At 49.2% G+C, this 115,343-nt stretch carries 94 protein-coding genes, 1 pseudogene and 2 riboswitches (2 of these 97 cut by a window edge); of the genes and pseudogenes, 51 read left to right on the top strand and 44 right to left on the bottom strand.

Features of this window, described 5'->3' with window-relative positions:
• From speA to HRM2_RS00650, 5 genes are all read left to right on the top strand, one after another.
• Positions 1 to 531, top strand: the 3' end of a protein-coding gene (gene speA, locus HRM2_RS00670) for a biosynthetic arginine decarboxylase (protein ID WP_012662513.1). 1,389 nt of this gene lie to the left of the window's left edge; 531 of the gene's 1,920 nt are visible here — the last part of the coding sequence; its start codon lies off the left edge, out of view; its stop codon occupies positions 529 to 531.
• A gap of 59 nt (positions 532 to 590) precedes the next feature.
• A complete protein-coding gene (locus tag HRM2_RS00665) occupies positions 591 to 1,769 on the top strand; it encodes a saccharopine dehydrogenase family protein (protein ID WP_012662512.1) in 1,179 nt (392 codons plus the stop codon).
• Entirely contained in the window at positions 1,748 to 2,905 is a 1,158-nt protein-coding gene (nspC, locus tag HRM2_RS00660; RefSeq protein WP_012662511.1) for a carboxynorspermidine decarboxylase, read from the top strand. The genes HRM2_RS00665 and nspC overlap by 22 nt, the downstream gene beginning before the upstream one ends.
• Before the next feature lie 70 nt (positions 2,906 to 2,975).
• Positions 2,976 to 3,845 carry an agmatinase gene (speB, locus tag HRM2_RS00655; protein ID WP_012662510.1) on the top strand — a complete coding sequence of 290 codons (870 nt, stop codon included), beginning with the start codon at positions 2,976 to 2,978 and terminating at the stop codon, positions 3,843 to 3,845.
• Positions 3,846 to 3,875: 30 nt separating this feature from the next.
• Positions 3,876 to 4,517, top strand: a complete 642-nt coding sequence (locus tag HRM2_RS00650; RefSeq protein ID WP_012662509.1) for a class I SAM-dependent methyltransferase — start codon at positions 3,876 to 3,878, stop codon at positions 4,515 to 4,517.
• Positions 4,518 to 4,756: 239 nt separating this feature from the next.
• Here HRM2_RS00650 and katG read toward each other — a convergent pair whose 3' ends face one another.
• Entirely contained in the window at positions 4,757 to 6,919 is a 2,163-nt protein-coding gene (gene katG / locus HRM2_RS00645; RefSeq protein ID WP_012662508.1) for a catalase/peroxidase HPI, read from the bottom strand.
• 77 nt (positions 6,920 to 6,996) lie between these two features.
• Entirely contained in the window at positions 6,997 to 7,440 is a 444-nt protein-coding gene (locus HRM2_RS00640) for a Fur family transcriptional regulator (RefSeq protein WP_012662507.1), read from the bottom strand.
• A 336-nt stretch (positions 7,441 to 7,776) separates the two neighbouring features.
• On the opposite strand from HRM2_RS00640, the gene HRM2_RS26440 reads away from it, so the two are divergent.
• A complete protein-coding gene (locus HRM2_RS26440) occupies positions 7,777 to 8,010 on the top strand; it encodes a hypothetical protein (RefSeq protein ID WP_148214530.1) in 234 nt (77 codons plus the stop codon).
• A gap of 273 nt (positions 8,011 to 8,283) precedes the next feature.
• A complete protein-coding gene (locus tag HRM2_RS00635) occupies positions 8,284 to 9,867 on the top strand; it encodes an SDR family oxidoreductase (RefSeq protein ID WP_012662506.1) in 1,584 nt (527 codons plus the stop codon).
• A gap of 221 nt (positions 9,868 to 10,088) precedes the next feature.
• On the opposite strand, the pseudogene HRM2_RS28230 reads toward HRM2_RS00635, so the two are convergent.
• The 5 genes and pseudogenes from HRM2_RS28230 to rhuM all read right to left on the bottom strand — a co-directional run.
• Positions 10,089 to 10,385: pseudogene (locus HRM2_RS28230) on the bottom strand (M48 metallopeptidase family protein); the annotation flags it as partial.
• Between the two features lie 106 nt (positions 10,386 to 10,491).
• Complete coding sequence (locus HRM2_RS26860; RefSeq protein ID WP_012662504.1) at positions 10,492 to 10,761, bottom strand: hypothetical protein; 270 nt, start codon at positions 10,759 to 10,761, stop codon at positions 10,492 to 10,494.
• A 103-nt stretch (positions 10,762 to 10,864) separates the two neighbouring features.
• Positions 10,865 to 11,284, bottom strand: coding sequence for a hypothetical protein (locus tag HRM2_RS26855; protein ID WP_012662503.1), 420 nt, complete (start codon positions 11,282 to 11,284; stop codon positions 10,865 to 10,867).
• Complete coding sequence (locus HRM2_RS26850) at positions 11,262 to 11,897, bottom strand: type I restriction endonuclease (RefSeq protein WP_083776483.1); 636 nt, start codon at positions 11,895 to 11,897, stop codon at positions 11,262 to 11,264. Before HRM2_RS26850 ends, HRM2_RS26855 begins: the two co-directional genes overlap by 23 nt.
• 100 nt (positions 11,898 to 11,997) lie before the next feature.
• The gene (gene rhuM / locus HRM2_RS00625; protein ID WP_202944701.1) at positions 11,998 to 12,333 is read right to left on the bottom strand and encodes a RhuM family protein; all 336 of its coding nucleotides are present in this window, start codon (positions 12,331 to 12,333) and stop codon (positions 11,998 to 12,000) included.
• Here rhuM and HRM2_RS27445 point away from each other — a divergent pair.
• From HRM2_RS27445 to HRM2_RS00590, 8 genes are all read left to right on the top strand, one after another.
• Positions 12,289 to 12,453, top strand: coding sequence for a hypothetical protein (locus tag HRM2_RS27445; protein ID WP_232364311.1), 165 nt, complete (start codon positions 12,289 to 12,291; stop codon positions 12,451 to 12,453). The two genes, rhuM and HRM2_RS27445, sit on opposite strands and share 45 nt — an antisense overlap.
• Before the next feature lie 183 nt (positions 12,454 to 12,636).
• Positions 12,637 to 12,873 carry a winged helix-turn-helix domain-containing protein gene (locus tag HRM2_RS00620; RefSeq protein ID WP_012662501.1) on the top strand — a complete coding sequence of 79 codons (237 nt, stop codon included), beginning with the start codon at positions 12,637 to 12,639 and terminating at the stop codon, positions 12,871 to 12,873.
• 697 nt (positions 12,874 to 13,570) lie between these two features.
• Positions 13,571 to 16,045: a GAF domain-containing protein gene (locus tag HRM2_RS00615; protein WP_232364262.1), complete on the top strand. Its 2,475-nt coding sequence runs from the start codon at positions 13,571 to 13,573 to the stop codon at positions 16,043 to 16,045.
• Positions 16,042 to 17,421: a sigma-54-dependent transcriptional regulator gene (locus HRM2_RS00610; RefSeq protein WP_012662498.1), complete on the top strand. Its 1,380-nt coding sequence runs from the start codon at positions 16,042 to 16,044 to the stop codon at positions 17,419 to 17,421. Before HRM2_RS00615 ends, HRM2_RS00610 begins: the two co-directional genes overlap by 4 nt.
• A 348-nt stretch (positions 17,422 to 17,769) precedes the next feature.
• Positions 17,770 to 19,197 (top strand): trimethylamine methyltransferase family protein, encoded by a 1,428-nt coding sequence (locus HRM2_RS00605; protein WP_012662423.1) that lies wholly within the window; start codon positions 17,770 to 17,772, stop codon positions 19,195 to 19,197.
• Between the two features lie 50 nt (positions 19,198 to 19,247).
• A complete protein-coding gene (locus HRM2_RS00600) occupies positions 19,248 to 20,810 on the top strand; it encodes a BCCT family transporter (protein WP_012662424.1) in 1,563 nt (520 codons plus the stop codon).
• Positions 20,811 to 21,087: 277 nt separating this feature from the next.
• On the top strand, positions 21,088 to 21,387 hold the full coding sequence (locus HRM2_RS00595; protein WP_012662497.1) for a dihydropteroate synthase: 300 nt from the start codon (positions 21,088 to 21,090) through the stop codon (positions 21,385 to 21,387).
• 71 nt (positions 21,388 to 21,458) lie between these two features.
• A complete protein-coding gene (locus HRM2_RS00590; protein WP_012662496.1) occupies positions 21,459 to 23,042 on the top strand; it encodes a BCCT family transporter in 1,584 nt (527 codons plus the stop codon).
• Positions 23,043 to 23,153: 111 nt separating this feature from the next.
• Here the strand turns inward: HRM2_RS00590 and HRM2_RS00585 are convergent, their stop codons facing one another.
• From HRM2_RS00585 to HRM2_RS28005, 10 genes are all read right to left on the bottom strand, one after another.
• A complete protein-coding gene (locus HRM2_RS00585) occupies positions 23,154 to 23,780 on the bottom strand; it encodes a LysE family translocator (RefSeq protein ID WP_012662495.1) in 627 nt (208 codons plus the stop codon).
• Between the two features lie 216 nt (positions 23,781 to 23,996).
• Positions 23,997 to 26,837: an FAD-binding and (Fe-S)-binding domain-containing protein gene (locus tag HRM2_RS00580; RefSeq protein WP_012662494.1), complete on the bottom strand. Its 2,841-nt coding sequence runs from the start codon at positions 26,835 to 26,837 to the stop codon at positions 23,997 to 23,999.
• A 485-nt stretch (positions 26,838 to 27,322) separates the two neighbouring features.
• Positions 27,323 to 29,002, bottom strand: coding sequence for a dihydroxy-acid dehydratase (gene ilvD / locus HRM2_RS00575; RefSeq protein ID WP_012662493.1), 1,680 nt, complete (start codon positions 29,000 to 29,002; stop codon positions 27,323 to 27,325).
• Between the two features lie 932 nt (positions 29,003 to 29,934).
• Entirely contained in the window at positions 29,935 to 31,674 is a 1,740-nt protein-coding gene (locus HRM2_RS00560; RefSeq protein WP_232364155.1) for an FAD-dependent oxidoreductase, read from the bottom strand.
• 45 nt (positions 31,675 to 31,719) lie between these two features.
• The gene (locus tag HRM2_RS00555) at positions 31,720 to 32,361 is read right to left on the bottom strand and encodes a ferric reductase-like transmembrane domain-containing protein (RefSeq protein WP_012662490.1); all 642 of its coding nucleotides are present in this window, start codon (positions 32,359 to 32,361) and stop codon (positions 31,720 to 31,722) included.
• Between the two features lie 2 nt (positions 32,362 to 32,363).
• The gene (locus HRM2_RS00550; protein ID WP_012662489.1) at positions 32,364 to 32,579 is read right to left on the bottom strand and encodes a 4Fe-4S dicluster domain-containing protein; all 216 of its coding nucleotides are present in this window, start codon (positions 32,577 to 32,579) and stop codon (positions 32,364 to 32,366) included.
• Positions 32,580 to 32,758: 179 nt separating this feature from the next.
• Positions 32,759 to 33,079 carry an EF-hand domain-containing protein gene (locus HRM2_RS00545; RefSeq protein ID WP_012662488.1) on the bottom strand — a complete coding sequence of 107 codons (321 nt, stop codon included), beginning with the start codon at positions 33,077 to 33,079 and terminating at the stop codon, positions 32,759 to 32,761.
• Positions 33,080 to 33,250: 171 nt separating this feature from the next.
• The gene (locus tag HRM2_RS00540; RefSeq protein WP_012662487.1) at positions 33,251 to 33,862 is read right to left on the bottom strand and encodes a DUF6515 family protein; all 612 of its coding nucleotides are present in this window, start codon (positions 33,860 to 33,862) and stop codon (positions 33,251 to 33,253) included.
• 1,221 nt (positions 33,863 to 35,083) lie between these two features.
• Positions 35,084 to 35,248 carry a hypothetical protein gene (locus HRM2_RS28010; protein ID WP_012662484.1) on the bottom strand — a complete coding sequence of 55 codons (165 nt, stop codon included), beginning with the start codon at positions 35,246 to 35,248 and terminating at the stop codon, positions 35,084 to 35,086.
• Between the two features lie 167 nt (positions 35,249 to 35,415).
• A complete protein-coding gene (locus HRM2_RS28005) occupies positions 35,416 to 35,670 on the bottom strand; it encodes a hypothetical protein (RefSeq protein ID WP_148214529.1) in 255 nt (84 codons plus the stop codon).
• A gap of 251 nt (positions 35,671 to 35,921) precedes the next feature.
• On the opposite strand from HRM2_RS28005, the gene HRM2_RS00525 reads away from it, so the two are divergent.
• Positions 35,922 to 36,290, top strand: a complete 369-nt coding sequence (locus HRM2_RS00525) for a DUF423 domain-containing protein (protein WP_012662482.1) — start codon at positions 35,922 to 35,924, stop codon at positions 36,288 to 36,290.
• Positions 36,291 to 36,371: 81 nt separating this feature from the next.
• On the opposite strand, the gene HRM2_RS27290 is transcribed toward HRM2_RS00525, so the two are convergent.
• From HRM2_RS27290 to HRM2_RS00480, 8 genes are all read right to left on the bottom strand, one after another.
• Positions 36,372 to 36,599, bottom strand: a complete 228-nt coding sequence (locus tag HRM2_RS27290; protein ID WP_012662481.1) for a hypothetical protein — start codon at positions 36,597 to 36,599, stop codon at positions 36,372 to 36,374.
• A 132-nt stretch (positions 36,600 to 36,731) separates the two neighbouring features.
• Positions 36,732 to 37,979, bottom strand: a complete 1,248-nt coding sequence (locus HRM2_RS00515) for an OprD family outer membrane porin (RefSeq protein WP_012662480.1) — start codon at positions 37,977 to 37,979, stop codon at positions 36,732 to 36,734.
• A gap of 98 nt (positions 37,980 to 38,077) precedes the next feature.
• A complete protein-coding gene (locus HRM2_RS00510) occupies positions 38,078 to 38,863 on the bottom strand; it encodes an ABC transporter ATP-binding protein (protein WP_012662479.1) in 786 nt (261 codons plus the stop codon).
• The gene (locus HRM2_RS00505; RefSeq protein ID WP_012662478.1) at positions 38,863 to 39,939 is read right to left on the bottom strand and encodes a FecCD family ABC transporter permease; all 1,077 of its coding nucleotides are present in this window, start codon (positions 39,937 to 39,939) and stop codon (positions 38,863 to 38,865) included. The genes HRM2_RS00510 and HRM2_RS00505 overlap by 1 nt, the downstream gene beginning before the upstream one ends.
• On the bottom strand, positions 39,917 to 41,431 hold the full coding sequence (locus HRM2_RS00500; RefSeq protein ID WP_012662477.1) for an ABC transporter substrate-binding protein: 1,515 nt from the start codon (positions 41,429 to 41,431) through the stop codon (positions 39,917 to 39,919). Before HRM2_RS00500 ends, HRM2_RS00505 begins: the two co-directional genes overlap by 23 nt.
• 139 nt (positions 41,432 to 41,570) lie before the next feature.
• Positions 41,571 to 41,753, bottom strand: a riboswitch (cobalamin riboswitch).
• A 182-nt stretch (positions 41,754 to 41,935) separates the two neighbouring features.
• Positions 41,936 to 42,118, bottom strand: a riboswitch (cobalamin riboswitch).
• A gap of 432 nt (positions 42,119 to 42,550) precedes the next feature.
• Positions 42,551 to 43,297: an ABC transporter permease gene (locus HRM2_RS00490; RefSeq protein ID WP_012662476.1), complete on the bottom strand. Its 747-nt coding sequence runs from the start codon at positions 43,295 to 43,297 to the stop codon at positions 42,551 to 42,553.
• Positions 43,294 to 44,028, bottom strand: a complete 735-nt coding sequence (locus tag HRM2_RS00485) for an ABC transporter ATP-binding protein (protein WP_012662475.1) — start codon at positions 44,026 to 44,028, stop codon at positions 43,294 to 43,296. Before HRM2_RS00485 ends, HRM2_RS00490 begins: the two co-directional genes overlap by 4 nt.
• 14 nt (positions 44,029 to 44,042) lie before the next feature.
• Positions 44,043 to 45,005 carry an ABC transporter substrate-binding protein gene (locus tag HRM2_RS00480; protein WP_012662474.1) on the bottom strand — a complete coding sequence of 321 codons (963 nt, stop codon included), beginning with the start codon at positions 45,003 to 45,005 and terminating at the stop codon, positions 44,043 to 44,045.
• Between the two features lie 298 nt (positions 45,006 to 45,303).
• Here HRM2_RS00480 and HRM2_RS00475 point away from each other — a divergent pair, with 298 nt between their 5' ends.
• The 3 genes from HRM2_RS00475 (at position 45,304) to HRM2_RS00465 (ending at position 47,976) form a co-directional block, all read left to right on the top strand.
• Entirely contained in the window at positions 45,304 to 46,656 is a 1,353-nt protein-coding gene (locus HRM2_RS00475; protein WP_012662473.1) for a tetratricopeptide repeat protein, read from the top strand.
• Positions 46,657 to 46,747: 91 nt separating this feature from the next.
• Complete coding sequence (locus HRM2_RS00470) at positions 46,748 to 46,981, top strand: KH domain-containing protein (RefSeq protein WP_012662472.1); 234 nt, start codon at positions 46,748 to 46,750, stop codon at positions 46,979 to 46,981.
• Positions 46,982 to 47,034: 53 nt separating this feature from the next.
• Entirely contained in the window at positions 47,035 to 47,976 is a 942-nt protein-coding gene (locus HRM2_RS00465) for a ribose-phosphate diphosphokinase (RefSeq protein WP_012662471.1), read from the top strand.
• Between the two features lie 172 nt (positions 47,977 to 48,148).
• Here the strand turns inward: HRM2_RS00465 and HRM2_RS00460 are convergent, their stop codons facing one another.
• On the bottom strand, positions 48,149 to 48,733 hold the full coding sequence (locus tag HRM2_RS00460; protein ID WP_012662470.1) for a class I SAM-dependent methyltransferase: 585 nt from the start codon (positions 48,731 to 48,733) through the stop codon (positions 48,149 to 48,151).
• A 348-nt stretch (positions 48,734 to 49,081) separates the two neighbouring features.
• Between HRM2_RS00460 and HRM2_RS00455 the strand changes: the two genes are divergently transcribed.
• Genes HRM2_RS00455 through HRM2_RS00430 form a run of 6 tightly spaced genes read left to right on the top strand, consistent with a single transcriptional unit; the run spans position 49,082 to position 57,676 of the window.
• Complete coding sequence (locus HRM2_RS00455) at positions 49,082 to 49,297, top strand: 4Fe-4S dicluster domain-containing protein (protein WP_012662469.1); 216 nt, start codon at positions 49,082 to 49,084, stop codon at positions 49,295 to 49,297.
• A gap of 3 nt (positions 49,298 to 49,300) precedes the next feature.
• Positions 49,301 to 49,942, top strand: a complete 642-nt coding sequence (locus tag HRM2_RS00450) for a ferric reductase-like transmembrane domain-containing protein (protein ID WP_012662468.1) — start codon at positions 49,301 to 49,303, stop codon at positions 49,940 to 49,942.
• Entirely contained in the window at positions 49,943 to 51,703 is a 1,761-nt protein-coding gene (locus tag HRM2_RS00445; protein WP_012662467.1) for an FAD-dependent oxidoreductase, read from the top strand.
• A gap of 22 nt (positions 51,704 to 51,725) precedes the next feature.
• Positions 51,726 to 53,177 (top strand): efflux transporter outer membrane subunit, encoded by a 1,452-nt coding sequence (locus tag HRM2_RS00440; protein WP_012662466.1) that lies wholly within the window; start codon positions 51,726 to 51,728, stop codon positions 53,175 to 53,177.
• 45 nt (positions 53,178 to 53,222) lie between these two features.
• Complete coding sequence (locus HRM2_RS00435; RefSeq protein ID WP_012662465.1) at positions 53,223 to 54,521, top strand: efflux RND transporter periplasmic adaptor subunit; 1,299 nt, start codon at positions 53,223 to 53,225, stop codon at positions 54,519 to 54,521.
• A complete protein-coding gene (locus HRM2_RS00430) occupies positions 54,518 to 57,676 on the top strand; it encodes an efflux RND transporter permease subunit (protein WP_012662464.1) in 3,159 nt (1,052 codons plus the stop codon). The genes HRM2_RS00435 and HRM2_RS00430 overlap by 4 nt, the downstream gene beginning before the upstream one ends.
• A gap of 7 nt (positions 57,677 to 57,683) precedes the next feature.
• Here HRM2_RS00430 and HRM2_RS00425 read toward each other — a convergent pair whose 3' ends face one another.
• Positions 57,684 to 58,562 (bottom strand): TIGR03084 family metal-binding protein, encoded by an 879-nt coding sequence (locus HRM2_RS00425; protein ID WP_049770373.1) that lies wholly within the window; start codon positions 58,560 to 58,562, stop codon positions 57,684 to 57,686.
• Between the two features lie 585 nt (positions 58,563 to 59,147).
• Here HRM2_RS00425 and HRM2_RS00420 point away from each other — a divergent pair.
• From HRM2_RS00420 to hcp, 6 genes are all read left to right on the top strand, one after another.
• On the top strand, positions 59,148 to 59,672 hold the full coding sequence (locus HRM2_RS00420) for a cytochrome c3 family protein (protein ID WP_012662462.1): 525 nt from the start codon (positions 59,148 to 59,150) through the stop codon (positions 59,670 to 59,672).
• A 41-nt stretch (positions 59,673 to 59,713) separates the two neighbouring features.
• A complete protein-coding gene (locus HRM2_RS00415) occupies positions 59,714 to 61,111 on the top strand; it encodes a multiheme c-type cytochrome (protein WP_012662461.1) in 1,398 nt (465 codons plus the stop codon).
• 254 nt (positions 61,112 to 61,365) lie between these two features.
• Positions 61,366 to 62,064 (top strand): Crp/Fnr family transcriptional regulator, encoded by a 699-nt coding sequence (locus tag HRM2_RS00410; RefSeq protein WP_012662460.1) that lies wholly within the window; start codon positions 61,366 to 61,368, stop codon positions 62,062 to 62,064.
• A 373-nt stretch (positions 62,065 to 62,437) separates the two neighbouring features.
• Positions 62,438 to 62,659 (top strand): DUF1858 domain-containing protein, encoded by a 222-nt coding sequence (locus HRM2_RS00400; RefSeq protein ID WP_049770372.1) that lies wholly within the window; start codon positions 62,438 to 62,440, stop codon positions 62,657 to 62,659.
• Between the two features lie 36 nt (positions 62,660 to 62,695).
• Positions 62,696 to 63,874, top strand: coding sequence for an FprA family A-type flavoprotein (locus HRM2_RS00395; protein WP_012662457.1), 1,179 nt, complete (start codon positions 62,696 to 62,698; stop codon positions 63,872 to 63,874).
• Positions 63,875 to 63,913: 39 nt separating this feature from the next.
• The gene (hcp, locus tag HRM2_RS00390) at positions 63,914 to 65,575 is read left to right on the top strand and encodes a hydroxylamine reductase (RefSeq protein WP_012662456.1); all 1,662 of its coding nucleotides are present in this window, start codon (positions 63,914 to 63,916) and stop codon (positions 65,573 to 65,575) included.
• 336 nt (positions 65,576 to 65,911) lie between these two features.
• Here hcp and HRM2_RS00385 read toward each other — a convergent pair whose 3' ends face one another.
• Both HRM2_RS00385 and HRM2_RS00380 read right to left on the bottom strand, forming a co-directional pair.
• Positions 65,912 to 67,231 carry a (Fe-S)-binding protein gene (locus HRM2_RS00385; RefSeq protein WP_012662455.1) on the bottom strand — a complete coding sequence of 440 codons (1,320 nt, stop codon included), beginning with the start codon at positions 67,229 to 67,231 and terminating at the stop codon, positions 65,912 to 65,914.
• A 605-nt stretch (positions 67,232 to 67,836) separates the two neighbouring features.
• Positions 67,837 to 68,484 (bottom strand): peroxiredoxin, encoded by a 648-nt coding sequence (locus HRM2_RS00380; protein ID WP_012662454.1) that lies wholly within the window; start codon positions 68,482 to 68,484, stop codon positions 67,837 to 67,839.
• Between the two features lie 243 nt (positions 68,485 to 68,727).
• Here HRM2_RS00380 and HRM2_RS00375 point away from each other — a divergent pair, with 243 nt between their 5' ends.
• The gene (locus tag HRM2_RS00375) at positions 68,728 to 70,206 is read left to right on the top strand and encodes a sigma-54-dependent Fis family transcriptional regulator (RefSeq protein WP_012662453.1); all 1,479 of its coding nucleotides are present in this window, start codon (positions 68,728 to 68,730) and stop codon (positions 70,204 to 70,206) included.
• Between the two features lie 128 nt (positions 70,207 to 70,334).
• On the opposite strand, the gene HRM2_RS00370 is transcribed toward HRM2_RS00375, so the two are convergent.
• From HRM2_RS00370 to HRM2_RS00360, 3 genes are all read right to left on the bottom strand, one after another.
• The gene (locus HRM2_RS00370) at positions 70,335 to 72,494 is read right to left on the bottom strand and encodes an EAL domain-containing protein (RefSeq protein ID WP_012662452.1); all 2,160 of its coding nucleotides are present in this window, start codon (positions 72,492 to 72,494) and stop codon (positions 70,335 to 70,337) included.
• A 285-nt stretch (positions 72,495 to 72,779) separates the two neighbouring features.
• Entirely contained in the window at positions 72,780 to 74,921 is a 2,142-nt protein-coding gene (gene ovoA / locus HRM2_RS00365; protein ID WP_012662451.1) for a 5-histidylcysteine sulfoxide synthase, read from the bottom strand.
• A 192-nt stretch (positions 74,922 to 75,113) separates the two neighbouring features.
• Entirely contained in the window at positions 75,114 to 76,202 is a 1,089-nt protein-coding gene (locus tag HRM2_RS00360) for an endonuclease/exonuclease/phosphatase family protein (protein ID WP_012662450.1), read from the bottom strand.
• Positions 76,203 to 76,620: 418 nt separating this feature from the next.
• Here HRM2_RS00360 and HRM2_RS27435 point away from each other — a divergent pair, with 418 nt between their 5' ends.
• From HRM2_RS27435 to HRM2_RS00345, 4 genes are all read left to right on the top strand, one after another.
• Positions 76,621 to 76,845 carry a hypothetical protein gene (locus HRM2_RS27435; protein ID WP_232364154.1) on the top strand — a complete coding sequence of 75 codons (225 nt, stop codon included), beginning with the start codon at positions 76,621 to 76,623 and terminating at the stop codon, positions 76,843 to 76,845.
• A gap of 266 nt (positions 76,846 to 77,111) precedes the next feature.
• On the top strand, positions 77,112 to 78,629 hold the full coding sequence (locus tag HRM2_RS00355) for a methylenetetrahydrofolate reductase C-terminal domain-containing protein (RefSeq protein WP_012662448.1): 1,518 nt from the start codon (positions 77,112 to 77,114) through the stop codon (positions 78,627 to 78,629).
• A gap of 472 nt (positions 78,630 to 79,101) precedes the next feature.
• Entirely contained in the window at positions 79,102 to 79,668 is a 567-nt protein-coding gene (locus HRM2_RS00350) for a hemerythrin domain-containing protein (protein ID WP_012662447.1), read from the top strand.
• Positions 79,665 to 81,119, top strand: coding sequence for a protein kinase domain-containing protein (locus tag HRM2_RS00345; RefSeq protein WP_148214526.1), 1,455 nt, complete (start codon positions 79,665 to 79,667; stop codon positions 81,117 to 81,119). Before HRM2_RS00350 ends, HRM2_RS00345 begins: the two co-directional genes overlap by 4 nt.
• 130 nt (positions 81,120 to 81,249) lie before the next feature.
• Here the strand turns inward: HRM2_RS00345 and HRM2_RS00340 are convergent, their stop codons facing one another.
• Genes HRM2_RS00340 through HRM2_RS00320 form a run of 5 tightly spaced genes read right to left on the bottom strand, consistent with a single transcriptional unit; the run spans position 81,250 to position 86,411 of the window.
• Positions 81,250 to 82,710 (bottom strand): efflux transporter outer membrane subunit, encoded by a 1,461-nt coding sequence (locus tag HRM2_RS00340; RefSeq protein WP_012662445.1) that lies wholly within the window; start codon positions 82,708 to 82,710, stop codon positions 81,250 to 81,252.
• 45 nt (positions 82,711 to 82,755) lie between these two features.
• The gene (locus HRM2_RS00335; RefSeq protein WP_012662444.1) at positions 82,756 to 83,466 is read right to left on the bottom strand and encodes an ABC transporter ATP-binding protein; all 711 of its coding nucleotides are present in this window, start codon (positions 83,464 to 83,466) and stop codon (positions 82,756 to 82,758) included.
• A gap of 1 nt (position 83,467) precedes the next feature.
• Positions 83,468 to 84,658: an ABC transporter permease gene (locus HRM2_RS00330; RefSeq protein ID WP_012662443.1), complete on the bottom strand. Its 1,191-nt coding sequence runs from the start codon at positions 84,656 to 84,658 to the stop codon at positions 83,468 to 83,470.
• Positions 84,655 to 85,806: an efflux RND transporter periplasmic adaptor subunit gene (locus tag HRM2_RS00325; RefSeq protein ID WP_012662442.1), complete on the bottom strand. Its 1,152-nt coding sequence runs from the start codon at positions 85,804 to 85,806 to the stop codon at positions 84,655 to 84,657. The genes HRM2_RS00330 and HRM2_RS00325 overlap by 4 nt, the downstream gene beginning before the upstream one ends.
• Positions 85,803 to 86,411 carry a TetR/AcrR family transcriptional regulator gene (locus tag HRM2_RS00320; RefSeq protein ID WP_012662441.1) on the bottom strand — a complete coding sequence of 203 codons (609 nt, stop codon included), beginning with the start codon at positions 86,409 to 86,411 and terminating at the stop codon, positions 85,803 to 85,805. Before HRM2_RS00320 ends, HRM2_RS00325 begins: the two co-directional genes overlap by 4 nt.
• Positions 86,412 to 86,888: 477 nt before the next feature.
• On the opposite strand from HRM2_RS00320, the gene HRM2_RS00315 reads away from it, so the two are divergent.
• Genes HRM2_RS00315 through ric form a run of 6 tightly spaced genes read left to right on the top strand, consistent with a single transcriptional unit; the run spans position 86,889 to position 95,170 of the window.
• Complete coding sequence (locus HRM2_RS00315; RefSeq protein ID WP_012662440.1) at positions 86,889 to 90,587, top strand: nitrate reductase subunit alpha; 3,699 nt, start codon at positions 86,889 to 86,891, stop codon at positions 90,585 to 90,587.
• Positions 90,577 to 91,998, top strand: a complete 1,422-nt coding sequence (gene narH, locus HRM2_RS00310; RefSeq protein WP_012662439.1) for a nitrate reductase subunit beta — start codon at positions 90,577 to 90,579, stop codon at positions 91,996 to 91,998. Before HRM2_RS00315 ends, narH begins: the two co-directional genes overlap by 11 nt.
• 22 nt (positions 91,999 to 92,020) lie before the next feature.
• On the top strand, positions 92,021 to 92,587 hold the full coding sequence (narJ, locus tag HRM2_RS00305; protein WP_012662438.1) for a nitrate reductase molybdenum cofactor assembly chaperone: 567 nt from the start codon (positions 92,021 to 92,023) through the stop codon (positions 92,585 to 92,587).
• A 29-nt stretch (positions 92,588 to 92,616) separates the two neighbouring features.
• Positions 92,617 to 93,303 carry a respiratory nitrate reductase subunit gamma gene (narI, locus tag HRM2_RS00300; RefSeq protein WP_012662437.1) on the top strand — a complete coding sequence of 229 codons (687 nt, stop codon included), beginning with the start codon at positions 92,617 to 92,619 and terminating at the stop codon, positions 93,301 to 93,303.
• Entirely contained in the window at positions 93,293 to 94,381 is a 1,089-nt protein-coding gene (locus HRM2_RS00295; protein ID WP_049770370.1) for a tellurite resistance/C4-dicarboxylate transporter family protein, read from the top strand. The genes narI and HRM2_RS00295 overlap by 11 nt, the downstream gene beginning before the upstream one ends.
• A 51-nt stretch (positions 94,382 to 94,432) precedes the next feature.
• Entirely contained in the window at positions 94,433 to 95,170 is a 738-nt protein-coding gene (gene ric / locus HRM2_RS00290; protein ID WP_012662435.1) for an iron-sulfur cluster repair di-iron protein, read from the top strand.
• Between the two features lie 80 nt (positions 95,171 to 95,250).
• On the opposite strand, the gene HRM2_RS00285 is transcribed toward ric, so the two are convergent.
• Positions 95,251 to 96,561: a uracil-xanthine permease family protein gene (locus tag HRM2_RS00285; RefSeq protein ID WP_012662434.1), complete on the bottom strand. Its 1,311-nt coding sequence runs from the start codon at positions 96,559 to 96,561 to the stop codon at positions 95,251 to 95,253.
• A 462-nt stretch (positions 96,562 to 97,023) separates the two neighbouring features.
• On the opposite strand from HRM2_RS00285, the gene HRM2_RS00275 reads away from it, so the two are divergent.
• The 3 genes from HRM2_RS00275 (at position 97,024) to tsaA (ending at position 99,173) form a co-directional block, all read left to right on the top strand.
• On the top strand, positions 97,024 to 97,788 hold the full coding sequence (locus tag HRM2_RS00275; protein WP_012662433.1) for an ABC transporter ATP-binding protein: 765 nt from the start codon (positions 97,024 to 97,026) through the stop codon (positions 97,786 to 97,788).
• The gene (locus HRM2_RS00270; protein ID WP_012662432.1) at positions 97,769 to 98,689 is read left to right on the top strand and encodes a SufB/SufD family protein; all 921 of its coding nucleotides are present in this window, start codon (positions 97,769 to 97,771) and stop codon (positions 98,687 to 98,689) included. Before HRM2_RS00275 ends, HRM2_RS00270 begins: the two co-directional genes overlap by 20 nt.
• 67 nt (positions 98,690 to 98,756) lie before the next feature.
• On the top strand, positions 98,757 to 99,173 hold the full coding sequence (gene tsaA / locus HRM2_RS00265) for a tRNA (N6-threonylcarbamoyladenosine(37)-N6)-methyltransferase TrmO (protein WP_012662431.1): 417 nt from the start codon (positions 98,757 to 98,759) through the stop codon (positions 99,171 to 99,173).
• A 256-nt stretch (positions 99,174 to 99,429) separates the two neighbouring features.
• Here tsaA and HRM2_RS00260 read toward each other — a convergent pair whose 3' ends face one another.
• Positions 99,430 to 100,392, bottom strand: coding sequence for a hypothetical protein (locus tag HRM2_RS00260; protein WP_232364153.1), 963 nt, complete (start codon positions 100,390 to 100,392; stop codon positions 99,430 to 99,432).
• Positions 100,376 to 101,107, bottom strand: a complete 732-nt coding sequence (locus HRM2_RS00255; protein ID WP_012662429.1) for a sulfite exporter TauE/SafE family protein — start codon at positions 101,105 to 101,107, stop codon at positions 100,376 to 100,378. The genes HRM2_RS00260 and HRM2_RS00255 overlap by 17 nt, the downstream gene beginning before the upstream one ends.
• A 1,051-nt stretch (positions 101,108 to 102,158) precedes the next feature.
• Here HRM2_RS00255 and HRM2_RS00250 point away from each other — a divergent pair.
• Both HRM2_RS00250 and HRM2_RS00245 read left to right on the top strand, forming a co-directional pair.
• Positions 102,159 to 103,064 (top strand): tyrosine-type recombinase/integrase, encoded by a 906-nt coding sequence (locus HRM2_RS00250; RefSeq protein WP_012662428.1) that lies wholly within the window; start codon positions 102,159 to 102,161, stop codon positions 103,062 to 103,064.
• A 37-nt stretch (positions 103,065 to 103,101) separates the two neighbouring features.
• The gene (locus tag HRM2_RS00245; protein ID WP_148214525.1) at positions 103,102 to 103,434 is read left to right on the top strand and encodes a hypothetical protein; all 333 of its coding nucleotides are present in this window, start codon (positions 103,102 to 103,104) and stop codon (positions 103,432 to 103,434) included.
• A gap of 241 nt (positions 103,435 to 103,675) precedes the next feature.
• On the opposite strand, the gene HRM2_RS00240 is transcribed toward HRM2_RS00245, so the two are convergent.
• The 4 genes from HRM2_RS00240 to HRM2_RS00225 all read right to left on the bottom strand — a co-directional run bounded on the left by HRM2_RS00240 (position 103,676) and on the right by HRM2_RS00225 (position 108,566).
• Entirely contained in the window at positions 103,676 to 104,476 is an 801-nt protein-coding gene (locus tag HRM2_RS00240) for a methyltetrahydrofolate--corrinoid methyltransferase (protein ID WP_012662426.1), read from the bottom strand.
• An 18-nt stretch (positions 104,477 to 104,494) separates the two neighbouring features.
• On the bottom strand, positions 104,495 to 105,127 hold the full coding sequence (locus HRM2_RS00235; protein WP_012662425.1) for a corrinoid protein: 633 nt from the start codon (positions 105,125 to 105,127) through the stop codon (positions 104,495 to 104,497).
• 398 nt (positions 105,128 to 105,525) lie between these two features.
• Positions 105,526 to 107,088, bottom strand: a complete 1,563-nt coding sequence (locus HRM2_RS00230; protein WP_012662424.1) for a BCCT family transporter — start codon at positions 107,086 to 107,088, stop codon at positions 105,526 to 105,528.
• Between the two features lie 50 nt (positions 107,089 to 107,138).
• A complete protein-coding gene (locus HRM2_RS00225; RefSeq protein ID WP_012662423.1) occupies positions 107,139 to 108,566 on the bottom strand; it encodes a trimethylamine methyltransferase family protein in 1,428 nt (475 codons plus the stop codon).
• 966 nt (positions 108,567 to 109,532) lie between these two features.
• Here HRM2_RS00225 and HRM2_RS00220 point away from each other — a divergent pair.
• The 4 genes in view from HRM2_RS00220 to HRM2_RS00205 are tightly spaced (at most 25 nt apart) and all read left to right on the top strand, a layout consistent with a single transcriptional unit that may run on beyond the window.
• Positions 109,533 to 110,876 carry a TolC family protein gene (locus HRM2_RS00220; RefSeq protein ID WP_012662422.1) on the top strand — a complete coding sequence of 448 codons (1,344 nt, stop codon included), beginning with the start codon at positions 109,533 to 109,535 and terminating at the stop codon, positions 110,874 to 110,876.
• A complete protein-coding gene (locus HRM2_RS00215) occupies positions 110,873 to 112,429 on the top strand; it encodes a TolC family protein (RefSeq protein ID WP_012662421.1) in 1,557 nt (518 codons plus the stop codon). Before HRM2_RS00220 ends, HRM2_RS00215 begins: the two co-directional genes overlap by 4 nt.
• Before the next feature lie 25 nt (positions 112,430 to 112,454).
• Complete coding sequence (locus HRM2_RS00210) at positions 112,455 to 113,975, top strand: efflux RND transporter periplasmic adaptor subunit (RefSeq protein ID WP_012662420.1); 1,521 nt, start codon at positions 112,455 to 112,457, stop codon at positions 113,973 to 113,975.
• Between the two features lie 12 nt (positions 113,976 to 113,987).
• Positions 113,988 to 115,343: the 5' portion of an efflux RND transporter permease subunit gene (locus tag HRM2_RS00205; RefSeq protein ID WP_012662419.1), read on the top strand. It continues 2,136 nt past the right edge of the window; only the first 1,356 of its 3,492 coding nucleotides appear in the window; it begins with the start codon at positions 113,988 to 113,990; its stop codon lies beyond the right edge, outside the window.

Below are 115,343 nucleotides of genomic sequence, written 5' to 3'. Positions count from 1 at the left end.
TACGCCAATTTCAGCGTATTCCAGTCCCTGCCGGACTCCTGGGCCATCGGGCACATCTTTCCCGTGATGCCCATCCACAGACTTGACGAAATGCCCACCCGGAACGCGATTCTGGCGGATATCACCTGTGACTGCGACGGAAAGATCGACCGGTTCATCGACCGCCAGGGAATTCGCCGGGCCCTGCGTCTCCACAAACCCAGGAAAGATGAAGATTACATCCTGGGCGTCTTTCTCGTGGGTGCCTACCAGGAAACCCTGGGGGATCTGCACAACCTCCTGGGAGACACCAACGTGGTGAGCATCCGGGTCAACCCGGACGGCAGTTACACCTTTGTCCGGGAAATCGAAGGCGATTCCGTGGCAGATGTCCTGTCCTACGTGGAGTACAGCCCCAAACGGATGACCCGCAGATTCAGGGCCACGGCCGAAGAGGCGGTCCGGGAGGATCTCATCTCTCCCCAGGAACGGCGGATGATCATGACCATGTACGAAGAGGGTCTCAGGGGCTACCCCTACTTTGAGAAATAAGGAAGACCTCTGTTTTCAAGAGATGAATACCAACCCATTAATTTTTACAGGAGGAAGCCATGGCCAGGGTAATGATAATCGGCGCCGGCGGCGTCGGTCAGGTGGTCGCCCATAAATGCGCCCAGGTTCCGGAGGTGTTTACCGACATTATGTTGGCCAGCCGGACCCGTTCAAAATGTGACAAGATTGCCGCCGGGATTGACCGGCATATCGAGACGGCCCAGGTGGATGCGGACAATGTGCCCGAGCTTGTGGCCCTGATCAACACCTTTAAGCCGGACCTGATCATCAACGTGGCCCTGCCCTACCAGGATCTCCATATCATGGACGCCTGCCTGGAAACCGGGGTGCACTACCTTGATACGGCCAACTATGAGCCCCTGGATGAAGCCAGGTTCTGCTACAAGTGGCAGTGGGACTACCATGAAAGATTCAAGGCAAAGGGACTCATGGCACTGCTGGGCAGCGGGTTTGACCCCGGGGTGACCAATGTGTTCACAGCCTGGGCAAAAAAGCACCACTTTGACCGCATCGACACCCTTGATATCATCGACTGCAACGCCGGGGACCATGGCCAGCCCTTTGCCACCAACTTCAACCCGGAGATCAACATCCGGGAGATCACCCAGAAGGGCCGGTATTACGAAGCAGGCAAATGGGTTGAAACCGAGCCCATGGCCCTCTCAAAGGATTTTGACTTCCCCGAGGGGATCGGACCCAAAAAGATATTTCTCCTCTACCACGAGGAGCTGGAATCCCTGACCCATCATTTTCCCGAAATCAAGCAGGCCCGGTTCTGGATGACCTTTTCAGAGGCATACCTGACCCACCTGAAGGTCCTGGAGAACGTGGGCATGACCCGGATCGATCCTGTGCTCTACGAGGGAAAAGAGATCGTGCCCCTGCAGTTCCTCAAGGCCCTCCTGCCCGACCCTGCCTCCCTGGGACCCCTCACCAAAGGCCGCACCTGCATCGGATGCCTGGTCAAGGGGGAAAAGGACGGGGCAGAAAAAACCTACTACATCTACAACATCTGCGACCATGAGGAGGTGTACAAGGAGGTTGGCTCCCAGGGCGTATCCTACACCACCGGGGTGCCGGCCATGATCGGTGCCCTGCTTATGCTCACAAAAAAATGGACGGGCAAAGGGGTTTTCAATATGGAAGAGTTTGATCCAGACCCCTTTATGGAACGACTCAACATTCACGGACTCCCATGGAAAGAAACGATCCTTTAAAATTTGACCCCTCCAGGGTGTCGACCCCGGGCTTTGTTGTGGACGCAGACTGCCTGCGCCACAACCTTTCGATCCTGGCCCGGGTCAAACAGGCGACCGGCTGCAGGATCCTCTTGGCACTCAAGGGGTTTGCCATGTTCCGGGTCTTTCCCCTTTTGAGAGAGACCCTGGACGGCGTCTGCGCAAGCTCCCCGGACGAGGCCCGCCTGGGCCGGGAAGAATTCTGCCGGGAGGTGCACACCTTTGCCGCGGCCTTCAGTGACGAACATATGGATGAGCTCCTCACCCTTTCCGACCATATTGTCTTTAACTCCTTTGGCCAGTGGAAACGGTTCAAAGCCAGGGTCCAGGCGGCCGGTCGCGCCATCTCCTGCGGCATCCGGGTCAACCCCGAGCACTCGGAAGGAACGATTCCCCTGTACGATCCCTGCGCCCCGGGTTCACGACTCGGGGTAAGGCGTGCCAATTTCGAGGCGGCGGAACTTGCCGGGATCTCGGGGCTGCATTTCCACACCCTTTGTGAGCAGGATGCCGATGCCCTTGAACGGACCGTAACGGCCTTTGAACACGGCTTTGGCCCATTCCTCAAGGGTCTTGCCTGGGTGAACTTCGGCGGGGGCCACCACATCACCCGGCCGGGCTATGACCTGGAACGGCTCTGCCGTGTAATCCGCCGCATACAAACCGATTACAACGTCACCGTCTACCTTGAACCCGGGGAGGCCGTGGCCCTCAATGCCGGGGTTCTGGTGGCATCGGTGCTGGATATCATCAACAGCGACATGCCCATCGCCATCCTGGACACCTCGGCCGCCGCCCATATGCCCGACGTCCTGGAGATGCCCTACCGGCCCCATGTGACGGGCAGCGGAGAACCCGGAGAGAAACAGCACACCTATCGACTGGCCGGGCTTTCCTGCCTTGCCGGGGATGTGATCGGTGAGTACAGCTTTGACCATCCCCTGAAAATCGGGTCCCGCCTGGTGTTCACGGACATGGCCATCTACTCCATGGTCAAGACCAACACCTTCAACGGGATAAGGCTTCCCTCCATATCCCTTTACGAGCCGGACACAGACTGTCTGGAACGGGTCCGGACATTCGGGTACCAGGATTTCAAGATGCGGCTGTCATGACAACAAACAGGGCAGGGGGGCATCCCGCGAGAGAAGCCCATACCCTTCAACCAGACAGGATAGAAACAGAATGAGCCCTACTAAACCGCCAGGTTTCCTGGCATCGGAACTGGGAGAAACACGCCCGGAATCGTGCCTGTTCCACGTGATTCCCGCCTGCTACGAAAAAAGCGTCTCCTACGGTAAAGGCGCAGGCCAGGGTCCCCTGGCGATCCTTGACGCCTCCCAGCAACTGGAACTCTATGACGGCAGCGGCATCCCGGCCCAACGGGGCATCTTTACCCATCCCGTGATCGACTGCGGCGGGCCCCCGGAAAAAGAGCTGGAGAAAATTTCAGGCAGGGTCAAAGATGCCATGGCCGCCGGCAAGGTCCCGGTTCTCCTGGGCGGAGAGCACACCGTGACCGTGGGCGCCCTCAAGGCGCTCGAGGCATCAGAAAAATCCGTGGGCATTGTCCAGTTCGACGCCCATGCAGACTTACGAGACACCTATGAAGGCACGGGTCTGAGCCATGCCTGCGTGATGCACCGGGCCCTGGACATGGGATTTTACATATACCAGATCGGCGTTAGAAGCCTCTCTCCCGGAGAGGTGGTCCTTCGCAGGGAACGGGAAATTTGTCACCTGGATGCGGCCGAAATCGCAGACAAAGGCATTCCAGACACCATCCTGCCCGATGATTTCCCGGAACAGGTTTACATCACCTTTGATGTGGACGGTCTTGACCCCTCTGTGATCCAGGCCACGGGCACCCCTGAACCCGGTGGGCTCTTCTGGTACGATGCCATGGAGATCCTTGAAAAAATTGCAGCCGAACGAAAGATCATCGGCTTTGATGTGGTGGAACTTGCACCCATACCCGGTTTCCACACCTCTGATTTTGCATCGGCCCGGCTGGTCTACAATATCATGGGGATGATCGACCGGAATACCCCTTAATGTGATCCGTAACAACATGGACAAAAAATCATGGCAAAATTAAGAACAGGCCGACAAAAATATTATAATATCTTCGCCCATTTTTATGATCTGTTCATAAAAATGCATTCCCATAATTACGGAGAAGAGACGCGTAAATTCCTGGTGGATTCAGCGCAATTGGAAAAAAAGAGACACCCCAGAGTCCTGGACATCTGCTCCGGTACAGGATCGGTTGTACTGGCGTTTTCCAGAAGTTTGCCAGACAGCACAGCCGTTGGCTATGATTTTGCCCTGGGCATGCTGTACAAGGCAAAGGAAAAGGATCTGGCAGGAAAAACACAATTTATCAACGGGGACGCCGCAAGGCTGCCCTTTGCGGATGATTGTTTTGATGTTGTGTGCTGCTCCCATGCTTTATATGAATTGAAAAACCAGGTGAGAACTGAGGCGCTTCTGGAAATGAGGCGGGTGGTCAAGCCGGACGGACGGGTATTAATCATGGAGCATGAAGTCCCGAAAAAACGATTGATAAAAATGCTGTTCTACGTTCGCATGCTGTCAATGGGACCCGCGGATTCCCGGGAGTTTGTAAAACAGGGCACCGCGCCATTTGAAAAGATTTTTACCCATGTCTCCCTGTCACACACCCCGTCGGGGAAAAGCAAATTGATCTCCTGCCGCAAACAATAGACTTGGTTTTCATTCACCTGGGCGGCCCCGTTTCTCTGTTTGCAATGTCTCTGCGCATAAGGTAAAAACAACTCTAAATTTTAAGGGGCAAACTTACTGAAAAATCAGTTGTAGAATGCCCCCCAAAACGAGGTACTTAACGGTTTAATAATCTTGACCAAATACCATTTTAGTTTGCCGATAAATCTTTTAAAAGTTCAGTGAATTCTTAAAATTCATCGGCTCCCTTTGTACTATAATCATGCAAGGTCAAAACGATCAGCGTTCATAACCTTTGCCCAGGATGCTACAAAGTCTTTAACAAACTTTTCCTTGTTGTCATCCTGCGCATAAACCTCGGCGTATGCGCGAAGGATTGAGTTGGATCCGAAGACCAGATCAACTCGTGTCGCCGTCCACTTGAGTTGGTCGGTTTTCCGGTCGCGAATTTCATATAAATTATTGCCGGCCGGATTCCATGTATAATTCATGTCCGTTAAATTGACGAAAAAGTCGTTGGTCAGCGCGCCTTCATTCTCGGTGAATACACCGTGCTTGGTGCCGCCGTGGTTGGTGCCGATAACGCGCATGCCGCCCACCAGCGCCGTCATCTCATGGGCGGTCAACCGCATAAGTTGTGTGCGGTCTAACATCATCTCTTCCGCACTAACGACATAGTCCCTCTTGAGCCAGTTGCGGTAACCGTCATGGAGGGGTTCCAGCACTTCAAAGGATTCGACATCGGTCATTTCTTCTGTTGCATCACCCCGGCCAGGTGAAAAGGGGACTGTAATATCGAACCCGGCAGCCTTTGCGGCCTGCTCGACACCCACATTACCGGCCAGGACAATGACATCAGCCACGCTTGCACCGCCATCGGCTGCGATTTTTTCAAGCACGGACAATACCTTGTTCAGACGCTTCGGTTCATTTCCTTCCCAATCTTTTAGCGGAGCAAGGCGGATGCGCGCTCCGTTGGCGCCGCCCCGTTTATCTGAACCCCGGAAGGTTCGGGCGCTATCCCATGCGGTGCAGACCATTTCACTGATACTTAGACCACTGGCGGCTATTTTGCCTTTCAGAACCTTGATATCGTAATCCGTGGGTCCGGCAGGAACCGGGTCTTGCCAGATCAGATCTTCCTGGGGTGCATCAGGACCAAAATAACGCGCCTTCGGTCCCATGTCACGATGCGTCAATTTGAACCATGCCCGTGCAAACACTTTGGAGAAATAGTCAGCGTCTTTGTGAAAGCGTTCAGATATCTTTCGATACTCAGGGTCCATTTTCATGGCCATGTCCGCATCGGTCATGATCGGATTGTGCCGGATCGAAGAATCTTCGACATCGGCGGGCTTGTCTTCTTCCTTGATGTTGACTGGCTCCCACTGCCAAGCACCGGCCGGACTTTTTTTCAATTCCCACTCATAGTTGAGCAGCAGGTGGAAATAGCCATTGTCCCATTGGGTTGGATTTGTCGTCCATGCGCCTTCAATGCCGCTGCTTACCGTGTCGCGGCCAATACCACGCTTGGTTTTGTTTATCCAGCCCATTCCCTGGTCTTCAAGATCCGCAGCTTCGGGCTCAGGCCCAAGAAGCGCTGCATCTCCGTTGCCGTGGCATTTGCCCACCGTGTGACCACCGGCGGCGAGGGCGACGGTTTCCTCGTCATTCATGGCCATACGGGCAAAGGTTATGCGCACGTCGCGGGCGGTCTTGAGCGGGTCCGGGTTACCGTCCACGCCTTCAGGGTTGACGTAGATCAGCCCCATCATCACTGCGGCCAGCGGATTTTCAAGGTCACGTTCGCCGGAATAGCGGCTATTGGGGGCGCCACTTGGGGCCAGCCATTCCTTTTCCGATCCCCAGTAGGTGTCCTTTTCCGGATGCCAGATATCTTCCCGCCCAAAGGCAAACCCAAAGGTCTTTAATCCCATGGATTCGTAGGCGATGGTGCCGGCGTAGGCAATTAAATCGGCCCAACTCAGTTTGTTGCCGTATTTTTTCTTTATGGGCCAAAGCAGACGACGCGCCTTGTCAAGGTTCACGTTGTCCGGCCAGGAGTTGAGCGGTGCAAAGCGTTGATTGCCGGTGCCTGCGCCACCTCGTCCGTCAGCGATGCGATAGGTGCCGGCGGCATGCCAGGACATTCGGATCATGAGACCACCGTAGTGTCCCCAATCCGCAGGCCACCAGTCTTGGCTGTCAGTCATCAGGGCATGCAGGTCTTTCTTGAGTGCGGCCACGTCGAGTTTCTTGAGCTCCTCCCGATAGTTGAAGTCCGCTCCCATGGGATCAGTCTTGCAATCGTGCTGATGGAGAATGTCAAGATTAAGCGACTTGGGCCACCATTCCATGTTTGAGATGCTGCTCGATGTAGCACCGCCGTGCATCACTGGGCACTTGCTTCCTTCATTGGACATGTTATCCTCCTAATTTTTATGTTATAGAGATGAAATATTAGCTGATAACTGTTATCAACCAATGATAAAAAAATATATTAAACCTTTTTAGCCAAGCAATTACTGCAGATACCAAAAAAGTCTAGCCGGTGATTTAGAATTTTAAAATTCGTTTCTTCCTCTACTTCTTTTGTCATATTATCCAGACTGTCCAGGTCAGGATCAACAATTTTTTTACATTTGATACAAATGACATGGGGATGAGGGTAAGGCTTATTCCCATCGTATCGGTTACTCCCATCCGGAAAACCAAGTTCAAGAACTTCACCAAGAGACTTAATCAATACAATATTTCTGTATACTGTTGCAAGGCTCATAGTGGGGAAATCAATTTTGATTTGATGATAGATATCTTCAACACTTGGATGGCCTATACTTTTAGCAATAATTTTTACAATAGCAATCCTCTGGGGTGTTATCTTATGACCATTATCCCTTAATTTCTGGATGATAGTTTCAAATCTTGTTTTTTGGGATTTCACGCTAGGCCTCATCATTTTATAATAATAATGGTTATTGTTTAACTTTTATTATCACAAATGTCAAGTATTTTATTCCATATAACCGGCACGGCCGGAGCGAAGTATCGGCTCTGGCCACAACGAATATAGAAACTCGACAGCAGAGGTGGGCGGGAACGGGTATTGCCCGCAGCGGATTAAACGGCAGCGGTCAGCATGGACGCTGAAGGAGCTGCCGTTTCCCTCGGAGCAGCCCAGGACGGGCTGCGAGAATGAGCGGAGGGTTATACCCGTTCCCGTCTACCGGTCCGACGAGAGTTTCATATAACCCACATGTCCTAGCGGACACAACGAAGCATGAAACTCGACAGTAGTAGGCCGGTGGGAACGGGTGTTGCCCTGAACGGGTTAAATGGCAACGGTGGACACGAGGTCCAAGGAGTTGCCATTTCCCTCGGAGCAGGCCATGGACGGCCTGCGAGAATGAGTGAAGGGCAACACCCGTTTCCGCCGGCCGGTCGAAGCGAGTTTCATATAAAACCGGCACGGCCGGAGCGGGGGATCTGCCCTCCTGGCCACAACGAAGTTTGAAAAGCCTTCACTGATGATGTTTCGGTGGGTGTTTCTTATAAAATGTGATTTCTCCAATGTCAAAAGGAATCAATTACAATGCGGTTTATTAAAACGGGTCTGTATGTGATTTGCGAGCTTAAGATCGGATAAAAAGAGTTGACAGAATTTACATCCCCCCATAATCTTTTACAGATAAAACGATGGTGTCCTTTTCTCGTCAGACTGTGAGCCAGAAATAACAAGAAGTTTTCTAAATTTATTATCGTTGTAAACACTGATAAAGGTGGATCGTTGAAAAAAGAATTTGACGAAAATAAAGGTGGAATTACCAAACGAATTCTTGTGACTGGTGCCACAGGTTACATTGCGGCCCGTCTTATCCCAATACTTCTTCGTTCTGGCTACAGGGTCAGGGCCATGGGCAGATCAATCAAAAAAATGGCTGAACGTTCCTGGGGAACCCATTCAGATATTGAATTGGTAAAAGGTGACATCCTTGATAGAGATTCCCTGGAAAAAGCTGTCCATGGATGCGGTACTGTTTACTACCTTGTTCACTCAATGATTTCAAAACAGGGTGAATACAAAACTGCGGACAGGATCGGCGCTGAAAATATGGCGGCGGCTGCTGAAGCTGAAAATGCCGAACACATCATTTATCTTGGCGGTTTAGGTGACATTACAGACAAAAATGCCAGCAGGCATTTAATATCAAGAAATGAAGTCGGGGAAATACTGAAAAAAGGCAGTGTGCCGGTTACGATTCTCAGGGCTGCGATGATCCTGGGCTCCGGAAGCGCAAGTTTTGAAATATTAAGATACCTTGCTGAAAGATTGCCGGTGATGATAACCCCCAAATGGGTCAGCATGCCGACCCAGCCTATTGCTGTAAGCAACGTTTTGGGATACCTTACAGGATGTATTGATCATCCTCAAATCCGAGGGATGACCTTTGATATCGGAGGCCCGGATGTGTATTCCTACAGGGAACTCTTCAAAATTTTCGCAGAAGAGGCGGGTCTAACAAAACCTGTTATGATACCTGTTCCAGTGTTAACCCCAAGGTTGTCATCGCTATGGATCCACCTTGTGACACCGGTACCCGCATCTATTGCACAACCCCTTGCAGAAGGCCTCAGTATACCGACCATTTGCACTGAAAACAGAATCACAAAGATGATTCCACAAAAATTGGTCAATTGCCGAGAAGCTATCCGGCGGACTCTTCAAAGAACCCTGGTGGAACAGATTGATGATTGCCGGGAGAGCAGTCGGTTAAACGTCTATCCTGAATGGAGTGTAAATGGTGATGCCGGCTACTCAGGAGGCACATTATTCAAAATGGGATACCGGACCCGGGTAAAAGGCTCCCGTGATAATCTCTGGGAAATCGTTGAAAAAATAGGCGGGGAACAGGGCTATTATGGTGGAAACACACTCTGGAAAATTCGTGGTGCAATTGACAGGCTTTCAGGTGGTGTTGGTTTGCTTCCCGGCAGGGGTTCAAACAACCAACTTAAAGCCGGAGACATCGTTGATTTCTGGCAGGTTTTTGAGGTTGTACCTTCAAACAGCCTCATACTTGTAGCCAAGATGAAATCCCCGGGTGAGGCTTTTTTTCAAATACGGTTAAAGCCCTGTTCAAACCAGGAGATAGAGTTGATGATTCTATCATTTTTTAAGCCAAAAGGTATCGCTGGTATCCTTTACTGGTATCTGCTTTATCCGTTTCATCAATGGGTTTTCAACCAGATGTCAAAAGGCATGACAGAAAAATCCGGCCTGAAGCAAATCACCTGGCCACAACAGTTTGAGCCCGTATTGGCAACATCCTGCATACTGGACCATGACAAGCCTGCGGCAGAGCCGTCATGAAAGAACTAAACTATCAGCAGGTTTTTTTTGACACTGTCTGATAATTCCGGGAGGTAACCCTTCCATGTTTCAAACCCAGAAGGCTACTTTCGATTTTTATGCCCGATCTGTTCCGAGTTCAAGACGGCAATCAGAGACTTAGCACCTATAAAGAACTAACCCGAATATTTACCACAGTAATGTTTGACGCATTTAAAACTTTAAATTCATGACATGCCTAGCTAAAGTTTGTGTTTTATTCTCTCCCAGCCCGGGATGACAGAGTCGAGGTACTTATAAAAGTCCGGGCTATGATCATTATATTTCAGGTGACACAGCTCATGCATAATAACATATTCAATGCATTCTTTTGGTGCCCCTATCAGGTCAGTATTGAGGGTTACTGTGCCTTTATCTGAAAGGCTGCCCCATCTTTTTTGCATTCGTTTAATGGATAGTTTAGGCTGGCTTATGCCAAGACCTTTGAATTTCTGCCAGCAGCGATCCAGACTCTTTGCAAATTGAAATTGTGCCTTTTCCGCATACCATTTTCCATCGTTTTTCTCTCACACCACAACAGACGGAAATAAATGGTCTTCCGCCTGTAAACGACCGAGTGTTTGTCGTTATGGATTAATGCCTTCATTATTTATAGCCCCTGTGTTTTGCCACCTGCATCACCCGCTCGATGATGTCATCCATCGGATCAAGCGACAATTCAATGCCTCTTTCCGTCTTGAGTTCATCATAGAAATAATCATCGATTTCGTTAACGGTCTGTTTCTGAGCATCTTCATCATCCCAGAAATGAACTTTCTTGTGCTTTTCAAAAATACCATGAATAGCAATTGCCGTATCAGCCGCAGCGATTTCAAGGTTTTCTTCATCTATTTCGTGTTTTCCGAGGAAAGGCATAAGCCTCCGAAATAGGCAATGGCATTTCCCCGACCGGCAAGCTTATCGGGTATATCATCATGCACCTTACCGACAACCTTGTTACGGATATCCACGACTTTGTTCAGATAATCCAGATCAGATAATCCAGATCAGATATTCTCTTAGCCCGAAAATCTTCAATCGCCTGCTGGATCAGCTTTGAGAACTTCTCGTAAAACGCTGGGTCTTCATCCATCCTTTCGGTAAGCACTTTCTTTGTGGCATGTGCAATCGTATCAGCCTTTGAAGCTGTGGTTTTTGGCGTTGTACCATAGATTGCCTGTTCCTCTTTCACAACCATGAATGCTTCATCGTCGAAGATATTAACCGGCTTATTCAGTTGAATAACTTCATTGGCTTGAATATGGGTATCCAAAAGTTTTTTGATTTTTGGCTCGTAATCCCGATAATCAATGGCCTCTGCATATTTGAGCTTGACAGACACCTTGAGTGACTGAAACCTCCGCAGATCGGCCTTGTTATCTGGACAAGATTTTCCCATCGACTTCGGTCAGAAATTTTTCACAAGAAAGTGCAATGCCAAGCGTTTTTCCAAAGTCCGAAAGGCGGTCGTAAAACTCTTCACGTAAGCTCTCATCGGCAAGCAGCAATTCATAGGCTTCCTCGTCGTAGAAATGCTTAACCGTTTTAAATAGATCCCAGAGATCGGAATATCGGCCCGGCAGCTTTTCGATTTCACTGTTAATGGCTGTCAGGGTGCCGACAAGGTCAGATTCATCAAACCCTTCAAATGCGCTGTACATTGTGAGCGCTTTGTCCAGTTCACCAAGGACGTTTGCATAGTCGACAATAAAGCCGAACTCCACCTCAACCTGCGGCGCTTTACATTCAATCACGCAAAATGGAATACCATTGACGAAAAGAACAATGTCCGGCCGGGCAGTTTCCGTTGATCTTGAGCGTTCAACACTGTATTCGGCCGTGACGTGAAACCTGTTGCGGCTGGGATTGCGCCAATCGATATAGTTCATGTTGAAGCTTTTCGAATCACCCTCAATCGCCTGCTCCAAGGCCGTTCCGAGAGTGATCAGATCATAAATTGCCTCATTTGTTTTCAGCAGCCCGTCGTATTTGACATTTTTCAGCTTCTGGATAGCCGACTGAACATTTTCCTCGCTGAAGAGATACTCACTTCCTTTTCTGTTTTAGTATATCAAGCGTATTGAAATTTATCATTTTTAGAATCTCCTGTTTTTAACCACGAGTGCAAACCAATGGACACGAATAAGCTAGCCATCTCTTTTCCCTTTCTTTTTGGTGGTTTCGATCTGCTTGACCACCTTGTCGAAGTCGCTGAGTGATTTTGATGAAGCGGAATCGGGTCGCCACATGGCTTTTTACCCGATAGCCGACAGAGATAATCATGTCCAGATTGTAATAATCGAGTATGCGTTTGACTTCCCGCTTTCCCTCTAATCGAACTGACAAGAATTTCTTGTGAGTTGCCTCCGGGGCCAGTTCTTCTTCCTCGTAAATGTTTAACACATGCTGGCTTATGTTCTGCTGTGTCGTCTGGAAAAGCTCTGCCATCAGCGGTTGAGTCAACCAGACCGACTCATCCTCAAACCGAACATCCAGCCTCAATTTGCCATCTTCAGCCTGATAAACCAGAAATTGACCCTTGGCGGCTTCACCACTGGCGAGTCCTGAATTATGAGTACCCTGTGCTGATTTTTTTTAATTCATCCTTCATATTTTATACCTCATCATTCTAATTTACTTCCCAATAGCCTTCTTTCCAGAGTCGGAGGCGAAGCGCTCAATCAGATAGATGTAGGTATTGCCGATCACATCCTCGGAAACGAGGCTGGGCTTCATGTTGAGCTGTAGCTTGTGGAAATCCTCCAGCAGTTGTTTCAGACGGCGGTTCCTATCCTTGGTTTTGCCAAGGATGACACCCCTGTTTTAATGCTGACGGCCAGAGAATTTGTAATTCTTCAATATTTGATGCGCAACCCGAATGCTGTTGTTACACGAAGCATGATAGAAGCCCATGCATGGGACTATGATTTTGACAGTATCTCCAATCTTGTTGATGTTTACATTCGCCAGATCAGGCAAAAAAATTGATCCTGAAGCGGGCAAGAAAATTATCACCACTGTCAGGGGGGCGGGCTATCGGATGCAAAAGGGATGAATGGGTTAAGTATTAAAATTAAATTTACACTCTGGTATCTCACGGTTCTTTCACTCATCCTGATCGTCCTTGGGACGGGTATTTATTTTGCAGAATAAATAACGAACCTTTTCAAGTTTATGCGGTCCCATATTCGCCTGGATAGAGAGAATCAGACTCGATAAATTCAGAATTGGAGAAAAAGATAATCCCGGCCGGGAAGACGTCCGGTTTAAAAGTACCGGATTACCCAATCAGATCCAAATAAAAAATGCGGCTCTCATGGTTCTTAAAGATTCTTGAGGTATGCAGGAACAATGTTCTCCAGGTGTCGTGTCCGGTACCGGCGACAATTTTCAAGGCCCTTTAAGTTAGTGCGGGCCTTGTCCTGGCCAAGGATCCTAGAGTTACATTCAAAAGCTGAAACTAAAAGGCTTGACTATATCTTTCCACTTTATCATGTTAGGGAAACCTATGGCCTGGCAAACCGGTTGTGCTCCACCCTGTCCTGTGGTAGCCTGCAATCGGTGTGGGCAGGGGTCAGGATTGAAAAGGGCCTCGTTAATTCTGATGTTTTAAACGTGTTGTTTTCTGATGGTTAAATTATCAAAGTCCTTTTTTTTTCTTGCTGGTCTCTGGTGTGCTCTTTTGGTGACCAGTCCGGCGTTTTCATCGAACAATATCCTCACCTCCGACGAACAGAAATGGCTGAACGACCACAATCGGACATTCCGCCTTTCCCCTGCACCAGACTGGGAGCCCCTGGAATTTTTCAATGCAAACGGAAAATATTCCGGGCTTGTTGCTGAATACATCTATCTTCTCGAGAAAAAGCTGGACATCAAATTTAAGATTATCCAGACCGACACTTGGGGCCAGGTGCTTAAGATGGCCAAGGACAGGGAGGTGGATGTCATATCCGCCGCCTATGCCAACAAAGAACGGCAACGGTTCATGAACTGGACAGATCCTTACATTAACCTTAATACCACCATCATTGTCAAAAAATCCTTTAAGAAAAAACTCTCCCTTGGGACCATGACTGGGATGCGGGTGGGGGCGCCCAGGGACTACATCGTTTTTGACTACCTGAAAAACAATTACCCAGAGCTTGACGTGGTGGCGGTTGAAACCGGTGCCCTGGGTCTTAAAATGGTCTCGTTCGGTGAGATCGACGCCATGATCATGGAGATGCCCAACGCCCTCTATGCCATTGAAAAGAGCCAGCTCACCAACCTTCGCCTGGCCGGAACCACGGATTATATCGCCACCTACAGCCTTGGCACCCGAAAGGACTGGCCAAAGCTCCACTCCATCCTCACCAAGGGGTTGAACCGGATCACGCCAGGGGAACGGGAGACCATCTATAACCGCTGGATAAGCCTTACCCAGGATCCCTGGTACAAAAACCGTACTTTCTGGTACATCACCGCAAGCCTTGGCATTGCCTTTTTTCTGATCGTGGGCACCGTCCTCTTTATTAACCGCACCCTCAAGTTTATTAACCGCACCCTCAAGGTCCAGGTGGCCCAGCGCACTGGGGAACTCCGGTTCAACGAGATGCGCCTGGAAGCCCTGCTTAAGCTTGCCCAAATGAACGATGCATCCATCGACGCCATCATTGACTTTGCCTTTAGGGAGGCCATTCGCCTCACAAAAAGTCAGTTCGGCTACCTTGCCTTTGCCGGCAAGGACAGTCTTTTCTACACCGTGGACAGTTTGGGGCGCTCCTACCAGAAGACCGTCTTCAAAAACGATAAATCCGATTTCTCATCTAAGACCATGGGACTGTGGCGGGACGCCATCATCAAAAAAAAGCCTGTCATCTCCAATGACTACATGGAGTCCAACCCGTTCAGGCGAGGCGTACCAGAGCAGCACGCAACCATATACCGGTACATGAACATTCCGGTTGTGAATGAAAACCAGGTGGTTGTAATCGCCGGTGTGGGAAATAAAGCCGACCGGTACGACGAGAGCGACCAGCGGCAGCTCTCCCTGCTCCTTGACGGAATGTGGCGAATGATTCGGCGAAGGGAGGCTGAAATGGCCCTGAAAAGCAGCGAAAAAAGATTCAGGGACCTGGTGGAAAACTCCCCCTTTGGCATCTCCATCATCAGGAAGGGAAGGTTGGTTTTCAGCAATCCAGAGCAGGAACGGCTGAAAGGCCTCATGCCCCTGTTCCACCACGGCAGTTTCTCCACCATTCACCCGGACGATATAGACAAGGTTGAGGATTTTTACCGCACCTTCACCTCAAGTTCAAATTCCGCCGAGCTTGAATTCAGGTTTTACCCCCATGAGCCCCCTTCCCAGGGGCAGCTCAAATGGGTTAACTGCCGGGCCACCCCCCTTAACGTCCAGGAAGGTATGGCAACCCTTATTACCACCATGGATGTCACAAAGGCCAAGAACCTGGAACGGCTGCTCATCATCCAGGACAAGATGGCCTCCCTGGGCCATGTGTCAGCCGGCATCGCCCATGAGATCAGAAATCCCCTGTCTGGCATCAATATTTACCTCAATGCCCTGGAACAGCATCTCCTGGGCTGGGAGGAGATGGCAGAGACCTCTCCCCTGATCCAGCAGATCAAGTCCGCATCCGGGAAAATCGAATCCGTAATACGCAGGGTGATGAACTTTTCCAAACCCCATGAGCCCAAGTTTGTTCCAGCCAACCTCCACAAGCCCATTGATGAGGCCATCGCCCTTTCTGCCGCCACCCTCAGGAAGAGCAAAATCACGCTGGTCCGCAAATTTGATCCAGATCTCCCCCTCTGCCATGCCGAGCCCCTTCTCATTGAGGAGGTGGTACTGAACCTGATTAATAATGCCTCCCATGCCCTGGAAAAAATAGAAACAAAGACCCTCCTCATAACAACCGACCACGACGAACATTTCATCTCCATAAGGGTGGAGGATTCAGGCCATGGCGTTCCGTTTCACATCCGCCAGCGGATCCTGGAGCCCTTTTTTACCACAAAGAAAAACAGCACCGGCATTGGCTTGAGTATCTGCCACAGGATCATCTCCGATCACAAGGGAGAATTTACTGTCTCCACAAGTGACCTTGGCGGCGCGTTGATGCAGGTAAACATTCCAATAATAAAGAGAAGCAGACCATGACCCTTGATTTTAAGATCTACATCGTGGATGACGAAGAGACCATCCGGGAGGGTATCCGACTCACCCTTGGAAAGCGCTACACCCTCCTGGGATTTGAAGATGCAGAGAGCGCAATCGAAGCGATGGAGACCGACCCGCCCGACCTGGTCCTCCTGGACATCGGGCTTCCCGGCCTCAGCGGCATTGAGGCCCTTGAAGCGATCAAGGATCAGAACCGGGAGATCATCGTCATCATGATCACCGCCTACGAGGATATCACCTCGGTGATCTCCTGCATGAAACTCGGGGCCTATGACTATGTGGTCAAGCCCATCTACATGGAGGAACTCGAGGTGACCATTTCAAACGGCCTTGAAACCATCCGCCTTCGAAAGGAGATCCGGGCGATCCAGGAGAGTCAACTCAAGGAGAACCTGCCCTGTTTCATCAGCGAGAGCCATGCCATCCAGGAGATCATGACTTTTATTGAACGGGTGGCTAAGAGCCCTGACACCCCTGTGCTTATTCTTGGTGAGACCGGCACGGGAAAGGAGCTCATCGCAAGCACCATCCATTATCGAAGCCCCCATCATAAAGGCCCTTTTATCACGGTCAACTGCGCGGCCATCCCCGGAGAACTGATCGAAAGCGAACTTTTTGGTTATGAAAAGGGTGCCTTCAGTGGGGCCAGCGCCACCGGGAAAAAGGGATTGATCGAAGCGGCTGCCGGTGGAACCCTGTTTCTGGACGAAGTGGGGGACATGAGCCTGGAGGTCCAGGCAAAGTTGTTGAGATTCCTCGAGTACGGCGAGTTCTATCGGGTGGGCAGCACCCGGGTCAACCGGGTGAATACACGAATCGTATCGGCCACCAACAAGGACCTTGAAACCATGATCAGCAAAGAAACCTTTAGAAAGGACCTCTTCTTCCGGCTGGGGGTGATCAGAATCAATCTTCCCTCCTTGAACGATCGGCCTGAAGACATTGAGCTGCTGGCCAACTACTTTATCGGGAACTTTTCTGAAAAATTCAACATCCCTGGAGTCACCCTGTCCAGGGCGGCCCTGGAACTGTTGATGCAATACTCCTGGAGCGGCAATGTCCGGGAACTCAAAAACATGATGGAGCGGGGGGTGCTGACGGCCCAGGGTAAGCAGATAACGGCGCAGGATCTCGGCCTGGACCAGGTGCGAAGGGGGGAGATGATGACCGGTCCCTATGACAACTTTGCCCCGATCCCGGCCGCAGGCATTGACATCAACGAGATCCGGGCCGCGGTGGATCGATTCTACTTTAACCAGGCCCTTAAGATGGCAAAGGGAAACGAGACCAAGGCCGCAAAGCTTCTCAACCTCAACCACCACACCTTCCGGTACCAGTGCAAGAAGGTTTTATAGGAGACACTTCTCCGGCCTGCCACCAGGCAGGCTTCCAGCCATAAAATTTCGATCAGAAGCCAGGGCTCAACTTTCCCGTAGAAGATCTTCTGCTTTTTAGAAGATCTTCTACGGGGCTGAATTTCCTCCCTTTGATTCCTGGGCGATCACATTTTGGCCCAGCCCGGGCCTATGTAAAAACTTTGTTTGTGAAAAATCTTAGATTTCAGATGGTTATTTTGAATCATCGCAAAACTGTCTGCAGAAAAAAAACCCCTGGTATGCTTCATGCTCTTTACTCCCTTCAAGTAATGGAAACAGTCTATTAATCAGGGTCTTTCAAAGATCTGACAATGAAAGGAGTCCAGAATGGGATTAGCAAGCAAAATAAGAGTCGTTGAAACAGAGGTCCTCAAACAGGTTCATGAAGCAACCGTTGAAATTTTTGAAACCGTGGGCATTGAATTTCAGCTGCAGGATGCCGTGGATATCCTGGAACAGGGCGGCGCCCGGGCAGAGGGACATCGGGTTTTCATACCAAGGAAGATGCTCGAGGCAGCCATAGAGACGGCCCCTGCTTCGTTTAAACTATGGGGAAGGGATGACAAAAAATCCATCATCATGGGGGAGGGCCAGACCCGTGTCCATGTTGAACCGAGTAACGGCCCCGTGTTTGCCCAGGATATCAAGGGGGGCAAACGAAAGGGCACCATGGAGGACCTGATTAACTTCTATAAGCTTGCCCATACAAGCGATGTGTGCGATGTCAGCGGTGCCATTCCGGTGGAGCCTTCAGATATTGATTCAAAAGGGCGTCACCTCAGGATCTTCTATGAGATGATCAAACACACAGACAAGCCCATCCGCAACAATGTGGGCACCTACAAAGAGGTCAAACAGATGTTCGACATGTTTGAGATCGCCGTGGGAGAACAAGGTTACCTCAAGACCCATCCCTCCATCTATGTGAGCATCAACCCCTTGAGCCCCCTGGCCTACGACAGCACGCCCCTCCAGACCATCATTACCTTTGCCAAATACGGTCAGCCCGTGACCATTCTTTCCTGCGCCCTGGCCGGCATATCCGCCCCTGTCAGCCCCCTTGGTGCGGCAGCCCTGCAGAATGCCGAGATGCTAGCAGGTCTTGTACTCATGCAGCAGATCAATCCGGGTACACCCTATATCTATTCTCCCTCATCGGCCATGCCCAACTTGCAGAACGGCCAGTACGTCACAGGATCTCCCGAGTCAAACCTGATCAACATCATCAATCTTCAGCTGGCCCTGGAACTGTACAATCTACCCACCCGGTCCATGGCAGGACTTACCGACGCAAAGACCATCGATGCCCAGGCCGGCTATGAGACCATGCAGAACCTGTTCATGTGCATTGCCGGGGGCTCCCATGTGATCAACGAGTGCCTCGGAGTAATGGATTCCATCATGACCAACTCGTTTGAAAAATTCATCCTGGACGAAGAGATGATCTCAAGGATGATACGGATCATGGACGGTGTGGGCACTTCTGAAAAAGACCTTGCCCTTGATGTGATCAAGAGTGTCGGTCCCCAGGGCTCATTTCTCATGCATCCGTCTACCTTGGCAGCCTGCAGGGGCGCATGGCGGCCCACTGTCTCTTCCTGGGCCAGCTATGACAAGTGGGAAAAAGCCGGGGCCCCGGATGTGGTCGAAACGGCCAACAAAGTGTATCTCAAACGAATCGCGGCAGCCCCTGATACTCTTTTAAGCGACCAGGCCGAGGAGAAACTCCAGGCATTCATGGCTGCGGCCGTCTAAACAGTTATTTTTTTCTGCACCTTCATTTTTAAAACAAGGAGTAATGAAAATTGAATAAACCCAAGATAGACCCCTATATCTTCTGGCCTTCGGTGTCTCTGATCCTGGCAGTACTGATACTGCTCATGGTCAACCCGGAAGCCGGCAGGACCACGATCTCCTCGGTGCTCGACTCCATCACCCATAACTTTGATTCCCTGATCGAATGGTTCACCCTGGGCGGTTTCCTCTGGCTGATCTGGCTTGCCTTCAGTAAATACGGGTCCATCAAGCTCGGGGGGCCGGACGACAAGCCCGAGTTTTCAACCTTCAGCTGGATCAGCGTCATGCTCACGGCAGGATCCGGCTTTGCCCTCATGTACTGGGCAGCGGTGGAGCCCATCTACTACCTGTCGAGTCCCCCCTTTGGCATCGCACCGGACTCACCTGAGGCCGCCAAATGGGCCATCAGTTACGGTATTTTTCACTGGGGATTTTCTGCCTGGGGACTCTTTGCCATGGCTGCCGTGGGCATCGGCTACACCTACCACGTACGTAAAATTCCTTTTCTCAAGGCCAGCGTCGCCTGTGAAGGGGTCCTGGGCAAGTATGCCTCCGGCAAGGTGGGCAAGGTTATCGACTGCATCATCCTGCTGGGAACTGTTGGTGGTATGGGCACCTCCCTGGGGGTTTGCGTGCCCCTGATGTCGGCATGCTTCACCAAGGAGTTCGGCATTGCCCAGTCCACGGGCCTGGACGCGTCTGTGATTATTATCTGGGTCGCGATCTTCGGCACCACGGCTTACCTCGGTCTCCACAAAGGAATCAAGATCCTGTCCGACTGGAATGTCTACGGCATCATCGTCCTGCTGCTCTTCATGTTCCTTGTGGGAAATACCTCTTTTCTCATGTCCTACTACTCCCAGAGCATCGGGGTGATGATCCAGAATTTTCTTGAGATGAGCACCTATACAGAGCCCATCCTCAAGACCGGGTGGCCCCAGGACTGGACCGTGTTCTACTGGGCATGGTGGGTGGTATGGGCCGTCTACATGGGGTTGTTCATCGCAAGGGTTTCCAAGGGCCGCACTATCAGGGAAATGATCATCGGATCCATGGTCTGCCCCACCATTGGAACGTCCATGTTCTACCTGGTTTTCGGCGGAACCATCGTGGATCTTCACCTGAGCGGCGGTAACCTCATCACCACGTTGCAGAGCCAGGGAGCCCCTTTTGTGATTATCAGCATGCTGGAATCCCTGCCCCTGTTTTCCATCGTCCTGCCCCTGTTCATGATCATCGGGTTTGTCTACCAGGCCACAAGCTTTCAAGGTGCGGCTTATACCCTGGCATCCATGGCCAGCGATCGACTGCTGCCAGACGAGGAACCAGCTCCCTGGCACAGGCTGTTCTGGGCCATCATGCTCGGCGTGCTCGGTTTTGTCATGATCATCATCGGAGGACTCAAGATCGTCCAGATCGCCTCGGTCATCCTGGCCGTGCCGGTATACATCATCATTGCCATGATGGTCTTCTCCGTAATGAAGTGGATGCGTGAAGATTTCGGCAGCAAATGCCGGAGCAGGAAAATGGTCTATGATGCCACAACCAAACAGGTTTCTGAAGAACAATAAACATACAATAGAAAAATATTATAATGTCAGATTTTGCAGCCATTACAGAAACATTGATCTCAGGGAACGCAGATGTCCTCATAAACCAGGTTAATCAGGCTATTTCGGGGGGATAAGATCCGTGCGGACGGGTAAGCCCCTGATGCCGGCTCTGCCAGTAAGCTTGCCAAGTCTTACCTGAATTAAACGGAACATCACCTTGATCCGGGATAGGGCGGATGCCATGATGGATCCGCCTGCCCCGAATTGATTTTAAGCAAGCAAAAAAGGAGATATTATGTTTGAAGTGATCGGAGAAAGGATCAACACCACCCTTAAAAAAGTAAAGGCAGCGGTCATTGACCGGGATGCTGAGTATATCAAAGCCGATATAAAAAAACTGGAGGCCTGCGGGGCTAGCTACATTGACATCAATGCCGGGGCCAGAATTGGCCACGAAAAAGAAGACATGGCGTGGCTTTTGGAGATTATCCAGGAGGTGACTGAACTTCCCCTTTGCCTGGACAGCCCGTATCCCGAAGTGCTGGAAATGGCCTATGCCATGGTCAACACAAGGGCTGCGACAACTACGGCATGAACTATCTTAAAGCAGTCAGGGCCGGTAACATCAAGGCTTGATCCACCTTAACCCCATGGAGGGCTCCCCGGGTGCCCCTTCCAACCCAGAGAAAAGAATCCGCCATGATACCCCACGATGAAACGGCAATACTGACCATGAAAAAGACTTCCTCTGCCCCGGCCCTGGGAGAATTTGACCGAATTCTTTTCTTTGTGACCCTTGCCATCACCCTTGCTGCCGTGACCTTTGGGGCTTTGGCTCCCAAGAGGTTTGACGTCCTCCTCACCGGCATCCAGACTTTTATCACCACCCGCTTCTCCTGGTTTTTCGTCCTCTCCATCACCCTGATCCTTATCACTACCCTGGTGATCGCCTTTGGCCGATACGGACAGCTGAAACTGGGCAGGGAGGAGGATACCCCGGAATTTTCCAGGTTTGCCTGGATCTCCATGCTTTTCAGTTGCGGCGTTGGTGCGGGATATGCCTTCTGGGCCGTGGGTGAGCCGATTCTCCACTACCTCAACACCCCCTACCTTGCCGAGTCAGGTACTCCCCAGGCCAGGGTTGTTGCCATCCAGATTGTAATCATGCACTGGGGCATCCATGCCTGGGCCATCTTTGCCCTGGTGGGGCTGGCCATTGCATTTCCCGCCTATCGCCTGGGCAAACCCATGAACGTCTCCATCTCCCTTTACGGCATTTTTGGCGATAGGATCATCAACAGTGCCCTGGGGCGGTTTGTGGAGGCCCTGGCTGCCTTTGCCACAATTGCGGGGGTGTCAACGGGCCTAGGTCTCGGCATCATCAGTATTAATGCCGGAATCAGGCATATCTTCGGTGCAGGCCTTGGGCTCAACGGACAGCTTGTCTTCATGGTGTTTCTAATGGTCTGCTATGTTCTTTCGGCCGTTTCGGGCATTGACAAAGGGGTCAAGCACCTCTCCACCGTTAATGTGATCATCGCCTTTTGTTGGGGCGGGTTTATCCTCTTTTCCGGCCCGACCACCGATCTTTTGAATCTCATGGTCCAGAGTGCAGGCAGTTACATCAGCAATTTTGTCAGCACAAGTCTGTGGACCGATGTCAATAAGACAAAAGGGGAGTGGCTCCATTGGTGGACGGTCTTCTACTGGATCTGGTGGATTTCCTGGGGGCCCTTTTGTGGCGGTTTCCTGGCCCGGATCTCCAGGGGCAGAACCATCAGGGAGTTTGTCCTGGGTGTGGTCCTGGTACCAACCCTGGTGGGGATTGTCTGGTTCAGCATCGTGGGTGGCGCGGCCCAACACGCTCAGATAACAGGGACCGCAAACCTTGCCATGGCCCTTGACCAGGACATGGGGTCGGGCATCTATGTGCTGCTGTCAACCTATCCCTGGGGCAGCGGTGTCTGCTTCATCGTATTGGTCAATCTCATCATCTTCCTGATCACCTCTGCAGATTCGGCCTCGTTTTTCGTGGCCATGCAGATGTCCAACGGAGAAACCGAACCTACAAACGCCATGAAGTTTATCTGGGGAACAGTTATCGGTTCCCTAGCCCTGGTGCTCCTGGTCAGCGGCGGCCTGAAAGCCCTTCAAAAGGCCTCGATCATCGCAGGTGCGCCCTTTGGTATTGTCATTCTTTTCATGGCAGTGTCACTGTTTAGGATGCTTAAAAAGGAAGCTGATAAATAACGGAATCACCAGGATCTTTATCAGGACAGTGAAATTCCACCCACAAAATTTCCAAAACCCACGTTAACGCATTGCCTGTTTAGAATAATCACCCCCCAGAAATAACCTTAGCTATTGTTTTGTTGTTGCCAGTTTAAGAGCCAATCCTAGGAAAACAGTACCTGCAATCTTGTTGAGAGTTGTCTGTATGCGATCCGACTTGTTTAGCCATTGACCAAGACTCCCAGCCAAAAAAGCGATGCTACTGAAAACGAATAATGTCGCGATGATAAACAGCCCACCCAGAAACAATATTTGCATTGATACCGGACCCCTTAGTGGATCAGCAAATTGAGGTAAAAATGCTAAGAAAAAAATGGAGACTTTAGGATTTGTGATATTCATTATAACTCCACGTCGATAAAGTTTCCATGGAATAAGATCCTTTTCTGATTCATTTGGAATCTGATCAGCGGAAGCACGAAAGGCTTGCCAAGCCAAATACGCAAGATAACCAGCACCAATCATTTTGAGGATAAAAAATGCAGTTGCAGATCTTTGAAAAATAACGGCAACTCCCAATGCGACAGCACTGCTATGCACAATTAGACCCGTACACAAACCTAGGATGACAAATATGCCAGCGGATCTCCCATTAATTGCAGACTGTGTCAGTACAAATATATTATCAGGCCCTGGTGCAAGAGCTAACAGAATAGACGCCGTTAAAAATGCAGCTAAAGTGTCAATGGGTATCATTAATTACCTCTTTATTTAAATCATGTCAAACTGCCTGTATAACATCTACTATTACTAAATCCAATTAAATAATCCGTGCGCGTTTTTGTTGGCGGTTCCTTATGGTCTTTAAGCCCAGCATTTCAACTCATTTAAGGGTGTTGCTTTAATTCGCCGCGCAGACCAGTCAATGGTTCAACCATCAATCGCAACGGATCCCAGCCAGGGGCGGACGGTCTATAGTTCCCGGGTCTGGACAATGGGTTCTGTGCATCGATCCACCAGGTAGAGAATGGATTTGTAGGAAATCCCCCCATGGAGTGAGAGACCAATTTCGCAGGTCTGGCTGGTGGAGAATCCCTCACTGCACCCTGCCACTTTGCCCCTGAGGGTCTTGAGGGCGGACGCATTCAGCTCTGGAACCGTGAATCCCCGATCCCCGGCAAACCCGCAACATTTAATATTTTCCGGCACCACCACGTTGTTACTGCAGAGGGAAGCAAGTTCCAGCATCTTTTCTTCCAGATTCATCTTGATGGTGGTGCAGGTGGAGTGGATGGCGATCTGTTCCTCCTTGCCCATGAACCGGAGCCGGTTTTTCAAAAATTTCAGGGTGAACGCTATGGGTTCATAGAGATCAAGTCCCTGGGAAAACGTTTCCTTCATATGGTGGAGGCAGGGGCTGGTGTCCACCAGTACAGGGTATTTGCCGTTCTGGCTGGCCTTGATCAAGGCCGCTTCGAGTTCCCTGGATTTTTTTTCGGCCGGGTCCACATATCCTTTACTGGCAAAGGGCATGCCGCAGCAGAGCCCTTCCATTCCATCGGGGTAAATGACATCGTACCCCCCTTTTTCAAGCAGATTCAATGTCACATCGGGAAGGGATTGTCTGTCCCCGTCATCCCTGGGTGAGCCAAAAGTTCTGCTGATGCACGAAGGGAAGTAAACCACTTTGAGGGGGTTTCTCGGGTTGCTGCCGGGTCTTCTGACTTTTCCGGCCGGTCCGGGGATTGAAGGGTTCCAGAGGGGAAGCAGGTCACCTGTGAGGGTTCTCAAGCCCGAGGTGGCCTGGGTCAGGAGGGACTCTCCCACAAGCCTGTGGGTGAGATCCGCTGTGGTCAGCCCCAGACGGATGGCGGTGGTGGTATTTTTGAACTGATCTGCAACGATTTGTGCACTCTTTTTCTGCCAGGTCTTTGCCTCCCTGGCCCGGAGTTTTTTGATAAAGGTGCCGGTGTTGATGTCCACCGGGCATCGAGTTTTACACAGGCCGTCAGTGGCACAGGTGGCCATGGCGTCATAGGCATAGCCCTTCAGGTGTCTGTTCAGTTCGCTGCTGCCGGGTTTTTCTTTTTCCAGGCGCTTTGTCTCCCGCCAGCCCACAATCCTGTGTCTGGGCGAAAAGGTGATGTGCCGGGATGGGCAGACGGGTTCACAGAACCCGCATTCAATACAGGTGTCGATGATTTCGTCGGCTTCGGGCATGGGTTTCAGGTTTTTGATATGGGCCTGGGCATCGTCGTTGAGGATCACCCCCGGGTTGAGAATCCCGTGGGGGTCAAAGATGTTTTTGATCTGTTTCATGAGCAGATAGGCGTCCCGGCCCCACTCCATCTCCACAAAGGGGGCCATGTTTCTGCCGGTACCGTGTTCGGCCTTCAGGGAACCGTCATACTTGTTGACCACAAGATCCGCCACCTCGTCCATGAAGCCTCGGTAGCGGTCCACCTCTTCGTGTTCATCAAAGGCCTGGGTAAATACGAAGTGCAGGTTACCCTCCAGGGCATGGCCGAAGATGATTGCTTCGGTGTATTTGTATTTTTTAAACAGATCCTGCAGGTCCAGTGTCGCCCTGGCAAGGTCTTCCATGGGAAAGGCCACATCCTCAATGATCACAGTGGTACCTGGATCACGCACCGCGCCCACCGCAGGAAACAGTCCTTTTCTGATCTTCCACAGCTTTGTGAATGCTTCGGGGACAGGGGTGAAGGTGTGGGGGGTGGTCTGATCAATGGTGCTGACCGCTTCGTTGATCCGGCGGATCTTGCCGTCCAGTTCCGCCATGCTTTCCGCCCGGGTTTCCACGAGCAGGGCAGTGACCCCCTCTCCGAGTCCCTTGATCTCCCCGGGCATACCCGGCTTGTTTTCCACCGATCTCAGGGAGGCCCTGTCCATGAGTTCCACGGCTGCCACAGGCTGGTTTTTCAGGAGGATGGTGGCCTGGCAGGCTTTTTCAATATCGGGAAACAGCATCAGGGCAGAGGCCTTGTGGGGATGCTCCACCACGGTGTTGTAGACCACCTCGGAGATAAAGCCCAGGGTGCCTTCGGAGCCCACCATGAGGTGCTTGATGATTTCAAACGGATCTTCAAAGTCCACAAGGGCGTTGAGGCTGTAACCCGTGGTGTTTTTTATCTTGAACTTGTGCCGGATGCGGTCTGCCAGGGCCTGGTTTCCGGCCACCTGATTCTTCAGGGCATTTATTCCCTGGATAATCTGGGGGTGTTGACGCTTAAAGTCGGACCTGCTCTTGTCATCAGCGGTATCCAGCACTGTGCCGTCGTAAAAAACGATTCGGATGTCTGCGATGGTTTTGTAGCTGTTCTCAGAAACACCGCAACACATGCCGCTGGCGTTGTTTGCCACAATTCCGCCCACCATGGCCGAGTCAATGGAGGCCGGATCCGGGCCGATTTTCTTGCCGAACTCGGAAAGATAGATGTTTGCCCAGCTGCCGATCACCCCGGGTTCAAGGCTGATTTTAGACGCCTTGTCAAAGATACGATACCTTTTCCAGCCTTCACCGAGGCGAACCAAGATCGAATCAGTCACCGCCTGGCCGGACAGACTGGTTCCGGCAGCCCGGAAGGTTACGGGCAGACGGTCCTTGGCCGCTGCCTTCAGGATCCACACCACTTCCTTCTCGTGTTCAACATTGATTACAACTTTGGGTATTAACCGGTAAAAACTTGCGTCGGTTCCATAGGCCAGGGTCCTCAGCGGATCTGAAAATATTCTATTTTCTGGAATGGTTTTAATTATTTTTTCGTAAAAATTACGGTATGTTTTTGAAAGCATTGAGTCCCCCTGATAGTTAGTGTTTGAAAGAAAACTCACCCACCTGCTGCGTTGCTGCACAAAGCTGCCAAATTATAAATCGGGCCTCACGTACTACAGTACGCTCCGGTTTCAGCTTTGCTTGCGCCTTGCATCTGGGCAAATTTTCATCCAAACACGGGTTTTCGGTCAGGCACTATTTATGGTTACGGACCCTGGGGGTTCTGGTATCGGGTTTGAAATCAAGCATGGTCAAATACAAAGTTAGAGGGGCGATCAGGAGTCCGCTTGTCTTTTGAGTATGTGCATGATTCGTCCGGGTGTCAACCAGTCGCCTTCCATGGCGGCAGCGTTCGGTTGCCGTTCAGGGGGAACAAAGGTATAGAATCCTGTTTATATCCATTTGAAATGAAAGACAGCACCAAAGAACAGCTGATCAGTTGAATGGTACATATTATTGTTTCCATGGCCCTTAACTTTAAAAATAATGGCAATCGGATGTCATACTACTCATCCGTTACACACCCCTTTGATGCTGAGGATACATTCTTAATGTACTTAAATAAGGTTCCCCGGACAGCCTTAAGGGGCGGAGCCTGCCAGGACCTTTGACGCCGCTTCAATTCAGATTCCAAGATATCGACGTCGATTATATTGGTGTCAGCATCAATGGTAATTGGGTCACCATTTTGAACCAGTGCGATGGGGCCGCCCTCCTGGGCTTCAGGGGTGATATGTCCCACAATAAAACCGTGGGATCCCCCTGAAAACCTGCCGTCAGTTAACAGGGCCACATCTTTACCAAGACCTGCCCCCATAATGGCTGAGGTGGGTGTCAGCATTTCAGGCATGCCGGGTCCGCCTTTGGGGCCTTCAAAGCGGATGATGATGACATCACCTTTATGGATTTTTCCGTTTTCCAGAGCTAAGAGCATATCCTCTTCAGAATCAAAAACATTTGCCGGCCCGGTGAAACGCAGCCCTTCCTTGCCTGTGAGTTTGGCCACAGCGCCTTCAGGGGCCAGGCTTCCTTTCAGGATCTGAATATGGCCCCTGGGGTGAACCGGATGGGTAAGCGGACGGATGACCTGCTGCCCGCTTTGAAGTGGCGGCAGATCTTTCAAATTTTCAGCCAAAGTCTTTCCGGTTACGGTCAGGCAGTCGCCATGCAGTAAACCCGCATGGAGTAATCGTTTCATTACCCCTGGTATCCCGCCCACATTATTCAGATCTTCCTGAAGGTACTGACCGCTGGGTTTCATATCTGCCAGCAAAGGAACACGGTCACTGATTCTTTGAAAATCATCAATGGTCAGGGGGACATTGATGGAACGGGCAATGGCAATCATATGCAGCACTGCATTGGTGGAGCCGCCCAGGGCCGTAATAACCACCATGGCATTTTCAAATGCCTTTGGTGTCATAATATGGCTGGGTTTTATATTTTTTTCCAAAAGGGTTCTAATGGCCGCCCCCGCCTGAAGGCATTCCTTCTGTTTGGCCTGGGAATTTGCCGGGCTGCTGGCACTGTAAGGCAGGGACATCCCCATGGCTTCTATGGCCGAGGCCATGGTATTGGCAGTGTACATACCGCCGCATGCGCCTGCTCCCGGGCAACTGTTCTTAACAATGGCCCGACGCTGGTCATCATTGATTTTTCCGGCCAGGTATTCACCATAACTCTGGAAAGCAGAGACGACATCCAGCTTATTTCCGTCCAGACATCCGGCTCGTATGGTGCCGCCGTATATCATCAGGGCCGGGCGGTCAACCCTTGCCATAGCGATCAGGCAGCCGGGCATGTTTTTGTCGCATCCGGGTAAAGAAATGTTGGCATCATACCATTGTGCCTGCATGACGGTTTCAATGGAATCGGCAATTAAATCCCTGGACTGGAGCGAATAGCTCATACCGGAAGTCCCCATGGAGATCCCGTCACTCACCCCGATGGTATTAAATCTGAGCCCCACAAGGCCTGAATTTACCACGCCTTCTTTCACAAGGGCAGCCAGATCGTTGAGATGCATATTGCAGGGGTTGCCCTCGTACCAGACACTGCTGATCCCCACCTGAGCCTTCTCCATATCCGCATCGGTCAGTCCGGCACCGTACAACATGGCCTGGGATGCTCCCTGGGACTTGGGACCTGTGATGCGGGAGCTGTATAAATTTAGTTTTTCTGCCATAATGGACTCCTTAAATTTATTAGGGATAGTCGGAGGTCAGCCGTAATTTTTCATGTCATGTACATCATTATTTTTCACGCGCAGTGAATCCTGATCGGGCAACCTCAATAATTTCTGATTATAACGGATTTCGGGGAGGGCTCCTGTACCCTTTTAAAGAGCTTGAGATCATAAGATTTTGTAACCAATTCTCATGATACCGAAATCCGTTTAGCCTTTCGGCCGGGCTTTGCAGACCCTGATACTTTTGGACTGTCATAGGGTTCGAAGGGGCAAAATTGTTAATAAGAGCCCATGCGCGAATTCCAAGTTCAGCCGACTCAATATTGCCGTGAAAATATTGGGTATTGAATAAATATCGATCCATCCTTTGCATGAGTCGATCAATCATGTTGCTGGTTCTGTGAGAACCAGCTAAATCATATGGCTTTGTAAATTTTTTTAGATTATTGCGTATCTTTTTGATCTTATCCATCATAAACCTAGGAATATCCGATTTTGATCCCCATTCGTATAGACGCCTTATCCTCTGTGAAAATGTTGCTTTAGTCTTGGCTTTGTAGTAGACCTCCTTTTTGAAAAATACATATCTTTCATCTGATAATTTTGTTCAACCCCAAAGGGAAAAAGTTCTGGATATTGAATTCTAAACTTATCAAAAACAGATCGAAAATAAGCCGGATCTTGAATTTTAAGCTGATATTCAACTTGATTAAATCGACTACAATTGTACGTTCACCACGGGGAGTTGGTTTTGATTCTGACTGTGGCATCTGACCTTCCTTTGGTAGGTTGTATTGTCCAAGTCAACCATACCTGGAAGAGATCCTACGGTCCAGTATTTTAGCCGCTCCCCTAAATTAGTTATAATCAGAATATATTTTACCAGCCCGAATATTGATACCACGTAATTCGGTGGAATCTGCAAATTCTCAAGACGGCCAAGTGCCAAAGGGCTTTTTTTCCAATTTCATTGTACCGTCACTGCCCTTGTAGATATTGATCCAGGCATTCCAGTTTGTGGTGTCAATTTCAGGGTAATCCAGCCGAAAATGGCTGCAGCGACTCTCTTTTCGCATGAGGGATGCCTTGAGTTTCATCTCTGCATTTATTATCATGTTAGCTGTTTCGTGAGCCAATCTCAATTCATGTAGATCAGCGGCCCTGAGCATGGGCATATGATGGTCCCTCAACTCTTCTATATAAGCCAATGCCGCCTTCAGCAGCGACTCTTTTTTAATATAAAGCACAAAGTTGGGAATCATGATGCCCTGCAGGGTCTGGGTCACCCAGGCCGGACCATAGCCTGCCTTTCTCTTTAAAGGGGCCAGTATCTCCTCTTCTATGGTTTTGATTGTGGCCCTGGAAATTTTAGGAAGTGCAATCCCTTTGGCATACTCGGCGGCAGCCTCGGAGACGATGGCTCCCTGGACTGCCGATCCTGCCAGGGAAGAGCCTATCTGGGTGTAGATGGCGCCGGCCATATGGGAGCCCAGGGCATCTCCTGCAGCGTAAAGCCCTGGAATATTAGATGCACCCTTATCGTTCATTGGGACCAATCCTTCGGACTTATGGATAGACATACCGGCGGAAGACCCGCCAACGGAAGCACCCCCCATCCTGGCAGGACCACCCCCCTTTGGGGGACCACCTCCACCGGGAGGAGGTCCTCCGTGTCTGGGGCCATGGCCGCCGGGAGGCGGTCCACCCTTGGGCCCGTGATCCTGGAACCCTGCAGGTCGGTGGGGGCCACCGCTGATTTGTTCTCCTGTGATTCTTCCAGGGGGGGCTCCGGGGCCTCCGGAAACCGGGTTACCTCCCATATAGGCCTGATAGTTTGAATCAACACCCAGGTCATGGTGGACCTCCACACCGGTTACACCAGGGTTTCTATCAAACATGCCATGCCATCCGTCATAACAGGCTGCCGGGTTTGTCGTCTGGCCCGAATGGCCGTCGTTCCACTCCTTACCGGTAACCTTGGCACCGATATTATAGGCCATGACCGTTCCGTCATGGGTGAGGTCACAAATGGGAAATCCATTGGGTTTGAATCCACCAGCACCTGAACACAGAACCACAGTTTTGGCTTTAAAGATATAAACCTTGGCTTCATCAAAGCTGAAACCGGCGGCTCCGGCTATCTTTCCATTCTCTTTAATCAGATGGGTGATCATGACTCTTTCCACCACCGGGATCTTTCGTTCTTCCATGGGTTTACTAAAGGAGTTGAAATAAAGGGGCGAATCAAAGAAACCCCAGGCCTTTAAGTCCTTAACCCGATCAAGGGAATGCTCAGCCATCTGCCTGGTAAATACGGGATTGTTCGTGCCAATGGCAGAGCGGGAGACCTTTTCCACAAACTCATCAAGGCTTATCTTTTCCTTGGCGGCATCATAGGCAAATATCCCTTTGGCAAAAGGCGTCTGCCCGGATGAACCGAGCCGCCCCTTGGACACCATCATGACCCTAACACCGGCATCATGGGCTTTTACGGCAGCAAAGAGGCCTGCGATACCGCTTCCCACAACCAGCACATCGGTTTCGTTCTCTGCATATTTTATCTTGTCCAGATCTATTTTGGGAATATTAACACGGCACTCTCCGCGCTCTGCAGATATTCCCATGGCGGCCATTGCCGCAATCCCTGCGGCTCCGCCTGCTATTGTCATAAATTTGCGGCGGGAGAGGTTTGTTGAATTCTGAGATGTTCCCATTTATACCTCTTCAGTTTTCTTGATTGATTTAAAGGTGTAAGCTTTCATAAGGAGCAAAATTCCGCAGACCCCAGTAGAAATGATGAGGAGTGACATGGGAAAACTTGAATGACGGCCCAGATCAATGGCGTGCCATGCGGCAACAGAGACAAACAAAATGGCCAGAATACCGTGAAAAACCCGCCAGGTCTTATATTCCATGGGCAGTTTTTTGCGGACAAAAGATGTTATACCGAGTATTATCAGAAGAGACCATGCAATGATGCCAAGCACTACTCCCTGACTGGTAAAGGTGGTAATGGTGGTGATGAAGGCATCCGCTGGGTCAATCCCGGCCTCAAGAAACCTTGGAACAAACAAGAAAACAGGGTGAAAAAGCAATATAATGACAAATGTATATCCCATGATTTTATGATATTTTATGACCTTACTCATCTTAAGGTCTGCAACAGCGGATTTATTCGTCCGTGCCCAGAAAAACTGCCCGATCATCTGGAAGAATGACAGAATCGTTATAAGGGATAATGCTTCCTTTAACAAAGTCCGTTCCGGGGCATTGCCCATGGCCCAGATCAGCAGCGGTAAACCAGCAAAAGTCAGTATTGTCTGTTTAAAAAAATTATTTGTGATATACGCACCCATTATTACCCCCATGAAACCACAACCGGAATAGATTTTTCCGGTGAAATACGAATTGCATCCACAGGACAATACATCCTGCACAAATGACATATCTGGCAATCTGCCGGATATTTGATAACGGCTTTTTCAGTTTCTGGGTCCAGGCGAATCACGTCAGTGGGACAGGTTTTGACGCATGTTCCGCAACCAATACAGCCTTTAATGGATTTGATGGTCATGTGGTTTCCCATATATCGCTTGTCTGTTCATATCAACGCTCCTTTTTGTAAAGGTGGCACCAAAAATCACCAACAAAAAAGGCCTCCCATCACAGTAAAAAATCATAAGGATGGCTCCTCGCTGTATGGTAGGCTATCCACTTTATTCAGCGAGGATCTTCTTGTCTATAATGGTGGGATTATCCCTTTTTCGGTCCAGATGGTGGGCTGTCGGGAACTTCATCTTTATCAAGGAACCCATCTTGGTTCACGTCAAACTGAGTAAAATCTTTATCCGGTCCAGGAAACTCTTCTTTGGAGAGCTTGCCGTCGTGATCCTTGTCATATTGGCTGAAAAGTTGTGCCTTTGACGGCGGCGGCCCCTGCTGGGAACCTCCCTGCCGGGAACTATTTCGATCAGAGCCCCCCTGATATCCAGTGCATCCGGTAATACCCGCAGTCAGCATGAGAATACCAGAAAAAACAACCAGCGTCTTCTTACTCAACTCCATGATTTTCATGATTACTCCTTTTGTGCATTAATTTTTTATGGCTTGACAACAAAATCTGCCATTCCGGGCAAGGGGGTCCACGGGTGGCCAATCTTGTTATCAAGCCAATTCTATAAAATTTTAACAATTAAAAATGGGAAGCATGGGGAAAAACTGTCAGGAAAGACAGTGGATCTCATCTTAACCTGCCGGCACCCGGTTCAAATCTTGTGTAAAGCGTTTGTCAACCCATCCCAGTTTGCCGGAAGGGAGCTCCACATAAAGCCACCCCTTTGACTCCTGGTATATGTTGAGGGTTTCTCCCTTGTATGCCAGGAACGCCGCCTCGTATTTCATACCTGGCCCGGATCTTACGTTGAGCATATCCACCGTAACGGAAACCTGACCTTTGCATTTTACGATCTGGGAATCTTCCTTTTCCCCGGCAGCTGTTAAAACATGCGGTGCCACGACCATATAACCGCCAGCCACCCGAACATAACAGACACCATTGAAATAGTAGTATTTTGCATCATCAACAATCCGGATGCCGTATCCAGGGGGAAGCATCGGGATGACTGCCCCTTCAGGGGGGGGGACAGGCACATACCCGGCCGGTGCTCTATGATAAAATGCGCCGTCTCTGAAAAACAGATGATGGCCTCCAACAATAATGAGCTCAAATAACGGGCCAGGCCAAAATCCGGGGAAATGCCCCCCGGGGTGACCGGCAAAAACAGGCGTTCCCGAACAGATGATCCCCGAAACGATCAAAATCCCAATAGTTTTTTTATACTTTTTCATTGCCGTCATGATTACTCCTTCAAGTTCGCCATGTTTAAATGAGTTGCTCCTGCACCTCACCAAATCTCCGGATCACTTATCTTGACTGATTTGCCGAGATCAGGGGGATTTTCCGGGAAAAAACCGGACGATCACGGCTCTTGGCCTGAGCACAGTGCCGGTAATATTTTAAATATTAAAACCGGTGATCCTGTTCCAGACAACGATTTTATCATGACAAAACAATGAGGGAAAATTTTGAGAAAATTATGTGGACAAATAAAGGGGGTTGAAACGATTTAAAATTTTCTGATTATAACGGATTTCGGGGAGGGCTCCTGTACCCTTTTAAAGAGCTTGAGATCATAAGATTTTGTAACCAATTCTCATGATACCGAAATCCGTTTAGCCTTTCGGCCGGGCTTTGCAGACCCTGATACTTTTGGACTGTCATAGGGTTCGAAGGGGCAAAATTGTTAATAATAAGAGCCCATGCGCGAATTCCAAGTTCAGCCGACTCAATATTGCCGTGAAAATATTGGGTATTGAATAAATATCGATCCATCCTTTGCATGAGTCGATCAATCATGTTGCTGGTTCTGTGAGAACCAGCTAAATCATATGGCTTTGTAAATTTTTTTAGATTATTGCGTATCTTTTTTTGATCTTATCCATCATAAACCTAGGAATATCCGATTTTGATCCCCATTCGTATAGACGCCTTATCCTCTGTGAAAATGTTGCTTTAGTCTTGGCTTTGTAGTAGACCTCCTTTTTGAAAAATACATATCTTTCATCTGATAATTTTGTTCAACCCCAAAGGGAAAAAGTTCTGGATATTGAATTCTAAACTTATCAAAAACAGATCGAAAACAAGCCGGATCTTGAATTTTAAGCTGATATTCAACTTGATTAAATCGACTACAATTGTACGTTCACTACGGGGAGTTGGTTTTGATTCTGACTGTGGCATCTGACCTTCCTTTGGTAGGTTGTATTGTCCAAGTCAACCATACCTGGAAGAGATCCTACTGTCCAGTATTTTAGCCGCTCCCCTAAATTAGTTATAATCAGAATAATTTTTTCATCACCAATGTCGTGTGTAAAATCATTAATCAATTGTGATGTTTCGGTAGCCTGAACAATATAGACATCATGGCTTTGATGATCAAGAATCTCATCGTTGAATTTATTTTTCAGCTGTTCAAGGCTCTCCTTATCGTTTTCCTGAAAGGCATCTTCGGATCCTGTTTAATCTGTCAGGTGCGGATGATCATCGTTGATTCCCATGGAACCTGCCTGAAAAATTCTTGAGTCCATCAAGCGAGGAGCCGTCGTTATGATCGGCTTGAAATCCATGTGGGCGGGGATATCGGTTTTAATATCTATTCCGGGTGCGATTTCAATAAGTTCCATTCCCTGGGGGGTTAGTTCGAAAACGCATCGTTCGGTTACCTATAGTACTTTCTGGCCGTTTTTTATGGCATATTTTCCACTAAAGGTGACATGTCCTACATGGTCCAGAAACTTGATGGACTTTCCTTCCTTGTCAATGGAAAGTCGCCCATCCTTGACAGATATCTTTACCCCTTTAGGGTAAAGGTACCCATGAAAAGAACCCGTTGTGTGTTCTGTGTAATATCTATGAAGCCTCCAGCACCGGCAAGCCGTGGGCCGAATTTGCTTACATTAAGATTGCCCCGGCTGTCTGCCTGAGCAAGGCCCACAAAGCCTATGTCCAGGCCTCCTCCATGGTAAAAATCGAATTGGGCTGGCTGGCCGATAATTCCCTGGGGAATATTATAGCCGATCACCTTGTTCTCAACGTCTCTGCGCATAACCCTTTAGATAACGACGTGTTTGATGAACCGCAGTCTGGACATTTTAATCAGCCTTGTTTTTTCATGATGGTCATGAAAAGGGGAGGTTGAATTATATGAGCCCAGTCCCCCTGGTTCGGAATCGAGAATAAAATGTTTGTTGAAAACAATACAACTGTATGGTTAAAATCATAAGCACCAAATGGGTGGTCACTCCAGATTCAACCTCATTTGCGATTATAACTTTACATTAAAAGGACAAAGAAAGAATGGAACGAGTCTTTTTTATCATAGGAGCGCTTTCCGCCTTCATCGGAGTTGCAGCTGGCGCGTTCGGCGCCCACGGTTTAAAGAGTCGAATGAACACCGAGATGCTTTCAGTTTTCGAGGTGGGGGTACGCTACCAGATGTATCATGCCTTCGCACTGATCATAGCCGCTGGGGTGCAGTCAAAGTGGCCCTCCACGCTCATAACCACCGGCGGGTGGTTGTTTGTCATAGGTACGATTTTATTTTCCGGGAGCCTGTATCTGATGAGTGTGACCGAGGTTAGATGGTTGGGTGCAATCACGCCGCTGGGCGGATTAGCATTTCTGGCAGGATGGGTCTGCATGGCGTGGGGTGCCTGGAGGGCTTAGACAAATTCACCTGGGGGTTTCGTCCCCCTTTGATCGCCTCAATATCCTTACGCACGGAGAATTTCACAGTTTGTTCAATAATCAAGTAAAATATGCGTTCACGCTTTTCGTGCCGTTTGAACAGGCGCGATTCAACCCCTCGGTTGTGGCAAAGGACTCCACAAAAAACAAGACGGCTACACTGACCCCTGGGTTCAGGCAAAGGGCTGTAAAGCCGTGGGGCAGGGCGGCTGGCAGATATCCCTCCCAGGATGCCGGGAAGCCGGAAAGAATCAGGATGCGTTTGCCCAGAAAAACAGCCCCTTCCACACTGTGGGTGACCAGAAGATAGGAAACAGAGGTCGCAAGGCAGGTGATCAGCAGCGTGTCCTGGAGATTTTCCCGGGAAAGTTTTTGTTTCCCAGGGAGCAGTGCCCCAGAGCATGGCGAAGGGTCATCACATTAGAAACGATAGGTAAGATAAGTCCTGGAATCGGTCCAGTCTTTACCGCCCGCCACGTCTTCGTCCCCATTGATGATGGCGTAGCGTAAGCGAAGACTCAGGTTTTTAAATATCCCACCGAATTTATACTGGACATCGAAATCAATCTCATCAATATCCGGTGAGGCATTATCACCACTATCCGGTGTATCGAAACTGCCGTAAAAGACATAAGCGCTTAAACCTTTTACACCGATGTGACCGAAATCATATTTGAGCCTTAGCGCCCAAGCGTCTTCTTCCCCTCTATCTAACTTTTTATATTGCATACATATAACGTGATGATTGCCAAACGGGGCACGTATTGCATCGGAACCATTAACCCCGTAATAGGCAGACAGAGTCGTCCCATAGCATGACAAGGACCCAATAGCACCCGTAGTATAGGTGTCTATAGATCCATCCAGGGCATCCCCGACATCCCGCTGATTCAGATAGCGTGCATCTATGGTTATGTTAAATTTGTCATTGTACTTTTTACGATAGCGTCCCCGCAAATAGATATCATTCATTACCTCCGTATAATAATAATCCCAAAGTTCAAACTGCAGATCCCCAGGAGCACGCCATAAAATTCCGCCGATAATGGAATCGCCATCATCACCTTCATTATTGGTAATGCCCTGGGCCATAGATTCCCATTCCTCACTGGCCCAGTCCATCCATTTCCAAAGGTAATATCCATGGAATTCGAGTTTTTCAATACTTTTATTTATGATGCTCACACCCTGATAAGTTTTAGGTGTTAGCCGGACATCATGGCCCTTCAGCCACGGAGTGGTCAAATACTGAGCGCCCACAACAGCGACAGTATCCCATCCCTCAAATTTTAAAAAATATTCGTTGAGAGCCGTATAACTTTCATGATCGGTTTTCGTATCACCCATAGCCAACACGCCACGGTAGACTTCATTGCTGCTGCTGTTGAGTTCCGAGCCTCCCTGGCCAGTTTTAAATCCAACCCCCATACTGAACCCTTTAAGCGGTGAGGTCTCATAGCTGAGCACACCGCCGACTGCAGCGGATTGCCAATCATTCGCTCCATCATCATAATCTCTTTGGAACCATATCGTTTTAAAAAAACCACTCACATCTCCCTCGGCAAAAGCCTCCTTCACGTTTTGTGCTTCTCCTGCAAAAGATATCGTGACCATTGAGAGTAGTAGAATGACCGGCAGGGTTATTTTTTTAATAAATCTGCATTTCATGTTTTTTATCCTTTCCTGGTAGATGTGTAATGGGGTTCCTCGCTATTTCGTGGGGACATCCGGGATGATTTCATGGCGGCATAGGCGTTTGCGCAAACCTAAGCATTGCGGATCGACCTGATGGGTGAGATGGCAGGGACCCCATTTTTATCATGCGTCACATTCGCTATGACCCCGTATACTTCACGCAGCATATCTGCACTGATCACTTCGCGTGGCGTTCCCGCACAGTTCAATGAGCCATTACCGTTGAAAATAACCAGATACTGAGCATACCTTACCGCAAGGTTGATATCGTGCATTACCACAACAATGTCGACATTTTGTTTCTGCACGATCTTTTGCAGCAACTGACACACCTCAAGCTGCTTTTGCAGATCAAGGGAATTAGCCGGTTCATCCAAGAGCATCAGCTTTGGTTCTCGAACCAGTGTCTGGGCAATAAACACCAGTTTCTTCTGCCCGCCACTTAATTCACCGAAATTGCGGTTGGCCAATGATTCGATATTCAAGGCATTCAAGGTCGAAATCACTATGTCAAAATCTTCGTCGGATACTTTGTACCCCAATTCCGGCAATCGGCCCAACAACACCATTTCAAGTACCGTGAGCATTGAATTGTCGATATCCATTTGAGGCAGATAAGACATTAATTTTGTCTTCTCGTCGGTCTTCATTCTGGTGAGGTTATCCTGACCATAGTAAATGGTGCCATCGTATTTCAACAAACCGTAAATTGATTTTAACAAGGTGGATTTTCCCGCGCCGTTGGGACCGAGGATTATCGACAACCCCCGTTCAAACTCGATATTCAGACCTTGGAAAACGGTATGCCGCTTCCCTGCGGAGCGATAGCCAAAGGAAAGATTCTGTATCCTGAGCATCACATGACCCTCATTCTGCTGAAGATGATGGCCAGAAACACCGGGATGCCTATAATCGCGGTGATCAGCCCGATAGGCATTATCACGCCAGGTATGGCCACCTTGCTGATTACAAAGGCAAAAGAGACCACTACTGCGCCGACAAGCGCTGAGAGCGGCAAAAAAAAGCGCTGATCCTCACCCACAAACCGGCGGGCGATGTGGGGAGCGATGATGCCAACAAAACCGATAGCCCCCACAAAACAGACTGCAAACGCTGTGAGCAGAGAGGCCAATAGAATTACCATGCGGCGGATTTTGTGGGTATCCACCCCCAGGCTGCGCGCCTTGGTATCTTCCAAGGTCATGGCGGTGAGCTTCCAAGCGTTTTTATAAAAAACGGCAAAACAGAAAAGCAGTACTGCAAAAACCAGCAGGAACTTCATCCAGTTGGTTTTTAACAGGCTTCCCATGTTCCAGAAAACCAGACTCTGCAGGTCTTCATCGTCCGCGATGTACTGCAATATCATAGTCAAGGCGGTGAAAAAAAAGTTCAGGGCAATGCCGAAAAGAATAATGGTATGCTTTCCCGCCCCCTGCCTTAGTGAGAAGGCATAGACCAGAACCGAAGCAAGTAGTGCAAAGGCAAAGGCATTGGTGGTCACCATGAGCGGCGCGGACACGTTAAGCACATTGGTATCCAGGATAAGTCCCAGCGCCGCCCCAAAAGAAGCTGCGTTCGTGATGCCCAGTGTGAAGGGACTGGCAATGGGGTTACGCAGAATGGTCTGTATTTCGCAGCCGCCAATCCCCAGGCAGGCACCTACAGCAGCCGCCATCAAGGCCATGGGCATACGGATACGATTGACGATCATCGGGTTATGTCCCTCACCTTCGCCGGTGAAGATGATGGTGATGATCTCTTCCAGAGATATGGCTGAAGAACCCAGTGAAATATTGAGCAGCAACAGCATGATGACGATCACCAGGAGGGCCGTCACCAGTATGGCCCTCTTTCTGATCATGCTGTTGTAAATTTGACGGTTTGCACTCATGCTTTGATGGCTCATACGATTAATTACCTTCAGGGCCTTCATACCTGTATACCCAGTGGGTAATGCTGCTGTTCACCATCATAAAGCGGTCAAAGAATTCCGCCAGAACGGCTTCGGGGTCCACCTCCTTAAATTCATCGGGGTGGAAGATTGTCGCCATTTTCAGGCAGGCGTAGAAGCCGTAAATGGACCGGTTCATGGCATGGGCCAGTTCATAGACATTTTGGTTCCTGACCGCTTTGAAATCCCGCCAGCCTGTTCTGTTGACGATATCAAAAGACGGCGCTTTGGCAGGATCATGGGGAAAATTGTCCATCCACCCGGCCCCGCAGGCACTTAGTATTATAAAGTCAGGGTCCACCTGGAGGATAATCTCGGGATCCAGGGTGCCTCTTCCGCCCTTACCTTTGGACGTGCTTACCAGCAAGGTATCAGCAATGTTGTCACCACCGGCCACAGCGATCAGATCGCCCCAGCCTTTTCTCTTACTGGTCTGGGTTAATCCAAATACTTCGGAATACCCTCTGAATTCATAATAAACTTCAGGTTTCTCAGTGATCTTTGAGATTTTAGACGCGATCAGGTCATACTGGTTGTCCAAAAAGGCGACCACTTCGGCAGCCCGCCCTTCCTGCTGGAATATTTTGCCCAATATTTCCAGGGTCTTTTGGGCAGAGGTACGAACACTTTTGCCGGGCACATCGATCATCACAATGGGGATACCCACCTCTTCAAGCTGGGCCATGATGGCTCCAACGTGGTGGTGGGCGCCCATGGCGGAGTTGACGATGAACACATCGGGGTCCCTGGCCAGGATCATCTCAAGGTCAAAAGGCGCGTTATGTTCAGAAATCTGGCCGAAGTGCTCCAGGTACTTACCCACGACGGGGGTGTAAACCCTGTCATATTTCCCAATGCTGCGGCTTCCGCTTTCACCGGAGGCTACCAGCTTGTTAAAGGCGTCCTTGCCCAAAAGCGGTATTATATAATCGATGACATCCATGGTGCTTATGGCATAGGAGGAGACCGGAAGATCGATGGTTACCTTGCGTCCCTTGGCGTCGGTGATGGTCACAGAATCGGTTTTAGGGGCCTTTTCAGGCATGGCGGCCGGGTTGAACCGAACCCGATCCACCGGCTTTTTCACCACTGGCACATAGCCCAGGGCCTTGGGATCTATACCGGCCTTTTTCAAGGCATCGGCCACGGCTGCGCGGACCGCATCTGCGGTTATGGTGGCACCGGAAACCCCATCCACATCCAAGGCCTGCTGTTCCACAATGGCTTTGCTCAGTTTTTCAATGGGGACGGTCCCCACCCCCTTGGTCTCGTGGTGTTTGTCATCTATCGCCACTGAAAGGATTTTGCCTTTATTGTTGAGCTCAACCTCGATATTGACCTCGCCGTGGTAACCCACGGCCGTACCTTTGTAAGAGCCGGCAAGCGATTTTGCCTCTATTGCAGATGGGCTGAATGCAGCCCATGATGCAAAGAGAAAAACAGCGGTAAAAAAAAGGGATAAACACTTATTCATGACAATCTCCTTATGCGAAATAATTGCTGATATGTGAACGATCTTAACCGGCCCCAGTATGTATTCTGAAAACAAAAAAACCTTGCTGCCCCAAATGGCCGCAAGGTTTTAAAAAGGCATTCCCCCACTCCACGAAGGCATCTATCCTGACTGCTTGGCCGGTCTCCTGACTTAGGTTCTTCCTACTGACCGCGCCTTCCAGAATCAGTTGATCCCGTGGCATTGGCGGCGTTCGTCCCCATTCACAGTGGCGGGTCCGCTGCGGAATTTCACCGCATTCCCGATTATCCCTATAGAGGGCACCCAGCAATCTATCTATCTATCTATCTATCTATCTATCTATTTATCTACTCTGATTTCTCGATATACTCTCCCTACTCTAAGCAATCGCCGACATGGGAACAGGCTTTATCGGCCCCAGTATGTATTCTAAAAACAAAAAAACCTTGCTGCCCCAAATGGCTGCAAGGTTTTAAAAAGGCATTCCCCCACTCCACGAAGGCAATCTTTCCTGACTGCTTGGCCGGTCTCCTGACTTAGGTTCTTCCTACTGACCGCGCCTTCCAGAATCAGTTGATCCCGTGGCGTTGGCGGCGTTCGTCCCCATTCACAGTGGCGGGTCCGCTGCGGAATTTCACCGCATTCCCGATTATCCCTATAGAGGGCACCCAGCAATCTATCCAATTTTTCATATACTCTCCTTAACTGGTTGTCAATACATTACGCCACAAATCAGCAATTCTAATTTTGGATATCAGTCCGTGTGACGGCGGTCGGTATTCCTTTTCTGAACATTGAGAAACAAAGGGGATCAGATTTTCGGGCAGGACAAACCCAACAAAACCGCAAATTGTCTGAGGGAGGTACGACCGAGTTTTTGCGGTTTGGGTTTGCCCTGTTCGAAAATCCCCCGACTTTTTCGGTTCAGAAAGGGAATACCGACTGCCGCATATACATTAAAACCAAAATTAGAATTGCTGGCCACAAATATCTCCAGACTTCCATATCCATACCATTGGGCTTTAATGCCGATGCCCTGAAAAGAATTGAAAACTTATTTGCCAACAACATTGACAGATCCCGCAGGCCAGCAACGGGAATGCAAATTTGTTCCAACCCTCAATGCCAGGGGCAACTGATTTTTTCCAGAAAATTGCTGCCCTCATTCAATATCACCCCCAGAAGGCTCATGCCGAATATTCCCACAAACATGGCGTTGAAATCCATTTGCCCCCAGGCGTCCATGATCAAATATCCCAACCCCTCGGTTGTGGCAAAGGACTCCACAAAAAACAAGACAGCTACACTTACCCCTGAGTTCAGGCGAAGGGCTGTAAAGCCGTGGGGCAGGGCGGCTGGCAGATATCCTTCCCAGAACAGCTGCCACTTGCTGGCCCCGAGGGATCGAATTGAATCCAGGTGCTTGGGGTGAATTCCCCGGACCCCGTCCCGGGTGGCCACCAATACCTGGTACCCGAGAATCAGGCTGATGATGATGATCTTGGAAAAATCCCCCAGCCCGAACAGCAAAAGCACTACGGGCAACAATACCACCTTGGGGATGGGATAGGTCATGGTTACAAAGGGGGACAGAAATTTGTCAAACTGACGGGAGCTGCCCATGAGGATTCCCAGGGGAAAGGCAACTGCCCAGCCAATGACCATTGCCGTCACAGCCCTGAAGGTACTGGCTGCGAAATGGTGCCAGAATTCAGACGTCATAAGCGCCCTGAAGAATGCAAGGACAGCATCTTCCGGACAGGGCAGGACATTTCGGGACAGCAGAATGGCCATGACTTTCCATATCAGATAAACCACCAGAATCGTTATGGCATATGGAACAGCGATGCGTCGGAGAAAGCTCACCAGTACTCCCCTATTCGATGCCGGATGGACCGGATCAGTTCGTAATATTCATTGGACCGTCGGTAGGCAATATCCCCAAACCCGGGGTTGTCGAATATTTCATGTATGGATGCCGGAGACCCGGAAAGAATCAGGATGCGTTTGCCCAGAAAAACAGCCTCTTCCACACTGTGGGTGACCAGAAGATAGGGAACAGAGGTCGCAAGCCAGGTGGTCAGCAGCGTGTCCTGGAGATTTTCCCGGGTGATTGCATCCAAAGAGGAGAAGGGTTCATCCATGAGCAGCAGCCGGGGTTTGGATACATAGGCCCTGGCAATGGCCACCCGTTGCTGTTCACCGCCGCTCATCACCAGGGGAAAATCGTTTTCACGGCCCGCCAATCCAAGTTCTGCCAAAATTTTCCGGGCCCTTGCATTTCGCTTTGTTCTGGAAACACCCTGTATTTTTAATCCCAGGGCCACATTCTGCAGATTGGTTTTCCAGGGCAGCAGGCCATAATTCTGGAGGATCAGGGCGACATCCGGTACGGGTTTGGATATGGTCCGGCCATCCATGAGAATCTGCCCGGCTTCAATTTTTTCAAGCCCGCTGATGAGATGGAGCAGGGTTGTCTTACCACAGCCGGAAGGCCCCAGAATAACCAGTGTTTCCCGGGCATCCAGAACAAAGGAAATATCCTTTAAAACCGCCTTTGAATTAAACCCCTTACATATATGGCTGACTTTAAGCATAGGACTCTTTCTGGTTATGGAATCAAGCGATCATATGGAATTGACTCGTTCAACAGCCCCTTTTTTATCATCCAGTCCTGGACCTGCTGTACTTCCGTCTGGGTAGGTATCCGGGGGTCTGGATATTGGTACATGGGAAAATTATCCACCAGGTCCTTGGGAATTCTGCAGGTTTTGATCATGAGGGCACGATATTTTTCCGGCGCCCGGTTAATGGCGTCGACCGATCGGGTATAGGCACGAACAAACGGTTCTGACAGATGGCCTTTGGCCCCATGTAAATTCAGGACGGTCAGGGGGATATCCAGTGCCTGGTCAGTCACAACAGGTCTGGCGCCCCTGCTCTGGGCAAGGGATGCCATGGGTTCGGGTAACAGGGCCGCATCTATCTTGCCCGTCAGAAGCATCTGCACGCGAAGGGGCATTCTCTTGATTTCAACGGGTTCCAATTGCATCATATCCGTTTCCGGGGCCTGTTTTAAAATATCCAGCAGATATTCAATAATAGATGCCTTGGAAATGGCCACCGTGATTTTTCCTTTTTCCCGGACCATCGGCAGTTCAGGAGATAACATCAACCCGAACATCCGCTGTTTTCGGTCCGTTGCGTAGGAAATAGTCAAAAACCGAACCGGGATATTATTGCGGATCATGAGCAGGGTTGCGGGGATATCACCGAAAAAGCCGTCCAGTTGACCGCTCTGCATGGCAGTGTTCCTTTCCATGGCACTGGAAAAAGAGACCAGTTTAACATTGAGATTCTCAGCTTTGAAATAGCCTTCCGCCACACCCACCTGCAGGGGCAGTGTATCAATTACCGGCAGAATACCCATGCGAAGGGTTTCCGCACAAAGGAGCCCGGCTGACAGTGAAAAAAGAACCACAAGTACACAGACAAGGCAGATTCTCTTTTTTTCACCATGGTTCGCTTCGGGTATTGTTTCCGTGCGGGCCGATTCCCTATTAATTTCTCCCATTAATATTTCCCCTTCATAATTGTCGTCAAACGCAACATCATAGGCCTATCCATGGATGAATTCAAGCAGGAATCTCCAAATGGACAGGGTCAGCCTTTAAGTTGCTCCGGGAATAATATTCAACGGTTCCCACCCCGTTGGGAACCGGGTCAGCAGAAATACTGCTTGAATAAACTTGCCCGGTATGCAAAGATTTTTCTAAATTAAAAGGTATTATGGTTCATTTTTAAAGATTTTCTGATCTCTCAGCATGACATCTGATTCAGGTAAAATGATAAATGACCTGTGTGGAGCAAAAATGATAAATGAACAGGTGACCCCCCAGAACTCAGCAAAACAGTCAATTCTGAAAAAACGTACAGCAGACGATTTTGAAAATATTCTCAAAAATGCGGCTTCAGCCCACAGACAGGGCAGGCTTGCCGAAGCGCAAAAAGGCTATGAAAAAGTATTGGAACAAAGGCCTGACTGGGGACAGTTGTTGAATGCCCTTGGAGCCGTATACCTGGACCAGTCCCGACCGGACAGGGCCAAAGCAATGTTTGAACGGGCAGCCAGGCTCAACCCTCCCCATTTATCAGCATGCTACAACTTGGGCAGGATGAAACAGCTGGAGAACGATCACAGTGGGGCCATAACGATCTACAGGGCCATGCTGGATGCCCAGCCGGACATGGGCGAAGTATGGAATAATATCGGTGTTGCATACAGGGAAATCGGGAAACCCGATGAGGCCATATCCAGTTTTCGCAAGGCCGTGGGGTTTGCACCTGAAATGGCAGAGGCATGGAACAACCTTGGCGTGGCCCAGGACGAACTCCATCTGACTGAAAAGGCTTCAGATTCATATGGAAAGGCCATTGAAATTCAGCCCGATTATGCCTCCGCCCACTTAAATCTCGGAATCTCCCTGCAAAATTCAGGACAACTCAAGGAAGCTGGAAAACACTACAGCAAAGTGCTTGAAATCCAGCCGGAAAATAAGGTGGCAAAATTCATGCTCCAGAGCATCGGGGCTTCAGAAACACCCGAAGCCGCACCAATGGAGCATGTGCGCGGTATCTTTGACCGGTGTGCCCAAAATTTTGAAAATATCCTGGTAAAAGAACTGGAATACAAAACCCCTGAACTCCTGTTTGATCTTGTGCGCCCTTATTTGACTGAACAGCTTAACATTCTGGACATCGGCTGCGGTACGGGTCTGGGCGCAAAGCTATACCAGCCGTTTGCGAAAAGCCTGACCGGCGTTGATGTCTCGTCTAAGATGCTCGAAAAGGCCGCTGAAAAAAAACTCTACAACCGGCTTGAGGTTTTTGACATCCTTCAGGACTGGACGTTTCCCAAGAAATTTGACCTGATATACAGCTCCGACGTCTTTGTATATTTCGGAAATCTGGATACCATCATCGGGTCCGCATCATCATATCTTGTTAACGGAGGGATAATTGCATTTTCAGTGGAAGAACTGGCAGACACCAGCCTGGACTACCAGCTCTTTCCCAGTGGTCGCTATGCACACTCACAAACATATATTCAGGATTGCCTGAATTGCCATGGATTGCAGTTAATAGAGAAAACCCAGGCCGATATCAGGAAGCAGTCTGGAAATCCAGTCAAAGGCCTGTTAATTGCGGCAATAAAACGAACATGAAACGATTCAAAAAAATTAAAATTTACAGGTCAAGCGTCTCTCCAAATTGAATTTTCATCTACCATCCTAGAGAAGAAAAGGAGAACCGGTTATGAAAGAGTTGATTCTGCTCATTGCGAAAGCGCTGGTTGATAATCCGGATCAGGTTGTTGTTCAAGAATTCGCGGCCCAGCAGACCCTTGTGTTGGAATTAAGTGTCGCAAAAGAAGATCTTGGCAAGATCATTGGCAAAAAAGGCAGGACGGTAACGGCCATGCGAACTATTTTATCATGTGCATCTGCAAAAAGAAAAAAAAGGGCCATCCTGGAAATAGTTGAAGAATAACCGTTGAACCGTTGTTTTGAAAAAACAACACCAGCAAAGAGGTCATTTTTTGCATGAATGAGAACTTAAAAGTGTTTTCAAGCGGCGCCAACACGCCCCTTGCCAGGGAAATCTGTAACCACATCGGCATCCCCCTGAGCCCGATAAAGATATCCCGGTTTTCAAACGACAACCTTTTTGTTCAGGTTCAGGAAAGCGTCAGGGAAAAAGACGTGTTCGTGGTTCAGTCCCTTACCCATCCTGCCAGCGACCATATCATGGCGCTCCTGCTGACCCTGGACGCCCTTCGCAGCGCATCTGCCAGACGGATCACTGCAGTAATTCCCTATTATTCCTATGCCCGGTCAGACAAAAAAGATTCCCCCAGGATATCCATTGCCGGACGACTGATTGCCGATCTGTTGAAAACGGCTGGCGCTGACCGGGTTCTGACCATGGACCTGCACGCAGATTCGGTTCATGGTTTCTTCAGTATGCCCGTGGACCATCTGACGGCAGTTCCAACCATCTGTGATTACTTTGCCCGCAGCCTGGACCTGTCCCGGGTGGTGGTTGTGGCCACCGATGCAGGAGGGGCCAAAAGGGCCGGCCGGTTTGCCGAACGCCTGAAAACATCCATGGCCATTATCGACAAGCGGCGAATCAGTGATTCAGATGTTAAACAGGGACTTGTGGTGGGCAATGTACAAGGCAGGGACGCCATTATCTTTGATGATGAAATCTCCACGGGCAGCACCCTTGTCGCCACGATTCAAACCCTTGAAAAGGCAGGTGTGGAAAAAATTTATGTGGGCGCCACCCACCCGGTCCTGTGCGGCAATGCCGTGGAAAACCTGAAAAATTCACCGGTTACAGAAATCGTTGTTTCAAATACCGTGGACATTCCCAACAACAAACTATTTCCGAAATTAAGAATTCTTTCCATGGGGGCTTTGTTCGCCCAGGCAATTTTGAGAATCCACACCGGAGAAAGCGTGAGTGCCCTGTTCCAATAGCGTCGTTCACCTGGAATTAAAATCGATTTATGGGGAAACGGTAAGGGGCTCAGATGTAAATAATTCCACAAATATGGTGCAGGATTTCAGCTCGTCTTCTGTGTTGTATCAAAGGGCACATATTTAAATATGCTTCCTTTGATGCGCCTTGAATACAAACTGAAATTCAGGCTTAATTTTTCCTTGACCGAAACGTGACCAGATAGTTGTATTGACCCATATCGGCCGTGTTTTCTCGTTTAAATCCATATCTGGCAACCATTTTTTCAACCTCTCCTTCAGACAGCCGGATCTCCATGGGCGGTCCAGGAGGTCCTTCAATTTTCTTGAACTCAACAACGGCAAGACATCCACCGGGTTTTAATATGCGATGAATTTTTTTTAAAACCACACCTGCCTTGTTGATTTCTTCAAAATCATGGAGGACAGTGGCCACAAGGCAGACATCAACACTGTCATCATCAATGTCTATTTCCTGTGTCACATCCAGAATAAGGGTTTTGATATTTGTGATGTCCCTGGCTTCAATCTCCTGGTCTAAAAGGCCAATTCCCTCCTGCCAGAAGTCCACGGCATAAACCAGCCCCTGATCACCAATAATCCCGGACAGGAACATGGAATAAAGCCCCCTGCCGCAGGCCAGATCAAGGACAACGGATCCAGGTTCCACCGGCAGAATGTCTGCCAGGATCTTTGTGTTTATTAATTCAAAACTACTCTTGCCTGCGCCCTTGGGATGTTTATGTTTATCATTCATGGGATTGCTCCTGTCACGGCTGGTCAGGACCGTTTCCTGTTTGGTTTACGCCTGGGGTTGTCGCACATACAAGCCCCAGGATTTTTTTTTATATGAAACACTCGCCAAAGCATTGTCAATGAAGGCGTTTCAAAGTTCGTTGAGGCCGGCAGGCCATATGGGTTATATAGCGGATTAAGGAAGGGTTGTACATTACCATGGCAATTAAAAATGGCAGACGGGGATAAAATTTATAAATTTCACGACTTTTTCACATTCTTTTCACGGCCCATTCACACCCCTGACGCTATAGTTCCCACAGGAAGAACAAACAGGGCGACTCCGTGTCCACTAACAGAGGAAAAGCAAATGACTATTAAATCAATTAAGGGGTGTATCGGTTGCGGGACCTGCGTCAAAACCTGCCCCACAGATGTGATCCGTCAGGATCCGAAAACAAAAAAGGCTTTCATCAAGTATCCGGCCGATTGCCAGATATGCCACCTTTGCCGGATGTATTGTCCAGTGGATGCCATTACTATTTCACCGGAAAAATCCATTCCGGTCGTGGTTTCATGGGGGTAAACAATGAATGATGTGATTAAGAGCCCTTTTTTCAGGCAGACCATGCTGGCTTTTGCAGGCATGCCACTGCTGATCTGGGCCATGGGTAATTTTCCAGAGCAGACGCTTTTGAAGCAAGCCCTCTCCCTTATAACCATCCTGGCGGTTTTTCAGATGGTCGGGCAGTTTTTCTGGTCACGGACGAACCGGTACGCTGTCAAAGATCTCACCATGGGTAAATTGATGAAATATCATAAAATCATCGGGTATACCTTTGCCATTGCACTTCTCGTTCATCCTGTTTTCCTGGTTGTACCAAAATTTTTTGAAGCCGGGGTTGGCCCTGGTGAGGCATTCATCACAATTATTACCACCTTTACCAGTCTGGGAGTGGTGCTTGGCATCATTGCCTGGTCTCTTTTGGTGATACTTACCATCACCTCTTTTATACGCAATAAACTGCCAATGGGATATAAGACTTGGCGGGTTTTCCATGGGGTTCTGGCCATTTTGTTTACGGTTGCGGGCCTTGGGCACGCCATGGATCTTGGCCGCCATTCAAATCCTGCCATGTCAATCCTCATCATCGTTCTTTTCGTTGTCGGCGTTCTACCCGTTGTAAAGACGTACACATTGGAAATGATTAAGAAAACTGGAGAAATATAAATGTCTTCATCTCAAAATCCAAAGGAAATCTCCCGCCGCAATTTCATGACCCTTGCCGGCGGTGCCGCAGGGCTTGCGGCAATGGCTGCCATGGGGTTATCCCCATCCCGGGGAGAGTGCAGCGTCAATATCCCTGAAATTGATATGGATAAAATAGCGGTTACCGAAAACGAAACCGATGTGCTGGTGGTGGGCAGCGGAATCGCAGGACTTTTTGCCGCGGTCAAAGGCCATGATGCCGGTGCCAGGGTCTTGATGGTATCCAAGGGACGTCTCGGCTCATCCGGGATGACACCCTTTGCCAAGGGCATCTTTGCCTATGATGCTGCTAAAGAGAAATTGAGCATTGATGCCTTTGTGGAGAAGGTTTCCCGCTCTGCCCTGGGCACAAACAACCCTGTCTTCACCCGGCAGATGGCCGAGCACTCCCTGGCCCGGGTCAAGGATCTTAAACAATGGGGTTTTTTTGATTCCCCCCTCTATAACAACTCCTTCAGCAAACCCATACTGGAACGAAATATCCCGGTAATCGAAAGGGTCATGATCACCCATCTGATCAAGGAAAACGGCCGCATCGCCGGAGCTGCCGGCTTCAGCATTGATGAACCCACGGTGCACATTTTCAAGGCCAAAAGTGTGATCCTGTGTTCCGGTGCCGGCGGGTTTAAGCCCAATGGCTTTCCCATCTGCGACCTCACCCACGACGGAACGGTCATGGCCTATAATATCGGTGCCAGGGTAACCGGCAAGGAATGGAACGACGGGCATCCGGGTCAGGCGAAAAATGCTGCGGCCTGTTATGACGGGTGGCATGGCATGTTTGACAGAAAACCCGGGCTCACCGGTGTTGAAGTCCACCATGATCTGGGCGTTGACCTCAATTACCAGGCATACATGACTGGAAATCCAACAAAAATGGGACCTCCTGGGATGGACAAAGACAACACCGTAAAAGGCGGACCCTATGTTCCCGATGAATTTAAACGAAGCGGTCCCCCCCAGGGCGCAGGCCCGAAGGACGGTGGCCCCCCCAAGGGCGGTGGACCCCAAAAAGAGGGGGGAGCACCTCCGGGAATGATGGGAACACTCGTGGGCGGCTCTTCTGCAGGAATGTCTATTCATAAGTCCGAGGGGCTGGTCCCGATCAACGACAAAGGCGCATCAAACATTCCCGGGCTCTACGCCGCAGGAGATGCACTCGGGTCCTATATGGCAGGCGCCATCTATACCCAGGTGGGATCTTCACTGGCAGGTTCAGCCGTTCAGGGTGCCATTGCCTCCGAGGCTGCTGCTGCCTATAGTCAAGGGGTTGAGGGTCCCAAAATCTCCCAGGCCAGAATCAAGGCCATACAGGGAGAAATACTCGCACCCCTGAAAAGAAAGCAGGGGTACAGCCCGGCATGGGTGACCCAGACCCTCCAGGGAATCATGATTCCAAATTTCGTTCTCTACATAAAAAAAGAAAACCTGCTAAAGGCGGCACTGGCCTATGTCGAAGAATTGCGGGATCATCATATGCCCATGCTCCGGGCAGCGGATCTCCATGAATTGCGGCTGGCCCACGAAACCGCCAACATGATTGTCAGCGCTGAAATGAAGCTCAAGGCATCACTCATGCGCAAAGAGAGCCGCTGCAGCCATTTTCGACTGGATTATCCTGAAATGGACACTAAAAACTGGAATGCCTGGATCAATATTTACAAGGGCAGCAACGGAGAAATGAAGTTCGAGAAACAGCCCTTTAACAGCTGGCCGTCCTGATAAAAAGGCCAGGGGAGAAAAAATGACCATCCTGTGCAATCTTTCATGCAACGCCGCGCCACAGCCGTCAGCACGGCCGTGGATTAGGGCCCTGGTGCTTGTGGCTCTGGCTGCCCTGATCTCAAGCTGCAGTATCAAAAGCCAGGCGCCCAGAACGCCGGTGGAAATTCCGGCTCGGTTCTCCCAGTCCGGGCAGTCGACTTTGCCCGACCAGTGGTGGCTGTCCTTTGGGGATTCGGTGCTGAACAGCCTCATGGATCAAGCCCTGGCAAACAACTTCGACCTCAAGACCGCCTGGGATCGGCTCCGCCAGGCCGAAGCCCTGGCCCGCAGTGCCGGAGCAGATCTTGTTCCGACCCTTGATGTCGAGGCTGAAAACTCACGCAACCGTTATTACGAAGACGGCCAGACAACCGAAGGCCACAGCTATACCCTGGACCTTGCCGCCAGTTACGAAGTGGACCTGTGGGGCCGGATCCGGTCCAGCCGGGATGCTGCTGCATTTGAAGCCCAGGCCAGTGCCCAGGATCTCCAGGCCGCAGCCCTGACCCTTTCCGCACAGGTGGCCGGCACCTGGTACCAGCTGATCGAGCAGTACGGGCAACTGGAGATACTCAACGCCCAGATCACGAACAACGAAAAGGTGCTGGAACTGGTGACACTCCAGGTCCGAACAGGCCAGGTCGGCATTGCCGATATGTTGCAACAGCGTCAACTGGTGGAGTCCAACCAGGGCGAAAAAGCCCAGGTTCTGGCCGAGACCGGAGTTTTAGAGCACCAACTGGCAATCCTTCTCGGACAGCCTCCCCAGCAGAATGTGGCACCACGGGTGACGGCACTGATCGACCTGCCACCCATGCCGCAATCGGGCCTGCCGGCCCAGTTGATCGAGCGCCGACCGGATATCCGCAGCGCTTACTATAGTGTTCAGGCGGCCGACAGCGATCTGGGTGCGGCCATTGCCAACCGCTTTCCCCAGTTGACCCTTTCAGCTGACCTCAATACCACGGGTGTACATACCCGTGACCTGTTCAACAACTGGCTGGCAACCCTGGCCGCCAATCTGGTGACTCCCATTGTTGATGGGGGCCTGCGAAAGGCCGAGGTCGACCGAACCCGTGCCGCTGCCAGCCAGGCCCTGCATACTTACGGCCAGACCATTCTTGATGCCCTGAAAGAGGTGGAGGACGCCCTGGTACAGGAACAGCGCCGACGCGAATTCATCACCAGCATAGACAAGCAACTCACCCTGGCCGGGCAGGTCATCCAACGGGTACGGGACAGGTACCTCCAGGGAACCATGGATTACCAGCGGGTACTGGATGCACAGCTCTCCCAGCAGACGCTCCAGCGCAGCCTTTTGACAGCCAAACAGGCTCTGGTGCAGGATCGGATTGATCTTTGCCTGGCCCTGGGTTCAGGATGGGTGCTGGAACAGCCGGAACAAAATTTGTCCCATGCTTCAAAACAATAGACATTAACAACCTTGCACGTGACGAGAAAATAAAAGGTGAACCCCATGCTGTCGAAACAAAAAATTTCAACCCCCACTGACCAAGACATATCTGAATCTGTGAATGAAAACCGCCATCCGCGGCCCTGGAGTACCATAGTTCTTCGTGGCCTGCTGCCCCTGGCAGTCATCGCGGCAGGTGCAGGCGCTGCCCTCTGGCTGATGGAAACCGGCCCCCAGGCAAAACCGAGGCCCCAGACGCGGAACACAACGCTGGTGGAATACACAACCGTGAATTACGGCCCACAGCAGACAATAATCACCGGCATGGGCACGGTTACGGCAGCACGCACTGTGGAATTAAAACCACAGGTCACCGGTAACATCACCGAATTAAGCGGAAACCTGGTACCTGGTGGCCATTTTCGTCAGGGTGAGACCCTGCTGAAAATTGATCCCACAGACTACCGTTTAACCGTAAAACAATTAACCACGGATGTGTCCAGAGCCAAGTCTGACTTGCAGCTTGAGCAGGGCAACCAGCTGGTCTCCCAAAAAGAGTACAAACTGTTGAACGAGACGGTGAGCGATGTGGAAAAAGCGCTGATGCTGCGCCGTCCCCAGCTGGATAATCTGCGCGCCACCCTTGAAGCGGCCCAGACCCGCCTCGAACAAGCCCGGGTTGACCTTACACGTACCCAGATCAAAGCCCCGTTCAATTCGGTGGTATTGTCACGGGCCGTGGACATTGGTACCCGTGCCAGCGATTCCACGGTGCTTGCCACCCTGGTAGGTACCGATGACTGCTGGGTGGTGGTGTCCATACCTGTGAGCCATCTGCGCTGGATCAAAATACCCCATACCCATGGGGACCAGGGATCCCTGGTCCGGGTTTACGACTCGGCCGCCTGGGGCGACGGTGTTTTTCGCCAGGGCCGGGTGATTCGCCTGGAAGCCGGCCTGGAAGAGCAGGGGCGCATGGCACGGCTGCTGGTCCGGGTGGAAGATCCCCTGGGCTTGAAACCGGACAATACGGGCCAGCCCCGAATGCTCATGGGTCAATATGTTCGTGTGGAGATCCAAGGGCAGGGGATAGCATCGGCCGCGGCCATTGATCGCGAATTCATCCGCAACGGCAACAGCGTATGGATCATGGACAACGACGGGAATCTTTCAATCCGTCCTGTTGAAATTGCATTCCGGGGAGCCGATCAGCTGCTGATCACGGAGGGAATAACACCAGGGGAACAACTGATCATCTCAGACATTGCCGCCCCCGTTCCAGGGATGCCCTTGAAAACGGTGGACAACACCACCGGCCAGACGGCAACAAGGGAACCGGCCGGCCAGGGAGGCCAATCATGAGCGGCAATCCTGTATCAGAGGCACGCGGCCCCATCTCCTGGATGGTGCATAACCGGGTAACCCCCAACCTGCTCATGATTTTTTTTGTGCTGGGCGGACTGTTCATGACCACCCGTATCAAGCAGGAGGTCTTTCCCGAATTCGACCTGGACATGGTGACGGTCAGTGTCAGCTATTCCGGGGCAAGCCCCGAAGAGGTGGAGCAGGGGATCATCCTGGTGGTGGAAGAGGCCATCCGTTCCATCGACGGGGTTAAAGAGTTGACCGCAACCGCAACCGAGGGAAAAGGGACGGTGTCTGCCGAACTGGAAGAAGACGCCGACCAGCAGAAAATTTACCAGGAGATCAAACAGGAAATAGATCGGATCACTACCTTTCCCGAAGATGCCGATGAACCCGAAGTTTCACTTGTCACCCACCTTCGGGAGGTTCTTGACATCAACCTTTACGGAAATGTGACGGAAATGGCCCTGCGCGAGACCGCCGACCAGGTCCGGGACCGGTTACTGCAAAACGCCCAGATCACCCAGGTCGACCTGGCCGGAATCCGGGACTATGAAATCCTGGTGGAAGTTTCCCAGGAACGGTTGCGGGCCTACGGACTTACCCTGGCCGGAATCGCAACGACCATTAACAGCGCTTCCACCGAAATTCCCGGCGGCTCGGTGGATACGGCCGGCGGGGATATCCTGCTGCGGATAAAAGACCGCCGGGACTGGGCCCATGAGTTCGCCCGGATCCCCATTGTAACAACGGCCGAAGGCAGCGTGGTGTACCTCGAAGATATTGCCACCGTGCGCGAAGGTTTCGAAGAAACGGACCAGTTCGCCACCTACAACGGGCAGCGGGCCATCGGAGTTGACGTTTACAGGGTCGGGGATCAGACCCCCATTGGGGTGGCCGAAGCCGTACGCACGGCCATGGAAGAGATCGAACAGGACCTGCCCGCCGGCATCCACTGGCATATCAGCCGTGACCAATCCGAAGTATACCAGCAGCGCCTGGAACTGCTGATGAAAAATGCCTTCATGGGGTTGGCCCTGGTACTGGTCGTACTCGGGTTGTTCCTGGAGTTCAAGCTGGCCTTCTGGGTCACCATGGGGATTCCCACCGCCTTTCTCGGCAGCCTGCTTTTTCTGCCGGTTGTGGGGGTGTCCATCAACATGATCTCCATGTTTGCCTTTATCATTGCCCTGGGGATCGTGGTGGACGACGCCATTGTTGCCGGTGAAAATATCTACGAATACCAGCAGCAGGGCATGGGATTTTCCCAGGCTGCCGTTCTGGGCGCCCGGGATGTGGCTGTCCCCATCACCTTTTCCATTCTTACCAATGTCGTGGCTTTTTTGCCCCTTTCCTTTATTCCCGGGACCATGGGCAAGATCTGGAAGGTCGTCCCCCTGGTGGTGATCACGGTCTTTCTCATCTCCTGGGTGGAATCATTGCTGATCCTGCCGGGCCACCTTGCCCATATCAAGCGCCGGCCGGCCGGTCGTTTCACTTCCCGCCTGCACCGCTGGCAACAGGGATTTACGAATCAGGTGGCCCGGTTTATCAACCGGGTCTACGACCCTTTTCTATACCTGTGCATCCGTTGGCGGACCCTGACCGTGGCCCTCTGCCTGACGGTGCTGATCGTCCTGGTCAGCTATGCCCTCAGCGGCCGCATCGGCATCATTTTGATGCCCCGGGTCGAGTCGGACCACGCCGATGTAACCGCTGTCCTTCCCGTGGGCAGTCCCATGGAAAAGGTGGCAGCCGTTCAGGAAAAACTGTCCACGGCCATGAATACTGTGGCGAGTGAAAACGGCGGAGACCAGCTGCTCAAGGGGATTTTTTCCAAGATCGAAGAAAACCAGGTGGAGGTACGGGCCTACCTGACCGATGTCGGGGTGCGACCGTTGAACACCGGTGAAGTGACCCGGCTGTGGCGGGAAAAGCTGGGACCGGTGGTCGGCCTGGAATCGCTGCGCTTTGAATCTGATGGGGGCGGGCCCGGCTCCGGGGCGGCGTTGACCATTGAACTCTCCCATTCGGATATCCAGGTGCTTGACCAGGCCAGCGCTGCCCTGGCCGAAGGGCTGGGCGAATTTTCCAACGTCAAGGATATTGACGACGGCTACACACCGGGCAAACAGCAACTGGACTTTTCCATCAGGCCCGAAGGGCAGAGCCTGGGCCTGACATCCGCCGAGGTGGCCCGCCAGGTACGCAACGCCTTCTCCGGGGCTGAAGCCCTCAGCCAGCAGCGGGGCCGTAATGAGGTGACCGTCCGCGTTCGATTGCCAGAAAACGAGCGCACCAGCGAATACAATGTGGAACATCTGATGATCCAGACCCCGGCGGGAATCTTTGTACCGCTGGCTGAAATCGCCACGGTTGAAAGGGGGCGGGCCTACACCAGCATCAGCCGCCGGGACGCCCGGCGCACGGTGACGGTCAGCGCCGACGTGGAACCCATGGGAGAAACCGGCCAGGTTCAGGCCGCCCTGAACAGCACCCTCCTGCCTGAACTGGCCCGTGAGTATCCCGGTCTCTCCTATGGCTACCAGGGGCGGCAGGCCGACATGAAAGAGAGCATGCAGAGCCTGATCGGCGGCTTTGTCCTGTCCATGATGGCCATTTACTTTCTGCTGGCGATTCCCTTTCGCAGTTACACTCAGCCCCTGATTGTCATGGTCGCTATTCCCTTCGGCATTGTCGGGGCAATACTCGGCCATCTGCTGATGGGGTATAACTTAAGCCTGATGAGCATGATGGGAATCGTGGCCCTGGCCGGGGTGGTGGTCAATGATTCGCTGGTACTCATTGATTACGCCAACCGGCAACGGCATGAAGGTCTGGGGGCTATGGACGCAATCCACATCGCCGGACTGCGCCGTTTCCGGCCCATTATCCTGACCACCCTGACCACATTCGGAGGTCTGGCACCCATGATCTTTGAAACCTCACGCCAGGCCCGGTTCATGATTCCCATGGCCCTGTCACTGGGTTTCGGTATTCTTTTCTCCACGGTGATTACCCTGGTTCTGGTGCCCTGTCTGTATCTGCTCATCGAAGACGTTCACCAATTGCTGGGGCAAGGAGACAAACATTTATCTGCCCATGGCACAGACATGGCGGATAAACAGGATGCCCTGACACCTGCTGAATGAGCGCTTGTTATTCAGGCGACTGGTTATAATCAATGGTCCGGATACCCGGCCCGGGCGGTTCCTGGGAAATACCGGCAAAGGCCTGGGCAATGGAAAGCCATTGCCCGGCATGCTCCCCCTGGAAGTTCAGTCGGGTGTCGGCCACATTGCGCCTCTGGGTAACCACCAGGCAGAATTCCGCTGCATCTCCCCAGACCCGGTTTTCCCCATGGGGTTCTCCCCATTCCCAGCGTTCGCCCAATGGCCCGGACAGCTCAACCCGCGGCCTCACCTCCGGGGCGATCAGCCCCCGTATCCTGAAGCTCCATGCAAACGTGGTCACCCCCAGGTGGGCCACATGCTTGAGGCTGGCACCATTGATCCGTCTGATCCGAAAGGTGTCAAAAATATCCTGCCCATGGGCCCAGGTTTCCATCAGCCGGGCCGTGGCAAAGGAGCGCGCCGTCATATCCGGACCATACCAGGACAGGCGGTCCCCAGGGGTCATCACCTGCAGTCGGCCCAGCAGTCGGGTACGGGTATCACGCCAGCGGGCCAATAGCCGGTCTGGATCGTCCAGGCCCAGGAAAAGGTTCAACTGCTCCGGCCAATGAACTTCTGAACGGATGATGTCCATGATCCTTTGTGCACGCTCCCGGAAACGAATCGGTTCCTCAATGGCCATAAGGGCCTCATGGTCAAACAGGGCAATATGGGCCACCTGGTCCATGACGGTCCAGTGATCAAACGGCGTTTCCAGGCGCCACCGGTCCGGATCCAGTAAGGAGACCAGGTCATCCATCTCCTGATAAAGAGCTTTAAGGTCTGAGCATACGGTTTCCATCATACTTTCCTTTCTGGTTTCCCTGTCATACCTGTCTTGTCTGCCGGGTGTCAATATTTTCATATAACCCACATGTCCTAGCGGACACAACGAAGCATGAAACTCGACAGTAGTAGGCCGGTGGGAACGGGTGTTGCCCTGAACGGGTTAAATGGCAACGGTGGACACGAGGTATGGCTCCGGCCTCAACGAATTTTGAAACACCTTCATTGACAATGCTTTGGCGAGTGTTTCATATAAACCCCGCCGTGCTTCGCCCATGGCGGTCTATTCAATGGTCACTTCAGTTTCAGATCCGCACCTTGTCCAGGGGCAATATACGGCAAAGTCCAGAGATAAATCAGATATTTTAAAAATGGATAAACCATGCCCTCGGACCAGAATTTTTATAACTTGAATGAAATTACTTGCCTTTTAGGCCGGATTTTGAAAGGTTTAAGTGAATCAGGAGCAGATAAAAATCAATAAAAATATGTGTGCCGGTTTGAGTACAGTAAATTCTCTAAAGCCGCCATCTGAAAATGAACTTTTCAATGGATTACTTGAAAATTTTATGCTAACCAATCCCCATATCCTAGGAAAACCGAACTGTAAGATTAATTATATTTTAATATTATAACGTTTGCCAAAAGAAAAAATAGGCATTATATGAAAAAATATTTTAAAGCAATTTTACTTGTCGCGGTGGGTTTTGTTATTGCATTTCCCGTGTTCCTCATGACAAATTTTGCCATGCTCAAAACCTCCACCCCTGAATTTTGCTCAAGCTGCCACGAAATTCAGCCAGCTTATCACGAGTGGAAAACTTCCAGCCATGCAAACAACAGACGTGGGGTTGTTGCCGTCTGCATGGATTGCCATCTTCCGCCACCTGAAAAAACCATCAAGTTTCTCTATGGCAAAACCTACCATGGGCTTAAGGATGTTGTGGGGCATTTCCTTGGCGATGAGTATGACCGCTTAGAAAACAGAAAGGCCGCATCCCTCAGCATGGATAACAACAATTGCCTGGGCTGTCATCAGAATCTTCTCTATATCTCCAATCGGAGGGGGGGCATGCTGGCCCACAGGTCAGTCCTGTATCCAAGGGCGGGATATGAAAAAAGATGCACCGAATGCCACGAAAATCTTGTGCACAACAGGGCAGAATTTTATCAGTATAAAACCTTTTAAAGGAAAATTGATATAATCATGAAAAAAAGGGGACACGAAACATGAAAAAAACTGTACTGCTTGCATTACTTGGCTGCAGCATAATGACGGTGTCGATGTTATGGCTTGCTGAAGACAACGCCTTTGCTGAAGATCTCCTGAAAGAAAAAGAGTTCAGAATTGAAAGAAGCATGCCCAAGGAAGCCATGGCCTGTATCCAGTGCCATAAGCAGGAAAACCCGGGATTGTTTGCCGATTGGGCCCACAGCCGCCATGCCAGCGCCAATATCACCTGCTACGACTGCCACAAGGCGGACGAGCGGGACCCGGACGTGAGTCAGGAACATTACAAACAATACGAACGCTCTGACAGGGGTGTATATGGAACCAAAGAGTACCGGGCACCAGTGGCTGCAGCCGTAACGCCCAAAGACTGCTCCCGCTGCCATCCGGATGAGGTAAAGCAGTACAGTCTGAGTAAACACGCCAACACCCTGGATCTCATCTGGAAAATTGATCCATGGCTGAATTCCGGCATGAACAGCGAGGTTGAAAGAAATTCCGGCTGCTACTACTGCCACGGCACTGTTCTGGCAATGAAGGATGGAAAAATCGACCCCAATACATGGCCCAATACCGGTGTTGGACGTATCAACATGGACGGAAGCAAGGGAAGCTGCACCAGCTGCCACACCCGACATCGATTTTCAGTTATGGAAGCCAGAAAGCCTGAAGCCTGCGGTCAGTGCCATCTGGGTCCGGACCATCCCCAGATCGAGATCTACACCGAGTCCAAGCATGGCGATATCTACGCCTCCTTTGGCGATGAGTTCAATTTTAATGCCGCCCCTGGAACCTGGACCCCGGGTGTCGACTACCGCGCCCCCACCTGCGCCGCCTGCCATATGTCAGGTTCAGGAACGGTCATGACAACCCACGATACAACGGAAAGACTCTCCTGGGAACTCCAGGCCCCCCTTACCGTTCGCCCCGCAGATTTTGCCGCATTCCCGGCCAACAACAACTGGGAGGTGGAGCGCAACAAGATGAAGGCTGTCTGTCTCCAGTGCCACGGCAACAAATGGGTGGATGACCACTACACCAAACTCGACAATGTGGTTCAGGAGTACAACGATGTTTACTATACACCTGCAAAGAAAATGTTAGATACCCTCTACGAAAAGGATCTTATCACAAAGGAGAGGTATTTTGATGAGGATCCCGAACTTGAGTTCTACGAACTGTGGCACTATCCAGGACGCCGGGCAAGGATGGGAACTGCAATGATGGCACCGGATTATGCATGGTGGCACGGGTTCTATGAATGCAAGGCCATATACAACAAATTTATGGAAAACAGCAACGAGCTGATCAAACACAATAAAAAAGCGTACAAGCACACGGATTATCCCAATGCAACGGGAGCCCGGAAACAGGGTCCGGTGACCCAGCCCAAGTAGTTAATTGTTGAAAACAGACAAATCCCGTCCACTTTTGTGGGCGGGATTTCTGACTTTCATGGTCCCTCTATACGACCATTCTTTGGTCTTGAGCATCTTTTAATAGGCTTGGTGGACCACCTGGTCACCCCTCCCCGGTGTGGTCGATCTTGTAATCAAGCCCAAAGTTTTTTTGTAACATTCCCTGTTTTGCTGTAGTGTGAGTCGATCAGCCGAACTAACTTGTAATTTTTTTTGGGGCCGAGAAATTCTCCATGGATACGAGTTTAAATATACTTGAAAAATTAGATCAATCAGAGATTTTTAAAGGTCTGACCGATAAAGCGTATGCAGATGTGCTGGCGAGTGGGCGAAGGTTAATCTTACAACCCAAAACCATTCTGTTTCAGCAAGGGAATTCGGCTGTAAATGTCGTTCTGGTGAACCGGGGCCGTTTAAAACTGACCAAACTCAATGAACAGGGCAGGGAAGTCATCCTTCGCTATATTGGTGCAGGAGAATTGACGGCCGCTGTCGCTGTCATTAAAAACTGGAACTACCCGGTCACTGCAGAGGCAATAGAAGAAACCGAGGCGGTCCTCTGGGATAAACCTGCAATGATGCAGATGATGCAAGGCTATCCAGAGATTACGATCAATCTGTTAAACATCATTCTGGAGCGTATTGATGATATACAAAACCGTTACCTTGAGGTTTGCACCGAACATGTGGATCAACGGATTGCTCGATCATTATTAAGAATCATGCGGCGGACAGGTTCCAAGACCAATGCAGGGATTCAAATTGATATTCCCTTAAGCCGCCAGAATATTGCCGATTACTCAGGGACAACCTTATATACAGTAAGCCGTACACTCAGTGCCTGGGAAAAAAAAGGCTGGGTCAAGTCCGGACGAGAAAAAATCATCATCACCAATCCCCATTCCCTGGTAAAATTTTCAGAAACCGGATGATTTTTTTTTGTTTAAGGCCCATGATCGGAATAAAATCTTCCAAAACATAGCATAGGATTTTAAGTCGTATTCAAGGCGCGTTAATGGGAGCATATTGAAATATGTGCCCATTAAGGCAACGAAGAAGACGGCTTAAAAGACACGCCATGTGGGAGGTTTTATTTTGATCATGGGCCTAACATAGCCCTGCTATTTATAGTCAATTTTTCACCTTTTTAAAAAAATTTCCTTGTTTGTGCCGGCGCAAAGACAAATCGTTTCAACAAGGCTACTCTCGTTTTCAATCGTATCAAACAAAGAGATTTTGAACCCTTTGGTTTCAACGCCGATTGAAAATCGGTATTGATTCAAATACTGGTAAAAGGAAATAATTTTGGAATCATTTTCCATCAAGGACATCACTGTCAAGGAGCTGATCGAACGGTATCCGAAGCTTGTTAAATTATTCATGGACCTGGGACTGCTCTGCATCGGATGCCCGGCAGAGGCCTTTCACACAGTGGAAGATATAGCAAAAGAGTATGGGTGTGATTTGAATACATTGGTTCATGAAATCAACAGGTTCATTCAGGATGAGGATGCCGTAATCAATTAAAATTTTTTTGACCATAACCATAAACAGGAGGGCCAGATGAAAGCACGAAAAATTAAAGAGGGTATTTACTGGATGGGATCGGTGGACTGGGACAGCCGTTTATTCGACGCCCTGGTTCCCCTTCCGGACGGAACCAGCTATAACGCCTATCTCATTGAAGGAAGTGAAAAAACGGCATTGATCGATACGGTGGATCCACCCATGGCCCAGGAGTTCATGGCACAGCTTGAGGGTATTGAAAAAATCGATTACATTATCTCAAGCCATGCGGAACAGGACCATTCCGGAACCATTATGCAGGTTCTTGCAAAATACCCAAAAGCAAAACTCATATCCACTCCCAAGGCCAAAGGGTTGCTCATGGACCATTTGAACATCCCGGAAGATTTTTTTATTTCCATAGCCGACGGGGAGACCCTTTCCCTGGGCAATAAAACCCTGAAATTCATCTATACCCCCTGGGTTCACTGGCCCGAGACCATGGTCACTTACCTGGAAGAAGACAAGATTTTGTTCAGCTGCGATTTTTTCGGTTCCCATATTGCTTCAAGCGAGCTTTTTGTTACGGATAAGGGACGGGTCTATGAGGCAGCCAAGCGTTATTTTGCCGAGATCATGATGCCATTCAGAAACATCATCAAGAAAAATCTGGAAAAACTTGCGCCCTACGAAATTGAAATGATCGCACCGGGCCATGGACAAATATTTCCCGAACCCGCCTTTATACTGGATGCCTATGATGAATGGACATTGGGAGCCCCGCGCAACACCGTGGTTATTCCCTATGTGTCCATGCACGAAAGCACCCGACTTATGGTGGAACATCTTGTGGCAGCCCTGGTGGACAAGGGGGTCCGGGTAGAGCAGTTCAACCTGGCCGTAACCGATATCGGCAAACTGGCCATGGCCCTGGTGGATGCAGCCACAATTGTTGTGGGAACCCCCACCATCCTGGCCGGTCCCCATCCCTATGCCGCCTATGCTGCATTTCTGGCAAACGCCCTGCGGCCCAATACCAAGTTTCTTTCCGTTGTCGGCTCCTATGGCTGGGGAGGCAAAACCGTGGAAACCCTTGCCGGAATGATTCCCAACCTTAAGGTAGAGATCGTGCCTCCAGTCCTATGCAAAGGCAAACCCACACAAGAGGTATTTAAGGCACTGGACGATCTGGCCGTTGCCATCGCAGAAAAACACAAGGAACAAGGCTTCAAATAGCCAAAAATACACGCCCTAACCCCCAAAAAGGAATTTATTATGTTTTGTTTTCAATGTCAGGAAACCGCCAAAAACAAGGGCTGCACCATAAAAGGTGTTTGCGGCAAACCCGAAGAAACCGCCAACCTCCAGGACCTGTTGATTTTTGTACTCAAAGGGATCTCCGTCTACGGGGAAAAATTGAAAGAACTGGGCGCCGCCGACCGGTCCAACGATGATTTTGTGGCACAGAGCCTGTTTGCCACCATTACTAACGCCAATTGGGACGATGCCAGGTTTGAGGCCATGGTCATGGATGGTCTTGCACGTAAAGACCAGATCCGGTCCAAATTTCTGGCCGCTTACAAAGAAAAAAACAATCAGGATTTTCATGATGCACTGCCGGAAGCTGCCACCTGGACCGGTGATCTGTCGGATTTTGCCGAAAAAGCCAAAACTGTTGGAGTGCTGGCCACGGAAAACGAAGATGTCCGGTCCCTTCGTGAGCTTTTGATCATCGGTTTGAAAGGGGTGGCTGCCTACGCCGACCATGCCGCGATCCTGGGATGCCAGAAAGATGAGATCAACGATTTTTTCATGGAAGCCCTGGCTTCCACCACCAGGGACCTGGGTGTGGATGAGATGATTGCCATGGTCATGAAAGCCGGGGAAACCTCGGTCAACACCATGGCCCTGCTGGACCAGGCCAATACCACGGCCTACGGCAACCCGGAAATCACCGAAGTGAACATCGGCGTGGGCAAGAACCCGGGAATCCTGATCACAGGCCATGATTTAAAGGATATGGAAGAACTGCTCAAGCAGACCGAAGGCACAGGGATTGATGTCTATACCCACGGCGAAATGCTGCCGGCCAACTACTATCCGGCCTTTAAAAAATACGATCATTTTGTGGGCAACTACGGCGGTTCCTGGTGGAAACAGAATACGGAATTTGAATCCTTTAACGGCCCCATCCTGCTGACCACCAACTGCCTGGTACCCCTGAAAAAAACCAACACCTACCTGGACCGGCTCTTTACCACCGGTGTTGTGGGCTATGAAAATGCCGTGCATATTGCAGACAGGCCTGAAGGGGGCACCAAGGATTTTTCAGCCCTGATTGAAAAAGCCAAAACCTGTGCCCCACCTGTAGAGATTGAGACCGGCACCATTGTAGGCGGATTTGCCCATAACCAGGTCCTGGCCCTGGCCGACAAGGTCGTGGATGCGGTGAAATCCGGCGCCATTAAACGCTTCGTTGTCATGGCCGGCTGCGATGGCCGTCAAAAAGACCGCAACTACTATACACAAGTAGCAGAAAACCTGCCCAAGGACACGGTGATCCTCACGGCCGGGTGCGCCAAGTACAGATACAACAAACTGAACCTTGGCGACATTGGCGGCATTCCCCGGGTACTTGATGCCGGCCAGTGCAACGATTCATACTCCCTGGCCGTGATTGCCCTGAAGCTCAAGGAGGTCTTTGGCCTGGATGACATCAACGATTTGCCCATCTCCTATGATATCGCCTGGTATGAGCAAAAAGCCGTGGCCGTACTCCTGGCCCTGCTCTTTCTGGGTGTCAAGGGCATTCGTCTGGGGCCAACCCTGCCGGCTTTTCTTTCTCCGGCCGTGGTCAAGGTTCTGGTTGAAAAATTTAATATCAAGCCCATTGGTACGGTTGAAGAAGACATAGCTGCAATGATGTCGGGTAATTAATTTTAAAAAACCTACACTTTCTCAGTGCAGCCGTTCAAGATAACTTTGATCGGCTGCACTGCTCAACAAGAACGTTTTTTAACGTTATATCAACCCATTTCATTCTTTGTCGACAAACAAAAATAGCCCGTTCCAGATTTTGGTCTAAAAAAGACAATTAAAACCGGCAAAGAGTCTTTAACTGCAGGCTTTTATGTTTCTTTTTTTGCAAGGGCAAACCATTTGGATTGCCCTTTTAATCATATTTTTAACCTGGACAAGCCAGAATCAAAGAGGCTTTCCGATTTTCTTGCCGAAAAAAACATGAAAATCGGAAATCAGAAACGAAGATTATGCTTACATGGCGGTCTCAGGATGGAAGACATTGACTTCCTTTAGATCATCACCAAGATACTCCCGCTCATTGGGACCAAGAACACCCAATGAGAGGCAAATAAGTGTCCAGAGGTGAACCACGGGGTAGTTTCCACCGTAATGTTCACTCAATTCATGGATTTGGGCATGACAGTTATGGCACGCGGCAATGCAGTAATCGGCTTTGGTTGCCTTGATCTGCTGATCTTTGATTCTTCCGTATTCAAGGCGCTCATTCTTGAAACCGGACTGGAGAAAACCGCCCCCGCCTCCACAGCAGAAATTATTGGATTTGTTGGGGGTCATATCGATGAAGTTCTCTTCTCCGACAACGGATTTAACCACAAACCGCAAATCATCGGCAATGGGATCTCCCCAGGATTTTCTGACAATCTGACAGGGATCCTGTGCTGTAAATTTGATCTTGAGATCTTTGTTCCAGTCGGAGTTGACCTTCAGTTTCCCCTCACGAATCCACTTAGCATAATATTGGTAGAGGCTTGCAACCTGGAAATCATGTTTGATGTTGAATTTTTCCAATCCTGCTCGAAATGCGTAGGTGGCGTGCCCGCACTCGGTGTTGAGGAACGTTTTGCACCCCACATCGTGGGCAGCATCGGTGCTTTGCTGTACGAGATGTTCCCACGCTTCGTCATCGGTGAGAAACATGCAATAGTTCTCACCGCCCCAGCCTTTGCTGGTATAAGTCCAATTGGCACCAGCCAAGTGCAGAATTTTCCACAGGGGTACCATCTCATCGGGTTCTGTCACAGGTTCTCTGGAGTTTTGGTTCAATACAAACTCAGCCCCTTCTTTGTCCATGGGGGCTTCCATTTCGGCAAACTCCGGTTGGGATTCTCGGTACTCTTCCAGCACGTCATCCACAACAAACACGAAATCGTCCATTGGGGTTCCCATGGCGCTTCCGGATTCATTGGCGAGGGCAGCGTCGCAGGATCCCAAAATTCCTTTGGGGCGGGTCTCTCTCGGCCAAGATTGTCTGGCATAGTAAACGAGCTGGGGAATGTTGATCTCCATGGGGCAGACATGAATACAGCGTTGGCACATGGTACACATCCATACCCAGTTGCTGCTTAAGATCTCTTCATCCATACCTAAAGCGGCCATTCTCAAAAATTTCCTAGGATCCATTCCTTCGAGGCCCGTTGCCGGACATCCTGAAGAGCAGGCACCGCAGGTCAAACAGGCATTAAGATTTCCGCCAGCCGGCAGAAGGTTCTTCACCTTGTCTTTGAAAACGCTTTTGTGCTTATTTCCAATTTTAATTGCTGGCTCACCCATGCTGGAGAACTCCTTAGCGTTGAGGTTTAGAAATTGAACCTATTGGAAGCGACCCCCATCGTTCAGACAGCGTCTTTATTTTAGAAGGCCTTCGCATTCCAGATAGATGCTCGTTATTTAAATTTTGTATTTCAATGGGCTACAAAATTTAATTTCATGCTTAAAAGTTAACCCGCAATATCATGTATTATAAGCATTAAGTCAATACTTATTGGTTAACGCTTAAAAGTTTTTTTCTATTACCCTCATTCACTTATTCTTTAGTAAAACATTGAATTTATTCACATCAAAAAGATAGGGTCAAGAAAATACTTGTTAATTTTATCTTAAATTTCAACACATTGCACAAATAAGCGAAAATGATTTTGTTGGTATGGAACACTCACTAAAGCATTGTCAATGAAGGTGTTTCAAAATTCGTTGAGGCCGGAGCCATACCCCACTCCGGCTGTGCCGGTTTTACTTCAATCACCAGCCAAAGTGTGGGAACTCCATGACGCCCATGGATCTGGAGATTGCAAGGAATTAATAGGAAGATTGCCAAAAAAGGCGGGACCAAAGACTATCTTCGGCCCCGCCCGGGGTATACCAGAAGGGTTTGGGCTTTATTTTAGATCCCGGTAGCAGAACCACCAGTCATAGCAATCATACTGGCCGGGACGTTTTTTGGCCTCTGCCTGGTCCTGGGCCGGGGGAATGATCACCTTGTCGCCGATGAGTTCATTTTCCGGCCAGCCGGCAGGTATGGCCACCCCGTCTTTATCGCTCTGGATCAGGGCTTTAACGGCCCGGACGATTTCATCCATGTTCCGGCCGATCTCCTGGGGATAATAGAGCATCAGGCGCACCCGGCTTTCCGGATCCACCACAAAGACTGCCCGGACCGTATTGGCCCCCTTGCCGGGATGGAGCATGCCCAGCTTGTCAGCAATGGCGTCATTGGCCGCTACAATGGGGAAGGTGATCTCAACATCCAGCTTTTCTTCAATCCACTCCACCCATTTGATATGGCTGAACACCTGATCAACGGACATGCCGATGAGTTTTACCCCCATGTCTTCAAAGGCCTTGATCCGCTTTTGAAAGGCCACAAATTCCGTGGTGCACACCGGCGTGAAATCCGCAGGATGGCTGAAGAGCACAAACCATTGCCCCTTTAAATCCTGGGGGAAGTTCATGGGGCCGTGGGTGGTTGCAGCTGAAAATTCGGGGAAGGTATCGCCCAGCATGGGCATGGTGTTGGATTTTTCCATTTTTAATCTCCTTGTTTGGTGTTGGTTGTGGTGTTACCAGTTCATGTTTTTGTTCTGCCTACATCTTGTGGTGATCTTAAAGCAATCTTAGTGCCAATATAAATTCTATTTTATATATAGTTGTTTTTTAAGGAATAATTTCATATCTGTTCAGAAGTAGGTTTTTCAGAAGTTGACATTAAACGAAATATCGGTTATGTGCCAATGATATATCGGTGAAAACGACATTTCGTTAGGAGACTTATGAATCCCCCCATCTCAACCCTGACATGCGAAAAAACCATGGATATCGTTTTAACGGCTATCCGGGAACTCATTGAATATGAACTCGCCGTTGTCCTAAGCTGCGAGGGCAGGAGCAGGCTCAGGGTCCTCAAGGCAGCGGGACCAGCGGCAACCAAAATCCTTGAAGGCTATACCTTCTCCCTGGAGGACCGAAAGGACATTGCCGCCATTGTACAGGAGGGGAAACCCTATCTGTTTGACGAGGCCGAACCCCATGTGGACACTTACGCCGGGGTGGTTGATTTTCCGGCGGATCATTCCTGCATGGTCACCCCCCTTTACCTGGATGACACTCTTCAGGGGGTGCTCACCCTGGACCATCATTCCTGTAACCGGTTTACCCCCCAGAATGTCCGCCTGGTGGGGACCTTGTCCAAGTTGATCTCCCTGGCCATTGCCCAGTCCAACGATAAGGAGGCCCTTGAAAAAGAACACCTGGCCATTCTCCAGGAGAGAAATTTTCTGCTTGAGCGCAACGCCGGGGCCTTAAGCGAACTCATCGGCAATTCGGTAAGCTGGAATCGGGTGAAGGATGCAGCTGCAATGGTGGCCGCCTCCCAGACCCCTGTATTGATTCAGGGGGAAACCGGAACGGGAAAGGAGGTTGTGGCCCGGGCCGTTCACAGGCTCTCTGACCGCAAGGGCGGTCCGTTTATCCCGGTGAACTGCTCTGCCATTTCTGCCGGCGTGGCGGAGAGTGAGCTTTTCGGCCATGAGAAAGGCGGGTTTACCGGTGCGGTTTCGTCCAGAAAGGGGCGCTTTGAACTGGCCGATGGGGGGACCCTCTTCCTGGATGAAATCGGGGATCTTCCCCTGGAAATCCAGCCCAAGCTTCTCCGGGCCCTCCAGGAAAAGAAGCTGGAACGGATTGGCGGTGAATCCACCATCAGTGTGGATGTCCGGATCATTGCCGCAAGCCACGTGGACCTATACACCGCCGTCCGGGAAAATCGCTTCAGGGAAGACCTGTACTATCGGCTGAACGTTTTTCCCATACGGCTGCCGCCCCTGCGAGAGCGGGGCAGCGACATCCTGATTCTGGCCGAATATTTCACCGGGCAGATCCGGGCCAGGGCCGGCCATAAAGACCTGGCCCTGGCTCCTGAAAGTGTTGACATCCTTCTTCAAGCTGACTGGCCCGGCAATGTCCGCCAACTGCAGAATACCCTGGAGCGGGCTGCCATCCTCAGCCGGGGCGGAGTCATCCGGGCTGAGCATATTGTGGCGGACGAAACCCCAGAGGATAGTTTTTGCCTGCCCGGGGCAGACCTGGATGCGACAGCGCTTTTGCGCTTTGATGTCATGGTGAAAGCCTATTTGCAAAAGGTTCTGACCAGAACCGGGGGGAAGGTATATGGTAAAGGTGGTGCAGCTGAGATTCTTGACCTAAAACCCACCACCCTTCACAGCAAGTTGAAAAAATACGGTATCCGGTAAAAAATACCCTTTGCCCTTAGTTTTCATCCTTATTCCTGGGAAGTAGATCAAAAATTGTATATATTCTGTGCAGGAGTTGATGAATCCTGACAACTTTAATTCCATGGGATTATAGACACTGTCCATGTCTATTTTACTTGTCCACGCACAAGTTCCACATAGGCTTCACCACTGATGGGTTTGCTGAAAAAATACCCTTGAAAAAAAGAGCACCGATGTTCCCGGAAGCGCTCGAGTTGTTCCTCGGTTTCAACCCCTTCAACAATGATCTGAACACCCAGGGCTTCGCAAAGACTGACAATGCTGGTAACAATATGATCATTGATCCCATCAAGGGATTCCAGGGTCAGAGACCGGTCGATCTTAACCGTATCCACTGGGAACTCTTTGAGATACCGCAAAGAGGTATGGCCCATTCCAAAATCATCGATTGCCACCCTGACTCCCATTTCCCTCAGCCGCTTCAGAATTGAGATCGTTTTGACATCCGGTGTTAAAACCATTGATTCGGTCACTTCCACCTTAAGCATATTTGTTTTAACACCAGTCTTTCTGAGGATTTCAACAACCTTTTCCACTAAAAATTCGTCTTCAAATTGCTGGGCAGACAGGTTTACCGATAAAATCTGGTCAGTTTCACCTTGATTCAGTAATACGGAATGGTGCATGCAGGCGTCACTTAGAACCCGCATCCCAAGATCGGATATAAGATGGGTATCCTCTGCCAGAGCAACCGTAATATGTGGGGGGATCAGGCCGTGGGTCGGATGTTTCCATCGAAGCAGCGCTTCAGCGCCGACAATGCGACCCAGGTCCACATCTACCTGGGGCTGGTAGACCAGAAAGATCTGATCATCTCTATCCAGGGCCCGGCCAAGATCTGCTGCCAGCACCCGGGCAAACAGCCCGGTCTGGCCGGGGAGATCAATGCATTTCCTGCCACTTGGGCTGGTTGAAGTGCTTTCAGCTGCGATACCGAGGCCCTTAATTTCCTTATCAAACCGCCGGGCATAAAGTGAATTGGAAAGGGTTACAAACGGCAGGTAAACCAGCGTGCCGATACCCAGACAAACCAACTGGAGCAGAGCGCCTGCCACAGAACCTGTGGCTGCAAATCCACCCAGCAATATGGGGGATGTCCAGTGGACGTTGTTGACAGTCATTGGGACCCAATGGAGTGCCGTCGCAGCATATGCAACCAATGTCTGGATGACCGGCGCAAGCATGAAGGGTATGGCATAAATGGGGTTAAGCACCAGGGGAAGTCCGAAAAGAATGACCTCATTTACGTTAAACAATGCAGGAAGAAGCGAAATGACTGCCAGCCGCCGTATATTTTTTTCCCTGCTTTTTAAAAAGATAGCCAGAAGAAGACTCAAGGTACTGCCTGAACCGCCAAGATGTACAAATGAATCAATAAACTGCTTGGTCAGAATAAAAATCGGTTCAGTACCATGTATAGCCGCGTCAATATTCGCCTGGGAGGCAACCCTTAAAATATCTTGTTCCACCCCAAACAGCAAATTCGGCCCATGGACGCCAAAGAACCAGAGGAACTGGGACAATCCCACATAACCAACGCCGGTGGCAAGAGAATTTCCAGCGTCTTTAAACGGCGAGCCAAAAAAATTTTGAGCCTGGTGATGAAGATCCCCCCAGCCTGCATTTTCCATGAGTATTCGAACAATCCCAAATAAAAAAATGGTAGCGAACCCGCTTGGAATCGCTGCCAGGGCATTATTGACTTCCGGATCGCTTCCCACGGATTCCAGGTATTTGGTAAGGAGACTGTGATCCATTAAAAATAAAAACAGCGGCGCACTGGTCACAGCCACACAGAATGCAATGGGAAGCCCACCACCCAGAGAAAAAAAACCCGGGGGAATGCTTCCATTTAAAGGCACGGCGACAACAAAATATGCAGACAGGCAAACCACCGTCGTTGCGGTGGTATTCACCCTGTAACCGGCTAAAACATCTCCCCGCTGCTGGGCATAGGCCAGGCTGATACTTATCAAAAAAGCCAAAGACGCAATGCCGAAAGAACCCTGTTGAATGATCTGACAGAGGTTATACCAATTTTCTCCTGCCACCGCATCCAATACTGTTTTTATTTGAGGAAAAGGAAGATTTAAAAGCAATAGTGCGAATGCACCGACAAGAATCAAGGGTAAAACCTGGGTCAATCCCCTTCGGACGGCCAGCAGAATCGGCCAGTCTCCTACGGATGAAAGCAAGCCGATGAACATGGTGATAACATGGGACGAAAAATTCGTTTTCCGTTTCAAAATAGACTATCCTAAATCTTTTTGTTCGCTTTACTATACCGACCTTTGCCATTTAATCCGTTCAGGGCATTACCCATTTCCACCTGTCTACTGCTATCATTTTTCACCTAAAGGTTGCAAGCGGTAGTTGGCTGGATTTTGAAAGACGTGGGGCATGGGAATGTCCTATCTGGATCACGATGCTTCCCAGCGGCAGCCGTGGAATTTATGGGACAGCGAGAACTGCACAGTTGCAATTCTTTTGATAAATCCGAGCAAAGATGGGAGGCGTTAAGGACTTATGTTTTAAACGGCATGCGTGTCTGGCGCCTGTTCGCTTCTTTTTTCCCACACGGTCATCTGGGATATTGTATGCTGAAATTTTCTCCGGGTCTCACGAATTACAAACTCAATATCACGAGGGGCATCGAGCATTTTGAAATGATGACTGAGAATATCCGTTAATCCCTCCAGCGTTGTATAGGGTTCTCCATTCTTTCGAATGCCTCCCACCCAGTTCTCTTTTTTTGTAAATTCTTCCAGCCAGGTATAGGGAGACGTCAACACCAGGACCCCGTTGGTATTCAGTCGGGAATGAATCGTGGTTAAAAATTTCACCGGGTCGTAGAGTCTATCAATCAGGTTGGCAGCCAGGATAAGGTCATACCCGGTGAACCGGGGTTTAAGGTTGGAAGCATCGGCCTGGAAAAACGCCACTTTATGCTTGGATTGCTCCAGGCCCAGTTCTTCCAGTTTTTTCTCGTGGTACGATACAATATCGCCTTCCTCTTGTAATTCAAAATGGATACTGCTTTTCTGCTTCATTTGGAAGGCGACCTGGATAAATCGGGCCGAGAAATCAAGACCGTCAACAGAATTGAATTCCCTGGCAAGTTCAAACGTGGAACGCCCCACAGCACATCCCAGATCAAGCGCTTTGATTTTGGGGCGGTCCATCATATATCCGAGCGCCAGACTCGCACATTTCAACGGGAAATTTTCAACATTATAATAGTCTTCTCCGTAGTGCGCTTGACAATATTGTGATACGGCCCTGTCATTTTCGTACATGGCTTGCTGATCCTCCAATGGTTGTTTGGATTGTACGTATCGAAACCCTGCGTGCTGGAAAAAATGGCGACGAAATGCATACCTGGAATCCCGGGTGGCCGCATTCCCCGTTGAAATCCAGGAACCGCCTTTTATCAGGTTATGTCGGGTGTCAAAAGTAGGGGTGGAAAAATCATCGTAAAAGGGATGGACTTTAAACCCGGCAAATCCGGTAATGGGGGTTTCCGTCCATTGCCAGACATTTCCGATGATGTCGTAGAAATCACCAAAACAAAACCGTGTGACCGGACAGGATGATGCCCAGTGTTCCAGATTGATATTACCCGGTGCCTTTTCCCAGTAAGGCTGATCCGGGATGTTGTGCAGGTCCCGTAACCGATACCACTCATCTTCCGTGGGCAGCCGAATCGACTGGTCATGTTTTGCCCCCATCCAGTTACAAAACGCCCTGGCCTCCAGATAGTTGACTTCCACGGGCCAGTCCCAGGGCATTTCAATAATTTGTAACATGGTCCGAAGCTGGTAGGTGTCTCGTTTTTTGATCCAGAACAGCGGGTGTTCGGCTTTTGTAAAATCGACCCAGCGCTTGCCCTCTTCTGTCCAGAATTCACTTTTAAAATATCCCTTATCCGCCACAAATTTTAAAAATTCATAATTGGAAACCAGGTATCTGGAAGCAGAAAAGTCCCAGACATCTTTCTGATGTTGGCCAAATTCATTATCCCAGCCGTATAGAGGACTGTCCTTGGATTTTCCCAGGTTTACCCCACCGCCTGGCACGGACAGCAATTCATTTTCCGGGGCAGTGCCTGTATCAGGACAGATCTCCCATAAGGGGAGCATGTGGACCTGATCGATGGGAAGTTGCCGGATAATGACCGAAGAGGTCTCAAGGTGAATCCGCTGATGTTCAATGCCCATCAAAATTGTCCAAAACGGATGATCCCAGGTAATGGGCATAACCAGTGGCATGGAGGTGATCAGCGCATCCACAACCTTGCGGACTTCATCCCGGTATGCTTTGACTTCAGCCACCGTCGGCCAGTCATAGTGGGATTCATCCAGGTCATCCCATGACATCTCGTCCACGCCAACTGAGAACATTGATTCATATCTGGGATTGATGCGTTGATCAATGAGTTTTGCAATGATCAGCTTATTGATGTAAAAGGCCGCCGTATGACCTAAATAAAAAATCAATGGGTGTCTCAGCAACTCTGCCCGGACATAAAAACACTCATCGTCTTTGAGGGTTTCATATAGCTGTTCATCAATGCTGTACGTCGCGTGAAAATAGTCGCGAATCTCCTCTTTCTTGGCTTCAGCACTACCACTATTCAGAATAATGGTTCGGGTATTACGGATATCTTGAATCACACTTCACCCCTTTAGGACCATGGAAATATTAAAACACGCCAATAGAATGCAGGCTTTTTGCTTGTCTTCAAGGCGCATTAATTGGAGCATATTAAAATGTGTGCCCATTAATACAACAAAGAATACAGCTTAAAAAACGCACCATGTGGAAAATTTCATCTTGATGGCCTTGGACCCCTATCACGATGCTGATCAGTCTGTCTTGCCTGGCTTTGGCACGTCATTCTTGCCCACATTCTGTTCTTCAGATATCTCTTTCGCCCACTCATGATCAGAAGCGCGGGCTTGTACACCTTTCTGCCTGGCACTTCGCAACGGAGTAAACGAGAGTATCGTCAGTAGAGGAAAATGATCCGAACCAATCGAAGGCAAACGTTGAATGTCTTGCAACGTAAAATGTTGACTGTGAAACAAATGATCCAAAGGCCAACGCACAATCAAGTAATCCGCATGAAAAGTATTAAACACGCCACGTCCCACTCGCGGATCAAGCAATCCGCTTATTTTACGAAAAAGTCGAGTTGTGGCCGACCAAGCAACGTCATTAAGATCACCGGTTACGATCACAGGTTGGTCACTCTCGGCTACACTTCGAGCCACAATCACCAATTCAGCATCCCGCTCCGCTGATTCAGGATTTTCTGTTGGGCTTGGGGGGGCTGGATGAAGGAAATGCGCACGAATTTTGTCACCTGTTCTCAACTCTAATGTTGCATGTATGGATGGTATATCCTTCTCAACTAAATAGCAAATCTCTTGCCCACCTAAGGGCAAACGTGAAAAAACATGCATGCCATAGAGGTTGTCAAGGGGACATTTAATGCTGTAAGGCATTTCAGCCTCTAAGACCTTAAGCTTGTCTTCCCACCATTGGTCTGATTCCAGCGTTACTAAAACATCGGGCTGATGCTTTTTAACCAGCCTGATCAACGCATCGGCATTACGATTTGGAGTGAGTACATTAGATGTGAGAATGCTGATTTGTTTATCAGCACTACCATCACTGGAAGTTTTGACCTCTTTGGGCCATAAAAAAGAATAGGGCAAGATCCACCACAATTGCCAGATTAAACACAAAGTCGTGGCAAGAATCAGTACCTGGGTGATAATCATTTGAGAATCGAGGAAATAATAATGAGCAATCAACAAAACAGTTGCAAATACCGTAAACTGCAATCGAGGGAAATCCAGCCCTCTGATAATCCAATGTGAATTTCGCGATAAAGGCAGCAGGGCCGTCAATAGAGCCAACAGCGTGCAAAATATGAGTATCGGTAACATACGGGTCCTGTTTTTGTACGGTTAATCTTAAAGTCACGCGACTCCCAGGTAACGGATGCCCCCCCCGATAGAGCCTTTCTTTTTTATAACCCACATGTCCTAGCGGACACAACGAAATATGAAACACGATGATACAGGGCAGGCGATAGTACCATTCCGCCCCCTTTGGTTACCCTGACCGGAACGGTAAACGTCGGGGGGATTTCTGCCCTTCCAGACTAAAGCGCAGGAACTGCGGGCTAAAGTCCTCAAACAGCCTGCGCTTCTTAACGCCTGGAAGGGCAAAAATCCTATCCCCTTTGGTTTACAATGTTCCGATCAGGGAAACCAAAGAGGGCTCGAAAGTCGAGACTTTCACAATGATGTTTCGACATGAGTTTCTTATAAAACCCACATGTCCTGGTGGACACAACGAAGCATGAAACTCGACAGTAGTAGGCCGGTGGGAACGGGTGTTGCCCTGAACGGGTTAAATGGCAACGGTGGACACGAGGTCCAAGGAGTTGCCATTTCCCTCGGAGCAGGCCATGTACGGCCTGCGAGAATGAGTGAAGGGCAACACCCGTTTCCGGCGGTCGGTCGAAGCGAGTTTCTTATAAACCGACACGGCTATAAACAAATAAAATTTAATCGACTTTATTAACATATTACTACTTATAGAAGGATGGTTAAAAAAGCAATCAGGGAAAACCCTCTGGATCGTCCCATCATTACCCCATCAATCCCTGGGAAACAAGATGATATGTTCATCATCAGGCTTTTTGCTAAATTCAAGATAACTTTGATCGACTGCACCTGCTCAATGGAAACGTTTTTTAATTCTTGAATTATTTCACCTGTGTGGCAATCTGAACCGGGAGTTCCTGGAACTAAGCAAAAATCCCGCAATATTGAATTAGGAGGATATGAATGCTTCGTATTTTCAGTGAAGAGTTGATGAATCCTGACAACTTTGTTATCACCATTGAACTGGTACCAGGTCGTGAATCTTTTGGCCGCAATACCGATACCCTGATTGGCATCGCAAAAGATGCGTTTTCCGACGGCAGGGTCTCTGCCGTATCCATAACCGACAACCCCGGGGGCAACCCCTCGTTGTCCCCGGATGTGCTGGGATATGAAATTTTCAGGCATGGGCTGGATGTCATTGTTCATTTTACCTGCCGGGACATGAACCGGGTCGGTATGGAAAGCCGTGCCCTTCAGCTGGCACGCATGGGCATGAAAAACATTTTATGCCTGACAGGGGATTACAGCGGCAAAGGCTTTGGCGGAAGGGGGGCTCCGGTATTTGATCTGGATTCCGTCCTTTTGACCCGCATGGTAAAGGGGCTTAGCAACCGCATGATGACATCGGGTGATCCAGATCCCTTTTTCAGTGGATGCGGCGTTTCCCCATTTAAAACATTGAAATCAGAATGCCTGGCGCAATATAAGAAACTGGACATGAAAATTGATGCCGGTGCCTCCTTTGCCATTACCCAGCTCGGCTATGACATCAACAAATTCAATGAACTGATCCGATATCATAATGAAAAGAATGCACACATACCGGTGATGGCTTCGGTTTTCCTGCTCAGCCCTAAAGCGGCCCGGGCCATGAACAAGCACAGGGTACCTGGCGCCCATGTGTCTGATGCCCTTTATGAAAAGGTGACCCAGGAATGGAAAATCCCAAAAGAAGGCCTCAACGCAGCCATTGAAAGGTCTGCCCGTCTGGGTGCTATTCTCAAGGGGATCGGTTTCCGGGGGATTCACATCGGTGGTGTACACCGGAGCTTCACGACCGTTGCCCGTATCCTGGACCGCATGGAAAAAATTGGAGATGACTGGCCCGCCCATATGAATGAATTTTCCGGTAAGGAAAAAAACGCTTATTACGTTTATGATAAAATCGTTGAGGATAAAAACATCCCTGCTTTCAAACCCGGACTAAAGGAGAGGGTGATAAATCACTGGCCCTATGGAATGCTTTGTTTCGCCCATAATCTTTTTTTTAACAAAACAGCCGGGCTGGCACCGGTTTATCGAAAACTGGCCGCTTTTCTGGAATCCCATGATAAAGAATGGGTATTAAAACACTGCCTGGAAGACCCCATAAAAATCCCCCTGCTGTCCTGCCAGAGTTGTGGGGACTGCGGCATCCAGCACACCGCCTTCCTGTGTCCTGAATCAGGGTGCCCCAAGCATACACGCAACGGCCCCTGCGGCGGCAGCCGGAATGGTGCCTGTGAGGTCTACCCGGATAAAGAATGCATATGGGTCAGGGCATATAAGCGCCTGGATTATGCCGGCAAGCTGTCCACCTTTCTGGAAGATAAGGTACCTCCCAGAAATTGGGAGTTGAACAAGACTTCTTCCTGGATCAATTTTCATCTGAACCGTGACCATCAGAAAGAAAAGAAACAGATAAAACAGCAACCTTGATCTGAATCGATTCTTTTAAACAACATACTGAGCCAAAATAAACAATCCGATTAAATGCACATATGGAACAAATAATTGCTTCAGATCTGATACTCAAGTCATGGGAAGCAAATCCTGCTTACGAAATTGCTGGCCTTTAAATTGTTTTATCATCAAAATCATTCTTTACATTTTTTCCGGATCAATTCAATTAATGGAATTGGCGAATCCCAGATGATAAATAGCTTATGTTTATGTACAAATCAAACTTGAAAATAAAATTACTTGATCTAAGTCAATGATTTGGTGATTATAATCAGATATCTATTTAACTGATAACTGTTAACATATTTTTGTGCATATTTGTCCGGTGGGGCTGATGTGATGATCATGCTGATGGTGGCCTTGATTATTAATCAATATTAAAAAACAATAGAAAATATCCAGCATTCTGATTGTAAAACTATCAAAAGATAGGCAAAGGAATCTAATTATGGATGTTTTATCAAGATTAACCCAAGAACATGCCCATATCCTCCAGGGAATCAACTATCTGGAAAAGGCAAGGGACCTTCTGGAACAAAACCGTCAACCCTCAGTAGATTTTTTTAAAACAGCTGTTCTTTTTTTTGAGGAATATGCAGACCAACTCCATCATTATAAAGAAGAATATCTTTTATTCAGCGTTCTGGCGTCCAAAAAGGGTGGCCGTATTGATCTTGGGATAGGATCTTTGCGTTATCAGCACGAGTTAAACCGGCGGTGTATAAAGAAGATAGAAGATTCTTTAACTGGGTATGAAAAATGCGGTGAAATCGCCACAACAACACTTTTGGAAAACCTTGCCGTTTATATTTCAATTTTAAAGCGGCATATCTTCATAGAGAATCGTTTGTTCTATCCCATGGCAGAAACCGAATTGTCCGAAGATGAAAAAAGAGAATTAAAGAACCAGTTTGATGAAGAAGAAGCAGGGTATAACACACGACAAATGATCAGCGATAATCTATCCAGGCTTCAAAAAATGAAAGAATTAATTTTCGAAATTAAAAAATCATGAGCAATAAACGGCTAAATTGCTGGGAATACATGGGTTGCGGATTGGAACCAGGAGGTGTGAATGCCGGGCTGGGCAAAATTTGTCCTGCGGCGTCGGACCAAAGTTTTTCAGGTATCAATTCCGGCAAAAACGCAGGACGGTTCTGCTGGGCGGTTCCAAACACGCTTTGTCTCAAAGATCGGCAGGGTCACTATCTGGAGAAACGAGAAAAATGCAAGGAATGTGATTTTTACCACATGGTTCTTGCCGAAGAGGGCACGCGGAACCTTAGAACTAAATTTTTAAGATTTGTCCATTGCCGACAAAAGGAATCCTCCTTTCTAAAGCAGTTGAGGCGGACCCTTATTAAGCCTGGGAAACGGTTTGTGTTCCAGGGTAAAGAAATGGATGAGGCATATATTATCAGACAGGGTGCCTGTATTGTGCTGGTGGAAAAAAATGGCCGACTTTATCCGGTCGATCATCGGAGTGAAGGGGATCTTGTAAATATGAGTGCTTTATTTACCGGAGAGCCAAGTATGGCCCATGTGGAAGCTGAAAGTGAGATTGATGCCTGGGTCATCAAACGATCAGAATTCGAAGACATTCCAAAAAATGATCCAGATCTTTGGGAATTTTTGACCGAAATTGTTGCAAACCGCTTTGATTCAAAAAGGCCGACATCCTATCGGACCATCGGCAACTACCTGGCAACGGATATTATCGGCCGGGGCGGATACAGCATTGTGTATAGAGGAAAAGATCTGGTATCCGGAAACCCTGTTGCCATAAAGATGATGCGGCACCATCTGGTTCTGGACTCGGATTTTCTTGCAAGGCTCAAAAAAGAAGCTCACATAGTGGACATGCTGGCCCATGGGAATATTATCAAAGTGTATGATATGGTGGAGCGATACCGGACCATATTTATTATAATGGAGTATCTTGAGGGTGAATCCATTTTGGAAATCATCCAGCGGCATAAAACAATCTCCCCTCCTAAAGCCATCAATTATCTTGTCCAGACCTGCCAGGCGATTCACTATGCCTATTGCAGCGGGATTCTGCACAAAGATATTAACCCGGGTAATCTGATGATTGTTGAAGATGACAGGGTAAAGCTGGTGGATTTTGGCCTTGCCTGTTCCATCCATGAAGATGATGATATTTTTGACGGTGCATATCCTTATCTTGCACCGGAATTATTGAAAGGCGAAAGAGCCAGTCTGCAAAGTGAAATATACTCACTGGGAATCTCTGCTTTTGAGATGGTTACAGGTCAAAGGCCTTACCCGGAGGAAGATTCGGTGCTTTTTACCAGAATGCGTTGTGAAAAAGAGATCCCAAACCCTGAACAAATTGTCCCAGAACTTCCCCGGGGGCTAAATCAGTTTATTGTAAAGGCCTGTAAAATAGATCCTGCCCAAAGGTTTAAAAATATGACAGAAGCCCTCGAATTGTTAAAAAGATGAAGATCACTCCAGCCTGTCGATGACTTTAATGAGTATCTTATCCTTCATATGAAACCTCACTTTCCGCTATGGTGTATTAAAATATATTCTATCAATGTCTCAATGCCTTGGTTTAACCTTAACAATTTTTTCATTGGTCGAAACGATGATCAAGGCCCATGGCCTGGTAAAAAGCAGCAGTGTTGACCAGGCGTTTGGCCTGACCTTCTGTTAGATCGAGTTCAGTCTGAAGCCGTTGTTGTTGTGCAATAAGCAGATCGTAATAGCTGGTTGCTCCAAGCCTATACCGACGCTGTGCCGACTCTAAAGACTTCTCAGCAGCTAAATCAGCGGCAGAAAGAGCCTCCAGCCTTTTTGAATCATTCTCCAATGCCCGCAATACATCAGCTACGTTGCGAAGAGCCTCCAGAACGACGGACTGGTAGTTTGCCGCAGCCGCATCAAAGGCGGAGAGAGCCGCTCTCTTTTCAGCGGGCAGGCCTGGTTTGAACAAAGGTTGTGTCAGTTGCCCTACCAAACTCCAAACGGCAGAACCACCGCCGAACAACGCCCCGGTCGTCAGTGCCTGGGATCCAAGATCGGCGCTGAGGTTGAGTTGGGGATATAGTTTCGATACGGCAACCCCGTATTCTGCATTAGAGGCATGCAGCAACGCTTCAGCGCCGAGAATATCCGGCCTTGCATGCACCAGTTCAGAGGGGATTAATAACGGCAACTCCGGCGGCAGGGTGAAATCCTCCAGGGTAAACGACGGCAGCAGACGTTCTCCTGGGGCTCTACCCACAAGAACGGCCAAAAAATGGTTGTTTTGTTGAAGTTGATAACGTAACGGCGTTAGTTGGGCGCGCGTTTGCTCCAACTGTGTTTGCAGGGCCAACGCATCATCCGGTTCTCCATGACCCAGACGAATGCGTTCCAGGGTTAATTCTATTTGGTTTTCCTGGGACGTCAAGATGTTTTCTATGATTTCAGTCTGTCTTTTCAGCCTTGCCTGGGCAATGGCCGTTGTTACGATATTTGCCACCAGTGTCAAACGAGCGCCCTCTAATTGAAACTGCTGATAATCGCTCCGGGCGGCCAGCGCTTCCAAGGCCCTGCGGTTGCCTCCGGCCAGGTCAAATGTATAGGTGACGCCCAGGCTGGCGTTGTAAAGACCGAATTGCCTGGCATCGTCGATCAGCCCCGATGAATTGGGGTTGAATCGCTGGCGCTGGCCGGTGAGGTTGGCTTCAGCCTGGGGATAAAGTGTCGAACCCGCCTTTGCCGCATAAAGTTCCTGGGCCTGACGCAAGGAAGCCGCTGCCGCCATCAGGGTTGGGTTATGTTCCAAAGCTTCGCTGATGAGCATGTCTAGTTTTTCAACACCCATCCCTTCCCACCAATATTTCGTTGGTCGTTCTCCTTTAATAATGTTTTGTGGATCACCCAGCATGGTGGGAGAGGCTTCAAAATTTGGGGTCAATGGCGTGGAGGTATAGCCAGCCACATCCGGAGGAACAGGAGGTTGAAAATCCGGTCCCAGGGCACATCCTGTCAGTAAAAAGGCATAAACACCAATCAACGTGTAACTGACCATTTTATTTTTGTTCATAAAATGCTCCTTGTTTATCATTTTAAATACCTTTCTGGGTTAACCTCATTTGAAACCACGTCCTTCACCTTTTTCTTCATAGGTCACCCCTTCACGGATGTTATATATGCGTTTAAAGGTGGGAATGATTTTTTCATCGTGGGTGACGACAATAATGGCGGTCTCGAATTTTTGAGCCATGTCGTTCAATATCCGGATTACAGCCAGGGCGCGCTCGCTATCCAGCGGAGCGGTCGGTTCATCGGCCAGTATTACCGGAGGACGATTGACCAGTCCCCGTGCAATAGCCACGCGTTGCTGTTCTCCACCAGAGAGTTGAGAGGGCATGGCCTTGGCGCGATGTTCCACATCAAGCGCTTTAAACAATTCTATTGCCCGTTTACGCGCCTCGGTGTTTGGCATTCCCGCCAGCATGGGCAGAAGGGCGACATTGTCGGTGACGTCGAGGAAGGGAATCAGATAAGGTGCCTGGAATACAAAGCCGATCCGGTCCCGGCGCAGGGCGCGAAGATCTTTGACCTTCCAGCCGTCGTCATAAATGATGTCATCTCCGAGTATCATTTTTCCGGCGGTCGGCTCGATCACCGCTCCCAGACATTTAAGGAGCGTACTTTTGCCAGATCCAGAAGGACCTATCAGCCCAACAACTTCGCCCGGCGCAACGTGCATGTCTACCATCTTCAGGGCATCAACGGCGGTATCTCCGCTGCCATAACGTTTTTTTACCCCCTCGATACGAATACCTTTTGCAGTCATGTCAGCCCCCTATGGCCTCGGCCGGATCGACTCTGAGCGCGGCACGAATGGCGATAATGCTCGACAGTATGCAGATTATGACCACGGCGATAAAACCCATAACAGAGTCGAGCGGTTGCAGCAGTACATATTTGGGAAAGATGGGCGCCATTAATAAAGTTGCCGAGATCTTGCCCACCACAAAGCCGATCAAACCCAGGGCGATGGACTGTTGCATGATCAGGCCGACAATGGTGCGGTTCCTGGTGCCGAGTAATTTTAAAACGGCAATTTCACGAATTTTCCCGAGTGTCAGGGTGTAGATGATGAAGGCGACAATGGCAGAGCTGACAATCGAAAGGATTACCAGGAACATGAAGATCTGTCTGGCGGAGGTAGCGATCAGCTTTCCAACCAGAATTTCCTCCATCTGGCTGCGGGTGTAGACGGTTAAGCGCTTCCAGCGGCGGATCGACCCGGCGACTTTTTCCGGATCATGGCCTGCTTCAACCTGCACTAAAACGGCATTGACGTAAGGGTTGGTGGTTTGCGAGGCAATAACCGCATCAAGCAGGGGGTTGAGGGCAGGGTTCTCGGCCGTGCGTCGACGCTGCCCCCGGATGGCGTCATTATCCTTGAGAAACTGGGCTTCCTGGGCGTCTTTAAGCGGAATGAACACCATGGGGTCTCCATTGGAAGAAACCATCCTCCGGGTCAGCCCGACCACGGTGTACTGGTTCCGGCGAATCTGGATACGTTCACCCAGTTTAAATCCGGAAGCGATATCGGCAACAGCCTCGTAATGGCTCCGGGTAATCTGGCGACCCGCAACGAGATGGGGCGGCCAGCCGGGTGTTCCTGGCCCTCCGGGCGTGACGCCGGTAACCATGGCGCGCACGTCACCCGCTTGTTTGCCCACCTGCATGGTGAGATAAGTGATGTTTGCCGCCCGTTCCACTCCTGCCATGCCTCGAATCCCACGCCAGATATCATCGTAGATACTTGATGACTCAGCGTAGGGCCCAAGGGTATCCTTCTGTACCACCCAGAGATCAGCACCGCTGTTGTCGAGCAGCACTTTGGCATCGTCCACCATGCCACGATAAATCCCCGCCATGGACAGTGTGATGCCGATGAGCAGCCCAAGACCCATACCGGTAAAGACAAACTTTCCCCAGGAGTGCATGATGTCGCGTCCTGCTAAACTGATCATTGCCTCACCCCCTGAATATGGTCAACGACGTGAATCCGGCTGTGGGCATTCAAGACGTTTTCGCTGTAGACCACTATCCGGTCACCCGCCTTGAGCCCCTCTTGTATTTGCACACGGCCCTCCAGATCGGCAATCCCCAGTGAAACGGGTATAAAGTGAAGATCGTCATGGGTGACCTGCCACACGCCCAACCTGCCGTCAATTTTGTGGATGGCGGCATTGGGAGCAATCGGCGTTGCCCCAAGGGTCGGCAGGGTGACCGTGATTTCCACCAGTTCACCGACAGGCGGCAGTGGATCAGGCATTTGATCGAAGACAACCTTGGCAAGGGTTTCTTCTGTTACCGCGTCTGCCAGGGGTTCGACCCTCAGTACACGTCCGGCCTTTTGTTTCCCTTTCTGGGAGCGTAATGCGATCTGGGCGGACAGGCCTGGGGCGAGACCCTGTGCACGAATTTGATCAAAGCGGACATTGATCCAGAGGGTGTCCGGATCGATCAGTTCCACGACAGTCTGACCTGGGACTACAGTGGTTCCCGGTTCGGCATCACGTGAAACAACCAGGCTGTCAACTGGCGCAATAAGAGACAGATTACTGCGCTGCGCCGCTAACGCCTCGCGTTCGGCACGTAAACTATATAGCTCCTCTTGTGCTGCAGTCAGCCCCGCTTTTGCAACCAGCAGGTCGTGCTGCTTGGTGGCTACCACTTCCTCACTGGTGGAGCGTGCTTGAAGCAGATGCTCGTAACGTAAAGCCTGAGTCTGCGCATAATCCCTACGCACCTGCGCCTCGTTTAGTTGAGCGCTTGCCCGTTTCAACGTGGCATCCTGGGCCCTGATATGTTCATTAAGATCCACCGGGTCCATTTCACCAAGCACTTGTCCAGCCTTGACTCGATCACCGACATGTACATCCAGGCGTTTGACCCGCCCCGCAACCGTTGGACCAATCCTGTAGGTGTAACGGGCCTCAATGTTTCCAATACCGAACAGTGCCGGTGAGAGGCTCTTATCCTCGACCGTGGCCAATACAACGGATACCGGAGCAAGGGGCCCGGAACGCAAGGCCACATAGACAAAAAGAGCAAGCAGAGGAACAAGTACCGCTATCAGTGCCAATGACCGTTTTTTTAAAGGCAGTTTTTTCATGATGCCCTCCTGATACCCCTTTGATAGATGGTAAATACTTTCAGCGCATTGCGGCGCATATGACCCACATCTCCGGCTATCAACGATTGCATGACCAATCCTTGAATGGTGCCGATGAAGAGGGAGGCCGCAGCCTCGTTATCAAGCTTTTCATCAAGCTCACCGCAGGTCTTTCCCTGTTCAAACAAACGATTGAGGTGTTCCGAATAACGGCGGATGAGCGTTTGCACTATCCGCTTGGGCGCAGTTTCTTCCGAGCGTTGCAATTCACCAAACAACATGCGTGGAATACCGGGATGCTCTGTTATAAAGCCCACATGCGCCATAAACATGCCTTCCAGTGCGGCAAGGGGAGAGGTTTCTGCGTGTACTGCTTTTTCGATGCGAGACATTAACCGTTCGGTCACCCATTCCATAACCGCCTGTAAGATGGCATCCTTGTTTTTGAAATGACGAAAAAGTGCACCCTGAGTCAATCCCATGCGTTTGGCTATGGCAGCCGTGGTAATGTCGCTCGGGTTTTGTTCACCAGCCAACTCAACCACCGCCTCTACCGTCACCGCCCGTCGTTCTTCAGCCGGAAGATATTTGTTTGATGCGCTCATATGAATCTCCATGAAAGTGAGTAATCGATTACTATCAATTTAGACCTTGTGCGGGATTTGTCAACCCGTTTTTTGAAAAATGGTTGTAAACCCTTGTCGGACCAGGCCAAGTATCAGGACGTATAACAGACGCGTTTTAAAAGTCCCTTTTAATTGGGGCTGGTTTATCCCCAAAAAAAGTGTTTGATTTCAGAGCGAAAATAGACCAAAATAAAAATCATAAATCCCTTAATCAAATAAAAACGCTCAGTACAAGCAGTCTTTAACCTGTAGAAAACGATAACCGTTGATCCTTTATTATTGCCAGTATCAACTGTGTTGATTCCCATGAGTGGGTTGCTTTTGCAAAAGAAATCCAAGATGCAGGAGCTGATGCAATTGAATTGAACCTAAAAGTTGCATTCCTGGTTTTCCTGCCGTGTGATTAAAAAAGAGAAGCCCAGAAACAGGATGATGTTTATCATAAAGAGGTGCTTTATGCTTAAGGAATCGTTTCTGAACCGGCTGCGGTTTTTTCGACCCAAAGCCAACGCACGTGGTTGCCAGGAGGAAAAAACTGCAGACAATTGGGCTGAAATTAGATGTGGTCAGCGGGAATGGGAAGATTTTTACCGGCGGCGCTGGCAGTACGATAAAAAAGTCCGCTCCACCCATGGTGTCAACTGTACTGGATCCTGTTCCTGGGATGTTTATGTTAAAAACGGCATCCTGGTTTGGGAAACCCAGAATACAGATTATCCGGATTGCGGAGAAGGTTATCCAAACCACGAACCCCGTGGTTGTCCCCGGGGAGCCACCTATTCGTGGTACACCTACAGTCCGGTTCGGTTGAAATATCCTTTGATAAGGTCCAGCCTGATGGAAATGTGGAGGGAGGCCCTGGGTCAATGTCAGGATCCGTTAGAGGCCTGGACGAGCATAATTGAGGATCCTGAAAAACGTCGCCGGTTTCACAAGGACCGCGGAAAAGGCGGATTTGTCAGATCCTCCTGGGATGAGGCTGCGACCATCACGGCAGCCTCCCTGATTCACACCATCAAAAAATACGGGCCGGATCGGATTTTCGGATTTACCCCAATTCCTGCCATGTCCATGGTGTGTTATGCATCCGGTGCCCGTTTTCTTTCGCTGATCGGCGGTTCCATGATCAGCTTTTACGATTGGTATTGTGATCTGCCCCCTTCTTCACCCCAGATATGGGGAGAGCAGACCGATGTCCCTGAAAGTGCAGACTGGTATGAATCCACATATATGATTGTATGGGGAACCAATGTGCCCATGACCCGTACGCCGGACGCCCATTTTTACACGGAAGCCCGTTACAGGGGTGCCAGGGTGACTGCTGTTGCGCCCGATTATGCAGAATATGTCAAGTTTGCCGACACCTGGCTACCGGCCACAGCAGGCACAGATGGTGCCCTTGCAATGGCCATGACCCACGTCATCTTCAAAGAATTTTACATGGACCGTCAGGTTGACTATTTCATGGCGTATGCAAAGACGTATACAGATCTTCCCTTTGTTGTGGTGCTTGAACCTGACAATGACACCTGGTCTCCAGGACGATTCCTGCGTGCTTCAGATCTGGATCTAAAATCCAAAAATGCCCAGTGGAAAACCATGCTTTACAATGCCGCTGACGCTTCGTTTTGTGTTCCCAACGGCAGCATCGGTTTCAGATGGAGCGAAGAGGGTCTCTGGAATCTGAAACTGGAAGAAAACGGTAAACAGATCAACCCGCTGCTCAGTTTTGCATCGGAGGCAGATGTCTGGGAAAAAGTCTCGTTTCCCATTTTTGAATTACACGAAGCATCATCCAGGATCGGCATTACACCGGTTAAAAAAATTCAAACCCCCGCAGGAGAGATATACGTCACCACTGTCTTTGATCTCATGGCAGCCCACCTGGGGATTCTTCCGATACAGGCACCTGAAGCAACGGCAGATTATCCAACAGGGTATGAAGATCCCAGGCCCTATACGCCTGCCTGGCAGGAACCCATCACAGGCGTACCCCAGGCAGATGTTATCCGGGTGGCCCGGGAGTTTGCTGACAATGCTGAAAAAACCCGGGGGAAATCCATGATTCTCCTCGGGGCCGGTACCAACCACTGGTATCACAGTGATATGATTTACAGAACCATTATCGGGATGACCACCCTGTGCGGTTGTCAGGGGGTGAATGGCGGCGGGTGGGCCCACTATGTCGGGCAGGAAAAAGTTCGTCCCCAGGCGGCCTGGTCCCAGGTGGCATTTGGATCAGACTGGATTCGCCCTCCCCGCCAGCAGAACGGCACTTCGTTTTTTTATTTTGCAACCGACCAGTGGCGCTACGATAATTTCAATCCCAGCGTTCTCCATTCACCATTAAGCAAGACCGCACCCGCCCGTCATATGGCCGATTATAATGTCATTGCTGCTCGTCTGGGGTGGCTGCCCTCCTATCCTCAGTTTGATCAGAATCCCCTGGAGTTGTGTAAAGAAGCCATGGAACAGGGGGCCACATCTGATGAGGAAATCATCGCCTATGCGGTGAAACAGCTTAAAAGCGGTAAGTTGAAATTTGCCATCGAAGATCCGGACAACCCGGCAAATTTTCCCCGGGTTCTGTTCCTCTGGCGGGCAAATCTGCTGGGAGCCAGCGGAAAAGGTCATGAATATTTCCTGAAACATCTGCTGGGCGTTGAAAATGCGGTCTTTAATCAAGACAGCACCCTTCGTCCCGAAGAAATTAAATGGCGCAACCCGGCTCCTGAGGGAAAACTGGATCTTTTGGTAACCATGGAGCTGCGCATGTCCACCAGTGCGCTCTATGCCGACATCGCCCTGCCGGCTGCCGGCTGGTATGAAATGCATGATTTAAATACCACGGATATGCATCCCTTCATTCATCCGTTCAACCCTGCCATTGATCCTCCCTGGGAAAGCCGGACCAACTGGGATCAGTTTAAAACCATTGCAGAAAAATTTTCAGAACTTGCAGCTGTTCATCTTGGAAATGTTCAGGATCTGGTGGCAACCCCGCTGATGCACGACAGCCCGGGTGAGATTGCCCAGCCGGAAGTCAACGACTGGCGAAAAGGGCAGGGCGAGCCTGTTCCGGGCGAAACACTTCCCAATCTGACGGTGATCCAGCGTGATTTCCCCAATGCCCATAAGATGATGACGGCCCTGGGCCCCCTGGCAGAGAAAGTTGGTGTGGGGTCAAAAGGGGTTATGTGGAATGCATCCGATGAGTATGAATCATTGAAAAAAATTGTGGGAACAATCGATAAGGAGGGTATCAGCAAGGGGATGCCCTCCCTGGAACAGGGAAAACAGGTTGCTGAAACGATCCTGGCCCTTGCACCGGAGACCAATGGAGAAGTCGCTGTAAAATCCTGGGCAGGGGTGGAACAAAAAACAGGATTGAGCCTTCAGCATTTGAGTAAAGCCCGTCAAGGCGTAAAATTTAGGTTCGATGATCTCACAGTCCAGCCTCGGAAAATCATCACCTCCCCCATCTGGAGCGGTATTGAATCTGAAGAACGCCGTTATTCACCGTTTGTCATCAATATTGAGGAGAAGGTGCCGTTCCGAACCCTCACTGGTCGGGCACAGTTTTATCTGGATCATCAATGGATGCGAGATTTTGGAGAACACCTTCCGGTGTATCGCCCGCCATTGGATATGGTGACCCTTGAATCGACAAATGTTAAACGCAATCCTGGCAGGGAAATCATACTTAATTATCTGACTCCCCATTCCAAGTGGTCAATCCACAGCACTTACTCCGATACACTGACTATGCTGACGCTATTTCGGGGGGGAGAAGCCATCTGGATCAGCGACGAGGATGCAAAAAAAATTGATGTCCGAGACAATGACTGGCTGGAATGTTTTAACGTCAACGGTGTGGTTATGGCCAAGGCTGTGATAAGTCCAAGGATACCTGAGGGAAACGCATTCATGTACCATGCCCAGGAGCGCCTGATCAACACACCTGGATCAAAACGGTCCGGTCTGCGGGGGGGCACCCACAACAGCGTCACCCGGATTATGGTCAAACCGACCCATATGATTGGCGGCTATGCACAGCTTAGTTATGGATTTAATTACTATGGACCAGTGGGGTCCCAGCGGGATGAAATAATAGTGGTCCGCAAGGCAGGGGAGGTCGAATGGTATGAGGATTAAAGTTCAATATGCAATGGTGCTGAATCTGGATAAATGCCTCGGCTGTCACACCTGCAGTATCCCCTGCAAAAATGTATGGACCAATCGTAAGGGCACCGAATACATGTGGTTTAACAATGTAGAGACCAAGCCCGGTATTGGATATCCCAGAAGCTGGGAAAATCAGCGTGTGCACAGGGGAGGATGGCATCTCAACGCTGGACGTCTGGAGTTAAAGGCCGGAGGACGAGTGTCCAAGGGACTGAATATTTTTCACAATCCTGATCTGCCCACCATCGATGACTATTACGAGCCATGGACGTACAACTATGAACGCCTTGTCAACAGCCCCCAGCGAAAGCATCAGCCCTCTATTCAACCCCAGTCCCAGTTGACCGGTGAGCCTATCAAGCTGAAATGGGGTCCGAACTGGGAGGATGACCTGGCCGGTGTGGGAGAGACCGGTCCCGGCGATGTCAATTTTAAAGACCTGGACTACTCGGTATATTTAAAATTTCGTAATATCTTCATGTTCTACCTGCCACGATTATGCGAACACTGCCTGAACCCTGCCTGTGTTGCTTCCTGCCCTTCAGGGGCTCTTTACAAGCGGGATGAGGACGGCATTGTACTGGTTGACCAGGAGCGGTGTCGCGGCTGGCGTTACTGCGTATCCGGCTGCCCCTACAAAAAAGTATACTTTAACTGGAAAACCGGCCGTTCGGAAAAGTGTATCTTCTGCTACCCGAGGATCGAAGCCGGTTTGACAACCCTGTGTTCCCACAGTTGTGTCGGCCGCATCCGGTATGTCGGCGTGTTGCTTTACGATGCGGATCGAATTTTGGAAGCAGCGTCTGCTCCATCGGATCAGGAGGTTTACCCGGCTCATTTGGGCATTCTGCTCGATCCTGAAGATCCTGAGATTCAAAAAGTTGCGGCGGCTCAAGGCATAGCCGATTCCATTCTCAGTGCGGCCACTCGCTCGCCTGTCTATCGGTTAATTAAAAAATGGAAGCTTGCACTGCCCCTGCATCCGGAATTTCGAACGCTTCCCATGGTCTGGTATATACCACCCCTGAGCCCGGTAAAACATCATACGGAATCCATACAGGAGCAGGATTTCATCGATAATCTCCGGATTCCTGTCACCTATCTTGCAAATCTCTTAACTGCAGGAGATCAGGCACCTGTCCGTCTGGCACTGAAGCGTTTGTCCGCCGTTCGTCGGTTCATGAGATCCCAGCGAATTGAAAACAAGGTTGATCGGGAAGTGTCTGAAAGTGTCGGGCTGTCAGAGAAAACAATCGAGGAAATCTTCCGGCTTCTATCCCTGGCGCGTCTTGAGGATCGTACCGTCCTTCCCAGGGCACCGGTAAAGGGTGATAACCTGTTTGACAGCCGGGGAACCTGCGGGTTTGGAGACAGCATATGATTGTTTTTGCAAAGGATGAAGAATGATAAAACAACACACTAAAACACTTTTTAAACTTTTGTCTTTTCTACTGTACTATCCTGGTGAAGACTATTTTATGCAAATCAGAGAGGTGGAAACCATCCTGGCAGACCTGCCTGCTGATAAATTAAAAAAAAGCATTGACGAGTTCATCACCCGTATCAAAACAAAGTCACTGATACAGATCCAGGAGACCTATACCGCAGCATTTGACATGAACCCGGCAACCACCATGAACCTTACCTATCATATCTGGGGAGATAATGAGAAACGAGCGGGTCTGCTTGCCAGGGTACAACAGGTTTATCAGGATGCCGGTTATGAAAGAATAACAGGAGAACTGCCGGACTATCTTCCTTTGATGCTTGAATTTCTTTCGGTCTGTCAGGAGGAAAAAAATGAAGCCTTAATCCTGGAATGCCTCCAGGGTTTTGATCAATACATTACGCGGCTTAGACCCGTGGCGCCAATGTATGCGGATCTTCTTCAGCCACTTGCTGAAATGACTGTTAACTGGTTTCATTCAAAAGAAAATTTTCAACAGCAAGAGACAACAGGCTGTTCATAAAAGACAATGCTGAATAAAGGGTGGTAATCATGGATAAAATATATGTTCTTTTATTTACGGTTTTTCCCTATTTGTGTTTAACCACATTTGTTGTGGGACACGCATTTCGATATGTCACCGATCGATTTAACTGGAATGCCAGATCCAGTGAATTTCTGGAGAAAAAATCCCTGTTTTACGGTGCGGTTCTGTTTCACTGGGGTATTGTGTTTACGTTTTTCGGACACGCCGGCGGCATGCTGATCCCCCAGCGTTATTTGGATCTGCTGGGTATCACCGCTGAAATTCACATATTTGTTGCGTTCTGGTCCGGTTTGGCGGTGGGCCTTGCGGCTTTCCTGGGCGCATTGCTTCTACTTTGGCGAAGACTTACCAATCCACGCATTCAGGCCGCAGGCACCCTTAACGATATCGTTACCGTCAGCGCCCTTGTTCTAGTGACTGGAGCCGGAATTTACAACGTCATATTCAGTCACTACAATGTGCTCTATACCATAGCACCATGGATTAGAGGGATTGTTTTCTTCGCTCCCGATCCCTACCTGATGATTGAAGTGCCTGTCAGCTATAAGATTCATGTTATAGGTGCCCTGGCCCTGCTTGGTTTTTCGCCCTTCAGCCGATTGATTCATATATGGAGTGCTCCATTCAGCTATGCTGTCAGACGCTATCTGGTGTTTAGAAAGTTACCTGGAAAAGTCAGTGATGAAATCTGACACCTGGCCTGTGTTGATTCGAAATAAACTTCAATCAGCCGTTACGGATCTTCCACCGGCCTATTTTGCCATGGTCATGGCCACAGGCATTGTTTCAATTGCATCCCATCTGCTGGGAGTCCGGTTCATCGATCACGTTCTGCTCTGGCTCAATGTTATTTTTTATACGGTTCTGTGGGGTCTTACCCTTGCACGGCTGTTCGTTTATCCAAAAAAAATCCTGGCCGATCTGGCCAACCATTTGGTTGGTGTCGGTTTTTTTACATTGGTTGCAGCAACCTGTGTTCTGGGAAGTCAAATTATCCTTCTTAAACAGGCTTACACCTCGGGGTTGGTTCTACTGGTGCTGGGTGCTTTTCTTTGGGTGGTGATTATTTACTCGGTTTTTACCGCCCTTACGATCCATTCCCCCAAACCGCCCCTGGAAAAAGGCATCAATGGCGTCTGGCTTGTTGCCGTCGTGGCTACCCAGTCCCTATCCATATTGAGTACCCTGGTCTCTTCAAGCGCTGTCGCCCATGGTGAGGTATTATTATTTGTTTCGATCTGTCTGTTTTTACTTGGCGGATTGCTCTACCTGCTCATCATTGTTTTGATTTTTTATCGGCTGATGTTTTTTTCAATACTGCCAGAAGCCCTTGGCCCTGCCTACTGGATCAACATGGGTGCTGTGGCCATTTCCACCCTGGCAGGGGCAACCTTGATAGTAAACAGTTCTCAGTTCCAATTTTTCGAACATCTCCTGCCGTTTACCATGGGTGTCAGCATTTTTTTCTGGTCAGCGGCTACATGGTGGATTCCGTTTTTATTCGTTCTTGAGATCTGGAAGCTGGTTGTCCGGCGTGTGCGGATCAAGTATGAACCTCAATACTGGGGAATGGTCTTCCCGTTAGGGATGTACACAACCTGCACCTATCAGCTGGCCATCGCCCTTGATCTCAAATTTTTAACGGTAATCCCCCGTTATTTTATATATTTAGCACTTTTTGTCTGGTTGTTTACGTTCATGGGGTTGCTCAGAATGTTATCTCGATCAGTTTCAGGTATCTATCATAAGAAATTAGGTGATGGAAATTAAATAGATGGAAATTAGAAGTCCAAAGGCCTGGTATTCAAAAGAGGAATTATTATGACAGAATCTACCCCCCCACAAAAGAAAGAAGTTTTTCAAAAGAAAATAGGCGAGATAGTTGCCGAAGACTACAGGACTGCAACGGTTTTTGACAAATACGGAATCGATTTCTGTTGCGGGGGTCAGGTGCTCCTGACCACAGCCTGCCAGGAAAAAAATCTCGATTTTGACGTAATCCAACAGGAAATTAAGGCAGCAAAGAGCAAGCCACTCGAACGGAGCCAGAATTATGCGACCTGGAGTTTGTCCTTTCTATCCGACTATATCGTTAACACTCATCATGCTTACCTTAATGAAGAAATGGGACCGATCGCCTCATACGCCCATAAAATAGTTGATGTCCACGGCACCAATCACCCAGAATTAATCAAGATCGCAACTATCTTTGACAAAATAACATCTGATATGAAGGGACATCTCCGTGAAGAAGAGGAGATTCTTTTTCCGGCGATCAAGCGGATCGAGGCCGATAAAAAGAACAGTTCACCATCCCAGAGTATGGATTCTGCGGTGATCAAAGATTCTCTTGGGAGACTTTACCACGAACACGAAGAAATCGGTGATGCCGTTCATGAAATCCGCCGTCTTTCCAATGAGTATGCAATACCGGAGGATGCCTGTAATACCTTTAATCTTACCTACAAAAAACTCAAAGAGTTCGAGGAAGACCTGCATAGACATGTTCACCTCGAAAACAACATTCTCTTTTTGAAAGCGGATCAATTTAACAGTTGATCCTGTTTCAAAAGGTAAAAATCAATGGATTTTTCCAATAATGATATTCTCTTTCCCTCCGGCATTAAGAGATAAATTGATCAGTGCATCAGCTGCCTGCTGCTAGGCTTTACGGGGTAAACGATGTGTTCCAGGATCAGTACAGCCAGAACGCCCATGGCAAACCCATTTCCTATCACCGGCAGCAATAAAGGGGGAAAGGCTGCCTTGACCTGGGGGGGAAGATAGGAGACCAGGATGCTGATCATCATGGGTATTCCAATGGTGAGGCCGTCCTGAAAAGAAAACTTTTTAGAACCAAAGGCCATCATCAGGCCCGCCGCAAGCTGAGCGCACATGATATAGAGCAGAATCGTTCCGATGACAACGGCAGGTACATTCCAGATAAAAGCCACCACGCCGGGTAAAAAAGCCATGGCCATCAGGGCCAGGCTGGTGGGAATCAGGGAAAAACGAGATGCATTGCCGTTGGCTGCAATGATTCCGACACTCATGGAAAAATTTACAGGTCCAATTACACCAAAGAAACCGGCCAGCATGTTGGACAGTCCGCTCAGGGTTATGCCCCGGGTCACCCTGGATTTCATGTCCGGAGGGTTCACAATTTGACCCACTGCTTGAATGGAACCTAAATCGTTGATGGAAAGAGCAATAAAGCAGATCAGAAACGATATCAGTAAACCCGGATCCCAGATCAGACCGGTGGTGAAATTGTTGAAAAACCCAGAGACCAATCCCAAGTGACCCCGGTCATGCCATACCTCGGGCGGTACCACCGCTATATAGGCTATACTGCCGACAATAATCGCCCAGACAATCATGGTGGTTTTCCAGATGCCTGGAAGGAGACGGTCGGCTGCTATCATGGCCACAAAAAACAGCAGGGCAAACCCCAGGTTGGTCAACGGGGTTTCAGCTGCGGTGGTGGTGAGGATCAGATTCAAAATGGTTGGGGTGATGGTCAGTGCAATCAATATCAGGATGGTGGCAACCACTCGGGGTGTGAAATAGCGGGATATCCAGGAGAACAAACCTGTCACACTCAACACTACCAGAAAAGCCCCTCCTGTTGCAATGCTTGTATATATGGCGTCGGTGCCCCTGCCGGTTCCGGCCAGAATGGCCACTAACAGCACCGTGGCAGGCCCTGTGATAAGCGGCAGTCTGTGACCCCACAACACCTGGAAAAACAAGGATATGGCAATGACAAAAAAAAGCTTCTGCATGTAGAGAAGCTGCTGTCCAAAATCGGTATAATGCAATCCTGCCACCACCTTACCGATGATGATCACCGTGGCAATGGTAATGGCCAGCCACTGCATTGCAAATATCAGGGTTTGAAGCATTGGAGGACGTTCATCCAGGCCGTATTTGATTTTAATTTGTTCCATGATATCTCCTGGGAAAGATCAAGTTTTTTTGAAAGATGAGTATATCATGAGCCAGTTTAAAGTAAACAGCGGTCAACATGCATTCACGCAGAGCTTCGTCTGGTTGCTGATTTTCATTTCACCGTTCATAGTTGATGGGGCATTGTTGTGGCTGGATCCGAGTATTGTCGTTCTGGCAAAGAATTTGGGTTAAAAAGGAATTTGGCTCGGCAATTTTACAGAAAAAACTCACATTATCAAATACTGTTCAAAAAATTACAGATATGCTACAAAAAAGATGACTAAGCAAGGGGCTGTGCTGCATCCTCACCAGTGAGCTTGATCGCTCGGCTGGCAATTTGCAAAAACTTCAAGAATGCTGTCCCAACCCCTTACAGATAACCATTCTATTGGCCAAAACGATGATCAAGGCCAAAACTTGATCATCGAATTTTAGGTATCAACCTAAAAAAAAGGGAAATTATGCTGCAACTAAAAAATGTTGTCTTCAAAGTCTCAGAGACGGATATAGACACAAAAGAGCTGTCTGAACGAACAATTATCGATGATATGAGCTTTAACTTTGAGCAAGGTGGATTCTATGCAATCACAGGCCCCAATGGATCGGGTAAAAGCACCCTGGCAAAGTTGATCATGGGCATCAACCCAATAACCAGAGGTGAGATAATCTTTAATGGAACAGATATCGGCAAGCTTTCAATAGACGAACGATCCAATGCCGGTATCGTTTATGGATTTCAGAATCCAGCAAGGTTTAAGGGCATAACCTTCAGGGATCTTCTCTCCATATCCGCAAAATCTGACGACGAGGGCAAACTCGTTGAGATTCTATCCAGGGTCGGGGTCTGCTCCCTGGATTTTCTGGACAAGCCGGTGGACAGCAAACTGTCCGGCGGTGAGATTAAAAAGATTGAACTTGCCACAGTGATTGCAAGGAATCCAAAGGTGGCAATTTACGATGAACCTGACACCGGAATTGACCTCTGGACGATTGGCCCCATGGTCGAACTACTCAAGCGTGAACAGAAAAAGAACAACACCACAACCATCGTGGTCAGCCATAACCGGGCATTTCTTGAGGCGGCCGATACCCTGCTTTTAATAAAAGAAGGCAAGATCGCATATACCGGTGATCTGAATGGTGCCATGCCTATCCTCGAAGATTTAAGCGTATGTACATTTGATGAACTATGCCAGGGAGAAGACAATGCTGAATGCTATCGATAGACAAATTTTAAAAGAGGTTGCCGATTTGGAAGAGATTCCCAAAGGCGCCTATAACATAAGAAAAGATGGGAAGCTCCTGGGCCGTGAAGTTTCTGCCAATATCAACATTAAAACCAATAAAAAAGGCGATGGAATCGTGATTGAGATCAAGCCGGGGACTAAAAATGAGTCGGTCCATATCCCGGTTATTTTATCCCAGGCAGGCCTCCACGACGTGGTTTATAACACCTTTATCATTGGTGAAGGATCGGACGTCACCATCGTTGCCGGTTGCGGCATCCATTGCGGCAGCGATAAATCGGAGGGCCATTCAGGTATCCATGAATTTCAGGTAATGAACAATGCCAGGGTCACCTATATTGAAAAACATGTTGCCATTGGTGACGGGACAGGTAGACGAATTTTAAACCCAACCACAAATGTGGTTATGCACGAAAATGCCTACGTTCATATGGAGTTAACCCAGCTTGGGGGTGTGGATGAGGCAAAACGTATCAATACGGCAACGATAGGTCCCAAAAGCGTGTTGTCAGTCACAGAAAGGGTCATGACCGAAAAAAATCAGTTCGCTGAATCCAGAAATGAAGTTACACTTTCAGGCGAGGACAGTAAGGCCAATATCATTTCCCGGTCGGTTATTAAAGGGCACTCATCCCAGGATTTTTATGTGAATCTGATCGCAAAAAACAGGTGTTTTGGCCATATTGAGTGTGATGCCATTATCATGGATCATGGTATCAATCAGACGATTCCGGCCCTCAAGGCCCTGCATCCCGATGCAGAGCTCACCCACGAAGCTTCCATCGGCAAAATAGCCAATGATCAGCTGATGAAGCTCATGAGTCTCGGGCTTAACTATGACGAGGCAGTCGATCAAATAATACAGGGTTTTTTAAGATAATGGCCCTTTGACGAGAACTTTTCATAAACCTTGAGCATTTTAATATATACTTCCAAGGAATTTAAATATGTCTATTGTTTTAAAGCCCATCGGGGTCGCCCATACGGAGGCCAGAAGTATTCCCAGACATTGGTCTGTATCGGATGTGGAGGGAACCTTGGTCATTGATGAGCAATATCAAAGGGGTCTCGACAATATCGAGAAAGGCCAGCGGATCGTGGTGCTTTTTCATTTTCACAAAAGCCCGGTTTTCAAATCGGAGTTCCTTGTCCAGCAACCCCCACACCGGAGTGAGAAACTGGGGGTTTTCAGCATCTGTTCGCCCAAACGGCCAAACCCCATCGGCATGTCGGTGCTGGAGGTGATTTTGGTGGAGGGAAACACCCTCCATGTCCGGGGAGTAGATATGCTTGACGGAACGCCGATACTCGACATCAAGCCGTTTGTAAAAGACAAACACGAATGCCCCAGCTACGCAGAATAACAACGGGGAAAAATGATGAAAATTATCGACTCAACGGTTATATACTGAAGCAAATTCGTCAATTTGGTGTCAGTTGCCTATACGGACAGGCGGGTTAGGGGCTCAGATGTAAAGAATTCCACAAATATGATACAGGATTTCAGCTCGTCTTCAAGGCGTATCAAAGGGAGCATATTGAAATATGTGCCCTTTGATGCAACACAGAAGACGAGCTGAAAGACAAGTAAGATTGAGGACTTATTTAATTCTGACCCCCTTATTCCAATATGGAATATCGTTCAGAAAGTTTCGTGTGTATTCTCCCTGCCGTTACAAACAAGAACGCTCCGCAAATCACAAAGAACGGAAACGCCGCTACATCACAACCATGCAATATAGCAGGAATCAACACCAATGCCCCGGCTGGAGCAAAACGTCTTTTGGTCCATTCAAAGATGGCGAATTCGAGCGATAAACACAAAGGGAAAGCAACAAAAGACGGGATGTGCCAACAACCTACCAAAACCATTTGTGCAAACGTGCCTAAAAGTGCACCGCAAATCAGAAGAAAGAGGATGTGTTGCGGGTGGTACCTCAAATCGGATTTGGTGGAAGAAATCTCCAAATAAGCCACAATAATAGGAGGTACCAGCATCAATCTGATATCGTAATATACCGGAATAACCGCACAAAGAGAAATAACAGACCATCTGCAAACCAACCATTTTACCCAATTGTCTCTCTTGAGCGAGAGAGATTTGTGATTAGTCGGATGTCTCAAACCACTCATCTCCATCATAAATTGAACAAATATCAGTAGGGTAACGATTCCCATTACGGCAAAACAATAAACCCAGCTATCCACATGAAGCACGATGGGCAACAACATGGCAGAGAAAGCCGGATAAATGTTTGTTTTGGTAACGACAAAACCAAATAGTGCCAGAAAAGAAGCGATCAGAAAATTCGGGATAATGCCAAATGGAGAAAACTTTACAAAGCATATTCCCAAAAAGGAATAAGCAGTAAATACAAAGAAAATCTGGATATAATTCACTTTCCATACCCCCTTGTCTATGACCAGATAGACGAGTGACAAAGCCGCTGCTTCGGGAAAGATAAGTTCTTTTTCAGAGTAAAAACAGGATGCCAAAAACATACCCGTCACAAAACCAATTGCTATCAAATATCTTCTTTTCAACTTTAATAATTTCAAAGATTTTCTATCCTGCAGTTTCAATTGGGGGGCTTAATAATATGGCTGCCCAAAAAAGAAGGAGATGGACACCCGTCATATATCCTTTTCGGCTAACTTTTTTCTGGAAGATGTCTCCAAGCAAAAAACCGACGATTGCCGCCGGTAAATGCAGAACAGATTGTTCCAATGTGTCTAAACTCAGCACCCCGTTAGAGAGAAACAGAACAATCAGTACCAATCCAACCAATAGAAAATAGACACTCAGCATTCCCTTTGCTTTTTCAGTATCCGGAAACTTAGCCGTGGCAGATATGACGGCGGGCGGACCGCCAGCAGTATAGGCACCCATAAACCATCCGCTTAAAATCCCCAGAAAAGTGCCGCCTGGAAAGGTTACCGCTATGCGATGGAGGAATTTTTCACCCATTGAATACCTGGCCGTTAAAATAGATATTACCGTAAACATTGCCAGGGTCCGTTTCATGACAATCTCAGAAAACCAATGAAAAGAAAACGCCCCGAATAAAACGGCAATGGCTGCGCCTATAAGAAAGGGTTTTATTTCCGTCCAGCTGAGCCGGTGTCCATACCGGTAGCTATGGACAAAAAACAGGGGGAAGGTAAGGGGGAACGGGATGGCGACAGCCAGTTTCACCGGTAATATCAAGGCCAGAGGCGGAACCGCAATCAAGCCGTATCCAAATCCTGCAAAACTGAAGGAAAAGGAGGCAACACCAAGAATTAAACTTATTAACAACTCATCCTGCTTTCAATAGATTAAATAGTGGCTGACCGAAAACCCGCGTTTGGATAAAAAATTGCCCATATGCAAGGCACAAAAAATTCTGAAACCGGAGCGTACCAATGTACGTGAGGATTGCAGACCTTTGCAGCAATACCGCAGATGGGTGAGTTTTCGTTCAAACACTAAATATACAAGAGAGACTTAAAAAAGGCTCCCCATAAATGGTCTTGTGATAGTCTCAATCCCATTCAATTTTTTGACAACGATATCTGCTCTACGGGTTATTGTCAAAGTTTGTTTATGGCATCAGGCAGCGACCACCTTGAGTATGAGTCTTATGATCTGTTGAACTGAGCTTTTGTCGGTCTCGAGAAGAACCGGGAGGATGAGCCGATCCACCTTGAATTTACTACAAAACAAACGGAATTCAAGTAAATCGACCCGTTCCAATAACCGTAACGGCCGGAGCGAGGTATCCCACGCCCACAACAGAACATGGAACTTGAATGTTCAACAGCAGAGGCTAATCCTGGAAATCTTTTCGTGATAGGTATTGAGCAGATCCTGACTTTTCGCTTATTTTTTAGAGGTATTTGAATTAATGAGGCTCTTTGCACTGGACAATTAAGCCAGCCGTGTCATGGTCATCATAAAATCCATTACCTGGAGGTTTAGGTGCGTTTAAACAAACGACACTAAAGTTGCATAGAAAATTGCATAAATCTACGGTCAGCATGCCTTTCGGCAATTTTATGGTCACCCAAATTTACGCAGTTTTAAGGCCTGTCAAACTGGAAAGTCTCGTGGTAACGGCATTCGATGCTGATTCGCTTTGAAGAAGTTACCTGTATCCAATCGCCAAAATCAAAAAATAACGCGCTTAGCTTAGCGCCGTTTAAAGCTTATTGCACATAAAAGGCATTATGTGCAATAAAACTGGGAGTCGTATTTTTACCGGAAAAAAGGACGCGAGGAGGGAAGAAAAATCAAAACACTATTATGCTCTGATTCTGAGAAACTGAACCAGGTTGCCACGGCGGATCCGGGAGGAGAGGTTTCCGTCATGGAGGCTCTCCGGGAGGCGCCGGAGGAGCTTTTGTGGAAAGCAAATTTCAATTCGGACAATTCCGTGGACACCTATGACAGGGCCATCCGGACTTTTTTAGATTTCCTGGGGATCTCTTCTCCGGAGGAGTTGCGGTTGATCACCCACGGCCATGTGATCGCCTTTAAAAAATTCCTGCAGGACCAGGGCAGGAGCGCCCGCACCATCAACAACCGCCTGTCCGCCATCTCTTCTCTGTTCAATCACCTGATCGATCAACAGGTGGTTAAAATCAATGTCGCCCAGGGCGTTAAGCGTATGCCGGTGAACGCCTCCCGGGTCGAGGCAAAGGTGTTGACTCCTGACGAGGTCCGGAACCTCCTCAACTCTCCGGACCTTTCCAAACTGCAGGGGTTGAGGGACAGGGCCATTTTAAGCACGCTCTTTTTTACAGGGTGCCGGGTGTCCGAGGTGTGCTCCCTCAAGATAAAAGATTTTTATGAGGAACAGGGCTTTTTTGTGCTGGATTTCTGGGTCAAAGGCGGGAAGCGCAACCGCATGGCCATCAACCAGGAACTGCAGATCGCCTTGGATCAATATCTGACCGATGCCGGACATGGACCCGACCCGGCCAGCTTTCTTTTTTTGCCAGTCAAGTCGGGTTACAAAGCATCGGATCCCAAAAGGAACCTCAGCCGTAGAACCATCGACCATCTGTTTAACAAATACGCAAATACAATCGGCATTGCCGGCATCACACCTCATTCCGCCAGGGCCACCTTTATCACCCAGGCCCTGGAGAACAATTGCCCCATCGAGGCGGTACAGAAAACGGTCGGCCATGCGCAGATCAAGACCACGCAGATGTATGATAAGCGTACGGCCAAATACAGGGAAAGTGCAAGCTTTGCAGTCCGGTATTGATGGATGGTCCATCCTTTTTTTTACGGTTGTACACACCATGACACCATTTTTAAAGGGAGTGTTATGTCAGATCGATCAAATGCACTCCAGCTGCCGCCATCTCCTGGGCAGCAGCCGTTATTTCCGGCTGGGTTTTTCGATACCGGACAAGCTTATGATTGGATTTTCTATACTGACAAAAATTACAATTATTCCGGCAGTAGTTGGAAAAATACAAAAAGCCATACAAAAAAACCCTGCTGCCGAAATATCGGGTTCTTACTATTCGGGCAGCCTCAAAAAGAAGACGGGTCTCTCCAGGATCGGAGAGTCCGAGAAGATATGTAATTTCATTTTTTTTAACCGGTTGATTATTTTACAACCGATTTAAAATCCCGGTTAAATCAAAACCTGCTGTTTCCATGAAAAACTTCTAGCATAGGCCTTAATCATGATGTCGACTACCGGTCACAATTATTGGTTCCATGGGGTCAGGCTTGTGCTCTTGTGCTTTCAATTATAGACGGTAATAATAAAACCAATAAAAACGTCAATAACACAAGCCTGATCCCTCCCACATAAACATTCTAATGGCCGAAACGATGATCAAGGCCTTCAAATACCATGGTCAGTTAACTTAAAATTGCTCCAGCCCTCACACCCTTAAGATATTTGCCACAAAAGGCATCCTTACCCAGGAGCATGTCCGCCGTCTTGATCGTGGCCATAATTTTATCATCAAGCGGATCAATAATGGCCGAGTCCATGCCGGCATCCATCATCAACGTCACAAAGGTCCTGTTGATGATTTTTCGCTGGGGCAGCCCATAGGAGATATTGGAAAGACCGCCTGTGATATGAACTTCCGGGTATTTAGCCCTTATACCCCGGACGGCATCCAGGACCATGACGCCTTTGTTGCTGTCCGTACTGATGGGTTGAACAAGGGGGTCAAGATAGATGGATGATGTAGCAATACCAATCGAATTCAACTCCTTGACCAGGGTGTCTGCCCTGCCGATGATATCCGCAGAAGAGCCGGGCATGCCCGAGTCATCCATGCACAGGGCAATGACCTTGCACTCTTTACCATCCAGAAAAGGCATCATTGCTTCAAACCGTTCTTTCTCCAGACTGATTGAATTGATCATTGGCGTTTTTTTCATCATCTGATACGCCATTTCAAGCACTGCAGGGTCAGGAGAATCAAGGGTCAGGGGAATGGTAGCCACCGGTTGTATGGTATCTATAAGCCATTTCATATCCTGGGTTTCATGACCGATTCTGGCACCGGCATTGACATCGATGTAGGTGGCACCTGCATTCTGCTGTTTTTGTACATCATCGATGATATAATCGGCATCTCGATCCGCCACAGCAGCCTGGACTAATTTCCTGGAGGTGTTTATCCTTTCTCCAATTACTTCGAACATGGTCTCTGTCTCCTTAAATTAAGCTGCAAATGCTTTGGCAAACCTGGCGGCAGAACCTGCATCTGATGCAAATCCGTCTGCGCCTATCTGATCTGCATAGGCTTGGGTAACGGGGGCCCCACCTATCATGATTTTAACCTGATCCCTTAAACCTGCCTCCACAATTGCGTCCACCGTTTTTTGCATCATGGGCATGGTAGTTGTCAAAAGGGCTGAAAGGCAAACGATTTTTGCATTTTTTTCCTTGATCTGGGCAACAAATTCTTCAGGTTCAATATCGACCCCAAGGTTGTGAACGGTCATACCGGCGCTTTCCATCATCATGGCCACAAGGTTCTTTCCGATATCATGGAGATCTCCCTTGACAGTTCCAATGATGACGCTGGCACCTTCGGAAGACTCACCTACTCCCAGCAGGGGTTTTAAAATGGTGACACATTGGGCCATGGCCTGGGCTGCCATGAGAACCTCGGGAATAAACATATCCCCGTCTTCCATTTTTTCACCCACAACATCCATACCGGCGATCAGCCCCTTGTTCAATATCTCGCTTGCCGGTATTTTTTCTGCCAGCGCTGAATTGACAAGTCCCACCAGCTTATCCACATCACAGTTAACCAAAGCCTCTTGCATTGCATTAAAATCTGCCATTTTTTTTCCCCTTTCTGTATTAAGTGTTAAAACCATAATTTAATTTAATTACGTTTTTTGTATAAAATATCTTAGCATGATGTGTGCCAAGTTTTTCCATGCCCTGTGCCTGAACCCAAAGAACTGGGGCAAAGGCTATAGAAACATGGGTGGTATGGGGCAACATCTATTTTTTATCCCAGTTCTTTATCCGCAGCAGCAAGAATGGATGTGATTTCCCTTTCAATATGCGGATCGATAGAGGGTACTTCATGCTCTGCCAAAAGTTTTTGCCGTTTTTCTTCGGCCCGCTGAAAGAGCCTGATTTACCTGGTTTATAAGGACGTCTGCGTCCCCTGAGATCAATGTTTCTGTAATAGCTGCGAAATCTGACATTATAATATTCTCCTATTGTATGTTTATTGTTCTTCAGAAACCTGTTTGGTTGTGGCATCATAGACCATTTTCCTGCTCCGGCATTTGCTGCCGAAATCTTCACGCATCCACTTCATTACGGAGAAGACCATCATGGCAATGATGATGTATACCGGCACGGCCAGGATGACCGAGGCGATCTGGACGATCTTGAGTCCTCCGATGATGATCATGACAAAACCGAGCACGCCGAGCATGATGGCCCAGAACAGCCTGTGCCAGGGAGCTGGTTCCTCGTCTGGCAGCAGTCGATCGCTGGCCATGGATGCCAGGGTATAAGCCGCACCTTGAAAGCTTGTGGCCTGGTAGACAAACCCGATGATCATGAACAGGGGCAGGACGATGGAAAACAGGGGCAGGGATTCCAGCATGCTGATAATCACAAAAGGGGCTCCCTGGCTCTGCAACGTGGTGATGAGGTTACCGCCGCTCAGGTGAAGATCCACGATGGTTCCGCCGAAAACCAGGTAGAACATGGACGTTCCAATGGTGGGGCAGACCATGGATCCGATGATCATTTCCCTGATAGTGCGGCCCTTGGAAACCCTTGCGATGAACAACCCCATGTAGACGGCCCATACCACCCACCATGCCCAGTAGAACACGGTCCAGTCCTGGGGCCACCCGGTCTTGAGGATGGGCTCTGTATAGGTGCTCATCTCAAGAAAATTCTGGATCATCACCCCGATGCTCTGGGAGTAGTAGGACATGAGAAAAGAGGTATTTCCCACAAGGAACATGAAGAGCAGAAGGACGATGATGCCGTAGACATTCCAGTCGGACAGGATCTTGATTCCTTTGTGGAGACCCAGGTAAGCCGTGGTGCCGAAGATCGCGACCCAGATAATAATCACAGACGCGTCCAGGCCCGTGGACTGGGCAATGCCGAACTCCTTGGTGAAGCATGCCGACATCAGGGGCACGCAAACCCCCAGGGAGGTGCCCATACCACCAACAGTTCCCAGCAGGATGATGCAGTCGATAACCTTGCCCACCTTGCCGGAGGCATACTTGCCCAGGACCCCTTCACAGGCGACGCTGGCCTTGAGAAAAGGAATTTTACGTACGTGGTAGGTGTAGCCGATGCCCACGGCAGCCATGGCAAAGAGTCCCCAGGCAGAAAATCCCCAGTGGAAAATACCGTAGCTGATGGCCCATTTGGCGGCCTCAGGTGAGTCCGGTGCGATGCCAAAGGGGGGACTCGACAGGTAGTAGATGGGCTCCACCGCTGCCCAGTACATGAGGGCAAAGCCGGATCCTGCCGTGAGCATGACGCTGATCCAGCTGAAGGTTGAAAACTCGGGCTTGTCGTCCGGCCCCCCGAGCTTGATGGAACCGTATTTACTGAAGGCAAGCCAGATCAGCCAGAGGAAACCGCCCAGGGTGAACCATTCGATCAGGGAATCAAAGTTATGGGTGATGGAGTCGAGCACCGAGGAGATCGTGGTCCTGCCGGCTTCCGGGTTGACCATGAGCAGTATCAGTACTGCCAGGATCAGAGACACCGAAGGCCAGAAGATATAGGGGTCTATCTTGGGTTTATTCAATTTTCATTACTCCTTGTTTTAAAAATGAAGGTGCAGAAAAAAATAACTGTTTAGACGGCCGCAGCCATGAATGCCTGGAGTTTCTCCTCGGCCTGGTCGCTTAAAAGAGTATCAGGGGCTGCCGCGATTCGTTTGAGATACACTTTGTTGGCCGTTTCGACCACATCCGGGGCCCCGGCTTTTTCCCACTTGTCATAGCTGGCCCAGGAAGAGACAGTGGGTCGCCATGCGCCCCTGCAGGCTGCCAAGGTAGACGGATGCATGAGAAATGAGCCCTGGGGACCGACACTCTTGATCACATCAAGGGCAAGGTCTTTTTCAGAAGTGCCCACACCGTCCATGATCCGTATCATCCTTGAGATCATCTCTTCGTCCAGGATGAATTTTTCAAACGAGTTGGTCATGATGGAATCCATTACTCCGAGGCACTCGTTGATCACATGGGAGCCCCCGGCAATGCACATGAACAGGTTCTGCATGGTCTCATAGCCGGCCTGGGCATCGATGGTCTTTGCGTCGGTAAGTCCTGCCATGGACCGGGTGGGCAGATTGTACAGTTCCAGGGCCAGCTGAAGATTGATGATGTTGATCAGGTTTGACTCGGGAGATCCTGTGACGTACTGGCCGTTCTGCAAGTTGGGCATGGCCGATGAGGGAGAATAGATATAGGGTGTACCCGGATTGATCTGCTGCATGAGTACAAGACCTGCTAGCATCTCGGCATTCTGCAGGGCTGCCGCACCAAGGGGGCTGACAGGGGCGGATATGCCGGCCAGGGCGCAGGAAAGAATGGTCACGGGCTGACCGTATTTGGCAAAGGTAATGATGGTCTGGAGGGGCGTGCTGTCGTAGGCCAGGGGGCTCAAGGGGTTGATGCTCACATAGATGGAGGGATGGGTCTTGAGGTAACCTTGTTCTCCCACGGCGATCTCAAACATGTCGAACATCTGTTTGACCTCTTTGTAGGTGCCCACATTGTTGCGGATGGGCTTGTCTGTGTGTTTGATCATCTCATAGAAGATCCTGAGGTGACGCCCTTTTGAATCAATATCTGAAGGCTCCACCGGAATGGCACCGCTGACATCGCACACATCGCTTGTATGGGCAAGCTTATAGAAGTTAATCAGGTCCTCCATGGTGCCCTTTCGTTTGCCCCCCTTGATATCCTGGGCAAACACGGGGCCGTTACTCGGTTCAACATGGACACGGGTCTGGCCCTCCCCCATGATGATGGATTTTTTGTCATCCCTTCCCCATAGTTTAAACGAAGCAGGGGCCGTCTCTATGGCTGCCTCGAGCATCTTCCTTGGTATGAAAACCCGATGTCCCTCTGCCCGGGCGCCGCCCTGTTCCAGGATATCCACGGCATCCTGCAGCTGAAATTCAATGCCCACGGTTTCAAAAATTTCAACGGTTGCTTCATGAACCTGTTTGAGGACCTCTGTTTCAACGACTCTTATTTTGCTTGCTAATCCCATTCTGGACTCCTTTCATTGTCAGATCTTTGAAAGACCCTGATTAATAGACTGTTTCCATTACTTGAAGGGAGTAAAGAGCATGAAGCATACCAGGGGTTTTTTTTCTGCAGACAGTTTTGCGATGATTCAAAATAACCATCTGAAATCTAAGATTTTTCACAAACAAAGTTTTTACATAGGCCCGGGCTGGGCCAAAATGTGATCGCCCAGGAATCAAAGGGAGGGAATTCAGCCCCGTAGAAGATCTTCTAAAAAACAGAAGATCTTCTACAGGGAAGTTGAGCCCTGGCTTCTGATCGAAATTTTATGGCTGGAAGCCTGCCCGGGAGACGGCTCCTAGGCAGGACAGCCCTTCACCAGCGGCAAGCGACAACCGGAATCGAGTCCTGCGATGGCCGGTCGATCTCCTGGCTCTGGGCCGGAGTCTTGGACCGATCCGGGACAATCTTTATTGATGGGTGTCTTGGGGTTATTGGACATGTTAACTTTTGTGTAGAAGTTAACCAGTTTTTGATTGATCTGGGAAACCCTACTCCTACGCCATGATGGAATCAGGCATGGGTAACGGCTCAAATAACCATATAAACCAGCAGGGTATGGATGATACTGACATAGACCATGAAAAATATGAATCACGAAACCGCACAAAATAAGGCGGATGACTTTTTCAAGGAGTAACAAACCAAAAGCTTTGCAAAACCGCTTTTAAAGTTGCAAAACCACATTGAAGACTATACAATCTTTGGTCATAAGATTGAGCTCCTAAATAATAATAAATCAACCATTTTCTCCATGCTGTATAGGCATTAAATATCGCCACAAAGACCCAAGGATTCAAAGGGAAAGACTCTTTGTGCCTTGGTGTCTTTGTGGCAAATAAAAAATAAATCTGTCCATGCTATTTAATAGACCTTACTTAATCTCTATTTTCATAAGTTTTTAACCCAAAGATTTAAGGATTATTCAATGAAACGATTTATTCTCCTAACTCTATTTTTATGTCTCGGGCTTATTTCGCTTTCCATTGAAAGCTCTTCTGCCGCTGAAAAAGAGAGCCTTCCCGATATTGAAAAGAGGCTGTCAGGAGACACTGAACTGTCAGATCTTCTCACTTATGCCTATTTATCCAATCCTTCCATTGTCTCTTCAAAAAAATCCTGGCAGATCTTCATTGAAAACTACAGAATCGGGAAAAGCTATCCAGACCCCCAGCTGATGACAACCTATTTTCCTTCACCGATTGAAACGCGGCTTGGCCCCCAGGACTGGAATCTGACCTTGTCCCAGGCCTTTCCCTTTCCCGGAACGTTGGGGCTGAAAGGAGAACTCCTTGAATCGGATGTCCAGATATCAAAGCTGAAGCTTGATAAAACAGTTAAAGATATCGTAACTGCAGTTTCAAGCTCATTTTATGAGCTGGTTTATATCCAGAAAGCAGTTGAAATCGCCATGGCAAACCAGAAACTCAATCAGGAACTGATACAGATCAGCCAGAATGCCTATGCCAAAGACAGGGCACTTTTTTACGATGTCTCCAAGGCCCAGGCCCAGACTGCCCAGATTCAATATGATCTCCTCCTACTTGACGAACTTGAGTCAACGGAAAAAACAAATTTAAATACCCTTTTAAACCGCTCTCCTGATGCAAAGATAGGCAGGGCCAAAGGATTGCCAACAGGGGATGTGGTCTACTCCCTGGATGAAATCTACAACCTTGCCATGCTCCACCAGGAAGATATCCTCATCGCAGACGAAACGGTTAAACGATCAAGTGCCTCCATCCGTCTGACCCGTTTTGAAAACCTGCCCTCCTTCAAGCTGGGACTTTTCTATGCCGGTATCGGTGATCCTGATTTGGCAAATCCCCCCAGGGATGCCGGGGATGATGCCCTTGGCATCCAGTTCGGCATGAACCTTCCCCTGTGGTTCAGCAGGAACGACAGCCAGAAGCAAAAGGCCCTGGCAGTCAAAGAAATGGCAACGGCCGACAGAGCTGCCATGGTCAACACGACAAAGGCCAGGATAAGCCGGCTCTGGTTCAGGCTTCAGAATTCAAAACGACTGATTGTTCTTTATGAAAAGGAATTGATCCCCCAGGGCCTCACCTCAATTCAAACAGCAGAGACCTGGTTCCGGGAAGGGGAGGCAGGTTTTGCCGATTTTCTTGAGCTCCAGGCGACCGCCTACAATTTTCAGCTATCCCTTGAAAGGGCAAAGGCAGATTATGGAAAGGCCCTTGTCCAGCTTGAGCAGCTGGCCGGGGTGATTCTGGACAGAAAAAAAAACACACCCCTGGGAGATAATTCATGAAAAAAATCATAACAGGACTCATTATCTTCTGTGTGCTGCCTCTCTATCCCCTGTACGCCGATTATGACGGGATGAAACGAGACCTTGAAGAATATACCCCTGATCAGTTTTTTTTTACTCCCCTTGAAGATAAAGGGATTTCTGGTACAACAGGCGCTGGGGCGTCCATTGCTGCAGCACCCGAAGTTTCCCGGATAAAACTCCTTGAAGAGACCTATCCGGAAAAGACCTATCAGGAAGAGAGCCAGGAACTTAACAGACTCCTTTTTGCTTCCGATCTTCCCCCCAAAGCCTTCAGTGACATTTCACAAACTGGCAATGATAGGGAAGCCGCTGAAAACCGCATAAAGAAAACGATAGTATTAAAAGAGATCCAACTCATGGCCGCCCTTAGAAACCCGGCAATTCTTGCGGCCCAAAAAAAAATAACGGCCGAGATGCAGTCGTTTGACCAGATCCTGGCCCTGGATGATAATCTAAGATTGTATCTGACATTCACAAAGAGCGTAAACAACAAAACAGGACCCCTTAAGACAAAGGACGCAATAAAGCTGACCTACCCTTCGCCCGGGTTGACAGCCCTTAAGGGACGGGTTATCCGGGATGAGGTGGAAGTTCTCAACGAGAAGATGAGAATTGTCCGGAAAGGGGTAATTACCGACATTGAGAATGCCTATTGGGATCTTGTTTTTATTGAAAATTCAACCCGGATAAAATCTGAGACCATTGCGGCGTTCGACCGCCTCAAGGATGTGGCTGAGACCCTTTACAAAAGCGGAAAAACCAGTTTCCAGGATGTTATAAAAATAAATATCAATATTGAGATACTAAAGGAAGACCTTGTCACCCTTAACTTTCAGAAGAAAAACATTGAGATCAGGATACTTGAACTTTTGAACCTGCCTGTCGACACAAGGGTTGGAAAGGCTTTTTTAAGCACGCTTCCGGGAGAAACCGCCAAACCAGAACTGCTTTATCCAGTTGCCATAAAATACCGACAGGAATTAAACACCATCCGGCATCAGATATCTAAACTTGAAAACATGATCGAAATGTCGGAATCCATGATCCAGGCGCCCTTCACCCTCGGCTTTTCAACGTTTGAGAATGATATGGTGAGAAGTGTGGGAACCGATGCGCCAGAAAAACCCTTTAGTACAAAGACCATGGCCGCCATGAAAAACAACAGCCCTATAAAACCCTGGTATGGGGTGGATGCCCCCTGGTTAAAACAGACAAGAGAGAACCTCTCAAGCCTTAAAGAGACCCTTGTTCAAGAGGAGAACTCAACTCTACTTATGGTGCGGGAAGCCTGGTTTAATGCGGATAAAACCAGACGGGAGCTTGACCTTTATCAAAAACAGATACTCCCCCTCTCAAAATCGGCCCTGGATGTATCCACAGGGGAGTATGAATCAGGGTCCATACCTTTTGCCGAAGCCATTGATTCCTATAACTCCTGGCTTAACGTAAAACTTGCCATTGCAAAAAAGCAGACTGATCTCGCCACTTCAACGGCTTTACTGGAAAAAATTATTGGTAAAAAATTTTAAAGAAACGCATATGCAGGGGAAAAAGATGAATAAGAAGCTCATGGGTATGACAATAGCTGTCACGGCTTTAATCACCGGGATTGCTGTTTTTTTAATTTTAACATTCACCGGCACAACGCAAGAGCCCAAACCCCAGACAAGGGCCCCGGGATCTATATATGGATCTGGCAGCACCCTTGAAAACGCCGCTGATAAAGTAACAGCCGAACGAAAGATCATCTACTGGAAGGCCCCCATGGACCCGACTGAGATCTATGAAGAACCAGGCAAAAGCAAGATGGGTATGGATCTTGTCCCGGTTTACGAAGATAAGGTACCCCAGGAGAACAAGAGTGGTGACCGAAAAATAGTCTACTGGAAAGCCCCCATGGATCCAACTGAAATCTATGATGAGCCAGGCAAAAGCAAGATGGGCATGGATCTTGTCCCGGTGTATGAAGATGAACTTGTGGGCGGGGTGGACATAAATATTGATCCTGTTGTAGAGCAGAACATGGGACTAAAAACCGAAGTAGTTGAAAAAGGGCCGTTAAACCATACCATTGAGACCTATGGTCATATAACCTTTGACGAAACAAGAACCGGGGTTGTAAGCCAGAAGGTCTCCGGATGGATTGAAAAACTTAATGCCGACTATACCGGTTTTTTTGTAAAAAAGGGAGATCCCCTCTATGAAATATACTCCCCCGACCTTCTCTCCTCCCAGGAGGAGTACCTGTCAGTTTTCAAAAATTACAAAAAGAACCGGACAAATCTGAACCAGGAACTTCTGGCCTCAGCGAGAAAAAGGCTCCTATATTTTGATATTTCAGACACTGAAATTGCGGCCATTGAAAAAACCGGCATTGTCCAGAAGACCCTGATCATGCGATCTCCCTTCCAGGGAGTTATTACCCATAAGAATGTAATTGAAGGCGAATTTGTACGATCCGGCGCGAGCCTCTTTACCATATCTGATCTCTCCCATGTATGGGTTGAGGCCCACATCTTTGAATATGAACAAAACCTTGTTTATCTGGGACAATCGGTTGAAATGTCTCTCTCCTACAGCCCGGAAAAAATTTACAGGGGAAAGATCGCCTATATTTTTCCCTATCTCCAGCCAAAAACACGGGATGTGGTTCTCAGGGTCTCTTTTGAAAACAAGGATTCTGAACTGAAACCTGACATGTTTGCCAGGATAAAGATTGATACTGGAGCCGGCAAAACGGGGATGTTCATCTCTTCTGCGGCCATTATCCATTCAGGTGAAAAAAAGTTGGTCTTTATCTCAAAGGGGATGGGGAAATTCACCCCCAGGCAAATAACAACAGGGGTCTATCTTGCGGAGGGAAAGGTACAGGTTTTGACAGGCCTTAAACCTGGGGAAACAGTCGTGGTTTCCGGGCAGTTTCTGCTTGATTCTGAATCAAGACTCAAGGAGGCTATCCAGAAAATGATTGAGTCAAAATCCAAGCCCGCCGAGAAGGTCAAGGAGAGCGGCAAAGGGGACGACTTTTTTGATGACATGACACCCAAGGACGACTTTTTCAAGGACATGAAATAAAAAGGGATCCCTATGATAGACAGGATAATAGAATGGTCGGTTAACAATAAATTCATGGTCCTCCTGACAACCTTTTTTGTCATTGTCGCAGGAATCCTGGCCATGATAAACACCCCGCTTGATGCCATCCCGGACCTTTCCGACGTCCAGGTGATAATCTATACACAATACCCTGGACAAGCCCCCGAAGTGGTGGAGGATCAGGTCACCTATCCTTTGACAACTGCCATGTTAAGCGTACCCTTTGCCAAGGTTGTCCGGGGATACTCATTTTTTGGGTATTCCTTTGTATACCTTATCTTTGAGGATGGTACCGATATTTACTGGGCAAGATCCAGGGTCATGGAGTATCTCAACTTTGTGTCAGACAGACTGCCGGTTGGTGTTACGCCAAGCCTAGGTCCTGATGCAACCGGGGTCGGATGGGTATATGAATATATTTTAAAGGACACCACCGGCAAAACCGATCTTCAGGAACTCAGATCCATCCAGGACTGGTTTTTAAGATATGAATTAACCGCAGTTTCCGGGGTATCCGAGGTGGCAAGCATCGGCGGGTTTGTCAAGCAGTACCAGGTGGAGGTTAATCCCAACAAGCTTGCCTCCTACAATCTCTCCATACGGAAGATTAAAGAGGCCATTCAACGCTCCAACTCGGATGTGGGCGGAAAACTCATTGAAATGGGTGAAACAGAGTTCATGGTCCGGGGCCTTGGATATATCAAATCCATTGAAGATATTAAACAGATTGCAGTCTCCGTTGACGATAAGGGGACGCCGGTCTTGTTAAAGGATGTTGCCGATATCGTGATAGGTCCGGAACTTCGACGGGGAATCCTTGAATGGAACGGTGAAGGCGAAACAGTTGGGGGCATTGTTATCATGCGGTACGGGGAAAATGCCCTCAAAGTCATCGAACGGGTCAAAGAGAAATTAAAAGAACTTCAAAAAGGCCTGCCTGAAGGTGTTGAGATCATTGCAGGCTATGACCGATCCTCCCTGATCGAGCGGGCAGTTGAAACGCTTAAAGGCAAGCTCACCGAAGAGATGACCGTTGTGGCACTGATCTGCATCCTCTTCCTTCTCCACTTCAGGTCTGCTTTTGTGGCCATTTTTACCCTTCCAGTGGGAATATTGATGTCCTTTCTGATCATGTATCCCTTTGGCATCAATGCCAATATCATGAGCCTTGGCGGCATTGCAATTGCCATTGGCGTCATGGTGGATGCATCCATTGTCATGGTGGAGAATGCCCATAAACACCTGGAAAGGGACAAGGGCAGGAAAAGTCACCAGCAGATAATTATTGATGCATCCAAAGAGGTCGGACCTGCGCTGTTTTTCAGCCTTTTGATCATCACTGTCTCT

Source organism: Desulforapulum autotrophicum HRM2, from assembly GCF_000020365.1.
GTDB lineage: Bacteria > Desulfobacterota > Desulfobacteria > Desulfobacterales > Desulfobacteraceae > Desulforapulum > Desulforapulum autotrophicum.
Note: the sequence above shows the minus strand (reverse complement) of the source record. Positions and strands in the feature narration are given on the sequence as shown.

What these genes read in the sequence shown, in the direction of transcription:
- HRM2_RS00665 (WP_012662512.1), top strand. Translation starts at nt 591, where the DNA reads ATGGCCAGGGTAATGATAATCGGCGCCGGCGGCGTCGGTCAGGTGGTC.
- nspC (WP_012662511.1), top strand. Translation starts at nt 1,748, where the DNA reads ATGGAAAGAAACGATCCTTTAAAATTTGACCCCTCCAGGGTGTCGACC.
- speB (WP_012662510.1), top strand. Translation starts at nt 2,976, where the DNA reads ATGAGCCCTACTAAACCGCCAGGTTTCCTGGCATCGGAACTGGGAGAA.
- HRM2_RS00650 (WP_012662509.1), top strand. Translation starts at nt 3,876, where the DNA reads ATGGCAAAATTAAGAACAGGCCGACAAAAATATTATAATATCTTCGCC.
- katG (WP_012662508.1), bottom strand. Translation starts at nt 6,919, where the DNA reads ATGTCCAATGAAGGAAGCAAGTGCCCAGTGATGCACGGCGGTGCTACA.
- HRM2_RS26440 (WP_148214530.1), top strand. Translation starts at nt 7,777, where the DNA reads ATGAAACTCGACAGTAGTAGGCCGGTGGGAACGGGTGTTGCCCTGAAC.
- HRM2_RS26860 (WP_012662504.1), bottom strand. Translation starts at nt 10,761, where the DNA reads ATGCCTTTCCTCGGAAAACACGAAATAGATGAAGAAAACCTTGAAATC.
- HRM2_RS26855 (WP_012662503.1), bottom strand. Translation starts at nt 11,284, where the DNA reads ATGGGAAAATCTTGTCCAGATAACAAGGCCGATCTGCGGAGGTTTCAG.
- HRM2_RS27445 (WP_232364311.1), top strand. Translation starts at nt 12,289, where the DNA reads ATGCTGGCTTATGTTCTGCTGTGTCGTCTGGAAAAGCTCTGCCATCAG.
- rhuM (WP_202944701.1), bottom strand. Translation starts at nt 12,333, where the DNA reads ATGGCAGAGCTTTTCCAGACGACACAGCAGAACATAAGCCAGCATGTG.
- HRM2_RS00610 (WP_012662498.1), top strand. Translation starts at nt 16,042, where the DNA reads ATGACCCTTGATTTTAAGATCTACATCGTGGATGACGAAGAGACCATC.
- HRM2_RS00605 (WP_012662423.1), top strand. Translation starts at nt 17,770, where the DNA reads ATGGGATTAGCAAGCAAAATAAGAGTCGTTGAAACAGAGGTCCTCAAA.
- HRM2_RS00595 (WP_012662497.1), top strand. Translation starts at nt 21,088, where the DNA reads ATGTTTGAAGTGATCGGAGAAAGGATCAACACCACCCTTAAAAAAGTA.
- HRM2_RS00585 (WP_012662495.1), bottom strand. Translation starts at nt 23,780, where the DNA reads ATGATACCCATTGACACTTTAGCTGCATTTTTAACGGCGTCTATTCTG.
- HRM2_RS00580 (WP_012662494.1), bottom strand. Translation starts at nt 26,837, where the DNA reads ATGCTTTCAAAAACATACCGTAATTTTTACGAAAAAATAATTAAAACC.
- ilvD (WP_012662493.1), bottom strand. Translation starts at nt 29,002, where the DNA reads ATGGCAGAAAAACTAAATTTATACAGCTCCCGCATCACAGGTCCCAAG.
- HRM2_RS00560 (WP_232364155.1), bottom strand. Translation starts at nt 31,674, where the DNA reads ATGACAATAGCAGGCGGAGCCGCAGGGATTGCGGCAATGGCCGCCATG.
- HRM2_RS00555 (WP_012662490.1), bottom strand. Translation starts at nt 32,361, where the DNA reads ATGGGTGCGTATATCACAAATAATTTTTTTAAACAGACAATACTGACT.
- HRM2_RS00550 (WP_012662489.1), bottom strand. Translation starts at nt 32,579, where the DNA reads ATGACCATCAAATCCATTAAAGGCTGTATTGGTTGCGGAACATGCGTC.
- HRM2_RS00545 (WP_012662488.1), bottom strand. Translation starts at nt 33,079, where the DNA reads ATGAAAATCATGGAGTTGAGTAAGAAGACGCTGGTTGTTTTTTCTGGT.
- HRM2_RS00540 (WP_012662487.1), bottom strand. Translation starts at nt 33,862, where the DNA reads ATGACGGCAATGAAAAAGTATAAAAAAACTATTGGGATTTTGATCGTT.
- HRM2_RS28010 (WP_012662484.1), bottom strand. Translation starts at nt 35,248, where the DNA reads ATGGAACTTATTGAAATCGCACCCGGAATAGATATTAAAACCGATATC.
- HRM2_RS28005 (WP_148214529.1), bottom strand. Translation starts at nt 35,670, where the DNA reads ATGCGCAGAGACGTTGAGAACAAGGTGATCGGCTATAATATTCCCCAG.
- HRM2_RS00525 (WP_012662482.1), top strand. Translation starts at nt 35,922, where the DNA reads ATGGAACGAGTCTTTTTTATCATAGGAGCGCTTTCCGCCTTCATCGGA.
- HRM2_RS00515 (WP_012662480.1), bottom strand. Translation starts at nt 37,979, where the DNA reads ATGAAATGCAGATTTATTAAAAAAATAACCCTGCCGGTCATTCTACTA.
- HRM2_RS00510 (WP_012662479.1), bottom strand. Translation starts at nt 38,863, where the DNA reads ATGCTCAGGATACAGAATCTTTCCTTTGGCTATCGCTCCGCAGGGAAG.
- HRM2_RS00505 (WP_012662478.1), bottom strand. Translation starts at nt 39,939, where the DNA reads ATGAAGGCCCTGAAGGTAATTAATCGTATGAGCCATCAAAGCATGAGT.
- HRM2_RS00500 (WP_012662477.1), bottom strand. Translation starts at nt 41,431, where the DNA reads ATGAATAAGTGTTTATCCCTTTTTTTTACCGCTGTTTTTCTCTTTGCA.
- HRM2_RS00485 (WP_012662475.1), bottom strand. Translation starts at nt 44,028, where the DNA reads ATGCTTAAAGTCAGCCATATATGTAAGGGGTTTAATTCAAAGGCGGTT.
- HRM2_RS00480 (WP_012662474.1), bottom strand. Translation starts at nt 45,005, where the DNA reads ATGGGAGAAATTAATAGGGAATCGGCCCGCACGGAAACAATACCCGAA.
- HRM2_RS00475 (WP_012662473.1), top strand. Translation starts at nt 45,304, where the DNA reads ATGATAAATGAACAGGTGACCCCCCAGAACTCAGCAAAACAGTCAATT.
- HRM2_RS00470 (WP_012662472.1), top strand. Translation starts at nt 46,748, where the DNA reads ATGAAAGAGTTGATTCTGCTCATTGCGAAAGCGCTGGTTGATAATCCG.
- HRM2_RS00465 (WP_012662471.1), top strand. Translation starts at nt 47,035, where the DNA reads ATGAATGAGAACTTAAAAGTGTTTTCAAGCGGCGCCAACACGCCCCTT.
- HRM2_RS00460 (WP_012662470.1), bottom strand. Translation starts at nt 48,733, where the DNA reads ATGAATGATAAACATAAACATCCCAAGGGCGCAGGCAAGAGTAGTTTT.
- HRM2_RS00455 (WP_012662469.1), top strand. Translation starts at nt 49,082, where the DNA reads ATGACTATTAAATCAATTAAGGGGTGTATCGGTTGCGGGACCTGCGTC.
- HRM2_RS00450 (WP_012662468.1), top strand. Translation starts at nt 49,301, where the DNA reads ATGAATGATGTGATTAAGAGCCCTTTTTTCAGGCAGACCATGCTGGCT.
- HRM2_RS00445 (WP_012662467.1), top strand. Translation starts at nt 49,943, where the DNA reads ATGTCTTCATCTCAAAATCCAAAGGAAATCTCCCGCCGCAATTTCATG.
- HRM2_RS00440 (WP_012662466.1), top strand. Translation starts at nt 51,726, where the DNA reads ATGACCATCCTGTGCAATCTTTCATGCAACGCCGCGCCACAGCCGTCA.
- HRM2_RS00435 (WP_012662465.1), top strand. Translation starts at nt 53,223, where the DNA reads ATGCTGTCGAAACAAAAAATTTCAACCCCCACTGACCAAGACATATCT.
- HRM2_RS00430 (WP_012662464.1), top strand. Translation starts at nt 54,518, where the DNA reads ATGAGCGGCAATCCTGTATCAGAGGCACGCGGCCCCATCTCCTGGATG.
- HRM2_RS00425 (WP_049770373.1), bottom strand. Translation starts at nt 58,562, where the DNA reads ATGAAAATATTGACACCCGGCAGACAAGACAGGTATGACAGGGAAACC.
- HRM2_RS00420 (WP_012662462.1), top strand. Translation starts at nt 59,148, where the DNA reads ATGAAAAAATATTTTAAAGCAATTTTACTTGTCGCGGTGGGTTTTGTT.
- HRM2_RS00415 (WP_012662461.1), top strand. Translation starts at nt 59,714, where the DNA reads ATGAAAAAAACTGTACTGCTTGCATTACTTGGCTGCAGCATAATGACG.
- HRM2_RS00410 (WP_012662460.1), top strand. Translation starts at nt 61,366, where the DNA reads ATGGATACGAGTTTAAATATACTTGAAAAATTAGATCAATCAGAGATT.
- HRM2_RS00395 (WP_012662457.1), top strand. Translation starts at nt 62,696, where the DNA reads ATGAAAGCACGAAAAATTAAAGAGGGTATTTACTGGATGGGATCGGTG.
- hcp (WP_012662456.1), top strand. Translation starts at nt 63,914, where the DNA reads ATGTTTTGTTTTCAATGTCAGGAAACCGCCAAAAACAAGGGCTGCACC.
- HRM2_RS00385 (WP_012662455.1), bottom strand. Translation starts at nt 67,231, where the DNA reads ATGGGTGAGCCAGCAATTAAAATTGGAAATAAGCACAAAAGCGTTTTC.
- HRM2_RS00380 (WP_012662454.1), bottom strand. Translation starts at nt 68,484, where the DNA reads ATGGAAAAATCCAACACCATGCCCATGCTGGGCGATACCTTCCCCGAA.
- HRM2_RS00375 (WP_012662453.1), top strand. Translation starts at nt 68,728, where the DNA reads ATGAATCCCCCCATCTCAACCCTGACATGCGAAAAAACCATGGATATC.
- HRM2_RS00360 (WP_012662450.1), bottom strand. Translation starts at nt 76,202, where the DNA reads ATGTTACCGATACTCATATTTTGCACGCTGTTGGCTCTATTGACGGCC.
- HRM2_RS27435 (WP_232364154.1), top strand. Translation starts at nt 76,621, where the DNA reads ATGAAACTCGACAGTAGTAGGCCGGTGGGAACGGGTGTTGCCCTGAAC.
- HRM2_RS00355 (WP_012662448.1), top strand. Translation starts at nt 77,112, where the DNA reads ATGCTTCGTATTTTCAGTGAAGAGTTGATGAATCCTGACAACTTTGTT.
- HRM2_RS00350 (WP_012662447.1), top strand. Translation starts at nt 79,102, where the DNA reads ATGGATGTTTTATCAAGATTAACCCAAGAACATGCCCATATCCTCCAG.
- HRM2_RS00345 (WP_148214526.1), top strand. Translation starts at nt 79,665, where the DNA reads ATGAGCAATAAACGGCTAAATTGCTGGGAATACATGGGTTGCGGATTG.
- HRM2_RS00340 (WP_012662445.1), bottom strand. Translation starts at nt 82,710, where the DNA reads ATGAACAAAAATAAAATGGTCAGTTACACGTTGATTGGTGTTTATGCC.
- HRM2_RS00335 (WP_012662444.1), bottom strand. Translation starts at nt 83,466, where the DNA reads ATGACTGCAAAAGGTATTCGTATCGAGGGGGTAAAAAAACGTTATGGC.
- HRM2_RS00330 (WP_012662443.1), bottom strand. Translation starts at nt 84,658, where the DNA reads ATGATCAGTTTAGCAGGACGCGACATCATGCACTCCTGGGGAAAGTTT.
- HRM2_RS00325 (WP_012662442.1), bottom strand. Translation starts at nt 85,806, where the DNA reads ATGAAAAAACTGCCTTTAAAAAAACGGTCATTGGCACTGATAGCGGTA.
- HRM2_RS00320 (WP_012662441.1), bottom strand. Translation starts at nt 86,411, where the DNA reads ATGAGCGCATCAAACAAATATCTTCCGGCTGAAGAACGACGGGCGGTG.
- HRM2_RS00315 (WP_012662440.1), top strand. Translation starts at nt 86,889, where the DNA reads ATGCTTAAGGAATCGTTTCTGAACCGGCTGCGGTTTTTTCGACCCAAA.
- narH (WP_012662439.1), top strand. Translation starts at nt 90,577, where the DNA reads ATGAGGATTAAAGTTCAATATGCAATGGTGCTGAATCTGGATAAATGC.
- narJ (WP_012662438.1), top strand. Translation starts at nt 92,021, where the DNA reads ATGATAAAACAACACACTAAAACACTTTTTAAACTTTTGTCTTTTCTA.
- narI (WP_012662437.1), top strand. Translation starts at nt 92,617, where the DNA reads ATGGATAAAATATATGTTCTTTTATTTACGGTTTTTCCCTATTTGTGT.
- HRM2_RS00295 (WP_049770370.1), top strand. Translation starts at nt 93,293, where the DNA reads ATGAAATCTGACACCTGGCCTGTGTTGATTCGAAATAAACTTCAATCA.
- ric (WP_012662435.1), top strand. Translation starts at nt 94,433, where the DNA reads ATGACAGAATCTACCCCCCCACAAAAGAAAGAAGTTTTTCAAAAGAAA.
- HRM2_RS00285 (WP_012662434.1), bottom strand. Translation starts at nt 96,561, where the DNA reads ATGGAACAAATTAAAATCAAATACGGCCTGGATGAACGTCCTCCAATG.
- HRM2_RS00275 (WP_012662433.1), top strand. Translation starts at nt 97,024, where the DNA reads ATGCTGCAACTAAAAAATGTTGTCTTCAAAGTCTCAGAGACGGATATA.
- HRM2_RS00270 (WP_012662432.1), top strand. Translation starts at nt 97,769, where the DNA reads ATGCTGAATGCTATCGATAGACAAATTTTAAAAGAGGTTGCCGATTTG.
- tsaA (WP_012662431.1), top strand. Translation starts at nt 98,757, where the DNA reads ATGTCTATTGTTTTAAAGCCCATCGGGGTCGCCCATACGGAGGCCAGA.
- HRM2_RS00250 (WP_012662428.1), top strand. Translation starts at nt 102,159, where the DNA reads ATGGAGGCTCTCCGGGAGGCGCCGGAGGAGCTTTTGTGGAAAGCAAAT.
- HRM2_RS00245 (WP_148214525.1), top strand. Translation starts at nt 103,102, where the DNA reads ATGACACCATTTTTAAAGGGAGTGTTATGTCAGATCGATCAAATGCAC.
- HRM2_RS00240 (WP_012662426.1), bottom strand. Translation starts at nt 104,476, where the DNA reads ATGTTCGAAGTAATTGGAGAAAGGATAAACACCTCCAGGAAATTAGTC.
- HRM2_RS00235 (WP_012662425.1), bottom strand. Translation starts at nt 105,127, where the DNA reads ATGGCAGATTTTAATGCAATGCAAGAGGCTTTGGTTAACTGTGATGTG.
- HRM2_RS00225 (WP_012662423.1), bottom strand. Translation starts at nt 108,566, where the DNA reads ATGGGATTAGCAAGCAAAATAAGAGTCGTTGAAACAGAGGTCCTCAAA.
- HRM2_RS00220 (WP_012662422.1), top strand. Translation starts at nt 109,533, where the DNA reads ATGAAACGATTTATTCTCCTAACTCTATTTTTATGTCTCGGGCTTATT.
- HRM2_RS00215 (WP_012662421.1), top strand. Translation starts at nt 110,873, where the DNA reads ATGAAAAAAATCATAACAGGACTCATTATCTTCTGTGTGCTGCCTCTC.
- HRM2_RS00210 (WP_012662420.1), top strand. Translation starts at nt 112,455, where the DNA reads ATGAATAAGAAGCTCATGGGTATGACAATAGCTGTCACGGCTTTAATC.